Source organism: Spirillospora sp. CA-128828, from assembly GCF_050945415.1.
GTDB lineage: Bacteria > Actinomycetota > Actinomycetes > Streptosporangiales > Streptosporangiaceae > Spirillospora.
This window is the reverse complement of sequence record NZ_CP191986.1, coordinates 7,066,629-7,178,795: the sequence shown is the minus strand read 5'-3', so window position 1 is coordinate 7,178,795 and position 112,167 is coordinate 7,066,629. Positions and strand designations below refer to the sequence as shown.

The window sequence follows — 112,167 nt, the reverse complement described above, 5'->3', positions numbered from 1 at the left end:
CGGGAAGTCGCGGGTGAGGTCGGCGAGCTCGGCGCGGGCAGCGGGGTTGAGGCCGTCCGGGCGCGGGCTGGAGACCGGCTCGGCGTTGTTCCCGGCGATCAGCGCGCGTAGTCCCTCGCGGATCCGTTCGCCATGGTCGCGCTGCTCGGCGTTGACCACCGTGTCGGCCGGTATGAGGCCGCGGGTGTGCAACCACGTCGCCAGCTGTTGCGGAGTTGCGATCTCGTCGCTGTCCCGGCGGCGGGTGTTGATGAACTCCTCGATCACGCGCAGCGGCATCGGCGCCGTTCCGGTTGCGAGGTTGTCCGGCACGGGCTCGGCAGCGCGCTCATCCATCACCTCTCGTAGCCTACCCGGCTATCGGCGATGGTAGGTTATCTAACTGGCGTAACCGATACGTCAGTTAGATCAGAAGGGGTCGCTGGTGAGCATCAGCATCGGCAACATCTGCATCGACACCAACGACCTGGCAGGCAGCACCGCCTTCTGGCGGGCGGTCACCGGGTACCAGGTCACGTCCTCGGATGAGGGCACCGCCTACCTGGAAGACGCGGACAAGAGCGGCGCCGGCCTGTCCCTACAGGCCGTGCCCGAAGGCCGGGAGGGCAAGAACCGTCTGCACCTGGACCTGTTCACCGATGACCTGGCAGGCGAGGTCGACCGGATTCGGACCCTGGGCGCGACCGAAGTGCGGCGCTTTGACGGCTGGGTCGTGCTGGCCGACCCCGAGGGCAACCAGTTCTGCGTCGTCACCGCGTAGACGTACTTCGCCAACGCGCGACGCCGGTACCCCACCACTACAGAAAAGACAGATATGGCCTCCGTGCAAAAAGAGATCATCATCGATGCCGATCCCGCCGCCGTGTGGGCGATCATCAGTGACTTCACCGACGGGCCCGTCCGGATGGCGCCGGGCTTCGTCACCGACAGCCGGCTCGACGAACCGGACGTCAGGGTCGTCACGTTCGCCGACGGAACCGTGGTGCGGGAGCGGCTCATCGCGCTCGACGACGAGCTGCGCCGGCTCGTCTTCTCCGTCGTCGGTGGCACCATGCAGCCGGAACACGACAACGCCTCGATGCAGGTCGTCCCGCACGGAGAAGGCCGCAGCCGGTTCGTCTGGATCCACGACGTGCGACCGGACGACCTCACCATCCCGATGGGCGCCGGAATGGACCACGGCCTGAGCATCTTCAAGCAGACGGTGGAGTCCTCCACCGAGAACCTCGGCTAGGCCAGTCGCGTCATTGCTGGTCGCAGGCCTTTCGTAAGGGCCGTGACCAGCTACGTGGTGGCGGGGTGTTCCGAGTTCTGAGGCCGATCGACGTCCAAAGGAAATTCGTGACTGCAGCTACCGGCTAGTGGTGGACCGGCGCCCGATTCCACCCAGCTCCAGGTCATCACGCCCGGCCCGTCGCCCGGTGAAGGCCCGAGGCGAGCCTTGAGGCGATGGTGCGGCGCTGCTGCGGAGATGGGCCGGTCTTAGGGGCGCGTAGTTGTTCGCGGGCCATCCGTTCGACGAGGGTGGGGACGAAGTCACGGATGGGTTTGCCATCGAAGTGGTGGTGGGGCATCGGTCACTGCCTGGGTGACCTGCTGGTCGGTGCGGGTGGCGGCGAACGACTTGCGGAGGCGGTTGGTCACCTCCCGCAGCGCCTGGTGCTCACGTAGCGCCGAGGCGTTCTTGGTGTCGTGTGCGGGTGGGTGCTGTGTGGTCACCGCTCTCCTCCTTCGCAGCCGGTCGTTGATTGCATGCGTGCGAGTGTCTGGGCGTGCGGGCAGGGCGAGATCCTGCGATACGGCACAGCCGGGGTGTTGGCCTTGATCGCCACACTCACCAGCGAGACCAGCAGAGTGATGTCACCAGGGCTGTCCAGGCGGATCCGCACCCAGGCGGGCGCCTGGCTCGATCGTCACGCCGCCGTTGTCGGTGAGCGCATGGGCCACGCGTTGCACCACTGGCCGGGTGAGGTAGACCTCGGCCTCGTCCAGGGCGTGCAGGTGCAGGATCTGGCGGGTGCCCACCGCAAGGCCCCTGCCCGCGCCGTCAACGAGCCGGCATACCGTCAGCGCAGGCCAGGCACGCAACTGCTGAAACGCCTGGTCACCGAACCCTTGGCGCGGGTGGGAGGCAGCGCTCATTCCGCCATGCTGGAGCAGTCGGCGACCCCAGCGATACCCCCGAGAACTCAAAACGTCATCAAAGGGATTTTCTAGTTCTATTTGGACACCTAAAGACTTGGATCATGAGGAGTCCGTAAGTCCGGCGCCACCAACGCCCGCGTCTTGAGCCGCAAGAGCCCCGGGCGCGAGGCGCGGGGACGTGGCTAATAAAAGGGTGCCGGGCGAGTGCGGGTGGAGTGTTCGTGGGCAGGGAATCTCGTCCAACCGCAGGCCGCGAGCGGTGCAAGCGGTGGCCAGGGTGATGACGCATCCCGCTTTCTCGTCGTGAGTGCTTTGGGCTGTTTCCGTTGGCGTCCATGAGCGCATGGAGTCGCGGGGTGGACGTGCGTCATGGGGCTGACCGAAGGCCGTCGTCACTCCGAAGGCCGTTGAGGGTGTCTGGCGGCCGACCGTCCAGTCCGTTCAACTCCTCTGCGGGCCGACCGGGTGAGTCTCAAGGGCGATCGTGGTGCCGAACCCGCCGACCGGCCCCGGGGACTGTTCGATGGTTGGGTCTGGCCGGATCCCTTGGGGGGCAGGGACAGAACGCAATGCCCGTCGAACTCGTTGCCGCGCCAGGGACGGTGCGAGTGGAGCGGACTCCCGTCACTCTCCCCTCATCTGGTTCGCAAGGCGTTGGCGGGCCGGGTCCGGCCCGCCAACGCGGCCTTGTCATTGGCCCTGTCGTGGGCACCGGCGCCTTGCGAACCAGGTCGCTGGGGACTTCAGCACGCGCCGACAACGACCGGGCCTGACCAGAGCGCCTGCCCATTCGGAGAACGGCCTGCCGCCGAGCTCAGGCAGCGCCAGCGCACCCTGCAGCACGTTACGCCCCGCCCGAGCGGGATCGACGACATCACCCGAGCCGACCTAGTCCTCAACGTGGTCAGCACTGAGAAATCGTCAGTAGGTGTAGCGCAAGATCCGACCGACGTCCCGGAGGACGGGGGTGTGGGCAGTCATCCACATGCCCACCCGGCCAGATGCGGGCATTTGCTCCAGACCCGGCATGTCCACGCTGCGCAGCGAGTCGATGCATTTGAGCCCGTCGTGCCAACCCTCAATTTCGTGGGGGTCGTCGATGCCCCAGTGCAGCGTCGCGTCTGCGTTGCGTACTGCAGGCACGAGCTTCTGCAGTTTGATGCCCACCGTGCCGTAGCAGTCGAACAGCAGTTGTCCGCTGGGGAATCGCGTGGTGATCCGCTGGATGAGCCGTTTGCCGTCCTGCTTTTGCAGGTACATGGTCAAGCCTTCGAAGACGGCCACGGTCGGGCGGTCGTCGGGCACCTGGTCGAGCCAGTCTTCGTCGGTTACCGAGGCGCTGATCATCTGGTAGTCCCCGGCGGGTGGCTGAAGCAGTCGCGTGCGCAACTCGATGACGTCGGGGTAGTCAACGTCGAACCAGCGGACCGATGATGAGGGCGCGAGCCGGTGGATCCGGGTGTCCAGTCCACAGGCGAGGTGCAGCACGGTGGCCTCTTTGTGGGCGGCCAGGAACCCCCCGGTCCAGTCGTCGAGTGTCTTGGCCCGCAGCGCCACCCCGGCCGCGGTCGTGCCTTTGACCCCGGTCTTGCGGAAGTCGTAGTCGATGCGTTCCACGGCCCGCCCGGCCTCGTAGTCATGCAGGATGGAATTCGGCGCGTGACTGTCCAGCGCCCTGCCGTACAGCGTTGCGAGCATGGTTTCTTGAGCCCCGGTGAGTGTGATCTTCTCGCGATTCATTGTTCCCTCAGATTGGTTCTCGTGTTCGCCGGCGGCGGTCGTCGGTCCAGGGCGTGATGCGTCAGGCAGGGGGATCGGAGTGCTGAGCGGCCAGCGCGGCCGTCGCGCCATGGACGAGCGTTTGGAGGCCGTACTCGAAGGCTTGTTCGCCGATTGTGCTGCCACCGTCGCGGATGGCGATGATCAGAATGGCCGAGTCTCCGCCGTCGAGTTGTTGGGCTAATGCCGCGGGCGGTGCGCTGACCTCGTGCCGCTGGGTCTGTTCCTGAAGCACGAACCCGTTGACGTAATGGACGAAGGTCATGGCAGTGCGCAGCGCAAGCACCGGTGTGAATCCGCAGCCGACCATGGCGGTCAGTTCCTGGTCGACGACTCTGGTCGCCGATGGGCTCAGTCTGGCATTGGCGACGATTCGGGCTCCGTCGCGGTAGGCGAGCATGGTTCGGCGGCGTTGGCGGGACCGATGGGTGATCCAGTCCTGCCACGTTTCGTCGTCACGAGGCGAGCCGGTTCCGGCGGCCAGCGTGATGGCCTCGGCCATCCCGTCGAGGAGTTCCTGCTTATTACGAAAGTGCCAATACAACGCTGGGTTCTGCACGCCCAACTTGGAGGCGAGCAGACGTACGGTCAGCCCGTCCAGCCCGACCTCATTGAGCAGCTGTAGTGCCGCATCGATCACTGTGCGCCGTGTGAGGCGAGGCCGCTGTTTCTCGGTCATCGGCCCTTACCTTAGCATTGCTAAGGCAACTCCGGTACTCTACAGCCGTGACCTAGGAGCGCGTCCTACGCGGACGGCTCCGGAAAAGGATCACTACGAACAAGAGAACCGGAGGTTCAGATGTTGGACACCGAGCAGCGTCAGTCCGTCCTCAGCGAGGGGGAGCGCAGGGTCTATGACGACGCGGTGGCATCCGGGATGTCTGCCCAGGAGCTGGACGACTTCCTTGCCAATCGTGTCGAGCCCCTTCTGCTTCACGACTACGTCGTGGCGCGCGAGGACGCAACTCGCCAAGAGGTGCGCGATATCCTCAGGATCGTCGCCGGCTTTCGCCAACGAGATCGCCTCGGCGTGTTGCACCGCTACTGCGGTGTGCGCGGGCTCGACGGCGGGACGCGTCGGGAGGCGATGGAGATCGCCCACCGTAGCGATCTCTACGACTGGGGGTACGTCACCGTACGAGCACACGGCGAGTCCCCCGAGGGCGCGAAGCAGTTGTTCGTGCACTTGTTCGACGCCCGCGAGTACCAGCAGGTCCAGTTCTGGGCGATCGCCTTCACTGGAACCGCTCCCAGCCGTCAGATGATCATCGAGGTTCTGGGAGCCGCAGGCGACTACACCAAGGTCGAGAAGGATTCCTTCGGGACCACGACGCACCACAGCCAGCCCGGCCTGCGCTATGGCTGGCTGCTGGGGACCGGTGCCTCCCATATGCAGGCGCTGGAAGTCCTCGTCGCCGCCCGTTTCGACGGCGTGGAATTCGAGGACTACTACAAGTACCGCGGGTTCTCCGGGAAACCGGTCTCGGGAAGCCCCTGGCGCATGCTGCCTGGGGGCCCTACGAGCGGGCTCCCCTCGGGCACGACGCCGCGCTCCGCAACTGCGGCAAGCGCTGACCCACCGGCCCTCACCCCGACAACCAGGGGTGAGGGCCGGCACCCTCACTACCGTCCTCTCCCGTCCGCGCGAACCGGCGGACAGCCGTTGGCTAGTGACCCGGTGGGAACCGCTTCTGATCGACGCGGGCACTGGAAAGCTCCGGGGCTGAGGACCACTGGGCGCCGTCAGGTACCTACCTCGCTCGCTCATGGCGACCGGGGCTTGGCGATTGTGTCCGCGAAACCAGGAACGTTTGTTCGGTTCGAGCGACGCTGGCGGCCGCGGCGCCGCAAGGTTGTCGATGAGATCCAGAAACGGTACGGGGCGGCGTCCCACCCTCCCGGTTCAGCCCGACCGTGGGGAGTTGAGCGCACGAACGTGCCGGTGCGGGCGAAACGGCCGGCCACTCGGCGCCGCCTCGATGACCGTCCCAAGACACCTCCAGCACGCCGTTCGGTAAGGGGATCCCCCTTACCGAACGCCCCGGACAGAGCTGGGGTGTGCCGGCCCGGCATGCAGGGTCAGGTGATCGCAAAGGGTGGGGGCCGACCTGCGCTCCAGTGCGCGATACTGCGCTGCTGCCGATCATCTGGACGGTCACGGGGAGAAGGGCGCCCGGTCAACCGGGCGTCATCAAACAACAAGGGAGAGTCCTCATGGCTCCGACAGGCAAGGCAGAGATCGAGGCCACCTTCGGCCCCACCAACGCAAGTGAGCAGGAGATCGCGGAGGCCGAGGCCGAGGGGATCAACCTGGGGAGCTACTGGTTCCTGCGTGATATGGACGTCTCGCACGCGGAAGTGCTGGACGCCCACGCCAAGAAGATCCACCTGGTGAGGTACGCCGTCGCGCGTGAGACGCTCTCGCACCAGGAGGCGCTTGACGCCTATGAGCAGGACCCCTCCATGGAGGCTTTCACCCGCTGCCGGCGTTGAGGGGTGCCTTGGAATAGGAGAACGTCGCCCCTTTGGGGGACGGTCTTTCACATCCACAGTGGCCTCCCCCAGCAAGGCGGGGGCCACTGTTCTGATTCTTGCGTCCGAGTTCCGGGGGCCAGAACTGGTGAATCACCTGGTCGGACGGGCGATCCAGGTCGATCCAGGTCGACCCAGGTTAGCCAAGCGGCCACGCAGCAGATCCGCGCGGAAAGCCAGAGATCGGACTTTCACCTGGCGATTCCGGCCACGGAGCAGGTTTCGACAACCAACAGTGATGATGGTCCCGGCGGCAGGGGGTTGTGCGTGGAGCTGCGGCAACTCAGGAACTTCGTCGCCGTGGCGGCGGAGAGCCACTTCACCCGTGCGGCCGAGCGGCTGCACGTGGCACAGTCCGGGCTCTCGTCCGCGATCCGCTCGCTGGAACGTGAATGGGCACCACGCTGTTCCGCCGCAGCACCCGAGCGTGCAGTTGGGGCTCCTGCAGGGCGACCTGGCCATCGGCTCGCTTCAGCGCCTGCACGCTGTGCACCTGCCCACCGTGCTCGCCGGGTTCGCCTGGCGATGGAGGCCGGGCTCCCGCCCGTCCGGCTGCACGATCTGCGGCACGGCGCTGCCACCATCCTGCTGCGCGCCGGACACGACCTGAAGGTCGTGCAGGAGACGCTGGGTTTGTCGTCGATCACCATCGCCTCCGACACCTACACCAGCGTCCTGCCCGAGTTGGCCCGCCAATCCGCCGAAGACGCCGCCGCCGTCATCCTCAACGCCCGCACCGAGCCCGAGCCGGACGAAACGGCAGCACCAGCCCGCGTCGTCCACCTGCCAGAGGCGTCGACCCGATGACCGGCAGAGGCTGACCGTCAGATTCTTCGCACCGGGGTCCGCATCCGAACCAGAGGTTGGGATGCGGACCCCATTCCTACTTTCAAGGCAGCTGGGCGCCCCAAGAGTCCCACAGCCCAAACACAGCCACGGCTTTCGCGGACGCACCTGCGCACTGGCCAGGGGCGCCCGACCCTGGTGATCCAGCGGGTTGGGGGAGGGCTCAGCGACAGGGGCGCGACAGCCGAGCAAACATCGAGCAAACACGGGGGCATATCGGACAGAATTTTGGATCTTGGCAGTGGTAAGACTGCAGGTCAGACGGTGGCGCGCCCGGCAGGATTCGAACCCGCGACCGTCGGATTAGAAGTCCGAAGCTCAACGGCGGCTCCGTGCCCTGGTTCACCTGCGCGTACTCTCCAGCGGCATGACGACGTAGGCAAGATCATTCCGCGCATACTCCGGATCTTGCTCGTGAGGCCACCTTCTGCCCCTGCGGGGAGTCTCCACGTCCAGCTGTGTCCACAGGTAGATTGAGCAGCATGACCGCTCAGCCCGAGGAACCGACCGCGCCGCGCGATCCTGGCGAGGATCCGGCCGCGATCTTCGATGCGCTCCCGCCGGCGCATCGTGACCAGTTCCGGGCCGAGTATGACGAGGCGCTCGACGCCGCTCACGACCTGGCGCGCTTCAAACAGGTCCAAACCCTGCTTCGGCAGTGGCGCCTGCGGGCCATCGCCTATGACCGTCCCGGATACGACGAGGCGGTACAGGACGCCCTACAGGGCAGGGAAGACAGCTTCGTCCGCTACACGCCGCCGGGCTGGGAAGGCCGGGTGTGACGTACCGCTGGGACGGCTTCCACGGACGCGCGCTGTACGAGCTGAACGGACTGCCCAACGAAGTCCGCGACGGCCCACTACTGGAGCGCCTCCTCGATCTCCTGGAAACGCCGTGGGACGCGGTACCGGAACGGCCAGGTCAAACAGCCGTCCGACACGCCTTCTTCGGCGCCAACAGCGAGGGCATGCTCACGCTACTGGTCGACGACAAGGCTGAGACGCTGCGCATCATCGACATCCTGTGGATGGGGTAGCGGCGTAGCCGCTGTTCTTCCCCCACCTTCCTTCCCCCGACCTGCTGAGACCTGCACCTAGCGGTTGACAGGTTCCGGCCGCCGCCATCCTCAAGAAACCGGCAGCCGTTCGATTACTGCCATCACCGCAGGTCAACCTGTGTGCGCCTGGTCGTGAGTGCCAGCAGTCGTAAGCCTCTGTTGCGGAACTTACGTGCTGTACTGCATTGCTCTTGTCACAGCTACCGGCTTGCAAAGCCGATCATGGACCCGCCGCGTGACCTGGCGGACCCGTGACCTGCCAACCTCTGGTCTTCTCTCCGCAAGCGACCGTGAGTCCCCGTTGATCACTCTCCCATCGGGCACGCAACGGGCACGGTACCGATGGCTGGTGCTCGCGGGGCGCAACAGACGAACGAACCTGTCCGGAGGGTGCTCCCGCGCGAACGGCGCGAACCCCGTGACGGACAGATTCGCGTGGGAGTGCCCTCCGGGTCCAGGAGGGGTCTGGGGAACCACGGGGTTCCCCAGTAGCGCACGCTCAACCGATCTTCCGGCAGTCCCCCTGACGGCTCCAACGGCCCTTGACCACCGTCACGCCCTGGTGCTCATCGCCGAACGGGCTTAAGGGGTCGTCCCACGTCGTTCGCTGGGAGTCCGGGAGCCAGGCAAGATAGCAAATCCCCGCAGTTCCGTCCGATGGCGTCGGCTGTGCTGTGATCTTGATCTACATCGGCTCGCTAGGTTGCCATCGACCGACTTCCTCCCACTGTGAAAGTTAGAGGCACGACTAGGACGTGCCCCCGAGTGAAATGGGTGAACAAACCATGACCACTGACGGTCAGCAGGCCAACGCCAAGGCCGACGCGGCCAAGGCGGACCTGGCAGGCGCGGCTCGCGACTTCGCCAGCAACCCGTCGGCCGAGAACGAGCAGCGCCTCGGCGACTCCTACCAGGCGTCCTCCGAGGCGCACAGTGCGGCTCGCCCGGTCAACGGCGGGTCCGGCTCCGGGGCCTGACCGCCCCGGCAGTAACCAGTAACACGGCAACATCCGGTCCTCGCGCTCCTGAGCGCGAGGACCGGCTCTTTATGGCCTCAAAGACACCGGCGTTGGCTCGCCAGGGCGGGGGCGCGCCCCTTCGGTGGGCGGTCGGGGCGGGGCCGGCGGGCATGGCACGATGCGTGGCCCGGCGCGGCCGCCCGGTGACCGGCGCCCACGCCGCACGCTCCGGGCGGCCTGGCGCGGGGCCGCGCAGCGGCCCGAGCGCCGCCGCCCCTTGACCCCACAACCGGCGAGGTACTCCCCACCTGGGATGACGAGCTAGACGCGCTCGGCCTGGACGAGGACGCCGAACCGCTCCACGTGGTCCGCTTCGGGCGCCAGATTGACGCCCAGGGCGTGATGCCCGACTCCCCGAAGTCCCGCAAGCTCATCGGCTACCTCACCAAGTACCTCGTCAAGGGCGTCGCCGAATGCCACACCGCCCAGACTGCCGCCCAGCGTGAACACGCCAACCGGATGGCCGAAACGCTCCGCTACGAGCCGTGCTCACCGACGTGCGCGAACTGGCTGCGCTACGGCGTCCAGCCCAAGAACCCCCGCAAGGGCCTCACCCCCGGCTACTGCAAAGGCAAGGCACACCGCTACGAGCACCTCGGCTATGGCGGTCGCCGCGTCCTGGTCTCGCGTAAGTGGTCCGGCAAGACGCTGGCCGATCACAAGGCCGACCGAAAGGCGTGGGTCCTGGCCCGGCTGGCTGAGGCAGGAATCCCCGTGCTCAACCCGGCTGACCGGAACGCAGCCCATGTCTGGGAACGCGCCGGTCCCGGCGACCCAGACGTCAAGCCGACAGAGCAACGCCTCCTGTTGCTGATCAACGAACGGATCCAACGGCGACGGCAACTCGATGCCGCGACCCTCAACCCCACCCCAGAACTTTCGGCAACTGCGGAGGCAGCGTGAGCGGCAAGCGCGACGAACTACTCACCGTCGACCAGGTGCTCGAAGCACTCGGCGGGATCTCCCGGCGGACCTTCTACCGCTGGCGTGAGATCGGCAAGGCTCCGGCCGGTATCAAGCTCCCGAACGGTGAGATCCGTATCTACCGCAACGATCTCGACGCCTGGCTCTGGTCCTTGCGGGAGGCGGCGTGAACACGTCCTACAAGGTCAAGTTCTGGGAGGTCCGGCCGAACAAGGCGGGGCCGAGGTCGAGCAAGCCTGGCAAGGTCATCTCCTACACCGCGCGTTGGACCGTTGGCGGGCGGGAGAAGTCCCGGACGTTCGAAAAGTCGTCGCAGGCAAGGAACTTCCTGTCTGACCTGCGGCAGGCTTCGAAGGACGGTGAGGCGTTCGACCTGGACTCGGGGCTTCCGGTGTCCATGCTCAAGGTGGCGACGGTGCGCACGTGGCTGGAGTTTGCGCGGGCGTACGTCAAAGCGCGTTGGCCGCACGCGGCGGCCAAGTCCCGTGAGGGCCTCACCGACACCATGGCGGCCGTGACGCTCGTGTTCGTCAAGGACATGCCGGGACGTCCCGATGCTGCCCTTCTCCGTGTCCTGCTTCGGCAACACGTCTTCGTCCCTGACGCTCGTCGTCCGGACATCTCGCCCGACCTCGGCAAGGCGCTCCGCTGGCTGGAGTCGGCGTCCATGCCCATCACTGATCTGGAGGAACCGCGGTTGGCGCGGGCCGCGCTGGAGACGCTCGCGCTCCAACTCGACGGACAGCCGGCGGCCTCCTCGACCTTCCGGCGCAAGCGGGCGGTCTTCAAGCATGCGCTCGGCTACGCGGTCGAACTGGGCGACCTGGTGACGAATCCCCTCGACCGTGTGAAGTGGCGTCCGCCAAAGCAGAACGGGGCCGTTGACCGTCGCGTCGTGGTGAACCCAGAGCAGGCTCGGGAACTGCTGACGGCGGTGTCGTATGTCGGTCGGTCGCGTGGGCCTCGGCTGCGGGCGATGTTTGCGTGCATGTACTTCGCCGGTCTTCGTCCGGCTGAGGCTGCGGGTCTTCGTCGGCAGGACTGCGAACTTCCGGCAACTGGCTGGGGCCTGATCACGCTCAAGAAGACCCGGCCCCAGACCAACAAGCGATACACCGATTCGGGGGAGACCTTCGATGATCGGGGCCTCAAGCATCGGGGGGACGACATCGTTCGGCCGGTCCCGATCCCACCTGAGCTGGTGGTGATCGTCCGCGAACACGTCGGCATCTTCGGGACGGCAGAGGACGGGCGGCTCTTCGTCACAAGCGGCGGCCAATCCTTCTCCGGCTCGGCCTACGCGCAGGTCTGGAAGCGGGCTCGGGCCCTGGCGCTGGCACCTGATCAGGTCGAATCCCCGTTGGCGGCGCGGCCGTATGACCTGCGGCATGCGGCGGTGTCGCTCTGGCTGAACGCGGGCGTCCATGCTCCGGAGGCGGCTGAACGCGCCGGTCACGGCGTCGACGTGATGTTGCGCGTTTACGCCAAGTGCATAGATGGGCAACGGGACGTCGCCAACCAGCGCATAGAGGATGCGTTGGCATGATCGGTAACTACCCTGGAGAGGCTCCGGAACATTCCGGAGCCTCTCTCCGTGTCTGCGCTGACCTGCGGAAACGCGGGCCAAGTCATTCCGCGTATATTCCGGGAACAGTGCCGTGCGGCTGCGTTCGGTGGCATCTGGCTGCATCCGGCCGAACCAGCGCGAAAGATGTTCTCGCAGGTCAGAGGCTAGATGGCCCGGTTGTAGAGGCGCGCCCGGCAGGATTCGAACCCGCGACCGTCGGATTAGAAGTCCGATGCTCTGTCCAGCTGAGCTACGGGCGCCCGGCGCCCGGCGGGACGCCGGGACACAGTGTAAGGCTGCGCGTCGTCTGGCTCCACATCTATAACGCCGTCACCACGTGGGGCGGGGGTTCTATCTTTGGGTGCTGTGGCGGTGGACTTTGAGATGCCGCTCTCCGGCGGGGACGTGTCGGAGGGTGTGGTGCGGGTGGGGGAGACGGTGCGGCGGCCGTTGCGGGCGCACAGTCCGGCGGTTCATGGGCTGTTGCGGCATCTGGAGGCGGTGGGGTTCGACGGGGCGCCGCGGGTGCTGGGCATTGATGAGCGGGGGCGGGAGGTGCTCAGCTGGGTGCCGGGGGAGGTGCCGCATCGGCCGCTGGCGGCGCATGTGGTTTCGGAGGACGCGCTTCGGGGTGTCGGACGGTTGCTGCGGCGGTTTCACGAGGCGGTGGCGTCGTACGAGGCGCCGGTGGGGGCGCCCTGGGACGGCGAGACGTCCAATCTGGACGGGGAGCCGGAGGTCATCGGGCATTGTGATGTGACGCCGGAGAACGTCGTCTTCCGGGGAGGATCACCGGTCGCTTTGATCGATTTCGATCTGGCGCGGCCCACCACGCGGCTGTTCGACGTCGTCACCGCGTTGCGGCATTGGGGGCCGATCGAGGATCCGGCCGATCGGGATGCCGTGTTGTACGGGGCGGACGTGGGGCGGAGGCTGCGGGTTTTCTGTGACGCGTACGGGCTGGACCGGGACCAGCGGAGGGAAGTGCTGCCGGCGGCTCGGGTGAGGTTCGAGCGGTCCTATCGGGCGATGCGTGATCGGGCCGCGGGTGGCGGGGGATGGGCGCGGATCTGGCAGGGCGGTGCCGGGCCTCGGATACGGCGGGCACAGGATTGGTTGGAGCGGCATTGGGATGAGCTTGATGCGCGTCTCTGGTGAAGGACTCCTTCTCGGCGTGGCGTTGGACGCGCTTTTCGGGGATCCGAAGAGGTGGCATCCCGTGGCCGGGTTCGGAAGGGTGGCGTCGGCTGCGGAGCGCCGGCTTTACAAGGATTCTCGGTGGCGTGGGGTTGTTTACGCCGGGGTTCTTGTGGGTGGAGCCGGTACGGTCGGTGTCGTGCTTGAGAGGGTGAGCCGGCGGCCTGCGGTGCATGGTCTTGTTACCGCGGGGGTCACCTGGGCTGTGCTTGGGGGGACTTCTTTGGGGCGTGAGGGGCTCCTTATGGCGCGGGTGCTGGAGCGCGGGGATGTGGAGGCGGCGAGAGGGCGGCTTTCTCATTTGTGCGCTCGGGATCCCAAGGGTTTGGACGCTTCCGCGCTGAGCCGGGCGGTGGTGGAGTCGGTGGCCGAGAACACGTCGGACGCGTCGATCGCTCCGCTGGTCTGGGGGGCCGTGGCGGGAATTCCGGGGCTGCTCATGTACCGGGCCGTGAACACGCTGGATGCGATGGTCGGGTATCGGAATCCGAGGTATGAGCGCTTCGGGTGGGCGAGCGCGAGGCTTGACGATGCCGCCAACTGGGTTCCCGCGAGGGTGACCGGAGGGTTGGTCGCGCTCTGTTCGGGGCCTACCGCCTGGCGGGTGCTGATCAGGGACGGGAAGAATCATCCGAGTCCCAACGCCGGACGGTGCGAGGCCGCGTTCGCCGGGGCGCTCGGGGTGCGGCTCGGCGGGGTCAACGCCTATGGCGGACGGGTCGAGCGGCGGCCCGAGATGGGGGACGGCAGGCCGCCCGAGGTCAGGGACATCAGGCGGGCCGTGAAGCTTTCGGCCGTGGTGACGTTCGCGGCGGCAGCGGTGATCTGGAGTGTCAGGTGAGCGGGCTTCTGGTGGCGGGGACCACCTCTGACGCGGGGAAGAGCGTCGTCACGGCTGGGTTGTGCCGGTGGCTGGCGCGGCAGGGAGTGAAGGTCGCGCCGTTCAAGGCCCAGAACATGTCGCTGAACTCGATGGTGACGAGCGATGGGGCGGAGATCGGACGGGCCCAGTACATGCAGGCGCAGGCCGCGGGCGTCGAGCCGACGGCGCACATGAATCCGGTGCTGCTCAAGCCGGGGAGCGACCGCCGGAGTCAGGTCGTCGTTCTGGGACGGCCCGTGGCGGAGGTCGACGCGCTGCAGTACGGGGACCACAAGGAATGGCTCAAGGGCGTTGTTCTGGACAGCCTCGACGGACTGCGGGGCGAGTACGACGTCGTGGTCTGCGAAGGCGCTGGAAGCCCAACTGAGATCAACCTGCGCGCCGGCGACATCGTGAACATGGGGCTGGCGCGGGCCGCGGATCTACCGGTCGTCGTGGTCGGCGACATCGACCGGGGCGGTGTGTTCGCGTCGCTGTTCGGCACGGTCGCGTTGATGGAGCCGGAAGACCAGGCTCTCGTCGCGGGATTCGTCATCAACAAGTTCCGGGGCGCTCCGGAACTGCTGGCGCCCGGGCTGGAGCAGCTCAAGATGCTCACGGGGCGGCCCACGCTCGGGGTGTTGCCCTGGAAACTCGGGCTGTATCTCGACTCCGAGGACACTCTGGCACTGGACGCGCCGAGGCCCGACGCGAAGGGACCGTTCGGGAAGGAGACGCTGCGGATCGCCGTCGTCAGGTTCCCGCGCATCTCCAATTTCACGGACATGGACGCTTTGGCCTGTGAGCCCGGTGTCGTCGTCCGGTATGCGGCGAGCGCCGGTGATCTGGCAGAGGCCGATCTCGTCGTCCTTCCGGGGACGCGGGCCACGGTCAGTGATCTGGAGTGGCTCCGCGACCGGGGAATGGCCGGGGAGATCCAGAAAAGGGCCAAGGAGGGGCGGCCCGTTCTCGGCATCTGCGGCGGTTACCAGATGCTCGCCGAAGAGATCGTGGACGACGTCGAGTCCAAGAAGGGGCGGACGGAGGGCCTCGCCCTTCTCCCCGCGCACGTCGAATTCGGGAAAGAGAAGACTCTCGGACGGCCTGCGGGGAGCGCGTACGGCGAAGACGTCCACGCGTATGAGATTCATCACGGCATCGCGACCGCGCAGGGCGAGCCTTTCCTCGACGGCTGCCGGAAAGGCGCCGTCTGGGGGACGACCTGGCATGGCGCCATGGAGAACGACGGATTCCGGAGGGCGTTCCTCAGCGACGTCGCCCAGCACGCGGGACGAGACTTCACCCCCGCCCCGGACGTGTCGTTCGCGGCGCTGAGGGAGGCGACCCTGGACGCCCTCGGCGACCTCGTCGAGGAGCACTTGGACACCGCCGCCGTGTGGCGGATCATCGAGCGCGGGGCACCGGGCGGCCTTCCCGTCGTCCCGCCCGGCGGCGCCCCGGAACCGCCCGCCGCGGCGGTAAGGTGATCCACTCGAAGGCACAGGCCGGACCGGGCCCAGCACCGCACCAGGCGAAGCACGGCACCAGGCACTAGGAGGAACGTCCCGTGACCGACCCGCGGTCCAGTCTGATCGTCCCGCTGATGAAGGCGCGGGTGCCGGCCGAGGTCCAGCTGGAGTTCCCGCTGCCCGCGGACGAGGACCCGATCCGCGACCCGTTCGCCGCCGACCTCTACGTCACCTACGCGCTGGAGATCGCCGACGAGGGCGCCCCGTCCGGCCGCCGCTACGAGCACGTGGCCCGGAGGCACTGCGCGGAGTTCGGCGTGGCGCCGGGCGAGCTGCGCCGCCGCGCCGTGATCAACCTGCGCGACCTGCGCCCGGAGCTGAGCCTCAGCTGGTACCCGGACGTGCGCGCCGTGACGGTGACGCTGGGCGGCGCCGCGGGCCGCGGCAGCCTGGAGTCCGGCCTGCTGCTGGACGAGGGGTTCCTGGAGAAGCTGGCCCAGGACGTGGACGGCGACCTCGTCGTGGCGGTGCCCGCGCGGGACGTCTTCGTCGCCTCGGGGACCGGCCACCCGGACGGTGTCGACAAGCTCCGCTGGGCCGTCGCGCAGGTCTGGGCCGAGGACCGCGGGGAGGACGGCGCCGCCGACCCGGCCTGGGACGTCCCCGCAGGCAGCCTCCTCACGCATGACCTGCTGGTGCGCCGCGCCGGCGGCTGGGACGTCCTCCCGGCGTGAAACCCGTTACGAAAGCCGCCTGAACTCGGGCCACAGCTTCGCCCAGGGGCCGCGCTGCCCCCGGCAGACCCAGATGGGCTTGCCCTGTTCCTGGTTGTCGAGCCCGACGCCGTTGTCGATCCGGCCGACCGGACGGACGTCCGTCCAGAACCGCCGCAGTTGCGCGCCCTCGGCGACATCGTCCGGCCCCACCACGATCGTCGGCCCGCCGGTGTCGGCCGGACGCCCGAAGTACCAGTACCCGTTGTGCCCGCTGTACGCGTGCGGCAGCCCGAGCCCGGGGCCGTACTTGTCGAGCGCCCCCGCCTCGCCGTAGTTGGAGACGACGATCGTCGCGGCGGCCCGCTCTTCAGGGGGCAGCGCGGCATGGACGCGCGCGACCTGCGCGGCGAACCGGGGCCAGCCGACGGTCTCGGCCGAGTCCGCGTTGATCGCTGGCTGCGGCGTGTCGGCCAGCCGTTTCACCGGGTAGACGGGCAGTGTCAGCAGGACGGTCGTGATCCCGGTGAGCGCGTACACCGGGACGGACGCCGCCCAGCCCCAGCCCCGCGGCGCGCCGTTCCGCTCGATCTCGACGGCGCCCGCCGCCCAGAGCGCCGCCCACAGCCCGCTCAGGTAGTACGGCTTCCCGGCGGTGATGAGGAACACGACGTTCAGCAGCAGGTACGCATGCCCGAGAAAGCGGAAGGGCCGCAGCTCGTCCGACCGGTACGTCCGCCACAGCCCGTAGATCCACAGCCAGGACATGAGCCCGCCGGTCAGCAGGATCTGGAACGGGACGAACCCGGGCCGCCCGCCGAAGTCGCCCTTGTCTGCGATCGCGCCCGCCATGTCGATCTGCGGCCAGCCGTGGCCGGCCTGCCAGGCCAGCCCCGGGACGACCGCCGCGATCACGATCAGCACCGCGGCGGCGAGCATCGGGCGCCGCAGGAACTCGCGCGGTCCCGACAGCAGCAGTCCCGCGAGCAGTGCCAGCAGCAGGAACGCGGCCAGGTACTTCACGTTCAGCACCAGCGCCGTCACGACGCCGATGGCGAGCAGCAGCCGGGAGTCGCGCGTGCGCACCCACCTGACCACCAGCCACACGATCGTTGTCGACAGGAGCAGGTCGAGCGTCGCGGTGTAGAAGCCGTGGCCGACCGCGACCGCGAACGGGCAGACCGCGTAGGCCCCGGCCGTGAGCAGCTGGGCACGGCGTCCGCCGCCCATGTCGCGCGCCGTGAGGGCGGCGATCACCACGCCGGCGGCGGCGAACAGCGCGGCGGGCACGCGCAGCGCGACGAGCGAGTCGCCGAACACCGCCGTCACCGCCCGGCCCATCAGCGGCATCAGCGGCGGCTGGTCGGGATATCCCCAGGCGGGGTGGCGCCCGGCCACCCGGAAGTACAGCTCGTCACGGTGGTAGCCGTACCGGGCGCTGACCGCCAGCAGCACGACGCCGAGGGCACCGGCCAGCAGCAGCACCGGCCTCCAGGCGGGCGCCGGCGCGTCGCCGGAATCGGTGATCTCAACGGGACCGGACGCCGCGGAGGCAGGTGCCGACATGATCCGAACCTAAGCCGACGATGTGCGGCAAGTCACGATCTCCGGCCCGGCCGACCTCGGACACCTGCCCAGGGCTGCGGACCCGGCGGAAATTCGATGGGCGGACCGGCGCGGCACGCGTACCGTGCGGTCCATGGTGTCGACGCATCAACTCCTGGCCTTCTCCGCGATGGCGCTGGCCATCATCGTGATCCCCGGTCCCACGGTGCTGTTCGTGGTCGGCCGAGCCCTCGCCCACGGCCGCCGGACGGCGCTGACGAGCGTGATCGGCAACGAGATCGGCGCCCTGCTGCTGACCCTGGCCGTCGCGTTCGGCGTCGGGTCGATCGTGGAACGGTCCGTCGTCGTGTTCACGGCGCTGAAGCTGGCGGGCGCGGTCTACCTGCTCTACCTCGGCGTCCAGGCGTTCCGGCACCGGCGTTCGCTGCAGGAGGCGATCGGCGAGACCGGCTCCGAGGCGGGGAGCCGCGGCCGTGATCTCTGGCAGGGCTTCGTGGTGGGCGTCACCAACCCGAAGACGACCGTGTTCTTCGCCGCCGTGCTGCCGCAGTTCGTCGTCCGCGAGAACGGGCACGTCGCCCTGCAGATGATGGTCTTCGGGCTGATCTTCACGTTCATCGCGCTGCTGTGCGACAGCGTGTGGGGCCTCGCCGCCGGGACGGCCCGCGCCTGGTTCGCGCGTTCGCCGCGCCGCCTGGCCGCGATCGGCGGCACCGGCGGCCTGATGATGATCGGCCTCGGCGTCACCGTCGCCGCGACGGGCCGCAAGGACTGAGCCCTCAGATCGAGCAGATCGAGAAGTTGTCGAAGGCCGCCTCCGGCGATCCGGTGGCGTTCCCGGCGCGGACGACGACCAGACCGCTCCAGCTCCGGGCGTCGTCCTGCGCGGCGGCGGCGGAGGACGCGACCGGCTTGCCGTTCACCCACATGGCGAGGTCGATGTTGTCGCCCCCGCGCTCGACGCACGCGGCCTGGAGCCGGTTGTCACCGTCGCGGAGGCCGGGGACGGTGCCGGTCGTCACCGTCTTCGGCGCGTCGGCGCTCAGCTTGGCGATGCGCGCCCGCCCGTCCGGGCCGAGGAGGAAGGCGTAGCCGCCGCGGCCGCGGCAGAAGACCCCTGCTTCGCCGCCGGCGACCGGCGAGACCTTGACCTCGATGAGCTGGGAGCCGGGGATCTCCTCCGCCGGCGCGTCGGCCATCATCTGCGTCGTCGTGGGGAGGACGCGCAGCACGTACTTCTTGTCGCGGTAGGACGCGTCCCCGGCGGGCGTGGTCGTCTTCGTCCAACCGGAGTCCTCGTCGCTGAACTTGTCGTCGAAGACCTCGTCCTTGACGTCGGGCGGCCCGCCACTGAGATCCGCGGCCGCCGTGGTCCCGGGATCGTCGGGGGTGCGGTCGCCGTCCGGCAGGTTGACGGCTCCGATCACGGTGGAGACGCCGACGACCGCACCTACGGCGACGATGAGCAGTCCATGGTTGCGGTACGAGCGCCGCGCCTTCGCCGGAGCCGCCGGAGCCGCCGGAGCCGCCGGGCTCATCATGTCGACCGGACGCGTGGTCTCGCCCGCGGGCCGCGTCGGCGGCACGGAATCAACGCTCGCCGCGGGCGCGGGCGCGGGCGCGGGTTCCGGTTCGGGCGAGGGCGAGGGCGCGGGCGCGGGGAGGACGACCGTGGGCGGTGTCGCGGGCGGCTCGTCCTCGCCGGTCAGCTCCCGGATCAGCTGCTTCACCGCCGGACGCTCCCGCGGGTCCTTCGCCAGCGACCGCGTCACGAGGTCGCGGACGGCGGGGTCGAGGCCGTCCAGGTCGGGCTCGCCGCCCGTGACCCGGTTGATCGTCTCCGGGAGGGTCCCGCCGCCGAACGGGGCGCGTCCCGTGCCCGCGTAGGCGACGACGCAGCCCCACGAGAACACGTCCGCCGCCGGGGTGATCTCCTCGCCGCGCATCAGCTCCGGCGCGATGTAGGCGGGGGTGCCGACGAACTGGCCGCTCTTGGTCGGCCCGTCCGTGGTGTCCAGCGCGCGGGCGATGCCGAAGTCGATCACGCGCGGCCCGGTCGGGGACAGCAGCACGTTGGACGGCTTGAGGTCGCGGTGCACGATCCCGGCGCCGTGGATCGCGCCGAGCGCCGTCGCGATGTTGACCGCGAGGGCCTCCAGGTCGCCGCCGCGCAGCGGCCCGTTCTCCTTGACGGCCTCGTCCAGCGCCGGGCCGGTGACGTACTCGGTGACCACGTACAGCGGGTCGCCGTCCAGCCGGGCGTCGAGTACCGCGGCAGTGCAGAACCGCCGGACCTGCCGCGCGGCCGTCACCTCGCGCCGGAACCGCTCGTGGAACGCCTCGTCGTCGGCGAGTTCCGGATTGATGACCTTGACCGCGACCTGCTTTCCCGCCTCGTCCTCGCCGAGGTAGACGGTGCCCATGCCGCCGCGGCCGAGCCGGGCGGTGAGGCGGTAGGGGCCGAGCAGGCGCGGGTCACGGTCACGAAGGGGCGCCTGCATGACTCGACTCACTTCCGGGGGCGGAGGGCTCTTTTTGTGGTTCAGTCTGTCCTACGGTCAGTCTCTTTGACGTTCGTGCAAAGGGCATCAGTTCACCGCATTGCGGGAGGAAATATGGACGTGACGGCGGACGTGCTCGGCTCCGGATACGAGGCGATCGAGCTGCCGATGGGCCGGGACGCCGAGGGCGAGGTCGTGGCGACGCTCGTGCGGAGGCGCGGCACCGATCCGTCCCGCCGCGCCGTCCTGTACGTCCACGGGTTCGTCGACTACTTCTTCCAGAAGCACCTCGCGGACTTCTACGTGGACCTGGGCTTCGACTTCTACGCCCTGGACCTGCGCAAGTACGGGCGCTCACTGCGTCCGCACCAGACCCCGAACTACGTCGAGAGCCTGTCCGACTACTTCCCCGAGATCGACGAGGCCGTCCGGATCGTCCGGGACGTGGACGGCCACGACACCCTGCTGCTGAACGGCCACTCCACCGGTGGCCTCATCGCCGCGCTGTGGGCCGACAAGGTCAAGGGCCAGGGCCTCGTGGACGGCCTGTTCCTCAACAGCCCGTTCGTGGACCTCGCCGAGCCGCTGGTGCTGCGCAAGGTCGGCGCCGGGCTGGCGCGGGCGCTGCGTCCCCGCTTCCCGAAGGCGAAGCTGCCGGCGGGCGTGTCCGACCGGTATCCGCGCAGCATCCACCGCGACCACGAGGGCGAATGGGACTTCGACCTCGGGTGGAAGCCGATTCTCGGGTTCCCGGTGCGGGCGGCGTGGCTGGCCGCCGTCCGCCGCGGCCAGCTGCGCCTGCAGCGCGGCCTGGACGTCGACGTTCCGGTGCTGGTCATGGCGTCGACCCGCAGCGTGCGCCCGACCCGCAGGGTGCTGGACGTGACCGGCGCCGACGCCGTCCTGGACGTCGAGCACATGGCGCGGTGGGCGCCCCGGATCGGGCGGCACGTCACGCTCGTCCGGATCGACGGCGGCCTGCACGACCTGGTGCTGTCGGCCGAGCCCGTCCGCGCGCAGGTCTTCGCGGAGCTGACCCGCTGGACGAGCGGTTACCTGCCCGCTAGCTGAGGATCTTCGACAGGTCGAAGTCGTCGAAGTCGACGACGGTCTGCTGCGCGGGGTTGCCGCCCCGTTCGACCTCCAGACCGGCCTTGCCGTTGCCGAGCGGCTGGTCGTCGTCGGTGGCGTCGATCACCCGCGAGCCGTTCACCCAGAGCCGGAGCCGGACCTGCTTGCCGTCATCGCCACTCTCACAGGCGATCTGCAGCTTGTTCGGCCCGTCGCCGGAGAATCCGGGGACCGAGTCCGGGCTGCCCAGCTCCTTGGTGCCCCGGTCCTTGGTGATCTTGCGGAGGGTCGCCCCCTTGCCGTCGTGGCGGACCAGGAACATGTACTCGTTGTCGCCGTTCTCGGTCGAGCGGCAGGTGAGACCGTACTTGCCGTCGGCTGGGCTCTGCCCGACGGTGGCCGTGACCGTGGCCAGCATCGGGTCGGGGGCGAACTCGTCCTTCGGCACGTCCCGCCCCACCGAGCCGGTGGAGTCGTCGGTCTGGATCCGGTACTTGCCGTTCTGGTAGTCGTACTGGTTCGGGAACGATCCCCAGCCGGACTCGGTGTTGGAGAAGTCGTCGCTGAACGTCGTCGCCAGCTTGCCGGGCGGGCCGCCGGGACGCAGGATGAGGAACGCGACGACGGCGAGCACGGCCAGCGCCGCGACGGCCGCGCCCGCGATGATCAGCGGGCGGCGCGGGACCCCCGGTCCGGCCGCGGGGCGCGGGTCCTGGCGGGTCGTCTCGCCGGCGAACCGGGCGGTCTGCTGGAACGCGGCCTGACCGGCCCGTGCCTGCGCGGCCGGGTCGTTCGGGGTGCCGTGCCAGCTCGCCTGGACGGTCTGGGCGAGCGTGGCCGGGTCCGTCGTCCCGTTGCCGACGAGCCGCCCGAGCAGGTCCTGGACGGTCGGCCGGTTCCGCGGGTCCTTGTCGAGGGCGGCGGCGACCACGTCCCGCAGGCCGGGGTCGAGCCCGTCCAGCCTCGGCTGGTCGTGCGCGACGCGGTAGAAGATCTCCGGGACGGTGTTGCCCGCGAACGGGGCGCTGCCCGTCCCGGCGTAGGCGACGACGCAGCCCCACGAGAACACGTCGGACGCGGGGGTGACCTGCTCGCCGCGCAGCAGCTCGGGCGGCAGGTAGTTCGGGGTCCCGACGAACTGGCCGGTGCGGGTGGGGCCGTCGGCGGCGTCGAGGGCGCGGGCGATGCCGAAGTCGATGACGCGGGGTCCGGTGGACGACAGCAGGACGTTGGCGGGTTTGAGGTCGCGGTGCACGATCCCGGCGCCGTGGATGGCGGCGAGCGCGGTGGCGACCCCGACCGCGAGCCCCTCCAGGTCGGAGCCGGGCAGCGGGCCGCGCTCGGCGACGGCGCTCTCCAGGCTCGGGCCCTCGATGTACTCGGTGACGACGTACAGCGGGTCCTGGTCGAGCTCGGCGTCCATCACGGGCGCGGTGCAGAAGCGGCGGACCTGCCGCGCGGCCGTCACCTCGCGGCGGAACCGGTCCCGGAACGCGGCCTCCCCGGCCAGCTCCCGGTTGATCACCTTCACGGCGACCCGGCGCCCGGCGGCGTCCTCGCCGAGATAGACCGTCCCCATGCCGCCCCGGCCGAGGCGTCCGGTCAGCCGGTAGGGCCCGAGTTCCACGGGGTCGTCGGGGCGCAGGGCGTCGCCGTTCTCTCCTGCGTGCGTGGTCATCATGATCCTGAAAAGTGGGAATCGGGGAGTCTTCGCGGTAGAACCCTAGCGGGCCTCCCGCCATTGGACGCAGGGAGCGGTCACCGCGTTCGGCGGGCGCGGGGAAGAGTGCGGAACGGCGGGAGTTTCTCGCCGGTGAGCCCGAACGCGTACGCCACGACCCGGCTGGACCATCGCTGGCACCCGACGACCAGCCCGTACAGGGCGCGCGGGTACCGCCCGGTGAACGGGATCACGAGCCAGCTGAGCAGCATCACGATCACCAGCGCCGCGTACATGAGCAGCATGACGGCCAGGTGCGGGATCACCAGTAGGCCCCTGAGCAGGGTGAACCAGCGTCGCGGGCCGTGCCAGGCGTCCGGGAACGGCAGGTCGACCATGACCGTCGGCCCCGCCGGGGCGGGCGGGCCCGGCGCCGGCTCGGGCTCAGCCGCCTCGGGGGCGGGCCGCGGTTCCGGAACCTCGGCATGCGGCGCCCGCCCGGCGGCCGGGGCGGGCCCGGGCGCCGGTTCCGGGGCCGGCCCCTGCCAGGACGCCGAGATCGTCTCCGCGGCGTGTTCCAGGTCGGCCTTCTCCTGCCCGACGAGCCGGGTGAGGAGCTGCCGCGCGGTCGGCCGGTCGCGCGGGTCCTTGCCGAGCGCGGCGGCGACGATGTCGCGCAGCCGCGGGTCGAGGCCGGCGAGGTCGGGCTCCTCGCGCTCGATGCGGCGGAACGTCTCCGCGACCGTCGTGCCGTGGAAGGGGGGACGTCCGGTCCCGGCGTAGGCGACGACGCAGCCCCACGCGAACACGTCCGACGCCTGCTCGACGGGCTCGCCCCGCAGCACCTCGGGCGCGATGTAGGCGGGCGTCCCGACGAACTGGCCGGTGCGGGTGGGGCCGTCGGCGGCGTCGAGGGCGCGGGCGATGCCGAAGTCGATGACGCGGGGTCCGGTGGACGACAGCAGGACGTTGGCGGGTTTGAGGTCGCGGTGCACGATCCCGGCGCCGTGGATGGCGGCGAGCGCGGTGGCGACCCCGACCGCGACGCCCTCCAGGTCGGAGCCGGGCAGCGCCCCCTTGGCGCGGACGGCCTTCTCCAGGCTCGGCCCGTCGATGTACTCGGTGACGATGTACGGCGGGTCCTGGTCGAGCTCGGCGTCGATCACGGGCGCGGTGCAGAACCGGTGGACGCGCCGCGCGGCGGTCACCTCGCGGCGGAACCGGGTGAGGAACGCCGGCTCCCCGGCCAGCTCCCGGTTGACGACCTTCACTGCGACGCGCCGCCCGTCCGGCTCGGCGCCCAGGTAGACGGTGCCCATGCCGCCGCGGCCGAGCCGCCCGAGCAGGCGGTAGGGGCCGAGGACGCGCGGTTCGTCCTGCTCCAGGGGTACGGCGGCGGTCGTCGTCATGGGGGCGGCGCTCCTCGGAAGATCGTCTCTCCGGCCCCAGCCTAGGGGAGCAGGCGGGTCCGCCGCGGGGAGACGATCTCCGCACTCCAACAACGTCTGTGAAGAGGGACCGGCGGGACGGTCAGGGGATCAGCAGGAGCTTGCCGGTGCTCCGGCGCGCCTCCAGATCGGTGTGCGCGGTCCCGGCGCCGGCGAGATCGTAGCGGTGCCCGACATGGACCTTCACGTCTCCCGAATCCACCCAGCCGTAGACGTCGGCGGCGCGCTCCAGCAGCTCCTCGCGCCTCTCGATGAAATGGACGAGGGACGGCCGCGTCAGGTACACCGAGCCGGCCGCGTTGAGGCGCTGCGGGTCGAACGGCGGCACCGCGCCGCCGGCCGCGCCGTACAGGGCCAGGGTGCCGCGCCGGCGGAGGCTCGCCAGGCTCCCGTCGAAGGTGGGCGCTCCGACACCGTCGTAGACGACGGCGACGCCCTCGCCGCCGGTCAGCTCCCGGACCCGGTCGGTGAAGCCCTCGTAGCCCATCGTGACGTCCGCGCCGGCGTCCTTCGCGAGCTTCTCCTTCTCCGGGGTGGACGCCGTCGCGAGGACCCTGCCGCCGAGCGCCTTGACCGCCTGCGTGAGCAGCAGGCCCATCCCGCCCGCCGCGGCGTGCACGAGGACGGTGTCGCCCTCCTGGACCGGGTAGGTCGACCGGGTCAGATAGTGCGCGGTCATGCCCTGCAGCAATGAGGCCGCCGCGTCGTCGAGCCCGACCCCGTCCGGGACCGGGACGACCTTGTCCGCCGGGACGACGGCCTTCTCCGCGTAGCCGCCCTGCACGTTGGCCCAGGCCACGCGGTCGCCCGCGGAGAACTCCCGGACGCCGTCGCCCACCGCCGCGACCGTCCCCGCCGCCTCGACGCCCGGCGTGTACGGAAGCTCCTGCGGATACCGGCCCGTCCGGTAGTACACGTCGATGAAGTTGACCCCGGCCGCCGCGACGTCGATCAGCACCTCGCCCGGCCCCGGCTCCGGTTCCGGACGCTCGGCCGGCTCCAGCACCTCGGGTCCGCCGCTGCGGGTGACGACGATCGCGCGCATGTGAGTTCTCCTGATGGTCGGTTGACGCGGACGATCCGGAAAACCGGGCGTCGCCGCGGGCTATTCCACCGGGGGGCGATCAGACCCAGTCGCGCATCGTCCGGGCGACGAGCGCCACGGCCTCCTCCACCCGGGCGGCGACCGTGCCGGCGTCCCAGATGTCGTGGCGGGCGCAGTCCTCGAACGCGACCTTGACCGCCGCCAGGTAGAAGGAGACGACGATCCGCGGCCGCAGGTCCTGCTCCATGTCGACGCCCTCGCGGCGTGCGATCTCGACGGCGAGCGCCTCCGCCGACGCCGAGTACCGGGCCATCTGCGCCGCCATCAGCGCCGGCGTCGCCTCGATCACCTGCCGGACGCGGCGGAACCGGACGCCGTCGGCCGGACCGCTCTCGGCGATCGTCCGCAGCACCACGCGCAGCGACTCGAACAGCGCGGTGAACGGGCGCTCGTCCGGCGGACGGGCCGTCAGGGCCTCCACCAGCACCTGGTCGTGCTCGGTGAGGAAGTTCGTGACGACGTCCTCCTTGGTGCCGAAGTAGCGGAAGAACGTCCGCTGCGACACCTCCACCGCCGCCACGATCTCGTCGATCGTCGTGGCCTCGTATCCCTTGGCGAGGAACAGGTCGAGGGCCGCGTCGATGAGCGCGAGCCGGGTCCGCTGCTTCTTGCGCTCGCGGAGCCCGGCGAGGGCTGGGCCCTGCTCGTGGGCACGCTCGGGGGCACGGTCGTTCGTGTGGCCTGACGGGTCGCCGGCGGGGACGGCGCTCATCGGCTGGCTCCTTCTGTCTGGCTGACGGGGGCTGTGCCCGTCTCACAGAGGCTTTTATCACGGACGGGGCTCCTACGTGCACGGTACGTTCCGGCGACCGGAAGACCACCGCCGAGATTGGCGCATCCGCGCACGCCGCGCCGCGCCTCCGTCATGGACCATCCCCCGGCGGAGCGTGAAACAGCCGTCCCACTCTCCGGATTCTTCCTGCGCAGCCGCGGGTTTCGGGCCATGCTGAGGAGCGGTCACCAATCGTCGCCGGATACTCGCCCAAGGTCATCGCGGCGGCTCGGACCTGCTGAGGCGGATGATGTGTCTGTAGTGGGTGGGCGGGACATCGCCGAGGTGCGGCGGCGTCACCTCGCGGCGCTCGCGTACGAGGTCGAGTCCCGCGGCCTCGCCTGGAGGTTCGCCGGTCCCGAGGAGTCCCTGCTCGCCGTCTACGGCCCGCGGACCGGCCGCCATGTCATGGTCGTCGCCACCCCGTCCGGCGACGGCTGGTTCTACCTGTGGCCCGGCGGCGGCATGGCCGACGTCACCCGGCTCTCCGAGGTGGCCGACCGGCTCGCGGCGCTCCTCGGCTGACCCCGCCTTGCTCCCCGGCCGGAGGGTTCCCTAGACTCGGACGCGAACGTTTGTTCGAACGTCCGCATGTTCTTCCCCCGTGCGGTGAGCGCGAGGGGGAGGCAGATGACACGCGTGTTCGGCGATCCGGTGGACGTCTGGGTGAGCGATGGGCGTCCGGTCCGGTTCGTCTGGCGTGGCCGGCTCCACACCGTCCGGCGGGTGCTGGAGCACTGGGTCACGACCCGTGACTGGTGGCGGGAGCAGGAGCCCGACGGCGAGGCCACCGGTGAGCGGGAGTTCTGGCGGGTCGAGGCGACCCCGGACCGGGAGATCGGCGTCTACGAGCTGCGTTATGACGTGGCGGCCGACAGCTGGCTGCTTTCCCGGGTATGGGACTGACGTGCATATTCATGTCGCTTCGTCCTATTCGCTCCGGTTCGGCGTCGCGCCGCCCGCGGCGCTGGCGGAGCGCGCGGCGAGCCTCGGCATGGAGACGCTGGCGCTGACCGACCGGGACGGCCTGTACGGCGCCGTCCGTCACGTTCGGTCATGCGCGGACGTGGGCATCGGGGCGGTCGTGGGCGCCGATCTCAAGGTCGCCTCCACCGGCGAGGAGCGCATCGTGGTGCTCGCCGAGGGACGCGCCGGGTGGCGGTCGCTCTGCCGGCTGGTGACGGCCGCGCACGCGGCGGGCCGGCGGGGCGACCCGCTGGTCACGCGGGAGATGGTCGGCGCGCACGCCGAGGGCCTCACCGTCCTGCTCGGCCCGGCCTCGGACGTGGGCCGGGCAGTCACCGGGCGGCGTCCGGACGTGGCGGCGGCGCTGCTGGACGCCTGGCGCCGGACGGCCGAGACCGTGATCGAGATCGTCGACCAGCAGGCCAGGGGCGACGGGCCCCGGGCGGCGCGGATGCTCGCGCTCGCCCGCGGGGCCGGGGTGCCCGCGGTGCTGGGCAACGCCGTCCGCTACCTGGATCCGGCCGACCACCCGGTCGCGCAGGTGCTGGACGTGACGCGCCGCCTCGTCCCGCTGGACCGGCGGCACCTGGAGGACCAGAGCGGGCAGGCGTACCTGAAGCCGATCCCCGAGATGCGCCGGGTCGCGGAGCTGAGCTGCGGCCCGGAGGAGGCCGAGGCGCTGCTGGCGGCCACCCGGCGGCTGTCGGAGCGCTGCGTCCTGGACCCCGGCCGCGACCTCGGGATGGACGACGTCCACCTGCCGGACTTCGACGGTGACCCGCACGCCCGGCTCGTCGCCCGGTGCGCGGACGGGATGGCCCGGCGCGGGCTCGCCGGGTCGCGCGAGGCGGCCGCGCGGCTCGACGGCGAGCTGGCGGTGATCGCGCGCAAGGGGCTGGCGTCGTACTTCCTCACGGTCGCCGACGCCGCGGCGCTGATCCGGGAGCGCGGCATCCGGTGCGCGATCCGCGGCTCGGGGGCGGGCAGCCTGGTCAACCACCTGCTCGGCATCGGCGACCTCGATCCGCTGCGGCACGACCTCGTGATGGAGCGGTTCCTCGCCGACAGCCGCGAGGGGCTGCCCGACATCGACCTCGACGTGGAGTCGGCCCGCCGGCTGGAGGCGTACGAGGCGCTGTTCGACCGGTTCGGCACCGACGGCACGGCGTGCGTGTCGATGATGGAGACCTACCGGGCGCGCAGCGCGCTCCGCGACGTCGGCAACGCCGTCGGGCTCCCGCCCCACGAGATCGACGCCATCGCCAAGGCGTTCCCGCGGATCAGGGCGAACCAGATCAGGGCGGCGCTGGAGGACCTTCCGGAGCTGCGGCAGAGCAACCTGGCGGCGGGACGCCTGGAGGTGCTGTTCCGGATCGCCGAACGCCTGGACGGCCTGCCCCGCCACATCGCCATGCACCCGTGCGGCGTCCTGCTGTCGAACCCGACGCTGCTCGATCGGACGCCGGTCGAGCAGGCCGCCGCCGGGTTCCCGATGAGCCAGTTCGACAAGGAGGACGTCGAGGACATGGGGCTGCTGAAGCTCGACGTCATCGGCGTCCGGATGCAGTCGGCGATGGCGCACGCGGTGGCGGAGGTCGCCCGGGTGACGGGGGAGAAGATCGCGCTGGAGGACGTCCCGCGCGACGATCCCGCCACGTACGCGCTGGTCCGCACGTCCCGGACGCTCGGCTGCTTCCAGATCGAGTCGCCCGGCCAGCGCGAGCTGATCGGCAGGCTCCAGCCGCGCGACCTGGACGACCTCGTCATCGACATCTCGCTGTTCCGCCCCGGCCCGGTCAACTCCGACATGGTGTCGCCGTTCCTGGAGGCGCGCGCCGGGACCCGGGAGCCCGCCTACCCCCATCCCGATCTCGAACCGGTGCTGCGGGAGAGCCTCGGCGTGGTGGTCTTCCACGAGCAGGTGCTCCGCGTCTTCGACGTGATGACGGGCTGCGGCCTGTCCAAGGCGGAGGCGGCGCGGCGGAGCCTGAACCACGAGCGCGGCCAGGCCGTGGTCGGCGCCTGGTTCCGCGAGCGGGCGCTGGCGCGCGGCTACGACGAGGCGTCCGTCGAACGCGTCTGGCGGACGCTGACCGCGTTCGGCGCGTTCGGCTTCTGCAAGGCCCACGCCGCGTCGTTCGCGCTGCCCACCTATCAGTCGGCCTGGCTGAAACGGCACCACACGGCCGCGTTCTACGCCGGGGTCCTCACCCATGATCCCGGCATGTACCCCAAGCGCGTCATCCTCGACGACGCGCGGCATTTCGGCGTCCCGATCCTTCCGCTGGACGTCAACCGGTCGGCGGCGGACTGGCACGCCGAGCCCGTCGCCGCGGGCGGCGCGACCGGGATCCGGGTCGCGTTGAGCGAGGTCAGGGGCATCTCCGCCGCCGAGGTCGAAAGGATCGCCGCGGCTCGCCCGTACGCGTCGCTGACCGACTTCTGGCGCCGCGCCCGGGTGTCCCGCCCGACCGCCGAGCGGCTCGTGCTGGCGGGCGCGTTCGACGCGGTCCACGACGGCGTTCCGCGCCGCGACCTGCTCTGCCGGGTGGGCGCCCTCGACCGCGTCACCGTCCGTCCCGGGCGGGTCGCCGAGGGGCAGCTGCCGCTCGGCCACGAGGACGGCGACGGAGCGCCGCCGGCGCCGTCCGCGGTGGAGGTCGCCCTGGCCGAGGAGATCCCGGCCGGTGGGCTGCCGCCGATGACGCCCGCCGAGGTCGTCGAGGCGGAGCTGGACATCCTCGGCATGGACGTGAGCCGGCACATCATGACCTTCTACGACGGGCTGCTCGCCGGGCTCGGCGTCGTCCGCGCCGCCGACCTGCCGGGACGTCCCGACAAGAGCGACGTCCTGGTCGCCGGCGTCAAGGTCGCGACGCAGACCCCGGCGGTCAGGTCGGGCCAGCGCGTCATCTTCGCCACGCTGGACGACGCGACCGGCCCGGTCGACCTCACGTTCTTCGAGTCGGTGCAGGACAGGTGCGCCGCCACGGTCTTCGGCTCATGGCTGCTCGTCGCCCGCGGCCGGCTCCGCCGCGCCGGGGCCCGCGCCGTGTCGATCACCGCGTACGCCTGCTGGGACCTGAACACCCTGTACGAGGAGTGGCGCCGCGGCGGCCCGGACGCCGTCCGCGCCGCCATGGCGGGGACGCCCGGCCGCGGCCGCCCGGTGGGCCGCCGCATCGTCCAGCCCACCGGCTTCGCGATGTCCCCGTACTCCGACGTCGACCACGCGGGGCCGGCCGTCAAACGCCCTCCGAGAACACCTCTCTGGCACACAAGCCAAGGCAGCTCCGGCCCCGTCCCCTAGCTCAGTCGCGCGCTATCTGGATGCGGGTGATCTGGAAGACGGTGGCCATGCAGAGGGCGGCGGCGAGGGCCTGGAAGGCGGCCGCGGCGACGCCTACGTGGACGTCGAAGCGGGCGTCGGCGAGGGTGTCGACGCTGCCGTGCGCGAACACGCGGCCGAGGACGAGGCCGAGGAGGGCGCACGCCCACCAGCCGGCGACGACGACCCCGGCGGCCTGGCGTTCGGCCGTCCGGTACCGGCCACTGTTGACCCACACCTCGTAGACCATCCGGGGCGGCAGCCACAGGTTGACGACCGGGAGGAACCAGCCGAGCAGCACCCAGGCGCGGTGGTGCCGGTGCGGGCCGGGCGACTGCCGGAACGCGCGCCACAGCCACGTGAGGTACAGCAGGCCGGTGACGGCGGCCATGATCGCGCCGATGGTGAACACGTCCGTGTAGGGGGCGAGGGCCTTGCCGGTCGCGGCGGCGTCATAGCTGTCGTGCGTCGCCTCCCGCAGCGGATGGGCGAGCCTGAGCAGGCTGATCCCCGATCCGAGGGCGACGAACGCGTTGAAGCCGAGCAGCATGAAGACGGCCACGCCGACGGCGCGGAAGTCGCGGCGCCGCGCCCACGCGCCGCAGGCCGGGCACCGGTCGACCTCGGTCGGGATGATGTCGCCGCACAGCGCACACGGCATGATCCACCTCCCTGGGCCTTTACGGTTCGCTGCTTCGGATACTACGTACGTTTGACTTACGCGGCCCAACGCGGGTTCGGGCTCTTACCGGATCGTCACACCTGGAAAACGAACCGTGTGGCGGCGTAGGTCGCGGCCGCGGTGACGGCGGCCCAGGCGGCGAGGCGCCCGAGGCCGCCCGTGGACAGCAGCCGTTCCGGGCGGAGACCGGTGACGGCCAGCAGCGCCCACCACTCGGCGGCCAGCGCGATCGTCGCGTACAGCGACCCGAAGCCGATGAGGGCGAAGAGCAGGATGACGCCCGCCGGGGTCACCGTGTGCGCGAACAGGGCAGGGCCGCGGGACGGCCCGTGCAGGCCGTTGCGCAGGCCCGCGAGGACGACGCCCCAGCCGGCGGCGCACAGCAGCCACGCGACCAGCACGGTCACGGGCAGCCCGTTCAGCGACTCCGGTGCCAGTGCCGTGCCTCCCCGCGTTCCCCCGTCGTCCCGTGCCGTTCCGCGGATCAGGTCATGAGACCCGACTCCCACGCCCACGCGGCCGTCGCGACCCTGTTCCGGGTGTCCAGCTTGCGGGAGACGCTCCCGAGATGCGTCTTCACCGTGGACAGCGACACGAACAGCTCCCCGGCGATCTCCTCGTTCGTCCGGCCGCGTGCGAGGAGCCTGACCACGTCCAACTCCCGGCCGGTGAGCGGCTCGCGCGGCGGGACGGGCCGCGCGGGCGGCCTCGCCAAGTGCTCCAGCAGCCGGACGGTGATGGACGGCGACACCAGCGACCCGCCGTTCGCCGCCGCGCGGACGGCCTCCACCAGCAGCGCGGGACCGCTGTCCTTCAGCAGGAACCCGACCGCGCCGCCGCGCAGCGCCCCGTACACGTACTCGTCCATGTCGAACGTCGTGACGATCACGATGCGGGGCGGGTCCTGCGCGTGCGGGCCGGCCAGCGCGCGGGTCGCCTCCAGGCCGTCCATCCGCGGCATCCGGATGTCGAACAGGCACACGTCGGGCCGCAGCCGGCGGGCCAGCGCGACGGCCTCGGCGCCGTCGGCGGCCTCCCCGACCACGTCCATGTCGGGCTGCGAGTCGACGATCATCCGGAACCCGGTCCGGACCATCTCCTGGTCGTCGGCGATCAGTACGCGGATGGCCACGGAGCCGATTGTGTCAGCAATCCGGATCAGCCGTCCCCGGCCGGCAGCACGGCGACGACCTCCCAGCCGCCCTCCGGCCGCGGGCCGGCGCGCAGCCGCCCGCCGAGCGCGCCGACCCGCTCGGACAGCCCGGTGAGCCCGAACCCGCCGGACGGCAGCCGCCGGCCGCGCCCCCGCCCGTCGTCCCGCACCGCCACCTCGACGTCCCGGCCGACGCGCGCGACTGTGACCCGCACGCTCGCGGCGTCCGCGGCGTGCTTGCGGATGTTGGTCAGCGCCTCCTGGACGACCCGGTGCGCCGACGCCGCCACCTCGGGCGGCAGCGTGCCGAGACCGGGCGCCAGCGCCAGCGCGGCGGGCGGGTGGGTGAACCCCTCGACGAGCTCCGTGAGCTGCGCGAGGTCGCCGACGGGACGGGTGGTGGAGCCGCCGTCGGCGACGGCGTCCCCGTCCGGCGCGTTGACGTTCTGGGCGTCCCGCAGCAGGCCGACCATGCGCCGCATCGAGGTGAGCGCCTCGGTGCCGGCCTTCTCGATCCCGCCGAACATCTGGTCGAGCTGCTCCTGCGTCTGCCCCGCCCCCGACTGCGCCGCGAACCGCGCCGCCTGCGCCTGGACGACGATGCCCGTCACATGGTGGGCGACGAAGTCGTGCAGGTCACGGGCCAGCTCCAGCCGCTCGTCCCGCCGCGCCGCCGCCAGTGACCTGGCGCGCCGCGCGTCCAGCGCCCGCAGGTAGAGGCCGACGCCGAGCGCGATCGCCACCGTGATGCCGAGCGGCGCGGTGAACAGCGCCGCCGCGATCACCGACCAGCGCAGCGGTGTCGCCAGGATCGCCACCCCGAGCAGCACGGCGATCGGGACGAGCTGCTCGCGGCGCGCCTTCCAGACGATCCGGGCGAGGACGATCAGCAGGCCGCCGATCTCCGCGAACAGGCTCGGGGCGCCGAAGTCGGGCCGGACCGCCGTCCCGAGGTAGAGGGTGCTGAACGCCGACAGCGTCCCGGCGCCAGCCGCCCACACGACGAACCGCCGCCCGGAGATCGCCGCGACGTTGGACACGGCCGCGACGACGACCATCCACAGGGCGGCCGCGTCACTGAGCGAGGCGACCACGCAGGCCAGCAGGTACAGGCCCGCGAACCCGGCGTACGCGGCACGCAGCACGCAGCCGCCCACCGAGTGGATGCGGTCCAACCGTGCCCCGACGTCGCTCACGTTCAAGGAGGGTACGACCCGTTGCCGACCAGCGGATCGACCATTCGGCCGATGGCGGGCCGCCGGGGCCCGACCTGTGCCCGATGTGGGCCGGCCGGTGCCGCGCGCACGCTGGGGGCATGCACCTGATCTACATCCCCCTCGCCGCTGCCTTCGCCGTCTTCGTGATCTACGGCGGTCTCGTCATGCCCGCCATGGAGATCGCCGAATCGATCCGGAACCGCGGCCGTACGCGGCCGCCCGACAACATCGTCGAACTCCGCCCCGCAGGACGGCGGGAGGCGGCGTGAACGAGCCCGTCCTGCTCGGCCGTGGGCTGGCGAAGCGCTTCGGGACGGCCGTCGCGCTGGACGGCGTCGACCTGGCCGTGGACCGCGCCGAAGCCGTCGCGATCATGGGCCCGTCCGGCTCGGGCAAGTCGACGCTGCTGCACTGCCTCGCCGGGATCATGACGCCGGACGCGGGGGAGGTGCAGCTGCTCGGCCAGCGGATCGACACGCTCGGCGAGCGCCGTCGCAGCGCGCTCCGCCGGGGCCGGTTCGGCTTCGTGTTCCAGTTCGGGCAGCTTCTCCCCGAACTGCCCGCCGTGGAGAACGTCGCGCTTCCACTGATGCTGAACGGCACGTCCCGGCGGGAGGCGGTGCAGACGGCGCGGTCCTGGTTCCGGCCGCTGGGGCTGGACGGACTGGAGCACCGGCGCCCGGGCGAGCTGTCCGGCGGCCAGGCGCAGCGTGTCGCGATCGCCCGCGCGCTCGTGCCCCGGCCGGCCGTCGTGTTCGCGGACGAGCCGACCGGCGCGCTCGACCAGGCGACCGGCCACGACACGATGCGGCTGCTCGTGGACGCCACCAAGCACAACGGCGCCTCCCTGGTCGTCGTCACGCACGACCCGTCCGTGGCGGCCTGGTGCGACCGGGTCCTGGAGGTTCGTGACGGCCGCATCCAGCCGCCCCTGCAAAGGACGGCCTGATGCGCACCGCGGTCGGGCTCTCCTGGCGCCTGCTGCGCGGCGGCGGCCGGCGCGGCCTGCTGGGCTCGTTCCTCACCCTCGCCGCCGTGGCCGTCTCGACTGGGCTGCTCCTGTTCGCGGTGGGGGCCGACCACGCCTTCCTGCAGCGTGCCCATGCGGACGCCTGGCGGCATCCGGGGAAGCCGGTCGCGAACCCCACTGCGGTCGAGGCGCTGTCGACGGACTACGTCCGGGGCGAGCCGGTCACGGTCGTCGACCTCGCCGCGTTGAAGGGCGACGCCCCGGTGCCGCCCGGCATGCCGCGTTTCCCGAAGCCCGGCGGGACGTGGACGTCGCCCGCCCTCGCGCGCCTGATGAAGGACCTGCCCGCCGACCAACTGGCGAAGAGGTTCCCTTCCCCTGCCGGAACGCTCGGACGGGACGCCCTCGTCCACCCCGATGAACTCGTCGCCGTGGTCGGACGCGCCGCCACTGACCCCGCCATGACCGCCGAACGCGATGCCGTCGAGCACCTGGGGACGACCGGTGGCCCGTCCCGCATCGACCGGTTCGAGACCGACGCCTCGTGGTCGGCGGACGTCTACCTCCTGCTCGCGGGCCTCGCGTCGGTGCTGATGGTCGTCCCGCTGCTGGTGTTCGGCGGCGCGGCGGCCCGCCTCACCGTGGCCCGCCGGGACGCCCGGCTGGCGGCGTTGCGGCTGGTCGGCGCGACGCCCGGGCAGGTCGTCGCGATCACCACCGCCGAGGCGGTGCTGACGGCCGCCGCGGGCGCGGTGACCGGTCTGCTGCTGTACGCGGCGGCGGTCCCGCTGCTCACCCGGATCACGATCGCGGGCGGCGGCTGGTTCGCCGGCGACCTGTGGCCGGGCCCGCTCGTCCTCGCCGGCGTCCTCGCCGCGGTGCCCGTCCTCGTCGGCGTCAGCGCCGTCGCCGGCCTGCGCCGTGTCGTCGTCAGCCCGCTCGGCGTGGCCCGCCGCGAGACGCCGCCCGGCATGCGGGCCGGCCGGATCCTCGCGCTGTTCGCCGTCGTGATCGCGTTCGGCGCGGCCGGCGGCGGGCTGGTCGACATGGGCCGGACGGGAATGATCGTCTTGATGGTCTTCCTGGTCCTAGCGTTCCTGGCGATCAACTTCGCGGGGCCGTGGGTGGTCGCGCTGATCGGCCGTCTGATCGCCCGGACGGCGCGCCGCCCGGCCCGGCTTCTCGCCGGACGCCGCCTCGTGGACGATCCGCGCTCGGCCTGGCGGACGGTCGCCGGCGTCGCGCTGACCGGCTTCGTCGCCGGGTTCCTCGCCCTGTTGAACGCATCGCCGTCCTCGGGCGGGCCGGGGGACGAACTCCGCGTCGCCGTCCCGTACCCGACGTCCGCGGCCGTCGCCGAGCAGGCCGGGCGAAGGCTGGGCGGCATCGACGCCGACGTCACGGTGAAGAAGACCGAGACGTTGGACGACCCTCTGTCCGCGAACAGCCCGAAGACCACGACCGGCGTGGTGACCGTGACCGTCTCCGGCGGAACGGCCGCCCTCGACCGGGCCCGCACGGTACTGACCGGCCTCGTCCCCGGCAAGGTCCTCACCACTCCGGCGGACGACGACGTGACCGGCGACAGGCTCTTCGCCGACCTGCGGACCGGCGCGCTCACCGTCCTCGCCGTCTCGTTCCTCATCGCCGTCACGAGCGCGGGCATCACCGGGGCGTCGGCCGTCCTCGACCGCCGCCAGGCGTACGCGATGCTGCGCCTGGCGGGCACTCCGCTCTCCGTCCTCGACCGGGCGCGCGGGCAGGAGACGCTCATCCCGCTCGCCGTCATGGGCGGCGGCTCGCTCCTCACGGGCCTGTTCTTCGGCCTGCCGTTCGCCCAGGGGTTCGGTCTCTCGGGTCTGGTCGGGCTCGCCGCGTTCGCCGTCCTCGGCTTCGGCGGCGTCCTCGGGGCGAGCGCGCTCAGCCGCCCGCTGCTGCGCTCGGTGACGACGGACCCGGCCCCGCGCCCGGACTAGCCGAATAAACGTTCGAAAATGTCAGAGGTGCTGCATACCGTTGACCTTGTGACTTGGGAGACACCCGGGAACAGGTGTCGAACCAAGTGGCTTGTAACGACGTACCTAGGGGTATGTGACAACCGGTGGCATCCGCAGAGGCGCGGGCCCGCCAGGTTCATGGAAGGGGTGTTGGCATGAAGGCGACCGGCACGTTCCATCTCTCTCACCCGCGGCTGAACGGGCCCGCCGAGCGGACCGTCGTGGAGCCGTGGCTCACCGGGCTATCCCACGCGACGCTGAACGCCTACGCCGAGACCCACGGCCCGCTGGCCGAGATCGAGGCCCTGCCTGTGCGGCCGGTTCCGGCCGTCCGGCCCATGCGCACCCGCCGCGTCGCCGTCGCGGCAGCCTGACGACTCGCTGAGAAGGGGATCGAGGCCGACGCCTCGATCCCTTTTCTCATCCCTGTGCGTCTCATATATTGATACACAGTTCTCAAATTATGAGAAGCCGTCGTACCGTGGGGACACCGGACACAGAAAGGTGACCCGATGAACGCGACCTACACCCATGGCCACCACAAGAGCGTGCTGAGCGCCCACCAGTGGCGCACGGTCGAGAACTCCGCCGCCTACCTGATCGAGCACCTGCGTCCGGGCCTGTCGGTGCTGGACGTCGGCTGCGGCCCCGGCACGATCACCGCCGGGCTGGCCGAACGCGTGGCGCCGGGCAGGGTCGTCGCCGCCGACTCCGCCGCGACCGTCCTGGACGAGGCCCGCAAGAACACGGCCGCCCTGGACAACGTCGAGTTCGCGGTCGCCGACGTCCACGCCTTGGACTACCCCGACGACACCTTCGACGTCGTCCACGCCCACCAGGTCCTGCAACACATCACCGACCCGATCCAGGCCTTGCGCGAGATGCGCCGCGTCACCCGGCCCGGCGGCATCGTCGCCGCGCGCGAGGCCGACTTCGGCACCATGATCTGGTACCCGAACCCGCCGGGCATGGACTCCTGGCTGCCGATCTACTACGAGGTGGCGCGCGGCAACGGCGGCGAGCCCGACGCCGGCCGCCGGCTGGTCTCCTGGGCCCGCGCCGCCGGGTTCACCGACGTCACCGCCTCCGCCGCGGCGTGGTGCTACGCCACCCCCGAGGAACGCGAATGGTGGAGCGAATCCTGGGGCGGCCGCCTGATCAGATCGTCGGTCGCGGACCACGCCGTGGCCGGCGGCCACGCCACCCGGGCCGAACTCCAGCGCGTCTACGAAGGCTGGAAGGCATGGGCCGCCGCCGAGGACGGTTGGTATTCGGTGACCCACGGCGAGATCATCTGCCGCGCCTGACCGGTGCCGGGCCTACGCGCGGGCACGTGTGCGATGGGCGGCGAGCCCTGACAGGACCGCCGCGACCGCGAAGAACGCCACCACGGGCAAGGATCCGCCCACGTCCTGGAACGGCGCCACGTCGCCCGCCGGGTCGTCGGCGGCGTACACGACCTCGACCGTGGCTCCCCGCGCGGCCTTCCGAGGCCAGCCGCGGCGGTTGTCCTCCGCCTTCACCGTGTGACCGTCGCGTGCGGTGAACTCGACCACGAGGTGCCCGGACGAACGGGTGCCGTCGGTTTCCAGTACCCGGGCCGTCGCCCTGGCCTTGCCCTTCTGGCCGGCCCAGGCGGCCACCGCCCCGCCGCCCCAGACGACGGTGAGCAGGCCCATGACACAGGCGACGACGAGGCACGCGATGTGGACGGGGCGACGAAGCCGCGATGTGGCCGACACCCCTCCATGATCGCCCATTGGGCCACCGGCGGCGTCCCGGGTCGTGGTCAGAAGGGGTCGGTCAGGTCGCCCAGCTTGTCGGTCAGCTGGAGGTTGTGGGAGTAGTCGACCGGGACGGTGATGACGGAGACCGTGTCGTCGGCGAGCGCCTTGCGGAGGGTGGGCAGCAGCTCGCCGGCGGACTCGATCCGGTAGCCGCGGGCGCCGAAGCTCTCCGCGTACCGGACGAAGTCGGGGTTGCCGAACCTGATGTTGGAGCTGCGGCCGAGTTCGAGGTCCATCTTCCACTCGATCAGGCCATAGGCCGAGTCGTCCCAGATCAGCACGGTGATCGGGATGTTCTCGCGGACGGCCGTCTCCAGTTCCTGGGAGTTCATCAGGAACGCGCCGTCGCCCGTCGCGGCCAGGACCTTGCGGTCGGGGTGGGCGAGCTTGGCGGCGATCGCGCCCGGGACGGAGAAGCCCATGGACGACAGGCCGTTGGAGACCAGCAGCGTGTTCGGCTCGTAGGTCGGGTACAGGCGCGCCATCCACATCTTCACCGCGCCGGTGTCGGCGAGGACGATGTCGCCGCGGCCCATGGCGGCGCGGACGTCGGCGACGATGCGGCGCGGGGAGAGCGGGTGGCCATCCTCTGTGGCGCCCTCGGCCAGTTCCTCGTGGAGCATCTGCCGGATCCTGCGGGTCCCCCCGCTGACGTCGAAGCGGCGGTGGACGGAGTCGGCGAGGGCGCGGAGCGTCCGGGAGATGTCGCCCTGGATCCCGACCTCGACCGGGTAGTGGTCGTCGACCTCGGCGGGCGACTGGTGAATGTGGATGATCTTCTTGTCCGCGGCCGGGTTGATCTTGACCGGGTCGAACTCCTGCAGCTCGTAGCCGACGGCGATCAGCACGTCCGCCTCGTCGAAGCCGAAGTTGACGAAGTCGTGGCGCATGAAGCCCACGGCGCCGAGGGCGTTGCGGTGGTCGTCGGGGAAGACGCCCTTGCCGTTGAACGTGGTAGCGACCGGCAGGCCGAGGTGCTCGGAGAAGTACACGAGGGCGTCGCCCGCGCGGGCGCGGGTCGCGCCGTGGCCGGCGAGGACGATCGGCCTGCGGGCGAGGGCGATCACGTCGGCGGCGCGGGCGATCTGCGACGGCGACGGCTCCTGCGCCCGGACGACGTTCACCGGCAGCGGGCCGAGGTCGGCGGAGACCTTCGCCGACTCCACGTCCTCCGGGATCGCCAGGTAGACGGCGCCGGGACGTTCGGTCTGCGCGGTCTTGAACGCCTTGCGGACCATCTCCGGCAGCGCCTCGGCGGTGGGCGCCAGCTCCGCCCACTTGGTGATCGGGCGGAAGAGGGAGACCAGGTCGATGATCTGGTGCGACTCCTTGTAGATGCGGTCCAGGCCGACCTGCGCCGAGATGGCGACGACGGGCGTGCTGTTGGTGGTGGCGTCGGCGACGCCGAGCTGCAGGTTGATCGCGCCGGGGCCGAGCGTCGCGGACGCCACGCCCGCCTTGCCGGTCAGCCGGCCGTAGATCTCGGCCATGAACGCCGCGCCCTGCTCGTGCCGGACGAGGATGTAGCGGATCGCCGAGTCGTTCAGCGCGTTGACGAAGTGGATGTTCTCCTCGCCCGGAATGCCGAAGACGTATTCGACGCCCTCCGCCTCAAGGGTCCTGACGAGCAGCCGGGCGGCGTCCTCCTGCGCGGACATCGTGTCCCATCTCCAGTCTGCGTATCTCCTGGGTGTGCCTAGTGCAGCACCCGGGTTCCCGCCTCCATTCCTCGCGCCGATGTGTCGTCGATCTCTCAGGCGTCCGCCATCTCCTTGATGGCGCGCAGGGTGGGCTCGTCCCTCACTCCGGCGATCAGGAGGGTGGTGACGGGACTGTCGCGCCACAACTGGAGCCTCTCCTTGATCCGCCCGAGCGGGCCGAGGAGGGAGATCGCGTCGGCCAGCTCGTCCGGGACGGCCTTGATCGCCTCGTCGCGGCGGCCGTCCAGGAACAGCTCCTGGACGCGCTCGGCCTGCTCCGCGTAGCCGAGCCGGCCGATCAGGTCGAGGTGGAAGTTGCGGTCCTTGGCGCCCATGCCGCCGATGTAGAAGGCGAGCGGGATCTTGGCGAACTCCAGCGCCGAGGCGAGGTCGGCGGTGACGATCGTGGTGACGGTGGCGGCGATCTCGAAGCCGTCCGGGCGGTTCGCCAGCGACGGGCCGAAGACCGGGTCGATCTGGGACGGATCGACGAACAGCGGCAGCCAGCCCTGTGCGACCTCGGTGGAGAGCGCGACGTTCTTCGGGCCCTCCGCGCCCAGGTAGACGGGGATCTCCGGACGGACGGGGTGGGCGATCGACTTCAGCGGCTTGCCGAGGCCCGTCCCGCCGGGGTACGGCAGCGGGTAGTGCGGGCCCTCGCTGGTCACCGGTGCCTCGCGGCGCCACACCTGCCGGACGATGTCGAGGTACTCCCGGGTGCGGGCGAGCGGCTTCGGGAACGGCTGCCCGTACCAGCCCTCCACCACCTGCGGGCCGGACGCGCCGACCCCGAGGATCACCCGGCCGCCCGACAGGGCGTCCAGCGTGAGCGCGTGCATCGCGGTGGCCGCCGGGGTCCGCGCCGACAGCTGGACGACGGCGGTGCCGAGCTTGATCCGGGACGTCCGCGCGCCGTACCAGGCCAGCGTGGTGAACGCGTCCGAGCCGTACGCCTCGGCGGTGAACACCGAGTCGTAACCGCAGCGCTCGGCGGCCAGGACCGTCTCGGTCTGGTCGTCGGGGTCGCGCTGCCAGTAGCCGACGTTGATGCCGAGCTTGAGTTCCGCGGTCACGTTCCACCCTCCGGTTGCCGACGCACCGGCGATACTAGAACACGTTCTAGTTTTCTGGAAGGGGTGCGGCGCGCCCCGGCAGGGGGCTCGCCGGAGTGCCGCGCATGACGAGGGGCCGCGGCGTGGCTCGCCGCGACCCCTCATGCCATCCCTTGCTAACTCTCCTTGATCGCGCCCAGCAGGCCCCGCCAGGCGGACGGTGTCAGCACCAGGGCCGGGCCGGCGGGGTCCTTGGAGTCGCGCACCGCGCGAAGGTCGCGGGACAGTGGCGCCACCTCGACGCACTGGTCGCCGCTTCCGCTGCGGGACGACTTGCGCCAGACGGCACCGGTGAGTTCGCGCTGCAGGTTGGTCACGGGCTACTCCTTGCTGCCTCGGCGATGAGGTGCGCGGAATCCTCGGGGGACAGGGCGGCCGCCTCGATCCGGTCGAAGCGATCCCTATGTTTTGCTATTGCCTCGGCGCTCTCAAGGTAAACGTCGCCCATGGTGCCCTCTACGTAGGCGATATCGGGGTCCGCGGGGTCTGGATACGACAATATGGTGAAACGTCCGTCGAGGCCCGCATGCGCCTCTGCTGTATACGGAAGTACCTGAATCGTCACGGATGGGCGGGTCTCCACGGCGGTGGCTAGGGCGTCCAGCTGGGCCCGCATCACCTTCTCGCCGCCGATCCGGCGGTACAGCACGCCCTCGTCGAAGATGACGTGCAGGCGCGGCGCGTCGGTGCGGTCCAGAAGCGCCTGGCGGATCTTGCGGGCGGCGATGCGGCGCTCGATGTCCTCCGGCCCGGGCAGCAGCCGGCCCGCCGTGATCACCGCCCGGGAGTACGGCTCGGTCTGCAGCAGCCCGTGCACGAGCTGCGGGTCCCAGGTGCGGATGTGGGACGCCTCGTCCTCCAGCGCGACATAGCTGCCGGCGAAGACGTCCTGGTAGGCCGTCCACCAGCCGCGCTGACCGGCCTGCCTGGCCAGGGTGATGAGCGCGTCGCGATCCGGACTCGGGACGCCGTACAGGTCGAGGATGTCGGCGATGTCGCCGGGCTTCGGGCGGGTCTGGCTGGTTTCGAGGCGGGAGACGGTGGCTCGCGACCAGTCGAGCCGATCCGCCACCTCCTGCAGGGTCAGTCCCTGCTCCTCGCGCAGTTTGCGGAGCTCCCGGGCGAGCCGGCGGCCACGGACGGTGGGGCGGTAGGTCATGAGTGTGGAGTCTTACCACTTCGCGGGCTCGTCACAACGCGATTGACGAACACGGCAGGAAGGGCAGAACAATTCCGTGAAGGGTGTTGCGATCGTGAGAATCTCACGACACGCTTGAATTCGTGACCGGCCGGGGACTCATGGTGACGAACGGGCCGGCCGCTCCCCGGGCACGCAGCACGCAGACGCGGGAGGAACCCGTGAAGAGCACCCCAGCCGACCCGACGGCGGAGACCGAGGCCTACGCGATGGCCGGTGGCGACGACGCCCCGGGCGACGGCACGCCCGGCTGGGTGTGGGCCCTGCCGGGCGGGCCGGGATGCGCCGGGCACGCCCGCGGCGTCCTGCGCGACGCGCTCGCCTCGCTCGGCGTGCCGCCGGACGGGATCGCCGACGCCCAGCTCATGGTGAGCGAGCTGGCCACGAACGCGCACCAGCACGCCGGTGAGCACGGCCCGCACGAGCTGTGGCTCTACATGGGCGACGGCACGGCGGGCGAGGTCCGCTGCGCCGTCTTCGACGCGCTCGCCGACGCGGGGCTGCCCGGTTACTCGTGGACGTCCGGAGACTGCGGGCGCGGGCTCAGCATCGTCCGGGAGCTGTCCGCCGGGCGCTGGGGCATGCGGCGCACGCTCTCCCGGCTCGGGCCGCCGGTCCGCGGGAAGGCCGTCTGGTTCGCCGTTCCCGGAACCGGCGTGCCCTCACCCGGCTAGCCCCCAGCTGCGGCTCACCGCGACGGCCTATTCTGTGCGGCGTGACCATCGCGGACAGGACGCTCGTGTTGTACGGCGAGGGCGTGCGGGAGACGGCCCGCCGGATGCTGCCGAAACTGCCGGACGGGTGTTTCGTCCCGATCGATCCGGAGCGGTTGCGCGCGGCGGTCAAGGACGGTCTCGCGCAGGTCGTCCTGGTCGCCGGGATGGAGGAGCAGGCCACGTTCCTCGGCGGTGCGGCGGGCCTCCTGGAATCGATCACGCTGGACATGGACTGCGGGCCCGCCCTGGCAGGGCGGGTGGCGCGGGCGCCCCGGGTCCTGGACGTCTACGAACTCTGGCAGGGCGCAGGCAAGCTCGGACCATGCGGACGCGAACTGTGCCGCCGGACGGCCGGGGAACTGGAGCGCCTCAGTGCGGATGTGGCGGGCATGGCGTCCAGCCCCGTGGCCGCCCAGGTGGTGCTGGTGGACGCGGCAGGGGTACGCATGGTCGGCATGTACGGGCGAATGGCCCGGTAGGCGATGCTGACGGTCGTCGGCCGCGACGGATCGCCGCTCTCCGACACCGCCAGGGCGGCTCTGGAGAGTGCCGCGCTGGTCGTCGGGGAGGCCGGTCTGCTGGAGGGCCTGCCTTTGGCGCCGGATGTCAGCAAGGTGGCCACTAAGGATCCCGTCGGAGCGCTGAAGGGCGTCGACGTCGCCGAACAGGACGTCGTGCTGGTCGTGGACGGCGATCCCGGCTACTTCGGAATCATCAGGGAGCTGCTCGAACAAGGCCACGCCCCAGAAGCCTTCCCTGCGACGCCGCCGGTGGCACGGGCCTTCGCCCAGGCAGGGCTGCCCTGGGAGGACGCACTGATCGTCTCCGCCAAGGACGGACACCTGAGGCAGGCCGTCAACGCGTGCCGCGCCCATCCGAAGGTGGCGGTGCTGACCGGACCGGGTGCGGGGCCCGCCGAGCTGGCGCGCGCGCTGTTCCCCGTCACACCGCGTTCCTTCGTGGTCTGCGAGAACTTAGGCGGCCCTGAGGAACGGGTCGTCTACGTCCGTCCGGCTGAGGCGACCACTCGTCCTTGGAGAGACCCCGAAGTGGTGCTGGTCCTCGACAACCGGCACGCGCTCGGCGAAACGGGCTGGATCTCGGGGGCCGCGCCCGGCCCCGCCGGATGGGCGCTGCCCGCGGACGCCTTCGGCGAAGGACCCGGCCTGCGCCCGGATGTCCGCGCCTTCGTCCTGGCCAAGCTCGGCCCCAGGATCGGCGACATGGTGTGGGACGTGGAGTCCGGCGACGGCTCGGTGGGCATCGAGTGCGCGCGGTTCGGCGCGGCGGTGATCGCCGTCGACCGCGACTACGCCGCGTGCGAGCGGGTCCGGGAGAACGTCCGGCTGCACGGGGTCAAGGTCGCGATGGCGTCCGGGGACGTCCGGTCCACGGCCGGTCATCTTCCGGAGCCCGACGCCGTCTTCCTCGGCCCCGGGTTCGCGGGACGCGGCGGGCCGGACGCCGTCCGGGTCTGCGCGGCGCTCGGCCCGGCCAGGATCGTCGCCGTGGCCGCGGCGGACGATGCCCGCGCCATACTGGACATCCTGGACGAGCAAGGCTTCATCGGCGGTGCCGTCCGGCTCCAGGCCACCCCGCTGACCCCGCCGGGGGAGCCGGGAGAGCCCGTGACCGTCGTCTGGGGCGAACAGGGAGCCCGGACCCCGGAATGGCGGCCGTCCCGGAAGAACCGTTCGATCGAGACCATTCCCGGCCCGCCCGGAGCAGTGGAGGAGCGCAGTTGACCGTCCGCCAGCCCCACCCGATCGAGGTGCGGTCGTATGAGATCCTCCGGTCCCGGGTCGATCTGTCCCCGATGCCGCCGCTGTGGCGGGCCGTGGCCGAGCGGGTGATCCACGCCACCGCCGACCTGGAGTACGCGGTGGACCTCGTGACCACGGAGGACTTCCTCACCCGGGGCTGGGAGGCGCTGCGCGAGGGGGCGCCGATCGTCACCGACGAGGGGATGGTCGCCGCCGGGATCAGCGCCCGGGAGACGATCTGCCACGCCGCCGACCCGGCCGCCGCCCGGATGGCGCGCGCCGCCGGCATCACCCGGCCGGCCGCGGCGGTCCGGCTGGCCTACTCCGAGGTCGGCCCCGGCGCGGTCTGGGTGGTCGGCTCCGCGCCCGAGGCGATCTCCGAGATCATCGCCCGCCGGGTCGCGCCCGCCCTGGTCATCGGCATGCCGGTGGGGTTCGTCGGCGCGTGCGAGGCGAAGGAGGCGCTGCGCGGCAGCGGGCTGCCGCAGCTCAGCAACGTCTCGGAGAAGGGCGGGTCGGCGGTCGCCGCGGCGGCCGTCAACGCGCTGCTCTACCACGAGGCGGGGCTGCCGTGACCGAACCCGACGAGGTGGATCTCCGCCACCACGGGGACTCGGAGGTCGGCGACGGCCTCGCCGACTTCGCCGTCAACGTCCGGGCGGGCACGCCCCCGGAGTGGCTGGCCGAGCGGATCCGCGCCTCCGTCACCGGCCTCGCCGCCTACCCCGACCCGCGCCCGGCACGCAAGGCGGTCGCCAGGCGGCACGGCAGGTCCGCCGAGGAGGTGCTGCTCACCGCCGGCGCCGCGGAGGCGTTCGTCCTGCTCGCGCGCGTCCTCACGCCGCACCGGGCGGTGGTGGTGCACCCGCAGTTCACCGAGCCCGAGGCCGCGCTGCGGGCCGCGGGACACGACGTGGAGCGGGTGATCCTCGGCAAGGACTTCACGCTCGACACCATCCGGCAGGAGGCCCTGGTCCCGGACGACGCCGACCTCGTCGTGATCGGCAACCCCACCAACCCGACCTCGGTGCTGCACCCGGCGGCCACCGTCGCCGCGCTCGCCAGGCCCGGCCGGACGGTCGTGGTGGACGAGGCGTTCATGGACTGCGTCCCCGGGGAGCCGGAAACCCTCGCCACCCGGCTGCCGCCCGGAATCGTGGTCATCCGCTCCCTGACCAAGACGTGGGGGCTCGCCGGGCTGCGCGCAGGGTACGTCTTGGCCGATCCCCATCTGGTCGGACGGCTCGCCGAGGCGCAGCCGCTCTGGGCGGTGTCCACGCCCGCGCTCGCCGCCGTCGAAGCGTGCTCCACGCCGGAGGCCGTCGCCGAAGCCGAGGCATGGGCCGTCGAACTCGCCGCCGAGCGCGACCGGCTGGCCTCCGAGCTGTCGGCAAGGGGCCTGTACGTCGTGCCTGAAGCACGAGCGTCGTTCCTGTGCCTGTGCGTGCCGGACGGCCTGGGCATCAGGGCCTTGCTGAGGCAGCGCGGCTACGCCGTCAGGCGCGGAGACACCTTCCCGGGGCTCGGCACCGACTGGCTGCGCATCGCCGTGCGTGACCGCGCGTCCAACGACCGGCTGCTGGAGGTGCTCGGTGAGCTGGGCATCTGACTCCAGAAAGGACACCATGACCCTGATCGAGGAGACCGTCGCCGCCATCGCCCCGCTGGACGAGGCGGCGATGCGGGACGCCCGCGACCACCAGGTCCGTCTCACCAAGCCGCCCGGGTCCCTCGGCGTCCTGGAGGAGCTGTCGGTCAGGCTCGCCGGGCTCGCCGGGCGGTGCCCGCCGCCGCTGCCGGAGCCCGCCGCCGTCGCCGTGTTCGCCGCCGACCACGGCGTGCACGCCCAGGGCGTCACCCCGTGGCCGCAGGAGGTCACGGCGCAGATGGTGGCCAACTTCCTGGCCGGCGGCGCCGTCGTCAACGCGTTCGCCGCCCAGGCCGGGGCCGTCGTCACGGTGATCGACATCGGCGTCGCCACCGAGCTGGACGCCGCCCCCGGCCTGCTCCGGCGCAAGATCGCGCCCGGCACCGCCGACATGACGGCCGGGCCCGCGATGACCATGGACGAGACCCGCCGCGCCGTGGAGACCGGGATCCAGGTGGCACGCGAACTGGGCACCGGCAACCGGTGCCTGATCACCGGGGACATGGGGATCGCCAACACCACCGCGTCCGCCGCGTTGATCGCCGCGTTCACCGGGCTGCCGCCCGAGCGGGTCACCGGCCGCGGAACCGGCATCGACGACGCCACCCACGCGCACAAGATCGAGGTCGTCCGCACGGCCCTGACACGGCACGGCCTCCTGGAGGAACACGGCAAGGAGCCCCTGGAGGTCCTCGCGGCGGTCGGCGGGCTGGAGCACGCCGCGATCGCGGGGTTCGTCCTCGGCGCCGCCGCCCTGCGCGTTCCCGTCGTCCTGGACGGGGTGATCGCCGGCGCCGCCGCACTGGCGGCCGCCGCGCTGTGCCCGGACGCCCTCGGCGGGTGCGTCGCCGGGCACCGCTCGGCCGAGCCCGGCCACGCCGCCGCGATCGAGGCCCTCGGCCTGCGGCCGCTCGTCGACCTGGAGCTCCGGCTGGGCGAGGGGACCGGCGCCCTGCTGGCGTTGCCGCTGGTCCAGAGCGCGGTGCGGGTGCTGCACGAGGTCGCCACGTTCGACTCCGCCGGGGTCAGCGAGAAGGACGCCGGGCGGCCGTAACGACGTGATCACGGAATGAGTCACGCTCGGCTATCGAACGGGCGGTGCCCCTCTCCATGAACTCCTCAACCCGAGTACCTTTGTTCCACAAAGACACTTGTCAGTCACCCGAGTCCGAGAGATCCACCACGTGCCCCCGTACCTGCTCGGCCTGCGACTCGGCGGGCGACGCGTCCTCGTCGTCGGCGGGGGCCGGGTCGCCCAGCGCCGCGTGCCCGCACTGCTGGACGCGGGCGCCGAGGTCGTCCTCGTCTCGCCGTCCGTCACCGCCACCCTGCAGGGCCTCGCCGAACGCGGCCGGATCACCTGGCACCAGCGGGACTACAGGCGGGGCGATTGCGCGGGCGCCTGGCTGGTGCAGGCCGTCACCGACGACGCCAAGGTCAACGGGGACGTGGTGGCCGAGGCCGACGCCGCCCGGATCTGGTCCGTCCGGGCCGACGACGCCGAGTCGTCCCCGGCCTGGACGCCCGCCAGCGGGCACGTGGGCGACGCGACCGTCGGGGTGCTGCTCGGCGGCGACCCGCGCCGCGCCGCGGGCATCCGCGACGCCGTGGTGGAGGGGCTCCGCGACGGCGCCCTCGAATCCCGGCACTCCCGGCAGAAGCCCAACGGCGTCGCGCTCGTCGGCGGCGGCCCCGGCGATCCCGGCCTGATCACCGTGCGCGGGCGGCAGCTGCTCGCCATGGCCGACGTCGTCGTCACCGACCGGCTCGCCCCCGGCGGCCTGCTGGACGAGCTGGCCGCCGACGTCGAGGTGATCGACGCCGCCAAGATCCCCTACGGGCGGACGGTCACCCAGGACCGCATCAACGAGTACCTGGTCGAGCACGCCCGGCAGGGCCGCTTCGTCGTCCGGCTCAAGGGCGGGGACCCGTTCGTGTTCGGGCGCGGCGGCGAGGAGGCCCTGTACTGCGCCCGTCACGGCGTCCCCGTGACGGTCGTGCCCGGCATCACGAGCGCGGTCGCCGTGCCGTCCGCCGCGGGCATCCCGGTCACCCACCGGGGCGTCGCGCAGGAGTTCCACGTGGTCTCCGCGCACGTCCCGCCCGGGCACCCCGACTCGACCGTCGACTGGGAGTCGCTGGGCCGCGCGAAGGGCACGATCGTCCTGCTCATGGCAGTGGAACGAATGGGGCTCATCGCGGCGGCCCTCATGCGCTATGGTCGGTCGTCCGGCACGCCGGTGGCCGTGATTCAGGACGGCACCCTTCCCGGCCAGCGGGCGCTGACGGCGACGCTGGGCACGGTGGCGGCGGAGATGGCCGCCGGTGAGGTCCGGCCCCCGGCGATCGTGGTCGTGGGCGACGTGGTCAACGTGGCACGAGAGATCGACATGATTCGAGCGGACATGGGACGGGATCCGTGACACCCCCCGCAGAGCAGAGCACGGTCCACGACGAGGAGGCCGGTGCCGGTCCGGGAAGCGGGATCGAGGACCCCGCCCCGGACGCGGAAACCGTCGCCGAAGCCGCGTCCGAAAAGGACGCGCCGGATGAGAAGACCCGAGACGAGAAGACCGGAGACGGGAACACGACGCGAGCGAAGAGGACGTCCAGGAAGGGCACGGCAGGGAAGGACGCCGTGCCTGAAAGCGACGCCCTGCCTGACGGCGGGGCGGAGCAGGACGCCGAGGAGGCCAAAGAGGGCAAAGAAGCCGGCGACGCCAAGGACGCCAAGCCCAAGCGCGGCAGGCGGCGGGCCCCCAGGCCCGGTGGAACGGTTCGCCAGGGCGAGCTGATCCGGGCCCTGACCACCCTGCGCGACCAGCTCGGCGCGTTCGAGTTCCTGCTGGACGTTCCCGGCGTCCAGCAGGCCAGGGAGGCCCGCGACGAACTGCGCGGCCAGCTCGTCGACTACGTCCTCCCGCGCATCCAGGCAGCCGGCGCGCCCATGCTCGTGGTGCTCGGCGGGTCCACGGGCGCGGGCAAGTCCACGCTGGTCAACACGCTCGTCGGCGCCCGCGTGAGCGCGACCGGCGTGCTGCGTCCCACCACCAGCAGCCCGATCCTCGTCTGCCACCCCGACCACGTGCAGTGGTTCATGGAGGGGCCGCTCCTGCCCGGCATGGGGCGGGTCCGCGGCCCGGCACCCGACGCCATCGCGGGCGACCAGCTGGTCATCATCGCCAGCGACGTCCTGCCGCCCGGTCTCGCCCTGCTCGACAGCCCGGACTTCGACTCCGTCTTCGAAGACCACTACGAGTTCGCGACCAAGCTGATGGCCGCCGCCGACCTGTGGCTGTGCGTCACCACCGCCGCCCGGTACGCCGACGCCCAGGTCTGGCAGATGCTCCAGCGCGCCAAGGAGAACGGCGCCACGATCGGCGTCGTCCTGTCCCGGGTGCCCGACGGCGCCGGAGCCGAGGTCGTCGAGCACTTCGGCGAGATGCTGGACGAGCACGAGGTCGGCGACGCGCAGCGCTTCACCATCCCGGAGACCCGGATCGAGGACAGCCGGCTCCCCGAGGAGACCATCGAGGACATCCGCGACTGGCTGCACGGCGTCGCCGAGGACGCCGAGGACCGCGAGATCGTCATCAGCGACACCCTCGCCGCCGTCCTGGACAGCTTCCGCACCCGCGTCCCCGAGGTCGCCCGGCAGGTCGAGGCGCAGGTCGGGCAGCGCACCGAGCTGGCCCGCGAGGTCGAGGCCGGATACGGCACCGCCCTCGCCGAGCTGGACGAGGCCACCCGCAACGGCTCGCTGCTGCGCGGCGAGGTGCTGGCCCGCTGGCAGGACTTCGCCGGCACCGGCGACCTGCTGAAGTCCTTGCACGTCCAGCGGCCCCGGCGCGGCCGCGCCGCGAACCGGCGGCGCCGCAGCCCGGCCCGGGTCCGGGCGCTCAAGGCGGCGCTGCGCAGCGGACTGGAATCGCTGATCATGTCGTCGGCGGAGCACGGCGCCGAGCAGGTCATCGCCCGTTGGCGGGACCATCCGGCCGGCGGCCAGGTCCTCGCACGGACGGACGCGGACCTCGGGCACGTCTCCCCGGAGCTGTCGCGCCGCGTCACCCGCGCCGTCAGCTCCTGGCAGGACCACGTCCAGGAGCTGATCCGCACCGAGGGCGTCACCAAGCGCTCGGTCGCGAAGCTGGTCTCGTTCGACCATGAGGCGGTGTCGCTCGTCCTGATGATCGGCCTGCTCGGGTACGGGACGGCCGACGTGGCCGTGGAGGGCGGCAACAGCGCCGTCCCGCAGCGGCTGCTGAAGGCGCTGTTCGGCGCCGAGTCCCTGCGCGGCATGGGCGCCAAGGCCCGCGCCGACCTGCGCAGCCGCATCGGGATGCTGTTCGACGAGGAATCCATCCGGTTCGCGCAGGTGCTCGACTCCGCCGGCATCCCCGACGAGACCGTCCCCGTCCAGCTGTACCAGGCCACCTACAACCTCGAGGTTGCCCGATGACCACCTCGGCCGTCTCCGCGAACTCACCGGCCGGAACCGGCGGGATCCCGATCCTCGGCGCGTCCGGGCCGGGCGCCGCCGCCGAGCCCGGCGACCCGCCCGGGCTGGTCGACCGGCTCAACGGCCTCGACCGGCTGGTCCAGGCGGGCGTCGGCCGGCTCGACCAGCCCCCCCTTGAGGACGCCGACGCGCTGCTCCGGCGTGCGGGACAGCGGCTGCGGCTGTCCGGCGAGCACACCGTCATCACCCTCGCGGGCGGCACCGGCAGCGGGAAGTCCTCGCTGTTCAACGCCATCTGCGGGCTGGAGCTGTCGCCGACCGGGATGCGCCGGCCGATGACGTCCCAGGCCCACGCGTGCGTCTGGGGCCTGGACGGCGCCGGGCCGCTGCTCGACTGGCTCGACGTGGACAAGCGCCACCGCTACGCCCGCGCCAGCGCCCTCGACCTGGAACGCGCCGACGCCACCCTGCAGGGCCTCGTGCTGATCGACCTGCCCGACCACGACTCCATCCAGGCGGTGCACCGCGCCGAGGTCGACCGGTTCGTCACCATCGCCGACCTGCTGGTCTGGGTCGTCGACCCGCAGAAGTACGCCGACGCCGCCCTGCACCGCAACTACATCGTCCCGTTCGCCCGGCACACGGGCGTCACGCTGATCGTCCTCAACCAGGTCGACCGGCTCGCCCCGCACGAGATCGACGACTGCGTCGCCGACCTGCGCCGCCTCCTGGAGGCCGAGGGGCTCGCCGACCCGCGGATCGTGACCACCTCCGCGGTCGCCGAGGACGGCGTGCACGGCTTCCGCGACGTCCTCGTCGACACCGTCGCCGCCCGCCGCGCCCGCACGGAGCGGCTGTCCGCCGACGTCGACCGGGTCGCCGAGCAGTTCACCGCCTACCGGTTCGACGCCGAACCGCCCGTCACGGTCGACGACGGCCGCCGGTCCGAACTGATCCAGGCGCTCACCGACGCGGCCGGCGCGCCCGCCGTCGCCGAGGCCATGGAGAGCGCCTACGAGCTGCGCGCCTCCGACTTCATCGGCTGGCCCGTCACCGCCATGATCACCCGGCTGCGCTCCGACCCGCTCCGCCGGATGCGCCTCACCGAGCTGCGCGAGGAACTCCGCAACGCCTTCACCGGCCCGATCGGCGCCCAGCAGGGGGATGTGGACAACGCGCTCCAGGGCGTCAGCGAGGGCGTCGCCGCCGAGATGCCGCCGCACTGGGGACGCTCCGTCCGCGCGGCGGCCCGCTCCCACGCCACCGAGATGCCGGAGGCGCTCGGCGAGTCGCTCAAGGAGGCGCTGCCCACGTTCAACGTGGTGCCCCGCTGGTGGTGGCTGGTCAAGACCTGGCAGTACTTCCTGGTCCTGGTCGCCATCCTCAGCGTCGTGTGGATCGGCTTCCTGGTCGCCTACGGCCTGCTCGACGTCGGCGGCGAGGACCCGGGCGGCCTCATCGGGCAGGCGGGCCTCATCCCCTACGTCGCCATCCTGGTCGTGTGCACGCTCGGGATGGGGTGGCTCACCGCCTCCGCCTGCCGCAACATGGTCGCGCTGTCGTCCGCCAAACACGGCGAGAAGATGGAGCACCATATGCGCCAGGGCATCGAGCGGGTCGCGCGCGGGAAAGTGATCGAGCCCATCGAGGCCGATCTGGCGGTCTACGCCCGCTTCCGCCGGGACGTGGACGTCGCCCTCGGCCGCGGCTGAGTTATCCACAGTTCCGCGACGCCCGTCCCCGCCCGTCGCCACCGCGTCACCGTTGTACCCGTACGTCCGTATGGGAGACATGGAGGACGCGATGAACGAGGCGCACGTCACCATCACCGGCTGGGTCGCGGCAGAGCCCCGCTACGCCGTCACGACCAACGGCACCCCGCTGCTCTCGCTCAGGGTCGGGTGCACCCCTCGCCGCTTCGACCGGCAGACCAACCAGTGGCAGGACGACGAGTCGCTGTTCGTGACCGTGAACTGCTGGCGGAATCTCGCCGAGAACGTCAACGCGTCGGACCTGCGGCGCGGGACCCCCGTCCTGGTCACGGGCCGGCTGCGGGTCCGCCAGTACGAGCGGGACGACCAGTGGCGCTTCTCCGCCGAGGTCGAGGCCCTCACTCTCGGTCCCGACCTGAACCGCGGCACCGTCGACTTCCGTCCCGCCCAGCGCAGCGGCCCCCTCACCGACGACGACCGCAGGCTGGCCCGCGACGCCGCCGACGAATGGGCCCTGGGCGCCCCCGCGGACGAGGAGGAGGCCGACGACCCGAAGGCCGCCTGACCCCGGCCGCCCGCCGATCACGGTCCCGAACGTGCGGCCCCACCCCGCTGCGCAGCGTCCGCCGCATATGACGCAGGAAGATCAGCCGCGTGTCGGACACGGTTCGGCGCCCTGGTCGAGGTCGCCGAGGTCGCCGGACTCGTCGCCGTTGAGGCGGCTGAGCCCCGGGGCGGCGGCCCCTGGGCGGAGGCCGGGGTCGGGCGATCCGGGCTTGTTCCGGCAAGCGGGGGCATGGCCGGCAGGAGCGGGCTGCCGGTCTGCGCCCCCGCACCGTCGGGGTTCTGCGGCCTTGCTGGTCAGATCCAGGAAACGCCGCGCATGGTGGTATCCCCCTCAGGATGTGCCGGGCACCGCGATTTCGCGGGCCCTGATGCCCGTGACCGGAGCGGTCACCGGCATGTGCGTTCCCGAACGTACCTGTTTCACGCCCGTTCCGCACACGTTGCAACTATCGTGTTACACAACGTGATGCGTGTAAGGGGGAAGGATGACGGCAGTGCAGTCGTCCGCCGAGGACCGTGGTGGGGAGCTGGCCCGCAGGCCCAGACGCCGGGCGATACCGGGGCGGTCGTCCCTGCTCGTGGTCTACGTGCCGGTGGTCGTCGCCGTCCATCTGGGGCTGATCGTCGCGGGGGTGCTGGAGACCCCGTTCCGGGGCCACGACCTGGCGACGTTCGCGGCCCTGCTGGCGTGCGGGGCGGTGTGCATCGAGGCGACGCGGCGGCTCGGGATTCCGGCCGGGGTCGCGCGCGACCTGCTGTCGGCCTGGTGGCTGCCGGTGGCGCTGCTGCTGCCGCCGGTGTACGCGTTGCTGATCCCGGTACCGCTGCAGGCGCTGCTGCAGTTCCGGGTCCGCCGGACGCTGGTCTACCGGCGGGCGCTGGTCGCCGCGGCGCTCGGGATCGCGGGCGCGTGCGCGTCCATGGTGTTCCACCTCGTGGTCGCCGAACCGCTGGAGGGTGCGCCGGAGTGGGTCGTCGCGGCCTACCCGGGGATCCCGGCGGCCGTCGGGTGCGCGGCCCTGTTCACGGTGGTGAACACGGCGATCGTCGCCGTGGCGGCGCACGCGGCCGATCCCGAGAGCCGCTGGCGGGACGTGCTGTGGACGCGTGAGAGCCTGCTCCTCGACCTGGTCGAGGTCTGCGTCGGCATCCTGGTGGCGATCACCAGCGCACTGTCCCTCGGCCTGCTGCTCCTGGCGCTCCCTCCGGTGATGCTGCTCCAGCGCAGCCTGATGCACCAGCAGCTTCAGGCCGCCGCCCGCACGGACGCCAAGACGGGCCTGCTGAACGCGGCCGCGTGGCAGCGCGAGGCCGACACCGAGCTGTCCCGGGCCCAGCGCACCCACGACGCCGTGGCGCTGCTGCTGATCGACATCGACCACTTCAAACGCGTCAACGACACCCACGGCCATCTGGTCGGCGACCAGGTCCTCGTCGGCGTCGCCAGCACGCTCTGCCACCAGCTGCGCGACTACGACGTGGTGGGCCGGTTCGGCGGCGAGGAGTTCGTGGTCCTCCTGCCGGGCGCCGACACCGTCGAGGCGTGCCGCGTCGCCGAGCGTCTCCGCGGCCGGGTGCGCCGCTTGGCCGTCCCGGCAGAGGAGGGGACGGTCACGGTCACGGTCTCGGTGGGCGTCTCCCTCTTCCGCACCCACGGCCAAGACCTCCTGGAACTGCTGGCGGCGGCCGACCTGGCCCTCTACCGCGCCAAGTCGTCCGGCCGGGACCGAGTCTGCCTGCCCGCCCTGGAAGGCCCCAAGGCGCCGGAGGCCTGAACCGCCGCCGCCGCGGTGAAGGTCGCAATAAACACTAGCCAGGACCCTCTAGGCTTGTGGATATGGCCGAGTACATCTACACGATGCAGCGCGTGCGCAAGGCGCATGGCGACAAGGTCGTCCTGGACGACGTCACCCTGCACTTCCTTCCGGGCGCGAAGATCGGCGTCCTGGGGCCGAACGGCACCGGTAAGTCGACGCTGCTGCGCATGATGGCCGGTCTGGAACAGCCGTCCAACGGCGACGCGCGCCTGATGCCGGGGTTCACCGTCGGCATGCTGCAGCAGGAGCCGCCGCTGAACGAGGAGAAGGACGTCCTCGGGAACGTCCAGGAGGGCGTCGCCGAGACCAAGGCGATGGTCGACCGGTTCAACGAGATCGCCGAGAAGATGGCGACGGACTACTCCGACGAGCTGATGGAGGAGATGGGCAAGCTCCAGGACGAGCTCGACCACCGCAACGCGTGGGATCTCGACAGCCAGCTCGAACAGGCGATGGACGCGCTGCGCTGCCCGCCCGGCGACGCCGACGTGACGAAGCTGTCGGGTGGTGAGCGCCGGCGCGTCGCGCTGTGCAAGCTCCTGCTCGAAGCGCCCGACCTGCTGCTGCTGGACGAGCCCACCAACCACCTCGACGCGGAGAGCGTCCAGTGGCTGGAGCAGTTCCTCGCCAAGTACGAGGGCACCGTCCTGGCCGTCACCCACGACCGGTACTTCCTCGACAACGTGGCCACCTGGATCCTGGAGCTGGACCGGGGCCGCTGCTACCCGTACGAGGGCAACTACTCCCTCTACCTGGAGAAGAAGGCGGAGCGGCTGAAGGTCGAGGGCAACAAGGACGCCAAGCGCAAGAAGCGCCTCCAGGACGAACTGGAGTGGGTCCGGTCCAACCCGAAGGCGCGGCAGACGAAGAGCAAGGCCCGCCTGGAGCGGTACGAGGAGATGGCCGCCGAGGCCGCCCAGACCCGCAAGCTGGACTTCGAGGAGATCCAGATCCCGCCGGGCCCGCGGCTCGGCAACACGGTGATCGTCTCGGACAAGCTGACGAAGGGCTTCGACGACCGGGTCCTGATGGACGACCTGTCGTTCAACCTGCCCCCGAACGGCATCGTCGGCGTCATCGGCCCGAACGGCGTCGGCAAGACGACGCTCTTCCGCATGATCGTCGGCGAGGAGCAGCCGGACGCGGGCGACCTGCGGGTCGGCGAGACCGTCAAGGTCTCCTACGTCGACCAGGGCCGCGGCGGCATCGACCCGAAGAAGACGGTGTGGGAGGTCGTGTCCGACGGCCTGGACCACATCAACGTCGGGCAGGTCGAGATGCCGTCCCGCGCCTACGTGGCGGCGTTCGGGTTCAAGGGCCCCGACCAGCAGAAGCCGTCCGGGGTGCTGTCCGGCGGTGAGCGCAACCGCCTCAACCTGGCGCTGACCCTCAAGCTGGGCGGCAACGTCCTGCTGCTGGACGAGCCGACCAACGACCTCGACACCGAGACGCTGTCCAGCCTGGAGAACGCCCTGCTGGAGTTCCCCGGCTGCGCCGTGATCACCTCGCACGACCGGTGGTTCCTGGACCGCATTGCCACGCACATCCTCGCGTGGGAAGAGGGCTCGAACTGGTTCTGGTACGAGGGGAACTTCGCCGACTACGAGAAGAACAAGATCGAGCGGCTGGGCGCCGACGCCGCCCGCCCGCACCGGGTGACGCACCGCAAGCTCAAGCGGGACTGATCTCCGGGCCTGACCGGCCGCGCGACGCGCGCGCCGCCGGTCAGGCCGACGCGGGGGTCGCCTGGGTCCTCGCTGTGTGAGCCGTGCCCGATCTGGGCGAGCTCGGGTCCCCGCCTGGCATGGCTGAGACGCGGTGATACAAACCGGGCATCGGTCGATGCGTTTTTCGTGTTGGACAGGTATCGTTCGCGTCTCCTATCGTCCGGTTCAGGCACCCTGCCAGACGGAGGAGGACGGGACATTGGCGCAGCTCACCGGGCAGATGGTGATCGGCTTCGAGCGCGTCGCCGGGACGGGGGAGGCGATCGCCGCCGTCGATCCCCGCACCGGTGAACGCCTCGATCCGGAGTATCGCTACGGCGGCGACGCCGAGGTGGCCCGGGCCTGTGCCCTGGCGGAGGAGGCGTTCGACGCCTACCGCGCGACGAGCGCCGAGCGGCGCGCCGCGTTCCTGGAGGCGATCGCCGGGAAGCTCGACGGGCTGACGGACGTCCTCGTCCAGCGCGCCATGTCGGAGACCGGCCTTCCGGAGGCCAGGCTGACCGGGGAGGTCGCCCGGACCACCGGGCAGCTTCGCCTCTTCGCCTCCGACCTCCGGGCGGCGGGCGACGGATCCGCGCGGTACGGCTCGTCCGCACCGGACGGCCTCGCCGGAGGCGGCGCGGGTGGTCCGGCGGTGAGCGTCGACGCGGCGGGTGAGGGAGTGCCCGAGGTCCGGCAGGGGCGGGTGCCGCTCGGGCCGGTCGCGGTGTTCGGAGCCAGCAACTTCCCGTTCGCGTTCTCGGTGGCCGGCGGTGACACCGCCTCCGCGCTCGCGGCGGGGTGCCCGGTCGTCGTGAAGGCGCATGACGCCCATCCCGGGACCTGTGAGCTGGTCGGACGGGCCGTGTCGGAGGCCGTCCGGGAGGCGGGGCTGCCCGAGGGGGTGTTCTCGATGCTCTACGGGGACGGTCCCACGCTCGGCATCCGGCTCGTCAGCGACCCGCGTGTGCAGGCGGTCGGGTTCACCGGGTCGCGGACGGCGGGCCTGGCGATCGCGAAGGCGGCGGCGGACCGTCCGCGGCCGATCCCGGTCTACGCGGAGATGAGCAGCGTCAACCCGGTCTTCCTGCTACCGGACGCCCTGGCGGAGCACGCGGCCGAGCTCGCGGAGGCGTACGTCGGCTCGGTGACGCTCGGGGCCGGGCAGTTCTGCACCAATCCGGGACTCGTCTTCGCGGAGAAGGGCGAGGCGCTCGACGCCTTCCTCGACGCGGCGGCGAAGGCGGTGGAGGCCGATCCGGGCGCGCCCATGCTCACGCCCGGCATCGCCCGCGCCTACGCCGAGGGCGTCGGACGGCTCGAACGCCATCCGGACGTGAGGATCCTCGCGCGCGGACGAGAACCCGACGCGGTGGCGGGATGCCGGGCCGCCCTCGCGGTGGTGGACGCCGAGAACTTCGGGCCCGAGCTCCAGCAGGAGATCTTCGGCGCCTGCTCGCTGGTCGTCCGCTGTGACGACCTCGACCAGGCCATCGGCCTGGCGCGCGGGCTGGAAGGGCAGCTGACCGCGACGGTCCACGGCGGTGGTGCTGCTGCGGCGCGGCTGCTGCCCGTCCTGGAACGGCTGGCCGGGCGGATCCTCTGGGGCGGATGGCCCACCGGGGTGCGGGTCGGTCACGCGATGGTGCACGGCGGCCCGTACCCGGCGACGTCCGACGCGCGGACGACGTCGGTCGGGAGCCTCGCCATCGAGCGGTTCCAGCGGCCGGTCGCCTACCAGGGGGTGCCGCGATGAGCACGCCGGTCGTCACCGACATGCGGGCCGTGCCCGTCGCCGGCCGGGACAGCATGCTGCTCAACCTGGGCGGCGCGCACGGCCCGTTCTTCACGCGGAACCTGGTGCTGCTCACCGACTCGTCCGGCAACACGGGGGTCGGGGAGGTGCCGGGCGGCGAGGGCATCCGCCGGACGCTGGAGGACGCCCGTGAGCTGGTCGTCGGCAGGCCCATCGGACGCTCGGACGAGATCCTCAACACCGTCCGGGCCGCGTTCGGCCACCTGGACGCCGGCGGGCGCGGCCCGCTGACCCACGACACCCGGATCACCGTCCACGCGCTGACCGCGATCGAGGCGGCGCTGCTCGACCTCATGGGCCGGTTCCTCGATGTGCCGGTGGCCGCGCTGCTCGGCGACGGCGTCCAGCGCCGGACGATCCCGATGCTCGGCTACCTCTTCTACGTCGGCGACCGGAACAAGACGGACCTTCCGTACGAGGAGCCGCCGACGGACGCGGACGGCTGGCTGAAGGTGAGGCGCGAGGAGGCCCTCACGCCCGACGCCATCGTCCGGCAGGCGGAGGCCGCGCAGGAGCGGTACGGGTTCGCCGACTTCAAGCTCAAGGGCGGTGTCCTGCGGGGCGACGAGGAGGCCGAGGCCGTTCGGGCGCTCGCCGAGCGGTTCCCCGGCGCCCGGATCAACCTGGACCCGAACGGCGCCTGGTCGCTGGACGAGGCGATCCGCCTCGGCACCGGGCTCAAGGACGTCCTCGCCTACGCCGAGGACCCGTGCGGCGCCGAGCTGGGCTATTCGGGACGCGAGACGATGGCGGAGTTCCGCCGCGCCACCGGCCTGCGCACCGCCACCAACATGATCGCGATCGACTGGCGGCAGCTGGGCCACGCGATCCGGCTGGACGCCGTGGACATCCCGCTCGCCGACCCGCACTTCTGGACGATGCGCGGCTCGGTGCGGGTGGCGCAGCTCTGCGAGGCGTGGGGCCTGACCTGGGGTTCGCACTCCAACAACCACTTCGACGTGTCGCTGGCGATGTTCACCCACGTCGCCGCCGCGGCGCCCGGGGAGATCACCGCGATCGACACGCACTGGATCTGGCAGGACGGCCAGCGGCTCACCGAGGACCCGCTCCAGATCGTGGACGGCGGGATCGACCTGCCCGACAGGCCGGGTCTCGGCGTCGACGTCGACGAGGAGCGGATCGAGGAGGCACATCGCCTGTACCTCCGGCACGGGTTGGGCGACCGGGACGACGAGGCCGCGATGAAGTACCTGGTCCCGGACTGGACGTTCGACCCGAAGCGACCCTGCCTCGTCAGGGGCTGAACCGGCTCCGGGTAGCATCGGGCCGACCCCGGTTCCCCCGTACCCCCAGGCGAGGACATGCAGCAGATGCCCGAGGCCGAGTACCGGCACGTCTACGAGTTCAACATCCGGTTCGGCGACATCGACTCCCAGGGCCACGTGAACAACGTGAAGTTCCTCGGCTACCTGGAGGACGCCCGGCTGGAGATGTTCCACGGCGACCCGGTGCGCAAGGGGGAGGAGCCCGTCCGCGGCATGGTCATCTCGCGGCACGAGATCGACTACCGGCTGCCGCTGCTGCCGACCGTCTACCCGATCCGGGTGGAGACGTGGGTGACCGAGGCCCGCGCCGCGTCCTTCAAGCTGGCCTACGAGGTGCGGGACGACGAGAACGTGTACGCCGAGGCGACCTCCACGCTCGTCGCGTTCGACGTGGAGGCGAACCGGCTGCGGCGGTTCACCCCGCAGGAACGGGAGTTCATCGGGCGCTACGTGGCGCCGGGGGCATGACGACGCTCGCCGGCCCGCCGCCCCGGCTGGACACGCGCCTGCCCGGCGTGCGGCTGCGCGTCGTCCAGATGGCGGACGCCGAGGCGCTCGCGGCCCTGTACCGGGAGAACCGGGACTACCTGCGTCCCTGGGAACCGGAACGGGACGACGCGTACTTCACCGTCGAGGGCCAGCGCGACAACCTGCACGATCTGGTCGGGGCGTACGCGACCGGGGAGATGTGGCCGGGCGTCGTCCTGGTCGACGGTGAGATGGCCGGACGGATCACGCTCAACAACATCCTGCGCGGCCCCCTCCAAAGCTGCTTCGCCGGCTACTGGGTGGCGCGTGCGCACGCCGGCAACGGCGTCGCCACCGAGGCACTCAGGCAGGCACTGGACGTGGCCTTCGGCACGCTGCGCCTGCACCGTGTCGAAGCCTTCACGAGAGTCGACAACCACGCGTCCCAGCGCGTCCTTGAGCGCAACGGCTTCACGGTCGTCGGGACGGCCCGCCGCCACATTCACCTGGACGGGCGCTGGCACGACGAGCGGCTCTTCGAGTGCTTGGCCCCCTGGGATGACGGAATCGCCCTCGTTCCGCCGACCTGAGGGCGAAATGGCCGCGCTGAGCAGGTGACAACCGCGCCGTCACGGATATGTAACAAGGGCAACAGCAATCCGTTTTCGGCCCACTTCTCCCTCTAGTGTCGCGACGCGAATGTGGAGAACCCACGTGGAAGGGGCAAAATGCGGCGCGTCTCACGAGGAGCGATGGCACTTCTGCTCGCCGCCGGCATGACCGGGGCGGGCACCACCGCGGCGCAGGCGGCGGTCACCGCGCAGGCGGGCACCCCGAAGGCCGGCACCGCTCAGGCGGGCGACATCCTCGCCCAGCTGAAGGCGATCCCCGGAATGCAGGTCACGGAGAAACCGTCCACGCTGCCCGGCTACCGCTGGTTCTGGCTGGAGTACAGGCAGCCGGTCGACCACCGCAACCCGCGGGGGCAGTGGTTCGAGCAGCGCATCATGCTGCAGCACAAGGCGTCCGACCGGCCCATGGTGCTCTACACCAGCGGGTACGACACGCCGGAGGTGATGTTCACCTCCGAGCCGACGGCGCTGGTCGACGGCAACCAGATCTCGGTCGAGTACCGCTACTTCACCCCGTCCCGGCCCGAGCCGACGGACTGGACGAAGGACACGATCTGGCAGGCCGCCACGGACGAGCACCGCCTCATCGGCGCTCTCAAGACGATTTACAAGGGCAAGTGGATCTCGACCGGCGCCAGCAAGGGCGGCATGACGGCCGTTTACCACAAGCGTTTCTACCCGCGCGATGTCGACGGCAGCGTCGTGTACGTGGCACCGAACGACGTCAACAACAACGACGACCGCGCTTACGACAAGTTCTTCAAGACTGTCGGCACCGACCCCGAATGCCGCGCCCACGTCAAGGCGCTCGCGCGTGAGTTCCTCAAGCGCCGCCCCGCGATGCTCAAGCGCTTCAAGGCGGCCGCCGACGAGAACGGCTGGACGTTCAACATCCTCCGGACGCAGGACCGTGCGTTCGAGAACTCGGTGATGGACTACGAGTGGGCGTTCTGGCAGTACAGCCTGCAGTCCGACTGCCCGTCGCTGCCCGCGGTGACCGCCTCGGACGACGAGATCTACAAGACGCTCGACACCATCTCCGGGCTCTCGTTCTACAGCGACCAGGGTCTCTCCCCGTACATCCCGTACTACTACCAGGCGGGCACGCAGCTCGGCTGGCCCACGCCGAAGTTCAAGCACCTGCGTCCGCTGCTGCGGTACGAGAGCAGCTACCAGCCGCGCACCTACGTCCCGCGTGACATCCCGATGCGGTTCGACAACGGACGCGCCATGCACGACATCGACGGCTGGGTGCGCGGGAACGCCAACCACATGTTGTTCCTGTACGGCTCGAACGACCCGTGGGGCGCCGAGCCGTTCCGCCTCGGCCACGGCAGCCGCGACTCGGCCGTCTACGTCGCCCCGGGCATGAACCACAGTGCCCGCCTCATCGCCAAGCTGCCCGCCGACGAGCAGTCCAGGTCGATCGCGAACCTCAAGCGCTGGGCCGGCGTCGAGGAGGGCATGCAGACGCTCAAGACCGGGCCGTCCGCCGACGATCCGCTGGAGCTCCAGCGCCCGCCGCTGTAGCCGCACATCCGCAGCGAAGGCCCGCGGTGTGCGGGCCCGTGCCTCGACCCCTGGCACGGGCCCGCACACCGCGTCCTCGTTCAGGGGCCGGTGAGCCAGGCGGCGGCGTTGCCGGGGAGCAGGTCGCCGTAGAGCGGGGCGCTGGTCAGGAGCGGGGTGCCGGCCGGGAGGCGTACCGGGTTCTCGCCGCAGTTGAGGGCGCATGTCAGCGGGCCGCGGCTGAAGAAGAGGGTCGTGTCGGGGGAGTCCGGCCACTCCAGGTCGTCCGGCAGGTCGTCCCGCAGGCGGCGGCGCAGGGCGAGCGCGTCGCGGTACCAGGTGAGCATGGAGGACGGATCGGCCGCCTGAGCCTCGGCGGTCAGGGGCGCCCACCGTTCCGGCATCGGCAGCCACGGGCGGACGCCATCGGGGGAGAAGCCGAACGGCTCGGCGGAGCCCGACCAGGGGAGAGGCACGCGGCAGCCGTCGCGCCCGGCGAGTTCACCGTTCGTGCGTTTCCAGATCGGATCCTGCCGGGCCTCGCCGGGCAGGTCGGTGACCTCTGGCAGCCCCAATTCCTCGCCCTGGTAGAGGTAGGCGGACCCTGGAAGGGCCAGAAGCATCAGCAGTGCCGCCCTCGCCCTGGCAAGCCCGATGCCAGGGACGCCCACCGGCTGCTCGTACCGGGTGACGTGCCGGACGGAGTCGTGACTGGACAGCACCCACGTGGGCGCGGCCCCGGTGGGGGCGACGGCCTTCAGAGCGGCGACGATGACGTCACGGAAAGCCGTGGCCGACCACGGGGCCAGCTGCAGGTCGAACTGGAAAACCTGGTGTAGTTCGTCTGGCCGCAGGTAGAGCGCGAGGTCTTCCGGCCCGTCCGTCCACACCTCGCCTATGGCCATGCGCTCACCGTCGTATTCGTCCAGGATCTGCCGCCACCTGCGGTACACCTCATGGACTTCCGGACGGCTGTACCTAGGGCCGTTCAATACGCGGCGGTTCTGACCGCCGAGGTCGCGGAACGCCTCGTCCTTGAAGAGGCCTGCGGCGACGTCGATGCGGAAGCCGTCCACGCCGCGGTCGAGCCAGAACCGCAGGACGTCCTCGAACTCATGCCGTACCTCCGGATCGCGCCAGTTGAAGTCCGGCTGCTCGGGCGCGTAGAGGTGCAGGAACCACTCGCCGTCGGCCAGCCGCGTCCAGGCGGGGCCGCCGAACGCGGACGGCCAGTCGTTCGGCGGCTCCTCCTCGCCGGAACGCTCGCCCGGCCTCCCCGGACGGAAGATGTAGCGGGACCGCGCCGGGGCTCCGGGCGGCGCGGCCAGCGCCTCCCGGAACCAGCGATGCCGGTCGGACGAGTGGTTCGGGACGATGTCGACGATCAGCCGGATCCCGTGGTCGTGCGCGTCCGACACGAGGGCGTCGAAGTCGTGCAGCGTGCCGAACCGCGGGTCGACGCCGCGGTAGTCGGCCACGTCGTAGCCGCCGTCCGCCAGCGGGGACGGGTAGAACGGGGTGAGCCACAGCGCGTCCACGCCGAGGTCGCGCAGATGGCCGAGCCGGGACCGGATCCCCTGGAGGTCGCCCTCACCGTTCCCGTCGGAGTCGGCGAAGCTGCGGACGTAGACCTCGTACACGACGGCGTCGCGCCACCAGGGGATTCGCCTCATACACGGTGATCTACCCGCTCATGTCGGAGCGTTCACCATGCTCTGCGCCGCCATCGTGAAGTAGTCCCAGAGCTGTTTCTCCAGCGGCTCGGGGAGTTCGAGCTCGTCGACGGCGTCGCGCATGTGCCGCAGCCACGCGTCCCGTTCGGCCGATCCGATGACGAACGGAACGTGCCTCATCCGCAGCCTCGGGTGGCCGCGCCGCTGACTGTAGGTGGTCGGGCCACCCCAGTACTGGATCAGGAACAGCCGAAGTCGCTCCTCGGCCGGGCCGAGGTCCTGCTCGGGGTAGAGGGCGCGAAGGTCGGGGTCGTCCGCGACGCCCTGGTAGAAGCGGTGCACCAGCCGGTGGAATGTCTCCTCGCCGCCGACCGCTTCGTAGAAGGTCACCTTTTCAGCCATAGCGCCCCCCACCCTATGTGAGACGCGTCCCTGTCCTCACCTTGATCCACTAGGGCGCCGGGGTGGCGACCGTGACGCCCGCCTCGTCGAACGCCCGCTTGACCCGTTCGCGGAGCTCGCGGGCGATGTCGCCCTGCCTGCCCGGTGCCGTCTTCAGCACGACGCGGATCACGATGGCGTCGCCGGCGAGGGCCTGCACGCCCCACACCGACGGCTCCTCCAGGATGAGGTCGTTCCACGGCGCGTCCGAGGCCATCTCGTCCGCGGTGGTCTGCAGGATCTCCTTGACCTTCTCGGTGTCCTCGTGGATGTCGACCGGGATGTCCAGGACGGCGCGGCCCCAGTTCTGCGACTCGTTGCCGACCTTCTTGATCTCGCCGTTCGGCACGTACCAGACGATGCCGTTCATGTCCCGCATCCGGGTGACCCGCAGCGTGACCGCCTCGACCGTCCCCTTCGCGCTGCCCACGTCGATGATGTCGCCGACGCCGTACTGGTCCTCCAGCAGCATGAACAGCCCTGCGAGGAGGTCCTTGACGATGTTCTGCGCGCCGAACCCGACCGCGACGCCGATGACGCTCGCGCTGGCCAGGATGGGGGCGAGGTTCAGGCCGAGGGAGCCGAGAATGCTGAACGCGGCCGTCCCCATGATCAGCACGGACGCGATGGAGCGCAGCACCGAGCCGAGCGTCTGGGCGCGCTGGGCCCGCCGCTTGTTGAGCAGGGCGGGGCTGCCCTCGAAGACCGTCCGGGACCGCTCCCGGACCTTGTCCGTCATCGTGCCCTCGGCCATCCGCAGCGTGACCTTGGTGATCATCCGGTGCGCGATGTTCTTCACGATCATCGCGACCACGAAGGTGATGATGATCCAGAACAGGGTGCTGAGCGGGGTGTCGAGCCAGGTGGCGTAGAACCGGGTGAAGTCGGTGTTCTTGGAGATGTTCCAGACGAGCCGGCACGCCATGGTGGGGTCCTGGCTCTTGCAGGCCGATTCGGGGGTTCCCTGCTCGACCCAGGGCAGGAACGGCTTGGCGGCCGTTGACACGGCGAGCGGCGCGGCGAGCGGTGCGCTGATCGACGCGACGATTGACATGTGTGCAGACCCTCCCCGGCCATTGTGGTGCCTCGACACCTCGCCGTGGACCTGCGGCGGGCACGAGCCCGATCGTAGGGGACGGTCACGACCGGTTCGTACGCGCCGGGCGAGGTGTCGCGAACCGGCCGGGGAGGGGCCGGGCGAACGTGTCCCGCGGGGTCCGCGGGCTGCCGCGCCGTTCCTGCCGCGGCCTCGCGGGACACGCCCGGTCTTGCGGGGCGCCCGTTCGGCGGGGGCGCCCGGGTCCGAGCGGAGGCTCGGGTTCGGATGAGGTCTGGGAGTCCCGGGTGGGAGTTCAGGGCGGAGGGGGACCCGGGGCTCTAGGAGCGTCCGCTCACCTCGCGGCGGAGCGGCTGAAGCACGTGCGCCAGTTTCAGGGCGGCACCGCCCACGTCGTCGACGCGGTGCATGCGCTCCCCCCACGACCACCAGAAGTAGTGGTCCTTGGTCTCGGGAGCCGGTGCGCAGGTCACGTCCTCCGCGAGGCTGGCGGCCTCCGGGTTCACGACCCGGAGGAACGCCGGCCCCGAGCGGGTCCTGACGACGCGGGCGACGAGGCCCCGGGTGTCGAGTTCCTGCTCCAGCTCTTCGAGGTAGCCGACGCGTCTGTCGCTGACCACCTTCGCACCCCCTCCATAAGGCGAGCACACCGTCGGCGAGCACCGCGGTTGATCGGCCCGGCCGGACCGGCTCCGTTGATCGACTCTGTGGATTCGTTCGGTCACTCGCCGCGAGAATTGCAACTCTCACACTGACGGGTCAAGTGACGGGCCGCCCCTCGAAGTACCGGATTACCCCACCTCAGGGGAAGCCTTCCTTCCCCCGGAGGAAGAATCTCTACCCGCGGGGGGCGGGACGCGTCCCAACCCCCGCCTCTTCTCCGGAATCGCTTGGCCGGGCATGTGACCAGGGTTACGCTGCGTGCGCGAGAGATTATCTGTCGTGGCCATCTAGTAACCGGTCGCCGTGGCGGGGACGATCGCCCACCCCCGAGGGGACGGCGTCCCGGCACGACGGTGAGGAGGCCGGAATCGATGTCGGATCCCCCTCGGAAAGAAACGGACGTGGCTCGCCGGATCCGTGCGCACGCTCTGGCCCGAGGGCGCACCCCGGTCGAGATCGCGCAGGAGATCCACGAGCAGTGCGGGCCGTTGTTCGGCACCAGCAGGGTCAAGGCGCACCGCCTGGCCCACGGCGTCGCGCTGTCCGACATCGTGGCGCAGGTCAAGGCGCTCTACGAGGTCGACGGCAAGCCGCTGCCCCGGCTCGGGGAGACGCTGCTGTCCGCCTACGAGAGCGGGTACAAGCGACCCGGTCCCGAGTACCTGCACTACCTCTGTGCCGTCTACCGGGTGGAACCCGACGCGCTCGACTACCAGAGTCCCTGCATCTGCGGCCGCGGCCACGCCACTCGCACGGGCGTCCCGAACGTCCCCCGTCCGCGCGCGCCCGAACGGCGCCCGGCACCAGCCCCCGACGCGCTCGTCGGGGCGATCGTCCCCAGAGGCGAAGAGCGCCCCTGGGTAACCGTCACCGAATTACGGGGCCCCGACCGCGCCGACGGCCCCCTGACCATTGATGTGGGAGAGGAGGACATCGTGCTTCGTAGGACCCTTCTGCAACTTCTGGCCGGAGCGGGCGTGGCGCTCGACGGTCAATTCCTTGGTGCCGTCGACAACCTGCGCCGCAAGATGGACGACACCCTCGTCGGCGCGACCGTCTCGCCGACCATGCTCGACCAGTGGGAGGAGACGACCTACGGCTACGGCCGGCAGTACCAGGCGACCCCTTCCCTCCGGATGCTCTGCGACGTGCTGCTCGACTTCAGCGAGGTGCGGCGCATGTGCGACAAGCGCCAGCCGGTCGAGCTGCAGGAACGGCTGTGCCGGATCGCGGCGCAGCTGTCCGGGCTGTCCGGGCTGATCATGATCAACCTGGGCGACCACCGGCTGGCCCGCTCGTTCTTCCGGACGGCGCGCACCGCCGCCGACGAGACCGGAGACCGGCAGCTGCGCGCCTGGGTGACCGTCCGCGAGTCCCTGGTGCCGATGTACTACGGCGACCCTCGCGAGGCGCTGCACCTCGCCCGCAAGGCACAGGACCTCGCGGGCCGCACCCCCGGCGTCGCCGCCGCCATGGCGCCCGCCGTCGAGGCGCGCGCACTCGGCATGCTCGCGATGCGCGGACGCGGCGACGCCGCGCCGAGCGCCCGCCGCGCCCTCGTGCGCGGCCGGTCGGTGTTCGACCAGCTGTCCAAGACCGACACCGGTGACCTCGTCTTCGGCTTCACCGACCGGCAGATGGCCTTCTACGAGGGCGACACCTTCACCAACCTCGGCGACCACAAGCACGGCGACGAGGTGCTCAGCCACGCGCTCACCCTCTACTCGGCCACCGACCGCGTCGACCTGACCCTCGTGCGCCTCGACCGGGCGATGTGCAAGCTGCACGCCGGCCACCCCGAGGCCGCGCTGACGGCCGGGCGGGAGGCCATCCTCGACCTGCCGTCCGACCACCGGTCCGACATCCTCGTGCACCGCGCCCGGCAGATCGGCGCGGCCGTCAACGCCAAGTGCGGCGAGATCCCGGAACTGAAGGACTTCTACGAGGCGCTGGCCGGTCCCTGGGTGCAGAGTCCCACCCAGGACCAGCCGTCCGTCCGCCCGGGCGAGCAGGTCTGACCGGGCATGGGCACGCCTGACAGCGCCTCCTCGCAGGGCCACCACACCCTCGTCCGCGTCGAGGACGAGCCCCCCGTCTGGCGTTTCGGGGCCCTGCGCCTCCGCCGCTACCACGCCGCCGACCACGGCACCGTCCTCGCCCTCCACCGCCAGGGCCTGGCCCAGGTCGGCCTGCGACCGGGCGACGGCGTCTACTACGACCACGACTTCTTCCGGATGGAGGACATCTATCTCCGCAACGACGGCGAGTTCCTCGTCGGCGAACTCGACGGCGGGATCGTCGCGATGGGCGGCCTGCGCCGCGCCGACCTCATCCCCGGCGGCCACGCCCGCGCGTTCGGCGGCTACGCCCCCGGAGCCCCCACCCTGGACGCCGCCGAGATGGTCCGCCTGCGCGTCCTGCCCGCGGTCCAGCGGCGCGGGTACGGTGCCGCCGTGGTCCAGGCGCTGGAAGAACGCGCCGTCGAGTACGGCTACCGCATCCTGCGCGCGGACACCACCGAGCTCCAAGGCCCGGCACTGGCCCTCTACCGCAGGTTCGGCTGGACGGAGACCCGCCGCGAAACCATAGGCGGCATAGTGAACATCTACATCGAGCGACGACTCCGCTAGCGCCACCGCCACTCACTACCGGGGCGACCGGCTTCCTCCCACGACCTGCATCAGGGGGTAGCGGCGTTGCCGGATGGCGGTGAAGCCGCGGTCGGTGAGGGCTTCGGTGACCTCGCGGTCACCGAAGACGGTGAATCCGGTGGCGCGGCGGAGGAGTTCGCCGCCGAGCCGGGCGGAGGGGAGCGGGGCCGGGCGGCGCGAGGTGAGGATGACGAGGCGGCCGCCGGGCTTGAGGACGCGGGTCATGCCGTCCACGGCCGTCCACGGGTCGTCGAACAGGTACAGCGCTCCGAAGCAGCAGACGGCGTCGAACGCGCCGTCGCGGAACGGCAGGTCGACGGCGTCGCCGCGGACGTAGCGGACGTCCGCGGCGGGGTCGGTGTCGGCGACGGCGCGGGCCAGCATGGTCTCGGACGCGTCGAGGCCGACGACCAGCCCCTCCGGGCCGATGCCGGCGGCGAGGGCGCGGGTGACGTTGCCGGGCCCGCACGCCACGTCGAGGACGGTCGCGGGCGGGCGGGCCGCGTAGCCGGGGTGCGACAGCCCGAGCCAGTCCCGGGCCATCGCGTGCTCCTCGGCGGTGTCCGGGCCGAGCGGCCAGCCCTTCGCCAGGTTGAACCCGACCGGCCGCCACACCTTCTCGTAGATCCGCGGCAGGAACGTCGACTCCATCACCGACTGGGCGAGGGACGGCGGCGCCTTCGCGGACGGCCCGAGCAGATCGAGGTAGCCGGCGGACACGTCCGGCGTCCCTGGCGGCTCACGGAGCAGATCGAGCACGCGATCTACCGTTGGCGGGGCCATCGACTGGCTCATCCAGCTATTAGACCATGCGTCAATTCATCCTCGCCGCGCGGCCTCCCCGGCAGGACGAGACCGGTCTGCGCGGCCATGAACGAGAGGGTGTCGGTCATCAGGTCGGCCGAGCGGCTCACCGAGCGGGCGGCGTGCCCGACCTCCGCCTCGTCGCGCAGCAGGACCGGGGAGTCCGACGCGGTCGCGTGCTGCAGCGCGGCGCACAGCTTGCGGGCGTGCAGCGGGTCCACGCGGGTGTCGCTGCCGAACGTCGTGAACAGGACGGCCGGGTAGGCGGTCCCGGCGTGGACGTGATGGTACGGCGAGTAGCCGATGAGCCAGCCGAACTCCTCGGGGTCGTCGGCCGTCCCGTACTCGTCGTTCCATGTCTGGCCCAGGCCGAACCTCTCGTACCGGACCATGTCCAGCAGCGGCGCCGAGCACACGACGGCGCGGTACAGGTCGGGACGCTGGGTGAGCGCGGCGCCCACGAGGAGGCCGCCGTTGGAGCCGCCGGAGATCGCGAGCCGGGACGGCGTGGTGAGGCCGTCCGCGACCAGCTTCTCGGCGGCGGCGTGGAAGTCGTCGAACACGTTCTGCTTGCGTTCCCGCATGCCGGCGCGGTGCCACTCCTCGCCCTCCTCGGACCCGCCGCGCAGGTTCGCGACCGCGTAGACGCCGCCCGCCTCGACCCACGCGAGGATGCTCGCCGAGTAGGACGGCGTGAGCGAGATGTTGAAACCACCGTATCCGTAGAGGATCGCGGGGCGCGGCCCGGACATGCCGGGGCGGGCCGCCACCAGCATCCGCACCTCGGTTCCGTCCCGCGACGTGAAGACGACCTGGCGCGTCTCGATCTCCGGAACCTCGACCGTGCCCGGGGCGGACGCCCAGAGCGTCGTCTCCCCGGTACGCGCGTCGTACCGCAGGACCGACGACGGGGTGACGTTGTCGGTGTAGCCGAACCACGCCTCGTGCCCGCCCTCGGGCCGCTCGATGATCCCGCCGATCGACCCCAGCCCGGGCGTCGGGACGGTGCCGAGCCGCTCTCCGGACTCCAGGTCGTGGACGGTGATCTCGCTGATCGCGTGGCGCATCCACCCGGCGAGCAGAACCGGGCGTTCCAGCGCGTCGAGGATCGCGTAGTCGGTCAGGACGGCCTCGGGATCCTGCGGGATCAGGTCCCGCCACGTCCCGTAGGAGAGGTCGGACGGGTCGGCGACGCACAGCCGGGACCGGGGCGCGTCGCGGTCGGTGAAGACGTAGGCGCGGCCGTCCCGTCCGACGTGGACGCCGGTCTCGGCGTCCACGCCCTCCTGCACGGCCCGCAGCTCGGGCGCCTCGGTGGAGGACGCGGACAGGTCGGCGATCCACAGGTCGTTGCGCGGCGCCGTGCCCTGCGACGACGACACCGTCAGCCAGCGTCCGTCCCGGCTGACCCCGACCCCGTAGTAGTTGGTCTTGTCCATCCCCGCGCCGAAGATCAGCATGTCGTCGCTGTCGGGTTCGGTGCCGACCCGGTGCAGGTAGACGCGCCGGTGGTACTGCTCCTCGCCCGCCGGGACGTCCCGCGCGGGCAGCCGGCGCACGTAGTAGTACGCCTCGCCCCCAGGCAGCCACGCCACCGACGAGTACCGGGCCCGGTCGATCGGACCCTCCACCCGCTCGCCCGTCGCGATGTCCATGACGTACAGCAGCGACTCCTCGTCACCGCCGGTCGACACCTTGTACGCCAGGAGGCGGCCCTCCTTGTCGGGCTGCCAGCCGTCCAGCGTCGTCGTCCCGTCCGGGTCGAGGGCCATCGGGTCGACCAGGACGCGCTCGGACCCGTCCGGGTCCACGGTGTAGAGCACCGGATGCTCCTGGTCGGCGGCGCGGCGCGTGAAGAAGCGCCGCTCGCCCCGCCACACCGGGGATCCGACGCTCCCCGCGCCGAGCAGCTCCCCGAGGCGGGCGCGCAGACCCTCACGTCCCGGCAGCGCGTCCACGACCTTGTGGAACAGCCGGTCCTGGGCGGCGAGCCACTCCCTGGTCTCGTCGCTGTCGGCGTCCTCCAGCCAGCGGTACGGGTCGGAGACCCGGTGACCGTGGACGTCCTCGACGATTTCCTGGCGCTGTGCGGGCGGATACGGCGTCATGGATGCACTGTATTGGCCGATCTGGGCTGCCCGCCCCAGGCACTCCCGGCGGGTTTCGCGTTCGAGCGGGCCCCGGGCGGGGGAATATTGGGGTAGCGGACGGGCTCCCTCAGACGCCACACTGATGTGGTCGGTTCGCCCCTGGGGAGGTCCTCATGGCGAGTGCGCAGGTACCGGAGACGATAATCGGGCCTCGGCAGGAGGCGCGCTCAGCCGCGTCCGCCGAGGCGAAAGACCAGCACAGCCCGGTGGAGGGCGTCTGATGCGACAGGTCCTCCTCCTGAACGCGACGTACGAACCACTCACCACGCTCCCGCTCCGGCGGGCGGTCTGCCTCGTGCTTCGCGAGAAGGCGGAGATCGTCCACCACGACACGACGGGCGCCGTCCTTCATTCGGCCACGATGACGGTCGAGGTTCCGTCCGTCATCCGGCTCCGGCGCTACGTCCGCATCCCCTTCCGCACCCGCGTCCCCCTCACCCGCGCCGCGCTGATGCGCCGCGACAACTTCCGCTGCGTCTACTGCGGCCGCCGCGCCGAGACGATCGACCACGTCCATCCGCGGAGCCGCGGCGGCAAGCACGCCTGGGAGAACTGCGTCGCGTCCTGCATGACCTGTAACCATCGCAAGGCCGACCGGCTGCTGTCCGAACTCGGCTGGACGATGAGCGTCACGCCCGCCGTTCCCCGGGGCGCGCACTGGCGTCTCATCGGCCTCGTCCACGACGGTGACCCCCAGTGGGCCGCCTACGTCTCCGAACCCGCCGCCTGACGCGGACGCCCGCCGCCCGTATGCTGGAGGCGTGCCTCGCTATGACTACCGCTGCCGGGCGTGCGGTTCGACCTTCGAGGTCTCCCGCCCGATGATCAACGCGTCCGACCCGGCGACCTGCCCGGACGGCCACGACGACACCGTGAAGCTGCTGTCCACGGTCGCCGTCACCGGCACCTCCCGGGCCGGCGCCCCGCAACCCCCGCCGAGCGCGGGCGGTGGCTGCTGCGGCGGTGGCTGCTGCTCCTAGCCCCACCGCTCCTAGCCCTGCTGGGCGGCGCGCATGGCCCTGGCCGTGGCGGCGGCGTCGTAGGGGTCGGGGAGGCCCTGGAGCAGCACGGTGGTGGCCGGGATGTGGTCGGTGCGCATCGGCAGGATCGCCTTGTAGGCGTCCGACGCGTACCAGCCGCGGGCCTTGTCCATGTCGGGGAACTCGATCAGGACGTACAGGCCCTCCAGCGGGCCCTCGACCACCTCGGGCAGCGTGTTGTGGACGAGGAAGCGCCCGCCGAACGGGTCCATGGTGGCCTGGATGCGCTCCATGTAGGTGAACACGTCGTCGTGCAGGGGCGGCTGCGGCCACATGTGGGCGAGGGCGTAGGCGGTCATCGCGGTCTCCTTGGGTGGTGGGCCGGGGCCGTATCGCCCCGGCACGCACCACTCTGTGCCCACGAGGGAACGGATGCGATTACCCGCCAGGTAACCGCGCCGCTCAGGTGTTGAGGCGGTCGAGCTGCGACACGTCGCGGGCCGCGCCGGTGGAGGCGGACGTGGCCATCGCGGCGTACGCGCGCAGCGCGGCGCTGACCGGGCGGTGCCGGTCGCGAGGACGGTAGCCGCCGAGGTCGGCGAGCAGCTTCTCGCGGCGGATCTCCAGCTCGTCGGCCGGGACGTCCAGCTCGAGCACCCGGTTCGGGATGTCGATCACGACGCGGTCGCCGTCCTCGACGAGAGCGATGATCCCGCCGCCGGCGGCCTCCGGGGAGGCGTGCCCGATGGACAGCCCGGACGTGCCGCCGGAGAACCGGCCGTCGGTGACCAGCGCGCACGCCTTGCCGAGCCCGCGGCCCTTGAGGAAGCTCGTCGGGTACAGCATCTCCTGCATGCCGGGGCCGCCCTTCGGGCCCTCGTAGCGGATCACGACCACGTCGCCCGCCTTGACCTTGCCGCCGAGGATGCCCTCGACGGCCTGGTCCTGCGACTCGAAGACGACGGCGGGACCGGTGAACGTCCACAGTTCCTCGTCCACGCCGGCGGTCTTGACGATCGCGCCGTCGGGGGCGATGTTGCCGCGCAGCACGGCGAGGCCGCCGTCGGCGGTGTAGGCGTGCTCGGCGGAGCGGATGCAGCCGTTCTCGCGGTCGAGGTCGAGCGACTCCCAGCGGGCGCTCTGCGAGAAGGCGGAGGTGCTGCGGACGCCGCCGGGCGCCGCGTGGAACAGTTCCACGGCCTCCGGCAGGACGTCGGGGGAGCGGACGTCCCACTTGGCGACGAACTCGTCCACGGACGCCGAGTGGATCGAGTGCGCGGAGCGGTTCAGCAGCCCGGCGCGGTTCAGTTCGCCGAGGAGGGCGGGGATGCCGCCGGCGCGGTGGCAGTCCTCGACGTGGTACTTGCCGGTGGCCGGGGCCAGCTTGCAGACGCAGGGGACGCGGCGCGAGACCGCGTCGATGTCGGAGAGCCCGAAGTCGACGCCGGCCTCGGTGGCGGCGGCGAGCAGGTGCAGGATCGTGTTGGTGGAGCCGCCCATCGCCACGTCCAGGACCATGGCGTTCTCGAACGCCTCGCCGGTCGCGATGCTCAGCGGCAGGACGGACTCGTCGTCGCCGTCGTAGTAGCGGCGGGCGACGTCCACGACGGTGCGGCCGGCGTCCTCGTAGAGGCGGCGGCGGGCGGTGTGGGTGGCGAGGACGGTGCCGTTGCCGGGCAGCGCCAGGCCGATCGCCTCGGTGAGGCAGTTCATCGAGTTGGCGGTGAACATGCCGGAGCAGGACCCGCAGGTGGGGCAGGCGCTCTCCTCCATCTCCAGCAGCTTCTCCTCGGAGAGCGAGGAGTCGGCGGAGGCGATGATCGGGTCTATCAGGTCGAGCTTGTTGCCGCCGAGGACGCCCTCGACGGGCTTGCCGGCCTCCATCGGCCCGCCGGAGACGAACACCGTCGGGATGTTGAGCCGCAGCGCGGCCAGCAGCATCCCCGGGGTGATCTTGTCGCAGTTGGAGACGCAGACCAGGGCGTCGGCGCAGTGCGCGTTGACCATGTACTCGATCGCGTCGGCGATCACTTCGCGGGACGGCAGCGAGTACAGCATGCCGTCGTGGCCCATCGCGATGCCGTCGTCCACGGCGATCGTGTTGAACTCGCGGGGCACGCCGCCGGCCTCGCGGACGGCGCCGGCCACGACCTTGCCGACCTCGTCCAGGTGGACGTGGCCGGGCACGAACTGGGTGAAGCTGTTGGCCACCGCGACGATCGGCTTGCCGAAGTCCTCGCGTTCTACGCCGCTGGCCCGCATGAGCGCGCGTGCGCCCGCCATGTTCCTGCCATGGGTGACCGTGCGTGACCTGAGCGGTGGCATTGTGGACCTCTCCAAGCTGTGACGTGCCGGTACGCGCGCGCGGGGCGGCCGACCCTCGATGCTATCAACCGGCGGAGGGCAGGAAAAAAAGCCGGGACCACGCCGTCCCGGCTTTGCGGACGGGCGGCCCGGGGAAGAAGGGCCGCCCTCGGGCCCTCAGTCGGGGTACTTCGGCGGCAGGGCCTGCTCGGCCGCCTGGAAGATGCGCTGGACGTCGCCGTCGGTGAGGATCTTCGGACGGCGGCGCAGGTACGAGCGCGCCCTGTTGCCCGCGTAGACGTCCACGTCCCGGACCCGCATGACCTTCCACGGGATGGACGGGCCGTAGATCGCCACGGAGGGCTGCACGGGGACGTCGAAGCCGACCTGCTCGCCGAGGATGCTGCTCGCCTGCTGGGCCTCCCAGCGCGCCTCGTCCAGCCGGTCCTTCTTGTTGAAGGGGCCGTGGAAGAGCTTGAGATGGGACATGGTGCGCACGGGGAGGCGCTTGTCCCACTTCTCCGAGTCGATGGCGTAGACGCCGCTCGGCCCGATCACCAGGTGGTCGATCCGCCCGTCGCTGACGCCCTCGTCGTCGCGGGGCACGGCCCGCGCGTGCAGCACGAGGTACCCGTTGCGCTGCAGGGACTTCAGCTGCTTCTCGGTGCGCCGTTCGGCCGCCGAGGACTTCTGCCACGCGGTGACGGTGGAGCTCTTGCGGGACTGCCGGACGACGTCGCCGACGATCACGAGGACCGCGACGGTGAGGCCGAGCCGCCAGCCGGCCAGGACTAGGACGGCGACGCCGGCGACGACGGCCGCGCCCGCCCGCCACATCCAGCGGCGGGTCCGGGGGTCGTCGAGCATCGCCGCGGCGGTGCTCTCCTCCGGCCGCTCCTTCACCGGTACCGGGTGGTGGTGCTCACGCGTCTCCTCGGATTCGCCCCGGGGCCGTGCCCTGGCTCCCTGCGTGTTGCCCCGCTCCATGATCGCCATGAGTGACGCTCCGTATTCCTTTCCCATCGGGGGCATGATCCTCCGTGCGCAGAGTAATCATCGCCCTGGTCGCCGACTAGTCATGTCGGGTTAATAGTTTTGTCGCCCCAGGACGGTGATTCACTTACGGCACGGTCGGGTAGGCCGGTATTCCTCTCCTTCCACCGCTGTTGTCCTGTCTGCCCTCTTTGATGCCCGCGCACACGGCGTCTAGCGTTCCGGTTTGTGACACAAACCCATGACCTCAGCGCCACCCGGATGGCCGCGGCCGTCCGCACCAGGGAAGTATCCCCGGTCGAGCTCGCCGACCATTACCTGGCCCGCATCGAACGGCTGAACGAGCAGGTCGGCGCCTACGTGACGGTCACCTCCGAGCGCGCCCGCGAGGAGGCGCGCCGCGCCGAGAAGGCGGTGACGGACGCGGCCGACCCGGCGGAGCTGCCCCCGCTGCACGGCGTCCCGGTCCCGATCAAGGACCTGAACATGGTGAACGGCGTCCGGATGACCTTCGGCTCGGCCGTCTTCTCCGGGCTGACCGGGTTCGCGGACGACCACGTGGTGTCCAAGCTGGCGCAGGCCGGGTCGGTGCTCCTCGGCAAGACGACGACGCCGGAGTTCGGGCTGCCCTGCTACACCGAGGGCGCCGTGTCGCCTCCCGCCCGGACGCCCTGGGACCCGTCCCGCTCGGCGGGCGGCTCCAGCGGCGGCGCCGCGGCGGCGGTCGCGTCCGGGCTGGCGCCGGTGGCGCAGGGCAGCGACGGCGGAGGTTCGATCCGTATCCCGAGCAGCGTCTGCGGGCTCTTCGGGATCAAGCCGACCCGGGGCCGGATCTCGCAGGGGCCGATCATCCCCGACCTGTTCGGGCTCTCCACGAACGGGCCGATCGCGCGTACCGTCCGCGACGCCGCCCTCCTCCTGGACGTCATGTCGGGCCCCATGCCGGGCGACCTGTACAGGGCGCCGCAGGCCGACGAGCCTTTCCTCGCCCACGCCGGCCGCTCGCCCGGCAGGCTGCGGATCGCGCGGAGCCTTCAGCCACCCGTGCCGGACGCCGAAGTCCACCCCGACTGTGTCGCCGCCTACGAGGACGCTTCGGCGCTCCTTGAGGAACTGGGCCACGAGATAGTGGAGCTTCCGCAGGTGCTCGGCTCGGATCTCCTCCCGCACTTCGCGACGCTCTGGGGCGTGATGGCGACGATGACGCCCGTCCCGGAGGAGAGCGAGCACCTCCTTCAGCCATTGACCCGGCACCTGCGGGAGTACGGCGACCGGACAACGGCGCCGGAGCTGTTCCAGGCGCACGCCGCGCTGCAGGGGGCGCTGCGCGCGGCGTTCCCCGTGATGGACGAGTTCGACGCGATCCTGACCCCGACGCTGGCCATGCCGCCCGTCCCGGTCGGGTACTTCCACGACCAGGAGCCCGCGGAGAACTTCCGGCGCCAGGCGCAGTTCACCCCGTTCTGCGCGATGTACAACATCACCGGGCAGCCGGCCGTGAACGTCCCGCTGCACTGGAACGACGAGGGGCTGCCCATCGGGGTCATGCTCGCCGGACGTCTCGGCGGCGAGGGCACCCTGATCTCGCTGTCCGCACAGCTCGAAGAGGCCCGCCCCTGGATCGGCCGCAAGCCCGCGATCTGGACGGCGTGAGCACCGCCGCACCGGGCATGGTGCAGGCGTGGGTGACGACGAACTGATCAGGCTGGCCGGGCAGCACGGGGTCGCGACGCGGTACGTGGACTGGCGCGGACAGGAGACCGCGGTCTCGCCCGGCACGCTCGTCGCCGTCCTGGCCGCGCTCGGGGTGGACGCCTCGACCCCGGCCGCCGTCCGGGCGGAGCTGGACCGCCGGCGTGAACGGGCGCGCGGGCTTCCGCCGAACATCGTGGTCCGCCGGGCGCACGGCGGGACGGCCGGCCGGATCGTCGCGGCGCTCCGGCGGCATCTGGAGCCGGACGAGGCCGGCGAGGTGGAGATCAAGCTCGGCGTGGACGAGGTCCTCGCCCCTCCGCAGGCTCACGACGCCCCGTCCGAGCGGCCGTTCGAGCCGCTGGCGGACGACCCGGACGTGCCGCCGGGCTGGCATCACCTCCGCGTGCGGAGCGAGGCCCGGTGGCAGTACACGATGCTGCTGGTCGCGCCGTCTTCGTTGCGGCCGCCACCCGGCACATGGGGGTTCACGGCGCAGCTGTACTCGGTCCGGTCCGGCGCGTCCTGGGGACTCGGCGACCTGCGCGACCTCGCGGACCTCGCGAGCTGGAGCGGCCGGGAGCTCGGCGCCGGCTTCGTCCTGGTCAACCCGCTGCACGCGACGGAGCCCGTCCCGCCGATCGGGCCGTCCCCGTACTCGCCGATGAGCCGCCGCTTCCCCTCACCGATCCATCTGCGGATCGAGGACGTGCCGGAGTACGCGGACCTCCCCGCCGGGGACAGGGCGCGGTTCGCGTCCCTGGCGGCCGAGCTGCGCGCCCGGGAAGGGCTGCTGGACAGGGACGCGGTGTGGGCCGCCAAGCTGGAGGCCCTGGAGACCATGTACCGCCTCCGGCGGGAGCGCGACCCGGAGTTCGAGGCGTTCCGCCGGCGCGAACAGCCGGCGCTCGGAAGCTTCGCCACGTGGTGCGCCATCAGCGAGGAGCAGGGCACCGCGGACTGGCGGCGCTGGCCGTCCCGCCTGCGGAACGCCCGCGACCGCGGTGTGGTGGAGGCCCGCGAGTACGACCGCCGGGCGGACTTTCACGCGTGGCTCCAGTGGCGCCTGGACGGCCAGCTCGCGGCGGCGCAGCGGGCGGCCCGGGACGCCGGGATGCCGGTCGGGATCGTCCACGACCTGGCGGTCGGGGTGCCGCACGGCAGCGCCGACGCCTGGATGTACCGCGATCTCTACGCGCCCGGGATGAGCGTCGGGGCGCCCCCGGACGAGTTCAACCAGCGCGGCCAGGACTGGGGCCAGCAGCCGTGGCGGCCGGACGCGCTCGCCCTCGCCGGCTACCGGCCGTTCCGCGAGATGGCGGCCGCCGCGCTGCGGCACGCCGGCGGGATCCGCCTGGACCACGCCATGCAGGTGTCGCGCCTCTGGTGGGTGCCCGAGGGCGCGTCCCCCGCCGACGGCACCTACGTCCGCTATGACCGGGACGCCCTGCTCGGCTGCCTGACCTGGGAGGCCGAGCGCTTCGGCGCCGCGGTCGTGGGCGAGGACCTCGGCACCGTCGAGCCGGAGGTGCGGGAGGCGCTGGCCGACCGCGGCGTCCTCGGTACGTCCCTCCTCTGGTTCGAGCGCGGCGACCAGGGTCGTCCGAAGCCTCCGGGGCGATGGCGGGAGCTCTCCCTGGCGACGGTCGGCACCCACGACATGCCGCCGATCACCGGGTTCGTGCACGGCGACCACATCGACCTCCGCGACCGGCTCGGCCTGCTGACCCGTTCCCGGGCCGAGGAGGAGGACGATCACCGCCGCCAGCTGAACGACTGGCTGACCGTCCTGCACAGCGAGAACCTGCTCTCCGCCCCGCCCGCCGAGATCATGCAGGCCCTGGCGGACGGCTCCACCGCCTACGACGAGCGGATCGTGACCGCACTGCAGGACTTCCTGACCCGCACCCCGGCCCGCCTGATCGGCATCTCGCTGGCCGACGCCGTGGGCGAACGGCGCACCCAGAACCAGCCGGGCACCACCGACGAGTACCCGAACTGGCGCGTCCCGCTGGCGGACGCGGAGGGCCGGCCCGTCCTCCTGGACGACCTCAAGACGCGGGACGCGCTCACCCTCTTCACGCGAGAGTCGACATGATGCGCTTCGTGACGTCGTGGAGGAGCGTGTCGGGGTGCAGATCGGCGGTGGCGATCGCGGAGAAGAGGGCGGGAAGGCCCGGGAGCGGATAGGAGTCGTCCGCGTCCGCCAGCGCCGCCTTGCCCAGCGGGTGGTGGGAGAGCGACCTGCGGGAGCGCGCCCACGCCGTCTGCACCTCCTCCGGGGACGGGACGCCGAACCCGTGGCCGACCGGGGCGGCGTGCCGGAGCTTCACGAGGGCGCCGTCGGTGAAGTCGGAGGCGAGCCTGCAGCGTTCGGCGAGGCCGGCGCGGACGAGGTCGTCCAGGCGGGTCACCACCGTGCACGGGGTGCGGCAGCGGGCGGCGCAGACGCCGAGGGCGGACGCGACCTGGCTGTGCTGGCGGTCGAGGTAGGCCCGCCAGCCGGGCGGCGGCTCCTTGGCGACGCGCAGGGTCCGCTCGCATGCGGACCGTTCCGGCCGGGTGTGGTCGCACATGCGGGGTGAGCCGGGCTCCACGGGGACGCCGAAGCGGCTGCCCTCGCCGTCCACGGCCGCGCCGATCAGCGCCGGGTCGCCCGCGTGGCCGAGGACCGGTTCCCAGGCCAGCATCGGCAGGTACTCGCCGGCGATGTGGACGGCGGCGACGAGCGCGGCCATGTCGCGGCGGTGCCAGCGGATCGCGATGACCTCCAGCAGCAGGGCGTAGGCGGGCCGCAGGCTGGCGAGCGCTCCGCGGGGACGCTCCCGCGGAGCCTGCGGCATCCGGCTGGCGCGGGCCCGGTCGAGGAGGTCCTGCGGGACCTCGCCGACGTCCTCGGGCATGCCGAAGTCCTCGGCGTCCAGGTCGAGGACGCGCTGCCCGAACGCGCAGAGCGCCGCGACGGCGCTGGAACTTCCGTCCGCGGCCAGGGTGCCCTCCGTGATCAGGGCCTCCAGGTCGCCGAACGCGTAGCGCCGCGCCAGTGCCGTCAGAACGTCCCGAGCCGTCTCCACGTCGCCGTCCTCTCCCCGTGACCATGCAACGATCGCACGGTCACGGGGGTCAAGGACAGCTGGTCAGGACGAGGCGGCGTCCTTCGCGCGGGCGCGCAGGGCCCGGGCGACGCCGTCGCGTCCCTCCGACAGCAGGCGGGTGAGCGCCGCGGGCGGCTTCTCGTCGGCGATGTAGGCCTCGGTGCGGTCGATCGTGGACTGCTCGATCACCAGGAAGGGGTAGGCGACCTCGGCGAACGTCTGGGACATGTCGCTGCTCCACTCCTTCCAGACGCGCCCGACCTCGGCGAAGTACCGGTCCACGTAGGGGACGAGGAGGTCGGCCTGGTCGGGCTCCACGAAGCCGCTGAACGTCGCCCGGTAGACGGCGTTCGGCAGATCGCCCGCCACGATCCGCTCCCACGCGCCCGCCTTCGCCTCGGCGGTCGGGATCGCCGCCTTGCAGGCCGCGGCGTGCCGCTCGCCGGCCGCGGTCTTGTCCCGCTCGTGCTCGGCGTCGATCTCGGCCTCGCCCGCCTTGCCGGTGATGACGAGGCGGCGCAGCAGCGACCAGCGCAGGTCGGTGTCGACCGTGAGGCCGTCGAGGACCTGGGAGCCGTCCAGCAGGCCCTGGACGAACGCCAGGTGCGCGTCGCTGACGGCCGACGCGGTGAACGCCTGCGTGTAGGCGAGCTGGAGGTCGGAGCCGGGCTCGGCCTCGCGGGCCAGGTCGGACAGGGTGTCCGCCAGCAGCGCCAGGCCCTCCTTGCGCCAGGCCGGGTCCGCGTACTGCTGGACGGCCGTCCGCGCCTGCCGCAGCAGCGTCTGCGTGACCGAGATGTCGGTGACGCCGCGGATGCCCTTCGCCACGAGCCGGACGTAGTCGCGCGTCGCCATCTCCGCGTCGCGCGTCATGTCCCAGGCCGCCGACCAGCACAGGGCTCGCGACAGGCTCTCCTTGACGTCGCCGATGTGCTCGATGAGCGTCTTCAGCGAGTGCTCGTCCAGCCGGATCTTGGCGTACGTGAGGTCGTCGTCGTTGATCAGCACCAGGTCGGGGCGCTTCTTGCCGACGAGCTGCGGGACCTCGGTGCGGGCGCCGACCACGTCCAGTTCGACCCGATCACGCCGGACGAGCCCATCCGCCGTCCGGTCGTACAGGCCGATGGCGAGACGGTGCGAACGCAGCGTCGGGTAGTCGGCCTTGGCCTCCTGCAAGACGGCGAACGACGAGAAGGCGCCGTCGGCGTCCACCTCGTACTCCGGCCGCATCGTGTTGACGCCCGCGGTCTCCAGCCACTCCTTCGACCATGACGCCAGATCCCGTCCGGACGTCTCCTCCAGCGCTCCCAGCAGGTCGGTGAGGACGGTGTTGCCCCACGCGTGCCGGTCGAAGTAGCGCCGGACCCCTTCCAGGAAGTTGTCGAGGCCGACATAGGCCACGAGCTGCTTCAGGACGGACGCGCCCTTGGCGTAGGTGATCCCGTCGAAGTTCACCTCGACCGCGCGGATGTCGGGGATGTCGGCGGAGATCGGGTGCGTGGACGGCAGCTGGTCCTGCCGGTACGCCCACGCCTTCTCCAGGTTCGCGAACGTCGTCCACGAGCCCTTCCACTTGGTGGCCTCCGCCTGGCACAGCACGCTCATGTACGTGGCGAACGACTCGTTCAGCCAGAGGTCGTCCCACCAGCGCATGGTGACGAGGTCGCCGAACCACATGTGCGCCATCTCGTGCAGGATCGTCTCGGCGCGCCGCTCGTAGGCCGCGTCGGTGACCCGGGACCGGAAGACGTAGTCCTCCAGGAACGTCACGCAGCCCGCGTTCTCCATCGCGCCCGCGTTGAACTCGGGGACGAACAGCTGGTCGTACTTGGAGAACGGGTACGGGCGGCCGAAGACCTTCTCGAAGTAGGCGAAGCCCTGGCCGGTCACGTCCACGATCGCGGGGGCGTCGAGGTGCTCGGCCAGCGACGCCCGGCAGTAGACGCCGAGCGGGATGACGGTGCCGTCGTCGCGGCGGTGCTCGTCCCGGACGACGTGGTACGGCCCGGCGACGAGCGCGGTGATGTACGTGGAGATCTCCGGTGTCGGCAGGAAGTGCCAGGTGCCGCCCTCCGCGGTCTCGGGGAGCTCGTTGGTGACGACCTCCCAGTTCTCCGGCGCCTCGACCGTCAGCTCGAAGGTGGCCTTCAGGTCGGGCTGGTCGAAGCAGGTGTACATCCGGTGGGCGTCGGCCGTCTCGAACTGCGAGTACAGGTACACGCTCTCGTCGACCGGGTCCACGAACCGGTGCAGGCCCTCACCCGACCGGGAGTACTCGCAGTCGGCCACGACCCGGAGCTCGTTGTCGGCGGCCAGCTCGGGCAGCGGGATCCGGCCCTTCTCGGCGTCGTACGACGACGGATCCAGGGCCTTACCGTTCAGCGTCACCTCCCGCACGACGGCGCCGTGCAGGTCGATGAAGGTGGACGCGCCGGTCTCGGCGCTACCGAACCTGACCACGGTGGTGGAGCCGAACCGCTCCGCACCGGTCGTGAGGTCCAGGTCGACCGCGTACGACTCGACGGTGAGCAGCCGGGCCCGTTCCCGCGCCTCGTCGCGCGTGAGGTTGCCTGCCACATGAACTCCTTGGTCGGGTTAATCGCTTGGTGCCCTCATGTCTACCAACCGGAGGCCGATCCGGCCCGTCCCGGCACGGCCTTGGGATACCTCGCGCCGCCGGGAATCGGGACGGTCATGCTCCGGTTGTCGATTCAAGGACCCCGTTTTCCCCGCTCTAGGAGGCGACGTTGGCTAAGGACGCTTCAACCTCCGTGGACTTCTGGTTCGATCCGCTGTGCCCCTGGGCGTGGATCACCTCGCGCTGGATCCTGGAAGTCGAGAAGCTCCGCCCGATCGACGTGCGCTGGCATGTCATGAGCCTGGCCGTGCTCAACGAGGACAAGGACATCCCGGAGGGTTACCGGCGAATGCTCGCCGACGCCTGGGGCCCCGTCCGCGTGTGCATCGCCGCCGAGCAGAAGTACGGGCCCGAGGTGCTCGGACGCCTCTACACCGAACTGGGCACGCGCCGCCACCACGACAAGCAGAAGTTCGACCGGGAGCTCCTTGAGGCGTCGCTGACCGCCGCGGGCCTCGACCCCGCGCTCGCGAGCGCCGCCGAGTCGGCCGAGTACGACGATGCCCTGCGCGCCTCCCACAAGGACGGCATCGACCGCGTCGGCCAGGAGGTCGGCACCCCGGTCATCGAGGTCGAGGGCCACGCCTTCTTCGGCCCCGTCGTCACCCCGATCCCGCGCGGCGAAGCCGCCGTCAAGCTCTTCGACGGCGTCCTCGCCGTCGCCGGCACGGACGGATTCTTCGAGCTCAAGCGCACCCGGACGAGGGACCCCATCTTCGACTAGACCCAGCACCGCGTGCTTGCTCGCGAGCCACATATGGATTGCTATTGCGAGCACGTTGCAACAACCAGGTGTGTGCCGACAAACTAGTCCTGCCAGCTGCAAACAGGTAGGGGTGGTTCAGTCGTGCACGTACCGGACGGATTCATCGATGCGCCGGTGTCGGTCGCGGCCGGCGCGGTCGCGGTGGCCGGCGTCGGGCTCGCGCTGCGGGGCGCCCGGCGGGAGCTGGACGACCGCACCGCGCCGCTGGCCGGGCTGACCGCGGCGTTCGTGTTCGCCGCGCAGATGCTCAACTTCCCGGTCGCGTCCGGGACGAGCGGGCACCTGCTCGGCGGGACGCTCGCCGCGATCCTCGTCGGCCCGTACACGGGCGTGCTGTGCGTATCGGTCGTCCTGCTCATGCAGGCCCTCCTGTTCGCGGACGGCGGGCTGACCGCGCTCGGCGTCAACATCACGAACATGGCGCTGGTCACGGTCGTCGTCGGGTACGGGCTGTTCCGCCTGCTGCTGCGGGTGCTGCCCAAGACGCGCGCGTCCGTGTCCGCGGCGTCGTTCGTGGCGGCCGTCGTCTCGGTGCCCGCCGCCGCCGTCATGTTCACGCTGATCTACGCGATCGGCGGGACGACGGACGTCTCGATCGGCAAGGTCGCCACCGCGATGATCGGCGTGCACGTGCTGATCGGGATCGGCGAGGCGCTGATCACCGCCGTGACCGTGTCCAGCGTGCTCGCCGTCCGCCCCGACCTCGTGTACGGGGCGCGCGGGCTGCTGAAGCCGCTGGAACTGCGTACCGCCGAGCAGAAGGCGGACGGCCCGGCCGCACCGTCCCGGGCCTGAGGAGGCACCCATGACCACCAAGCGGTTCTTCGTCGGATTCCTGCTCGTCTCGCTCGTCCTCGCCGGGATCGTCAGCTACTACGCCAGCAGTGACCCGGACGGCCTGGAGAAGGTCGCCGCGGACAAGGGCATCAGCGCCAAGGAGAAGGATCACTCGTTCAAGGACTCCCCGCTCGGCGACTACGGCGTCAAGGGCGTCGGCGACGCGCGGCTGTCCGGCGGGCTGTCCGGCGTGATCGGCGTCGGCGTCGTCCTGCTCGTGGGCGGGGGACTGTTCTGGGGTGTCCGGCGGCGCGGCTCCGCCGGCGCGGACACGGCCACGGAGCAGGACGAGAAGGTGCCGTCCGAGACGTCCCGGAAGGGCTGATGGGCGCGGGCCACGCGCACCGGCTCTACGTGCCGGGCGCCTCGCGGGTGCACCGGCTGCCGCCGCAGTGCAAGCTCGTCGCCGTCCTCGCGTTCGTGCTGCTGGTGGTGGCCACTCCGCGCGAGCGGATCTGGGCCTTCGGCGCGTACGCGCTGCTGCTCGCGGCCGTCACGGCGGTCTCCCGGGTCCCGTTCGGGACGGTCGCGCGGCGGATCGTCATCGAGGTGCCCTTCGTCGCGTTCGCGTTCCTCATGCCGTTCGTCGCGAACGGGGAGCGGATCACGGTGCTCGGGCTGCGGCTGAGCGAGAGCGGGCTGTGGGGCGCCTGGAACGTCCTCGCCAAGGGCACTCTCGGCGTGGTCGCGTCGATCCTGCTGGCCGCGACCACCGAGCCGCGGCTGCTGCTGCTCGGCATCGAGCGGCTGCGGATGCCGCAGCTCATCACGCAGATCGCCACGTTCATGCTGCGGTACGGCGACGTCGTCACGGCCGAACTCGGGCGGATGAAGGTGGCGCGGGCGTCCCGCGGTTTCGAGGCGCGCGACATTCGCGCGACCGGGGTGCTCGCCAAGTCCGTCGGTGCGCTGTTCCTCCGCTCCTACGAGCGGGGGGAGCGCGTTCACCTGGCCATGGTGAGCCGTGGCTATGACGGCCGCATGCCCGTCATTCACGATGTGGGCGCGACGGCCGTGCAGTGGACGGCAGCGGCCACGCTCCCCTTGGCCGCCGCCCTTGTCACGCTTGCTGCTTGGATGGCGCCATGACCCCGTCCTTGGAAGTGCAGGGCCTCGCCTACGCCTACCCTGACGGCACACAGGCGCTCTTTGGCGTCGACCTGACGATCGGACGCGGCGAGCGTGTCGCGCTGCTCGGGCCGAACGGCGCCGGGAAGACCACGCTCGTCCTGCATCTGAACGGCATCCTGCACGGCGGGCTTGGCGAGGTCCGCGTCGGCGGCCTCGCGGTCGACCCGAAGGACAAGAAGGCGCTGCGGGAGATCCGCCGGCGCGTCGGCATCGTCTTCCAGGACCCCGACGACCAGCTGTTCATGCCGACCGTCCGCGAGGACGTGGCCTTCGGTCCCGCCAACCTCGGGATGCGCGGCGCCGAGCTGGACCGCCGGGTCCGGGACGCGCTGACCCGCGTCGGCATGCTGGACGTCGCCGACCGGCCGCCGCAGCACCTCAGCTTCGGTCAGCGGCGCCGCGTCGCCGTCGCGACCGTCCTGGCGATGGAGCCGGAGATCCTCGTGCTGGACGAGCCGTCCTCCAACCTGGACCCGGCGAGCCGGCGGGAACTGGCCGAGATCCTGCTGAGCCTGGACGTGACGGTCCTGATGGTCACCCACGACCTCCCGTACGCGGCCGAGCTGTGCCCGCGGTCGGTGATCCTCTCCGGGGGCGTGATCACCGCCGACCGGCCCACCCGGGACCTGCTCACCGACGCCGATCTGCTCGCCGCGCACCGGCTGGAGCTCCCGTTCGGCTTCGACCCGGCCGGCGCGTCCCTGCGCGGCTGAATCACCGGCTCTTCGGCCGTTCCGCTTGCCTCGCCGTTCGTCCTTCGCAAGACTTCGATGTCTCGACACTGGTAACGGTTTTCATATCCGAAATGAGGCATTCGTGAAGGTTGCGTTCGTCGGCAAGGGCGGCAGCGGCAAGACCACCCTGTCGTCAATGTTCGTCCGGCATCTGGCCGGGCGAGGGCTGCCGGTGGTGGCCATCGACGCCGACATCAACCAGCACCTCGGCGTGGCGCTCGGGCTGGACGAGGCCCGCGCCGCCAAGATCCCCGCGCTCGGCGACCGGCTCACCGAGCTCAAGGAGCACCTGCGCGGCGACAACCCCCGGATCTCCTCGGCGTCCGCGATGGCCAAGACCACCCCGCCCGGCGCAGGGTCGCGGCTGCTGCGGTTCCGCGGCGACGACCCCTTCCACGAGGCGGGCCAAGAGGTGGACGGTGTCACGCTGCTCGCCACCGGTCCGTTCAACGACGACGATCTCGGCGTCGCCTGCTACCACTCCAAGACCGGCGCGGTCGAGCTCTACCTCAACCACCTCGTGGACCGGCCCGGCGAGTACGTCGTGGTCGACATGACCGCCGGCGCCGACACGTTCGCGTCCGGGCTGTTCACCCGGTTCGACCTGATGTTCCTGGTCGCCGAGCCCACCCGCAAGGGCGTCGGCGTCTACCGGCAGTACACCGACTACGCCCGCGACTACGACGTCGCCATCCGCGTCGTCGGCAACAAGGTTCAGTCCGAGGAGGACGTCGCCTACCTGCGCGAGCACGTCGGCGCCGACCTGCTGACATGGCTCGGCCAGTCCGCCGCCGTGCGGGCGCTGGAGCAGGGCCGGCACGGTGTCGTGCTGGAGGACGGGAACGTCGCCGCCCTCGACCGCATGCGCGCCGAGGTGGACGGGTGCGTCAAGGACTGGGACAGGTTCCAGCGGCAGGCCGTCGAGTTCCATGTGAAGAACGCGCGGAGCTGGGCGAGCCGAGCGGCGGGGGAGGACCTCGAAGCGCAGGTCGACCCCGGCTTCCGCTTCCCCGTGTCCGCACCGTGACGTCCGCGCGACGCTACGCCGGGTAGTCCGGGGCCTACCGGCGGAGACGAATCGGCACTACCCTGCCCGCCATGACGATGCGGCGGATGCTCGCGATGACGGGCGGCGCGTTGGCTCCCCTGGCACTCCTCTCCCTGGTCTTCGGCAACCAATGGGTCGTCGACGCGATCACCCGGAGCGACTTCGAGTTCGACGAGGGCATCGGCCCGCTGGTGTCCTGGATGCTCCTGCTCGGCTGGCGGTTCACGCCGGGCGACGGGCTGGACTGGCGCCAGGTGGTGACGGCCGACTTCAGCCTGCTGATCTTCTTCGGCATGCTGATCCTGCTCGTGCTTGCCGGGGCTCGGCTGGCCGACCCGGGCCGCTCCCCGTTCGGCGCGGTGATCATCGGCTGGTGGGCCACGGTCGTGGCGGGCGGCGCGTCCGGGCTCGTGGCCGGCCCGATGGCGAACTGGGCGTACGAGCTGCACAACGAATTCGGCCGGATGATCTTCTCCACGATCGGCCAGGGGGCGTCCTTCGGCCTGGCGTTCGGCTGGCTCGCCGGGCTCGGCGCCCTGGCCGGGTTCTTCCTCACCCGTCCCCGCGAGGGCGGCCAGCGGCCCCTGCAGCCCTACGGTCCGCCGCAGCCCTACGCGCCGCAGCCGGGCATGCCGATGCAGCAGCAGCCCTACCCGCAGCCCATGCAGCCGCCGCACCCGTCGGCGGTCCCGTACGTCCCGCCGCAGGGGCAGCCGCAGCAGCCCGGCTGGGGCGCCGCGCCCGTCCCGCAGCAACCGGGGCAGCCGGGGCAGTTCGGCGCCCCGCCCGTCCCGCAGCAGCCGTCCGCGCCGCCGCTGGAGCAGCCCGCCCCGGCCCCGCGCGAGGACGAGCCTCCACAGGACGCGCCGGACGACGCCTCCGGCGGAGCCCCGGAGAACCGGCCCGAGAACCGGCCCGAGAACCGGCCCGAGAACCGGCCCGAGAACCGGCCCGAGAACCGGCCCGAGAGCCCGCCGGATGACGACGACCTCGACCTCGCAGACCGGACGATCATCGACCGCAAGCGGGACGACGACGACGGCTGACCCCGGCGCGCGGGCACTCCCCGGGCCTGCGAGAATCGGGCGCATGCGCGTGTTTCTTGGATCCGACCATGCCGGCTTCGAGCTGAAGGAGCACCTGGTCTCCTGGCTGAAGGAGAACGGGCATGAGGCCGTCGACTGCGGCGCGTTCGAGTACGACGCCGTCGACGACTACCCGCCGTTCGTGCTGCGGGCCGCCCGGCGGACGGCGGCGGAGCCGGGGACCCTCGGCATCGTGATCGGCGGGTCCGGCAACGGCGAGGCGATCGCGGCCAACAAGGTCAAGGGCGTCCGGGCCGCCCTGGTCTGGAACGAGGGCACCGCCACGCTCGCCCGCGAGCACAACGACGCGAACGTCATCGCGATCGGCGCGCGGCAGCACGACCTCGGCACCGCGACCCGGTTCGTGGAGCTGTTCATCGAGACGTCCTACTCCAAGGAACCGCGCCACACCCGCCGGATCAGGATGCTCGCCGACTACGAGAGCACCGGCGAACTGCCCCCGCTGCCGCGCGAGGGCTGACCGCGAGGGCTGACCGCGAGGGCTAGAGCCCGTTCTCCGGCGGCTTGCGGGCGCCGCCGCGCTTGCCGAGCCGGCGCCGCTCGTTCTTGGCGGCCTTGGTCCGCTTCGCGGACTCGCCGTTCCCGGCCGGACCGGTTCCGGATCCCCGGGCGGGGTGCGGCTCCTCGCCCTCGGGCCGCAGGCGTGACACGTCCCGGGCCCGCATCGCCGCGTCCACCGTGATCCGCATGCCCGGCTGGACCATGTGCCGCTCCTCTCCCGGAGAGATCATCCCTCCCTTGAAGCCTCACATACCCGGAGATTGCGTAATCGGACCGTCGCGATAAGTCACCGGTACCCCCAGACACTGACCGGCCGGGCGCAATGGTCGGTACAGTGCCGGAGTCATGCTTCAACGACTGGTGCAGCTTCTTCCGCCGAGAGTGCGTGACGTGCTGCGCAGGATTCCGCTTCTGGTGCTGCTCTACCGGTGGCTGAGGCGTGGCAAGCTGACCAGGGAGCGGTACGTCTTCGGGGCACTGGCGCTCCTCGCGATCGCGATCGGGCTGGCCACGTCCAGCGAATCGCGCGGCCTGGCCCCGTCCGGCGCCCTGGTGCTGATCGTGCTGGGCGGCGGGCTGCTGCTGAAGGTGCGGAGCCTGGTCGCGCTGCTCGGCGTGGTGGTCGCGATCGCGGCCTACAACGCCTGGAGGGACTTCGCCACGATCGGTCCCGGCATGATCGCCACGCTGACGATCACCGCGGTGCTCGCGCTCACCCTCGCCCGGACCCGCCAGCAGCTCGGCGTGCAGGGCCTGCGCGGCGACTCGATGCTGCTGGAGCTGCGCGACCGGCTGCGGCGGCAGGGCGAGATGCCCGAGCTGCCGGACGGCTGGCACACGCAGGTCGTCATGCTGCAGGCCGGCGGGTCGTCGTTCGGCGGCGACTTCGTGGTGTCGGCGTCCGACGGCGACTCGCTGGAGGTCGCGCTGGTCGACGTGTCCGGGAAGGGCACCGACGCCGGAACGCGGGCACTGATGCTGTCGGGTGCCTTCGGTGGGCTTCTTGGATCGGTCCAGCCGGGCCATTTCCTGCCCGCGTGCAACACCTACCTGCAGCGTCAGCGATGGGACGAGGGTTTCGTCACGGCCGTGCACGTCGAGGTCGACCTGAAGTCGGGGGAGTACACGGTCGAGTCGGCGGGGCATCCGCCCGCCGTCCAGTTCGACGCGGGCAGCGGCGCCTGGCGGGTCAGCTCCGCCAAGGGCGTCGTGCTCGGCGTGGTCCCCGACCTGAACTGCGTCCCCGAGCGGGGGCAGTTGCGGCCGGGCGACGCGCTGCTCCTCTACACCGACGGGCTGGTGGAGTCCCCTGGGAGCGATCTCGACGCGGGGATCGACCGGCTGCTCGGCGAGGCTGAGCGGCTCGTCCCGCAGGGCTTCGGCACCGGCGCGCGCGAACTCGTGGAGACGATGTCCGCGACCCGCGACGACGACTGCGCCCTCGTCCTGATCTGGCGCACCTGACGCCGGCCGGGGTCCGCTGAGCGCGCTCAGCCGCGCTTGTGCTTCCCCTTCTGCTTGCCGTGCTTCGCCTTGTACTTCGGTTTGTGCGTCTTCGGCGGCGGCCGCTTGGACGCCCCTGGCTTGACGGCGCCCGCCCCCTTCGTCGGTGTGGCGGAGACCGCCGGCGTGGGCGGAACCGGCGTGCCGGGGGAGGGCGGGTGGTGGCTCCTGCCCTGCGCGAGCCCGATGAGGACGGCCCCGATCAGGACGGTGCCCGCCGCGGCGCCGGCGCCCGCGAGCAGCCGGGTGCGCGTGGACGACCTGGCGCCCGCCACGCCGAGCGGCGTGAACGCCTTGGTGTCGGTCTCCTCGCGATCGTCCGGCTTCGGCGCGTACGGCGCCGACGGGCGCGGCACCAGGGGCTGAGGCGTCGCTGGGGCCGCGGCGGCCTCGGCCGGCCGGGGCTGCTGCTCGACGAGGGCGAGCAGCAGGTCGGACGCCGTCGGGCGCTCCGCCGGGTTCTTCGCCAGCGCCCACCGGACGGCCGGGACCAGCGACTCCGGCAGCCCGGAGAGGTCCGGGTCCCCGGCGGCGGTGCGGAGCGTCGCGGGGTCGCCGCCGATCGGCATCCGTCCTGTCCCCGCGTGCGCGATCAGGCATCCCCAGGCGAAGATGTCGGCGGCCGGGGTCGCGGGCCCGCCGACGAGCACTTCCGGCGCCATCCAGCCGGGGGTGCCGAGGAGCTTGCCGGTCGCGGCGGTCATGCTCGGCGAGTCCTGGCTGCGCGCGATGCCGAAGTCGATGACGCGGCAGCCGGACAGGGTGAGCATCACGTTGGCGGGCTTGAGGTCGCGGTGCACGAGCCCGGCGGCGTGGATCGCGGCGAGCGCCGACGCCACGCCGACGGCGACGCCGTGCAGGTCGGCGGGCGGCAGCGGCCCGTCGTCGGCGAGCCGGTCGTGCAGCGAGATGCCGCCGACGTAGTCGGTGACGAGGTAGGGGCGGCCGTCCTCCTCGCCGTGCGCGAGGACCCGCGCCGTGCAGAACGACGCGACGCGGCTCGCGAGGTACGCCTCGTCCTTGAACCGCCGCCGGTAGGAGGGGTCGCCGGCCAGGTGCGGATGGATCGTCTTCACCGCGACACGGCCGCCGGACACCGGGTCGGCGCCGAGGTAGACCGTCCCCATGCCGCCCGACCCGAGCCGGCCGAGCAGTCTGTGGCCGCCGACCTCACGCGGGTCGGCGGGTTCGAGCGGCCGGATGTCTGCCTCCATGCGCTGTTCCTGGTCCCCCTTCTTTCTCTCCTGCCCGTCCATCCCCGTTCGACGGCAAATTATGGCGGGTTCGTGGAGGAAGTGCGGAAACGCGATCGTCACGTCGATGTAGCACCCCGTGCACCGGCGGCGTGCAGAGTGGGAGCAGTTCGGCAGCACAGCCCGGCCCGCCCGGTCCTCCTCGGCGTGCGGGTGGCGGGCGGCTGGCGGCACCGAAGGCGGTGTCCGCGTGCACGGCTCCCCAGGGGTGGGAGGCGCCGTCCACGCGGGCACCGGCCCCTTCCGAGGCGCCCTTCCACAGGATCCAGGTCCGGTATGTGGTGATGTTTCGCAGGGCAATGGGCAGGTAACAACCAGTTCTGCGCTCACCCCCCGGCGCTGGGACGCGGCGGACCCGGCCGCCGCGTGCGAGCCGGAAGGGGGAGAAGCGCCGGGTGCCGAGACTCGGGGACCTGCTGTCGCCGTCCTGCTGGTCGGTGCGGATCCGCGTGACCCTCGCAGCGACCCTGATCGTCGCCGTCATGCTCATCACCGGCGTCGTGCTCTTCTACGAGGCCCTCCGGAGCACCGTCTACCAGGGACTGCACGACCGCGGCACCTTCGCCGCGGCGGACCTGGCCACGCTCGTCCGCGAGACCGACCCGCGCGGCACGCTGCTCGTCCAGGATCCCGACTTCACGATGCTCCAGGTGCTGGACGCCGACGGCGACGTTCTGGCGGCCAGCGAGTCCCTGCACGGGCGTGGCCCGCTGCGTGTGCCGGTCTCGCGGGTGCCAGGCCGCCCCGGGTACCACACCGTGGAATTGCGGGGGGATACCGAGGTCTATTTCGTCACCGAGCGGGTGCGGACGCCCAGCGGCGACCGGAAGGTCTTCGTGGGGGCGCCCATCACCACGTTCACCCGTTACAAGGGGCTGCTCATCGGCCTGCTCGTCGGGTCGGCCGTCGTCGCCACCGCTGTGGTCGGCTGGATCGTGTCGCTGTCGGTGCGGCGGGCGCTGCGGCCGGTGCGGGTGATGAGCGCCGAGCTGGCGGAGATCACCGGTGGTGGGGCGGACCGCGTGGTGACCGTCCCGGGCCCGGGCGACGAGGTGTCCGAACTCGCCGAGTCGGTGAACGTGACGCTGAACCGGCTGGAGGACGTCCTCTCCCGGCAGCGCGCGTTCGTCGCGGACGTCTCGCACGAGCTGCGCAGCCCGCTGACCGGGCTGCGCGCCCAGCTGGAGGTGGCGCTGGAGCATCCGGAGGACGAGGATTGGCCGGCGGTCGCGCGGGCGGCTCTCGCGGACGCCGACCGGTTGCAGGGCATCGTCGGCGACCTGCTCATCCTGGCCAAGCTGGGCGCGGGCGTGCACGTGCCGCGGGAGCGGGTCGATCTCGGCGAGCTGGTCCGGGTGGAGGCCGGCAGGCGGCCCCGCAGGGTCCCGGTCGAGATCGCGGCGGGCGAGGGCGTCGTGGCCCGGGTCACCCCGCGCCACATTGTCCGGCTGCTGACGAACCTGCTCGACAACGCCGAGCGGCACGCGAAGTCGCGGGTCTGGGTGAGCGTGGCCGTGGACGGGCCGGACGCCGTGATCGAGGTCCGCGACGACGGCGCCGGGATCGCGCCCGAGGATCGTGAGCGGATCTTCTGGCGGTTCCAGCGGCTCCCCGAGAGCCGCGAGCGGGACCGCGGCGGCACCGGGCTCGGGCTGACGATCTCCCGCGACATCGCCCGCGCGCACGGCGGCACCCTCGTCGCGGCGGACAGCGACCAGGGCGCCCGGTTCGTGCTGCGCATTCCCCGCGACGAGCTCTAGCCCTGGGCGAGCTCCGGGCGCCGCGTCGCGTGCCGGGTCGCCTGCTCGAACGCGTGCCCGATTTGCAGGACGGCAAGGTCGGCGTGGTGCGGCCCGACTATCTGCAGCCCGACCGGGAGCCCGTCCGAGGTGAACCCGGCGGGTACCGACAGCGCGGGGCATCCGGTCGCCGAGATGAGGAGGCACGACCGCATCCATTCGAGGTAGTCGTGCATCGGCTGCCCGGCGACCTCGTCCGGGTACTCGGTTCCGGCGTCGAACGGCGGCACCTGGCTGACCGGCATGAGCAGCGCGTCGTACCGTCCGAAGAACGCTCGGACGCGGTGGAACAGCGCGGTGTGCAGCGTCTCGGCCCGGCCGAGGTCGGCGCCGGTGAGGGAGCGGCCGGCGTCGATGTTGGCCGCCAGGGACGGTTTGAAGTCGGCGCGGCGCTCCTCCAGGAGCGGGCGCAGGGTGATGTCCCAGTGCCAGGCCCGCAGCGTCCGGAACACCTCGTCCGCGCCGGCGAGGTCGGGCGCCGCCTCCTCGACGGCGCAGCCCAGCTCCTCGAACACCTTGACGGCGGGTTCGAGGACGCCGGTGACGGCCGGGTCGACGGGGACCGTCCCGCCGAGGTCGGGGGACCAGGCGAGGCGGAGCCCGGCGAGGTCCCGGTCGAGCGGCACGGCGAACGCCGAGCCGGGGGTGTCCAGCGCGATCGGGCTGCGCGGGTCGGGGCCGGCGAGCACCGAGAGCAGCAGCGCCACGTCGGCGACCTCGCGGGCCATCGGGCCCTGCACGCCCAGCGTCGACCAGCCCGCCGCCACCGGCCAGGACGGCACCCGTCCGGGTGACGGGCGGAACCCGGCGACGTTGCAGAACGAGGCGGGGTTGCGCAGCGAGCCGCCCATGTCGCCGCCGTCCGCGAGCGGATGCATGCCGCACGCCAGCGCGGCGGCCGCGCCGCCGCTGCTTCCGCCGGCCGACCGGGACAGGTCGTAGGGGTTGCGGGTGACGCCGAAGACCGTGTTGAAGGTGTGGGACCCGGCGGCGAACTCCGGCGTGTTCGTCTTGCCGAGCGTGACGGCTCCGGCGGCCCGTATCCGCTCGACGACCAGCTCGTCGGTGTCCGGCACGTGGTCGGCGAAGATCGGCGAGCCGGACGTGGTGCGGATGCCCGCCGTGGCGTGCGTGTCCTTGTGCGCGATGGGCAGGCCGTGCAGCGGGCCCGGCCGCGCCCCGGACGCCAGCCGCTCGTCGGCGTCCCGCGCCTGCTCCGCCGCGCGCTCCGCGACCAGCGTCACGATTGCGTTGACCTGTGGGTTCGTCCGTTCGATCTGGTCGAGATGGGCCTGCACGACCTCGCGTGCCGACAGCTCGCGGGCGCGGACACGGCGCGCCAGCTCACGGGCGGACGCGAAACAGATCTCTTCGGACACGTGCGTTCCCTTCTGCCGGGTTCCTCCCCAGTGTCCACCCCGGATGCCGGAGGGGCCCGCCTTGAGGTCATCATGCAAAGGAGACCGAGGGAAGGGGTCCTGTGACGGAACGTGCCGGAGCGCGGGAGCTGCTGCGCCGCGTGCTGGACGGGGGCGCCTGGACGTCCTGGGACGTCCCGCCGGGCGGCTCGCCGCCCCCCGCCTCGCCGTACGGGAAGGATCTCGCCGCCGCCCGCGAGCGCAGCGGCTGCGACGAGGCCGTCCTGACCGGGGAGGGCCTGCTGCGGGGACGCCGGGTCGCGTTCGTCGTGTCGGAGTTCCGCTTCCTCGCCGGCTCGATCGGCCTCGCCACCGCCGACCGGATCGTCGCGGCGGTCGAGCGCGCGACCGCGGCGGGACTGCCGCTGCTCGCCGCGCCGTCCTCGGGCGGCACCCGCATGCAGGAGGGGACGGCCGCGTTCGTCCAGATGGCCCGGATCACCGCCGCCGTCATGGCGCACCGCGCCGCCGGGCTGCCCTACCTCGCCTATCTGCGGCATCCCACGACCGGCGGGGTGTTCGCCTCGTGGGGGTCGCTCGGCCACGTCACTGCCGCCGAGCCCGGCGCGCTGATCGGGTTCCTCGGCCCGCGCGTCTACGAGGGCCTGAACGGGGAGCCGTTCCCGCCGGGTGTGCAGGTCGCCGAGAACCTCGCCGCCAAGGGGCTGCTGGACGCCGTGGTCGGCATCGACGATCTCGCAGAGGTGGCGTCCTGTGCTCTGAACGTCCTGTGCGAAAGGCCGCCTTCCACCCCCTCGGCCCTGCCCGAGAGCGCCCTGCCGGAGGGGACGGCATGGGACTCGATCGAACGATCGCGCCGGCCCGGCCGCCCGGGCGTCCGGGAACTGCTCCGCCACGGCGCCTCGGACGTCACTCCGCTGTCGGGCACCGGCGAGGGCGAGGCGGACCCGGGCCTCCTGCTCGCCCTCGCACGCTTCGGTGCGGCGCCGTGCGTCCTGGTGGGCCAGGACCGGCACAGCCAGCGCACCGGCCACCCGCTCGGCCCGGCCGGCCTGCGCGTCGCGCGTCGCGGGATGCGGCTGGCCGCCGAGCTGGGCCTGCCGCTGGTCACCGTGGTCGACACGCCCGGCGCCGTCCTGTCGGCGGAGGCGGAGGAGGGCGGGCTGGCCGGCGAGATCGCCCGCTGCCTGGCCGATCTCATCACGCTGCCCGCGCCGACGCTCTGCCTGCTCCTCGGCGAGGGCACCGGCGGCGCGGCGCTGGCGTTGCTGCCCGCCGACCGGGTGCTCGTGGCCCGGCACGCCTGGCTCGCCCCGCTCCCGCCGGAGGGCGCCGCGCTGATCGTCCACCGGACCCCGGACCGGGCGGACGAGATGGCCGAGGAGCAGGGAGTCCGGTCGGCGGACCTGCTGTGCGGCGGCCTCGCGGACGCGCTCGTCGACGAGCGCCCCGACGCGGCGGACGAGCCCGGGCCGTTCTGCCGCCGGGCCGCCGCGGCCGTGGAGGCGGGCCTGTCCGGGCTGGCACCGGCCGGCCCCGCCGCACGGCAGGCCCGCTACCGCTGAGTCCGCGCGCCGGGGCGACCGCCGCTACAGTCGGGCGTCATGACCGAAACCGTCACCCGGGCGGGCTACGACGCTGTCGCCTCCCTCTACGCCGACCTCTTCCGCAACTCCCTCGACGACCTTCCCCTGGACCGCTCGCTGATCATCGCCTTCGCGGAGATGGTTCCGGCGGGCGGACGGGTCGCCGACCTCGGCTGCGGCCCCGGCCACGTGACGGCGCTGCTCGACACCCTCGGGCTCGACGCGTCCGGCATCGACCTGTCGCCCGCGATGATCTCCCAGGCCCGCGCCGACAACCCGCACCTTCGCTTCGAGGAGGGCTCCATGACGGCGCTCGACCTCCCGGACGGCGGTCTCGCGGGTGCCCTCGCCTGGTACTCGCTCATCCATATGGACCCGGCGCAGCTCCCGGCGGTCTTCGCCGAGTTCCACCGGGTGCTGGCCACCGGCGGCCTGCTCCTGCTCGCCTTCCAGTCCACCGACGGGGACGAGCCGGACCCCTTCGACCACAAGGTCGCCCCCGCCTACCGCTGGCCGATCGACCGCATCGCCGACCTGGGCGGCCAGGCCGGTTTCACCGAGGTGGCCCGCCTCCTACGCCGCCCGATGCACGAGCACGAGCACTCCCCGGCAGGGCACATACTGCTCCGCAAGCGCTGACGGCGTCAGGGACGGTACGCGGCGGCCCTGGCCGCCTCGACGTGAACCCGGGCGCGCTGCCAGGGATGCTGACGGGGGAGTCGGCGTCTACCGCGGTGGCCGCGGGGAACGAACGAGGCGAGCACCGCGGCCACCGCGACGATGATGAGCCCGACGAGGGCGCAGCGGGCGAGCTTGGGCAGCCCGCACCCGGCCTCCCCCGTGGCGAGATCCGGGACGTTCCCGGTGGAGCCGGCCAGCGCGGCTTTGTCGGCCATGTCGTTCGCTTTCTCTGGTCCCTTCGCTCATTCGGGCACAGTTTGTCACACCGCTTCCACCTGCCGCATGGTTGTGATCCTTTACCGCGCGCCGGTTTCGGGTCCGGGCGGCGGGTCGAGGAGGCCCGCGCGGTGGGCGAGGACGGCGGCCTGGACGCGGTTCGTGAGCGACAGCTTCGTCAGGATGCGGCTGACGTGGGTCTTCACGGTCGCCTCGCTCATGTGGAGGGCCGCGGCGATGTCGGTGTTCGACAGCCCGCCGCCGACGGCCACGAGGACCTCGCGTTCCTTGGCGGTGAGCGGCCGCAGTCTGGGCGCGGCGTCGGAACGTCCCGCCTCGGCGAAACGGCGGAGCAGGCGGCGGGTCACCTTGGGCGAGAGCATCGCGTCGCCGCGGGCCGCGCTGCGGACGGCGGTCAGCATCTCCTGCGCCGACGCGTCCTTCAGCAGGAAGCCGACCGCGCCGTGGTGCAACGCGGTGTGGACGTACTCGTCCAGATCGAACGTGGTCAGGACGACGACGCGGTGGGATCCGGCCAAGCGTTCGGTGGCGGTCAGGCCGTCCGCGCGGGGCATGCGGATGTCCATCAGGACGACGTCCGGACGATGTGCCGCGGCCTCCCGGACGGCCTCGTTCCCGTCGGACGCCTCGCCGACGACGGCGATGTCCGGCGCCGTCTCCATGATGGTGCGGAGCATCGCGCGCACCATCCACTCGTCGTCGACGATCAGGACGCGGATCACAGCGGGACCTCGGCGGTGACGGAGTAACCGCCGTCCGGGGTAGGGCCGGCGGTCAGCTCCCCGCCGAGCAGCCTGATGCGCTCGGCGATGCCGAGCAGGCCGTGGCCGCCGCTCGGCAGCCCGGGCACGGGGGCCCGGGCGCGGCCGTTGGTCACCGACAGGTGCAGGGCCTCGGGCGTCCGCCGGACGACGACGGCGCTCTCGGCGTCCCCGGCGTGCTTGTGGACGTTCGTCAGCGCCTCCTGCACGACCCGGTACACGGCGTGCTCGACGAGCGCGGGCGGGCGTGAACCCTGCTCGTCCACCAGCCGGAGGGTGACCCGCATGCCGGTCCGGCGGGAGTCCTCCACCAGGCCGGCCAGGTCGGCGAGCCCCGGCTGCGGGACGAGCGGCGGGTCGCCGTCGGTGCGGAGCACCTCCACCAGCGAGCGGAGTTCGGTCAGGGCCTCCCGCCCGATGGTGCCGATCCGCCTGCCGATCGCGACGGCGTCCCGGCCCTCGGACGCCTCCAGCGCCGTCGCGTGCAGCACCATCAGGGACACCCGGTGCGTGACGACGTCGTGCATGTCCTGCGCGATCTGGGCGCGCTCGTCGCTGCGGGCCCGCAGCACGCGTTCGTGCTGCTCCCGCTCGGCGCGTTCGGCCCGCTCCCGCATGCCCGCGATCAGCTCGCGGCGCGTTCCGGCGTAGAGGCCGAGCAGCGCCGGCGCGAGGCAGATCACGGCGGTGAGCGGCACGGCCGCGTCCGGCCCGCCGAGGCGCCAGATCCCGGCGCCGACCACCAGGGAGGCGACCGCCGTGGCGGCGGCCGTCGCGCGTCTCGACCGGGCGTGCTCCGCGAAGCGGTACTGCGCGACGATCACGGCGACGAACGCCCCGAGCGTCACCCACGCGGCCAGCGCCACCGCCACGAGCGTCCGGTGCCGCCGCGACCAGATCGCGGCCCCGGCCGCCAGGCCGAGCGGGATCGAGAACCAGAGCGGTGGATCCCACTGGAAGGAGACGATGCTCTGGTCGCCGATCGACCGCCCCGCCCCGAGATCGCCGGACGCGGTGCTCGCGGCGACGGCGAGCGCCAGGACCGCGTTCACCGCCGTCGCCCGGTTCATGAGCATCACGTTAACCGCGCTCCTTCTGGCGGTCATCCATAGAAAGTTGTACGCGGCATCCGGGACTTCGCCGATCCGAAAAGCGGGCATCGGCCGATGTGCCCGCCCCGTGCCCACGCCCACCGTGGATCGCATGTCCAGAAGTACCGCCCGGCCGGCACCGCCCCGGCCGTCCGAGGCCCTCCACGAAACCGTTCCGCCCGGTGGTGCGGTCAGGCCCGCCGCACAACTCGCCTTCAGCGTCTTCTCAGCCGTCGCGGCCGTGCTGCTGTGGATGCGCGACGAGACGTCCTACCCGGCCATCAAGACGTCCGCCATGTTCGGATACATCCTGGCCGCCGCACTGACAATCGCCGCCGCCCGGCTCGGAGCCCGGCGCACGCTGATCGTGTTCCATCTCCTGTTCGTCCCGGCACAGTTCGTCTTCAGCTTCGGCGGCGGCCCCGAACAACTGGGCGGCATGGTCTTCTGCACGGTGATCGTCGTCCGGATGCGCCCCCGCTTCCCGCGACTGAAGCGCCGCGCCCGCCGCGTCTGGCTGACGCTGCACGTCGGCATCAGCGTCGGCTGGCTCGGCCTCGCCCTGGCGATGACGACCCTCGCCGTCGCGGGCGCCACCGCCGAGGACCGTGCGGTGCGCCACGGCGCCTACGAGCTGATGCACGTCTTCGACCTGGCCATCGTGATCCCGAGCATGGTCATGGCGATCATCACCGGCCTGGTCGTGTCCCTGGGCACGCCCTGGGGAGTGATCAAGCACTGGTGGGTCCTGCTCAAACTCGTCATCGCCCTGGTCATCCCGGTCATGGCGATAGTCCAGAGCACCTGGATCAAGGAACTCCAGACCCGCACCGCCGATCCCGCCGCAGACCCCGGCGGCACCGGCCTCACCCTGATCCTCTGCATCCTCCTCTACACGGCCCTGCTCTGGACGGCCGTCATCCTCTCGGTCTTCAAGCCCGGCAAGAAGACCCGCTGGGCCAGAACCGGCCGGAAGCCCTGAAGAGGGCCTGCCGGACGCGGGATTCCCCCATGCGGGGGAGGAAGTTGGTGCCGGCGGGGGAGCAGACGGGGGGCCGGTGTGCGTGATCTTTGGGTTGCCCGGCCGGACTGCTTGCGGAAGAGACTGCGATGACCCTTGCGACCACACCATCGGCTCCGATCGCGCGACTGCGCGAAGGCTGGATCGCGGCGCACGCCCCGGTCGCCGGCGTGCCGCGCTGGGCGCGGATCGCCGCGCTGGCGATCCCGTTCACCGTGCTGCCCTCCGGGCTGTGGCGGATCGCGGCGTTCGCCCTGCACCTGCCGATCATCGACGACGGCCACTTCGCCGACGGCGGACGCGGCGACCTCCCGGGCTGGATGCCCATGGAGGCTTACGTGCTGCTGCTGTCGATCCTGTCGGAAGCGGTCGCCTTCACCGCCGTCGGCTTGATCGCCGCCTGGGGCGAGGTGTTCCCGCGCTGGATACCGGGGCTACGGGGCCGGCGTGTGCCGGTCAAGGCGGCCGTGATCCCGGCCCTCGCCGGCGCCACGATCCTGACCCTGATGTGGACGGTGTCCATAGTGAACTGCCTGGTCTTCCAGGAGACCATTCAGGGGCGTCCGTTGGCGGACAACTTCCCCATCCATTTCCGTGACTGGCGGGGTGTGCTCGGCGCCGTCGCATACCTGCCGCTGGTGGCATGGGGCCCGCTGCTGGCCGCCGTCACGTTCGCCTACCGCCGCCGCCGCGCCGGCGCGTCCTGACCGTCACCCTCGCCTAGGCGTACGGGTCAGATGAATCCAGGGCCAGTTCGCTCAGTTTTTCGAGGTCGCGGTCGGTGTAGGCGGCCGGGAGTTCGATCCCGAGCATCCGGAAGACGTCGCGGACCTCTTCCGCGGACGGGACGAGGCTCAGCTGCATGCTCTTGACCGACTGCAGCGGCAGCCGCTTGGCCTGCTGGAAGGTGACGTGCAGTTCCGACTCCCAGGACAGGTAGGCCGGCGTGCCACTGTTGATCACCATGGCGGGGAACTCCGGTCCCCGCTGGGTGAAGACGAGGCAGCTCGTCGACAGCTCGTAGCGCAGCAGCGAGTAGGCGGAGGACAGCCGGACGTCGATGTCGAGGAACTCGTAACGCTGCTGGTGCCAGCACGCCGCCAGGATCGTCGCGAACAGTTCGCGGCGGGTCTCGTCGACCGTCCACCCCTGTTCGGGACTGTCCTCGCTGATCGCCAGCCGCTGGTGCAGCCGGACGTACTCGCGGCACAGGTCGGGCTTCATGGGGTCGAGGATCTCCAGGCGGAACTCCAGCCTGCGTCGCCTCGGCCGTGCCGCGGACACGCATTCCGGCAGCGTGACTGCGCGGATGTAGGCGCCCGTCCCGCCCCGGAACATCCAGCGGTCGGTGTCGCGGCGTGCGTCGGTCAGGACTCGGTTGCACTCGGTTCCGCTGATGACGCGGACGTCCATCTGCTTCTGGAGTGCGTCCACCGACTTGAGGATCTCGATGCCGCGGGTGTCGCCGCGGGCGCGGTCGCGCAGCAGCACGATCGCGACGACGGCCAGGGTCGCCATGGTGGCGCTCTGCACGAGCTTGGTCGACGCGATCCCACCGATGTCCAGCGTCAGGATGACGACCGCGAGGGCGAATGCGACGGCGACGTCGACATAGGCCGTCAGCATCTTCCAGACACGCAGCATCCACCGCTCCTGTCGCCCGCGGCCACCCGGCCGCGACGATCCTAACCACCCCCGTCGGACCATCAGAACCCTTTGCGGTCAAGGGGTCGCGGCCTGCGTCGGCCACCGTCCCCGGCTCTGGGGCACAGGCGATGGGCGGGCGCGGTGCGGGGGGCTACTGGGGAGTACGGTGTGCGGGAGCCGGCGGTTGGAGGGTCCTGTGGCGTCGTTGGTCGAGATCGTGCCGTCCTCGGTGGTGGTACGGGTGTTGCGGGGTGTGTTCGCGTTGCCGGAGCCCGTCAAGCGGCTGATCGCCGGGAAGCCGGTGCGGAGGGACGGGCAGCGGCTGTCGGTGGACGCGCAGCTCCTGCTCACGATGATGCGGCTGGAGGGCGAGCAGCGGCTCGGCGCGGCCACCGTCGAGGAGGCGCGGCAGGGGCTGGCCAGGTCGGCGGTGTATCTGCCGAAGGTCCCGGCACGGCCGGTGGCGACGCGGAAGGTCGACGCGGGCGGGGTACCGGCCCGGCTCTACACGCCCAAGGGCCTCGCGGACGGGTCGCCGCTGCTCGTCTTCTACCACGGCGGCGGATGGGTCGTCGGCGACATCGACACGCATGACACGGTCTGCCGGTATCTGGCGGTGCACGCCGAGGTGCGGGTGCTGACGGTGGAGTACCGGCTCGCCCCGGAGCACCCGTATCCGGCCGCGCCGGACGACGCGCTCAAGGCGTACGAGTACGCCGTCGCGCATGCCGGGGAGCTGGGCGCCGATCCATCGGCCATCGCCGTCGGCGGGGACAGCGCGGGCGGCAATCTCGCGGCGGTCGTCGGGGTGCTGGCCGAGCGCAGGCCCGATTTCGCGCTGCTGTTCTATCCGGCGACCGACATGTCCGTCCGGCGGCGGTCGCGGGAGGTGTTCGGGGACGGGTTCTACCTGACCGATGAGGACATGGTCTGGTGCAGCGACCACTACTGCCCGGTGGAGCGGCGCGCCGAGGTGATGGCGTCGCCGCTGCTGGCGGAGGATCTGAGCGGGTTCCCGGCGACGTATCTCGTCACGGCGGGCTTCGATCCGCTGCGGGACGAGGGGGAGGCGTTCGCCAGGCGCCTGGAGGAGTCCGGGGTGCCGGTCGCGCTGCGGCGGCAGGAGGACCTCATCCACGGCTTCGCGAACACGTGGTCGCTGGGCGGGCGGTTCCGCGAGGCGATGTCGGAGGCGGCCGGGGCCCTGCGCACGGGATTGTACGCAGGGCCCCGCGACCGGTCCTAGAGGCCCGGTTGACCGATCGAATGTCGCCTCGGCCTGTCGATTGCATGTTCGAATTTGGTGACGTATTGTGCTCGTCGTGATGCAGGGGGTGGCCTCGTCGGTGGTGACGCTCTCGCCGGACGAGCGGGCCCGGATCGCCCAACGTGAGCGCAAACGGCGCGGGCGGCAGCGGGCTCTGGAGCGGTCCCGCCGTGCGTCCAACACCGCCCAGTACCGGCTGAGCCGACGCCAGCGCCGACGACAACGGCGCCGCCAGGCCGCCGGATTGGCGGCCAAGCAGGTGCAGGTGCCGGGTGGGCCGCGCATCGCCCGCGCCGACGGCAGACCCGTCCGCTCCCCACGCCGCGACGAGGTATCGACGACGTACCGGCGCCTCCGCGCCCGGCACGCCGCCACGTCCCGGCGGACCGCCCAGTCCCGCGCCGCCAAGGCCCGGCAGACGGCCGGGCAGATCGTCGCCGTTCATGGTGCGGATCTGGTGATCGAGGACTGCCGCATCACCGCCTGGTTCCGGCTGTGGGGGCGGGCCTGCGCCCGCTTCACCCCCGGCACCTTCATCGCCGCACTCGACCACGAATGCCGCGCCGCGGGCGGGCGGCTGCTGCGCGCCGCCACCCGCACCACCGCCCTGTCCCAGCACTGCCCGTGCGGGCGACGCGTCCCCAAAACCCTGGGTGTGCGCACCCACCACTGCCGGACCGAGGACGGCGGATGCGGCCTGACCGGTGACCGTGACCTGGTCGCCGCCGCCCCGGCCGCCTTCATTCGCTTCGACGACTTTGATGATCCGTCCACCGCACGGGTGGACTACCAGACCTCCCGCCGCGTGCTGCGTACCGGCGGGCCGGGGCTGCCTGGAGCCCTGTCCGAGTCAACCGCACCCATCCCCACCCCCGACACCGGCCCTTCTCGAGCCGATGCCGGGACGGGGAGCGCGGCAGCCACCCCCCGCACGCCCCGCCGGAAAGCCCGGCGCCGGGAACGGGGGGCGGCCTCTGCTCGGCGAACCCGGACCAGTACGGCGCCGACCCCGGATGAACCACCCCCACCCACCACGGGCGGGATGATGGTCACGCCGGACAGACACCAACACGAACCCGGCTGTTCAACAAACCCCCACCACAGGACTTGCTGAACAGGCCTTAGAGGGGCAGGCCCGTGAAGATCATGACCTTCTCCTCGGTGTAGTCGGCCATCGCCGACCGCAGTCCCTCCCGGCCCACGCCGGAGTCCTTCACGCCGCCGTACGGCATCTGGTCGGCGCGGTAGGACGGGACGTCGCCGATCACGACGCCGCCGACGTCGAGCTCGCGGTGCGCCCGGAACGCGATGTCGAGGTTCCGCGTGAACACGCCCGCCTGGAGGCCGAACTTGGAGTCGTTGACCAGGGCGAACGCCTCGTCCACACCGTCCACGGGCTGGACGAGCATGACCGGGCCGAAGACCTCCTCGCGGGAGACCTTCGCGGCGGCAGGGACGTCCGCCAGGACGGTCGGGGCGTACGCGGCGCCCTCGCGGGTGCCGCCGGTCAGGATCCGCGCGCCCGCGGCGACGGCCTCGTCCACCCAGGCCTCGACGCGTTCGGCGGCCTCCTGGCTGACGAGCGGGCCGACCTGCGTCTTGTCGTCCCACGGGTCGCCGGTGACGAGGGACGCCACCGTGTCGACGAGCTTCGGCACGAACTCCTCGTACACGGACCGGTCGACGAAGACGCGCTGGACGGCGATGCAGCTCTGCCCGGCCTGGTAGTTGGAGAACAGCCCGATTCGCTTGGCGGCCCAGTCGAGGTCGGCGTCCGGCAGGACGACCGCGGCGCCGTTCCCGCCGAGTTCGAGGGTGACGTGCTTGCGCGGCGCCTGGTCGTTGATCGCCCAGCCGACGGGGACGGACCCGGTGAACGACACGATCGGCAGCCGCGGGTCGTCCACCAGAGCGGGGGCGCGGTCGTTCGGCACCGGCAGGATCGAGAACATCCCGGCGGGCAGGTCAGTCTCGGCCAGCAGTTCGCCGAGCAGCAGCGCCGACAGCGGCGTGGCCGGGGCGGGCTTGAGCACGATCGGGGTGCCCGCCGCGATCGCCGGCGCGATCTTGTGCGCGGCGAGGTTCAGCGGGAAGTTGAACGGCGAGATGCCGAGCACCGGGCCCTTCGGCACGCGGGTGATGTAGGCCATCCGGCCCTCGGCGGCCGGGTCGGTGTCGAGCCGCTGCGTGGTGGCGCTGAAGCGGCGGGCCTCCTCGGCGGCGAACCGGAACGTGGAGATCGCGCGGGTCACTTCGCCGCGCGCCCACAGCAGCGGCTTGCCGTTCTCTCCGGTGATCAGCCGGGCGATCTCCTCGGCGCGTTCGGCGATCCGCGCGGACACGTGCGCGAGCGCCTCCGCCCGCACGTGCAGGGGCAGCGCGGCGGCGTCCCTGCGGAGGGCGTCCGCGGCCGCGATCGCCTCCTCCACCTGCGCGGGCGTCGGCACCGCCGCCGTCCCGACCACGCGGCCGTCGTAGGGATGCGTAACGGTCAGCTCACCGTCACCGGTCTCGGGCCGGCCGGCCAGCCAGAATGGGGTCACGTTCATACCTTCACGCTATCCCCGGCTCGCCCGATTGCGAGTCGCCACGATGTCCAATCCGCTCATCGTGGTTGGACGCGATGGCCAGCGCGATCCACAGTTCGGCGCGCACGGCCGGATCGTCCGGGTCGCGGTCCAGGAGTTCGGCGGCCTTGCGCATCCGTGATCGCAGCGTGTGCCGGTGGACGCCGAGCGCCCGTGCCGCCGCCTCCCCCTGCCCGTTGGCGGCGAGATACGCCCGGACGGTCTCGACCAGGCCCTCCTCACGAAGAGGGGCGAGCAGCGAGCCGGCGAAGGCATGGGCGAGGCCGGGCTCCAGCAGCCCGAGGACGCTCTGCCCCGGCAGGGCGGAGTAGTGCAGGACGTCCCGCCGCGCCCGGACGGCCGCCGCCAGCGCCTCTTCGGCCTGCCGCAGCGCCGTCCCGAGGTCGCCCGAGGCCGGGTCGCTGACACCGACCGTTCCGGTGGTGACCAGCAGCGGCTCGATCGTGCCGAGCGCCTCGTCCGGGACGATCACAGCGCTGTGCTCCTCCAGCGGGAGCGCCATGCAGCGGGCCCCGGCAGGGTCGGACTCCAGTACGTCCAGCACGGCGGCCCCGCCCGCGCAGGCCACCACCCGGACCGGTCCGCCCGGCACCAGCGGCGCATTCGCGGGACGGCCGAGCAGCAGCGCCGCGAGTGATGCGCGCAGCTCACGATCCGTCCGCGGTGTCTCGGACTGCAACGTCAGGAGCGCGACGGCCGACCCCACGATCGTGTGTGCGGCGGGGGGGAGCGGCGCGTCCGTCCCCACGGCGAGGAACCCTCGCGGCCGTCCGCTCAGCCCGATCCGCTGTACCACGATGTGGTCGTCGGGGACCGCCAGCGCCACGCTCGCCGCAGGGCTCCCCCTCGCGGGCCGCCGCCGCAGCCGGGCCAGCTCCGGCTCCAAGGCCGCGGCGCGGCCGCGGGCGCCGGCGGGTTCGGCGTGCTGGACGTCCCCGGAGGCGTCCAGCAGCAGCGCCCATCCGCCGAGCAGCCGGGCGAGCCGGGTCACCAGCGCACCCGGCCCGGTCAGCGCGGCGCGGGTCAGCTCCCGCTGCGCCTGGAACGCCCGCGTCACGTCCTCGTACCACTCGGCGGCGAGCATCCGCGAGACGGCCTTGCCGATGGCGATGAACGGGGTGGGGCGCGGCACCTCCAGCAGCACGAGCCCCTGGTCGCGGGCCGCCGCGAGCAGCTCCGGCGGGACGTCGTCGTGAATGACCCCGACCGCGAACCCGAGCCCGGTGACACCCCGTCCGACCAGCCGGGCCACGTAGCCGGCGGCGCTCGCGGGGGTCAGCCGCATGCCGGTGGTCAGCACCAGTTCGCCGCCCTCCAGGAAGGGCGTCGGGTCCTCCAGTTCGCTGACCGCGACCCACACGACCGGCGTGTCCGGGAGTGGCCCGGTGAGCGATTTCAGGCCGAGCTGGGGGAGGGCGGCCACGGCGGCCAACGTGGGCGGCATCGGCAATCCCTGTGCAAAGTGTCCATCTCGCCGGACGGATTTCGCCGTCCCGTACTGTTCATCGTAGGCGGCGCCCGGCTTATGTTCAGCTCATGACCAGCCAGGACCCTGCCCAGACGGCGAGCGGCGGCCGACTGCCCCAGGAACGCCGTGTCGTGACCGAGATCCCCGGCCCGCGCTCCCGGGACCTGCACAAGCGCCGCGTCGCGGCGGTGCCGCCGGGTGTCGGCAGCGTCCTGCCGGTGTACGTGACGGGCGCCGACGGCGGTGTGGTCGTCGACGCCGACGGCAACTCGCTGATCGACTTCGGCTCCGGCATCGCGGTCACCAACGTCGGCAACGCCAACCCGCGGGTCGCCGCCCGCGTCAAGGCGCAGGCCGACCGGTTCACCCACACCTGCTTCATGGTCGCGCCCTACGAGTCGTACGTCGCGGTGTGCGAGAACCTCAACCGGATCACGCCCGGCGACCACGAGAAGCGGTCGTTCCTGGTCAACAGCGGCGCCGAGGCGGTGGAGAACGCCGTCAAGATCGCCCGGTACGCGACCGGCCGGCAGGCGGTCGTGGTGTTCGACCACGGCTACCACGGCCGGACGCTGCTGACGATGACGCTGACCGCGAAGAACATGCCGTACAAGAACGGGTTCGGCCCGTTCGCGCCAGAGGTGTACCGGATGCCGCTGGCGTACCCGTTCCGCTGGCCGACCGGCCCGGAGAACTGCGGGCCGGAGGCGGCGGCGCAGGCCATCGACCAGATCACCAAGCAGATCGGCGCGACGAACGTGGCGGCGCTGCTGATCGAGCCGATCCAGGGCGAGGGCGGGTTCATCGACCCCGCGCCCGGATTCCTGCCCGCGCTCGCCGAGTTCGCCCGCGCCAACGGCATCCTGTTCATCGCCGACGAGGTGCAGACCGGCTTCGCCCGGACGGGCGACCTGTTCGCCTGCGAGCACGAGGGGATCGTCCCGGACATCGTGGCGACCGCGAAGGGCATCGCCGGCGGGCTGCCGCTGGCCGCCGTCACCGGCCGCGCCGACATCATGGACAAGGTGCACGGCGGCGGGCTCGGCGGCACCTACGGCGGCAACCCGCTCGCCTGCGAGGCGGCGCTCGCCGTGCTGGAGGAGATCGAGGACGGCAAGCTCACCGAGCGCGCCCGCCGCATCGGCGAGATCATGCTGCCCCGGCTGCGGGACCTCGCCGGACGGCACCCCGCGATCGGGGACGTGCGCGGACGCGGCGCGATGATCGCGATCGAGCTGGTGCGGGAGGGAACGAAGGAGCCCGACTCGGAGCTGACCGCGCGGATCGCGCGCCGCTGCCACGAGAACGGCCTGCTCGTCCTGACGACCGGGACGTACGGGAACGTCTTGCGCTTCCTGCCGCCGCTCGTCATCCCGGAGGAACTGCTGACCGAGGGACTGGACGTCCTGGAGGCGGCCTTCGCGGGCTGACCCGCGGACCGCAGGACGTTGGCGCGGCCGCTTCCAGGTCAGGCCGCGCCGAGGTTCTCCTCGTACAGTCCGGCGAGGATGTCGTAGGAGCGGAGCCGGTCGGCGTGGTCGTAGACCTGGGTGGTCACCATGACCTCGTCGACCCCGGTCCGCTCGATCAGCGCGTCCAGTTGCTTGCGCACGCCGTCCGGCCCGCCCACCACCTGGTCGGCCAGCCGGGCGTCGATCATCTGCCTTTCCAGCGGCGTGTACGGGTGGGACGCGGCCTCCTCCGGCGTCGGCAGCAGCCCCGGACGGCCCTGCCGCAGCCTGAGGAACGCCAGCGCCTGCGGGGCCGCCAGCTCGCGCGCCTCTTCGTCGGTGCTGGCGGCCGTCACCGACACTCCGATCATCGAGTACGGCTCGTCCAGCGCGCCCGGACGGAACGACTCCCGGTACAGCGTCAGGGCGGGGACGGTGTTCTCGGCGCTGAAGTGGTGCGCGAACGCGAACGGCAGGCCGAGCAGACCGGCGAGCCGCGCACTGTACCCGCTGGATCCGAGCAGCCAGACCGGCGGCTCGTTCCCGGCCGCAGGCGTCACCTTGCTGTCCGCGCCGAAGTAGCCGCGCAGCTCGATGACCTGCTCGGGGAAGTCGTCCACCGACAGCGCCTCCGGGGAGCGCCGCAGCGCCAGCGCGGTCGCCTGGTCGGTGCCGGGCGCGCGGCCGAGGCCGAGGTCGATGCGTCCGGGATACAGCGCCTCCAGCGTCCCGAACTGCTCGGCGACCACCATCGGCGCGTGGTTGGGCAGCATGACCCCGCCCGACCCGACCCGCATCCGGGACGTCGCCGCCGCGACCTGACCGATCAGCACGGCCGTCGCCGAGCTGGCGATGCCGGGCATCGCGTGGTGCTCGGCGAGCCAGTACCGGTGGTAGCCGAGCCGCTCGGTGTGCCGGGCCAGGTCGAGGGTGTTGCGCAGGGCCTGGCCGGACGTGGAACCGGCGACGACGGGGGCCAGGTCGAGGACGGAGAAGCGCATGCTCATGACGAGGCCAACCCGCCGGGCGTCCGTCCTCTTCCCGCTAGCCCATCTTCCCGCTAGCCCATCGTCGCGCCGAGGACGCCGGCCACGGCGCCCGCGACGATGACGGGGACGGTGATGCTGAGCCACGACCAGATCACCAGTGCGCGGGCCCGCGAGGGGTTCTCCGCGAACACGGTCTCGGCCCTGGTGTACAGGAGCGCGGCGACCACGACGAGCGGCAGGAAGACGAAGGTCGTGATGAGGCCGAGAATGAAGGCGAGGACCTGCCCGAACAGCGTGTACGTGCCGTCCGGGCCGATGCCGAACGCCGGACGGGGGGCCGCGACGGGGGCGGCGACGGCTTCGGTCATGAGAGCGCACCGATCACTAGAAATGTGACCCGGATCATACGCTTCGTGATCGTCTGAAGCGAGGGGCCGGCCGCCCTTTTCTGGACGGCCGGCCCAATAGGGAGCTCAGCGCAGGTTCAGGCCCAGCAGGACCGGGTCGTGGTCGGACGAGCGGAACGCGTCCGGCCGGTAGAACCGCGGCGGGTTGTACTCGGTGTTGTAGTCGAGGAACACGGGCTCGTCGCTGTTGATGTGCCAGATCGTCGCGCCCGTCACGCGCCGCGACAGCCCCTTCCCGGCGAGCGCGTGGTCCAGTTCGCCCGACTGCCCGTCGAACACGTAGCTGTACCGCCGATCCGGGCGGACGAACCGCTGCGTCTGCCCGACGAGGCCGGCGCCGGTGAGCTCCTTCACCGGGTCCTCGGCCGTGTAGGCGTTGAGGTCGCCGACCACGAGCGGGTTCCGCACGCCGGCCGCGATCGCGCCGATCGCCTTGGCCTGGGCGACGCGGCGGGCGTTGTAGCAGCTCTGTCCGTCGCCCTGGTCCTGGTCGGGGCCGGTGGCGCCGCCGCAGCCCTTCGACTTGAAGTGGTTGACGACCATGGTGAACTCCGTTCCGCCCCGCCGCGGCCGGAACGCCTGCACCAGCGGCGGGCGGTCGAAGATCGGGTCCTGCGACGAACGGGCCGCACCCGCCGGCGTGACCTTCGCCGGCTTGTAGATGAGCGCGACGTGGATCTCGTCCGTCCCCGGGTACGGGTGCCTCACCCACGTGTACGTCCCGGCGCCGACGGCCTGGTTCAGCCGGTCGACCAGGGCCTTGACGGCGGTGTCGCCGTTGTTCTCGACCTCCATCAGGCCGACGACGTCGGCGTTGAGGCCCTTGAGCGCGGCGGTCAGCTTGGTGAGCTGCCGCTCCTGCTCCTCGGCCGTGTTCGCGCCGCGCTTGTTCAGCGTCGTGAACCAGTTGAGCGTGTTGAAGCTCGCGACGCGGACGTCGCCGCCGACGTGCTCAGGCCGCTCCGGCGCCGGGTTCTCGTTCGCGAAGTGCGCCGGCTTCGTCGGCTGGAGTGCGTAGCCGCCGAACTGATAGGTGAGCACGCCGGTCAGGCCCGTCGTGCTGTCACCGCTCCGCAGCACACGAGGGTCGGTGTACGGGATCGTCTCCGGGTTCTGGACGTTGGACCCGTCATCGACGAGAAGCTTCCGCGCGTCGTTCCGCGCCTGGGTGGAGCCGTGCCCGTCGGTCGGCTGGAAGAGGCGGCCGCCCGCGGAGACGGTCACCTGTCCGTACCGTCCGAGCTGGTAGGTCTCGGTGGCGGTGAGCCGCTGCCCGAACCGCAGCAGCATGCCCTCGTAGCGCTCCAGGGTCGCGCCGCCCTTGAGCGGCAGG

Annotated in this window: 108 protein-coding genes, 1 tRNA gene and 2 pseudogenes (2 of these 111 running past the window's edge); 65 read left to right on the top strand and 46 right to left on the bottom strand. The window is 71.7% G+C overall.

Features of this window, described 5'->3' with window-relative positions:
- Positions 1-336, bottom strand: partial view of a CGNR zinc finger domain-containing protein gene (locus ACQPXG_RS34560; protein ID WP_433463332.1) — the 5' portion only. It extends 297 nt beyond the left edge of the window; 336 of the gene's 633 nt are visible here — the first part of the coding sequence; its start codon is at positions 334-336; the stop codon falls past the left edge of the window.
- A gap of 88 nt (positions 337-424) precedes the next feature.
- Between ACQPXG_RS34560 and ACQPXG_RS34555 the strand changes: the two genes are divergently transcribed.
- Positions 425-760 carry a VOC family protein gene (locus ACQPXG_RS34555; RefSeq protein WP_433463331.1) on the top strand — a complete coding sequence of 112 codons (336 nt, stop codon included), beginning with the start codon at positions 425-427 and terminating at the stop codon, positions 758-760.
- A 54-nt stretch (positions 761-814) separates the two neighbouring features.
- The gene (locus ACQPXG_RS34550; protein ID WP_433463330.1) at positions 815-1,234 is read left to right on the top strand and encodes an SRPBCC family protein; all 420 of its coding nucleotides are present in this window, start codon (positions 815-817) and stop codon (positions 1,232-1,234) included.
- Positions 1,235-1,400: 166 nt separating this feature from the next.
- On the opposite strand, the gene ACQPXG_RS34545 is transcribed toward ACQPXG_RS34550, so the two are convergent.
- The 6 genes from ACQPXG_RS34545 to ACQPXG_RS34520 all read right to left on the bottom strand — a co-directional run bounded on the left by ACQPXG_RS34545 (position 1,401) and on the right by ACQPXG_RS34520 (position 5,314).
- A complete protein-coding gene (locus ACQPXG_RS34545) occupies positions 1,401-1,574 on the bottom strand; it encodes a three-helix bundle dimerization domain-containing protein (protein WP_433463329.1) in 174 nt (57 codons plus the stop codon).
- A complete protein-coding gene (locus ACQPXG_RS34540) occupies positions 1,537-1,719 on the bottom strand; it encodes a hypothetical protein (protein WP_433463328.1) in 183 nt (60 codons plus the stop codon). The genes ACQPXG_RS34545 and ACQPXG_RS34540 overlap by 38 nt, the downstream gene beginning before the upstream one ends.
- Positions 1,720-1,860: 141 nt before the next feature.
- Positions 1,861-2,142: a luciferase family protein gene (locus tag ACQPXG_RS34535; protein ID WP_433463327.1), complete on the bottom strand. Its 282-nt coding sequence runs from the start codon at positions 2,140-2,142 to the stop codon at positions 1,861-1,863.
- 924 nt (positions 2,143-3,066) lie between these two features.
- On the bottom strand, positions 3,067-3,885 hold the full coding sequence (locus ACQPXG_RS34530) for a class I SAM-dependent methyltransferase (protein WP_433463326.1): 819 nt from the start codon (positions 3,883-3,885) through the stop codon (positions 3,067-3,069).
- 61 nt (positions 3,886-3,946) lie between these two features.
- Positions 3,947-4,603 (bottom strand): TetR/AcrR family transcriptional regulator C-terminal domain-containing protein, encoded by a 657-nt coding sequence (locus ACQPXG_RS34525; RefSeq protein WP_433463325.1) that lies wholly within the window; start codon positions 4,601-4,603, stop codon positions 3,947-3,949.
- Between the two features lie 93 nt (positions 4,604-4,696).
- Positions 4,697-5,314 (bottom strand): hypothetical protein, encoded by a 618-nt coding sequence (locus tag ACQPXG_RS34520; RefSeq protein ID WP_433463324.1) that lies wholly within the window; start codon positions 5,312-5,314, stop codon positions 4,697-4,699.
- A gap of 824 nt (positions 5,315-6,138) precedes the next feature.
- Between ACQPXG_RS34520 and ACQPXG_RS34515 the strand changes: the two genes are divergently transcribed.
- The 9 genes and pseudogenes from ACQPXG_RS34515 (at position 6,139) to ACQPXG_RS34475 (ending at position 11,848) form a co-directional block, all read left to right on the top strand.
- Entirely contained in the window at positions 6,139-6,417 is a 279-nt protein-coding gene (locus tag ACQPXG_RS34515) for a hypothetical protein (protein ID WP_433463323.1), read from the top strand.
- A gap of 3 nt (positions 6,418-6,420) precedes the next feature.
- Positions 6,421-6,792, top strand: a pseudogene (locus tag ACQPXG_RS34510) (hypothetical protein); the annotation flags it as partial.
- Between the two features lie 189 nt (positions 6,793-6,981).
- Positions 6,982-7,263: a tyrosine-type recombinase/integrase gene (locus tag ACQPXG_RS34505; protein ID WP_433470102.1), complete on the top strand. Its 282-nt coding sequence runs from the start codon at positions 6,982-6,984 to the stop codon at positions 7,261-7,263.
- Positions 7,264-7,784: 521 nt separating this feature from the next.
- On the top strand, positions 7,785-8,084 hold the full coding sequence (locus ACQPXG_RS34500; protein WP_433463322.1) for a DUF6247 family protein: 300 nt from the start codon (positions 7,785-7,787) through the stop codon (positions 8,082-8,084).
- Positions 8,081-8,338, top strand: a complete 258-nt coding sequence (locus ACQPXG_RS34495; RefSeq protein WP_433463321.1) for a hypothetical protein — start codon at positions 8,081-8,083, stop codon at positions 8,336-8,338. Before ACQPXG_RS34500 ends, ACQPXG_RS34495 begins: the two co-directional genes overlap by 4 nt.
- An 806-nt stretch (positions 8,339-9,144) precedes the next feature.
- Positions 9,145-9,336, top strand: coding sequence for a hypothetical protein (locus ACQPXG_RS34490; protein WP_433463320.1), 192 nt, complete (start codon positions 9,145-9,147; stop codon positions 9,334-9,336).
- Positions 9,337-9,555: 219 nt separating this feature from the next.
- The gene (locus tag ACQPXG_RS34485; protein ID WP_433470101.1) at positions 9,556-10,281 is read left to right on the top strand and encodes a replication initiator; all 726 of its coding nucleotides are present in this window, start codon (positions 9,556-9,558) and stop codon (positions 10,279-10,281) included.
- Entirely contained in the window at positions 10,278-10,472 is a 195-nt protein-coding gene (locus tag ACQPXG_RS34480; protein ID WP_433463319.1) for a helix-turn-helix transcriptional regulator, read from the top strand. Before ACQPXG_RS34485 ends, ACQPXG_RS34480 begins: the two co-directional genes overlap by 4 nt.
- Positions 10,469-11,848 carry a tyrosine-type recombinase/integrase gene (locus ACQPXG_RS34475; RefSeq protein WP_433463318.1) on the top strand — a complete coding sequence of 460 codons (1,380 nt, stop codon included), beginning with the start codon at positions 10,469-10,471 and terminating at the stop codon, positions 11,846-11,848. Before ACQPXG_RS34480 ends, ACQPXG_RS34475 begins: the two co-directional genes overlap by 4 nt.
- Positions 11,849-12,055: 207 nt before the next feature.
- Here the strand turns inward: ACQPXG_RS34475 and ACQPXG_RS34470 are convergent.
- A tRNA-Arg gene (locus tag ACQPXG_RS34470) sits at positions 12,056-12,129 on the bottom strand.
- A 106-nt stretch (positions 12,130-12,235) separates the two neighbouring features.
- On the opposite strand from ACQPXG_RS34470, the gene ACQPXG_RS34465 reads away from it, so the two are divergent.
- The 4 genes from ACQPXG_RS34465 (at position 12,236) to ACQPXG_RS34450 (ending at position 16,131) form a co-directional block, all read left to right on the top strand.
- Positions 12,236-13,027, top strand: coding sequence for a phosphotransferase enzyme family protein (locus tag ACQPXG_RS34465; RefSeq protein ID WP_433463317.1), 792 nt, complete (start codon positions 12,236-12,238; stop codon positions 13,025-13,027).
- On the top strand, positions 13,002-13,907 hold the full coding sequence (locus tag ACQPXG_RS34460) for a cobalamin biosynthesis protein (RefSeq protein ID WP_433463316.1): 906 nt from the start codon (positions 13,002-13,004) through the stop codon (positions 13,905-13,907). Before ACQPXG_RS34465 ends, ACQPXG_RS34460 begins: the two co-directional genes overlap by 26 nt.
- Positions 13,904-15,415 carry a cobyric acid synthase gene (locus ACQPXG_RS34455; RefSeq protein WP_433463315.1) on the top strand — a complete coding sequence of 504 codons (1,512 nt, stop codon included), beginning with the start codon at positions 13,904-13,906 and terminating at the stop codon, positions 15,413-15,415. The genes ACQPXG_RS34460 and ACQPXG_RS34455 overlap by 4 nt, the downstream gene beginning before the upstream one ends.
- A gap of 80 nt (positions 15,416-15,495) precedes the next feature.
- Complete coding sequence (locus ACQPXG_RS34450) at positions 15,496-16,131, top strand: DUF1444 family protein (protein WP_433463314.1); 636 nt, start codon at positions 15,496-15,498, stop codon at positions 16,129-16,131.
- Positions 16,132-16,137: 6 nt separating this feature from the next.
- Here ACQPXG_RS34450 and ACQPXG_RS34445 read toward each other — a convergent pair whose 3' ends face one another.
- The gene (locus ACQPXG_RS34445; protein ID WP_433463313.1) at positions 16,138-17,676 is read right to left on the bottom strand and encodes an ArnT family glycosyltransferase; all 1,539 of its coding nucleotides are present in this window, start codon (positions 17,674-17,676) and stop codon (positions 16,138-16,140) included.
- A 133-nt stretch (positions 17,677-17,809) separates the two neighbouring features.
- Here ACQPXG_RS34445 and ACQPXG_RS34440 point away from each other — a divergent pair, with 133 nt between their 5' ends.
- The gene (locus ACQPXG_RS34440) at positions 17,810-18,451 is read left to right on the top strand and encodes a LysE family translocator (protein ID WP_433463312.1); all 642 of its coding nucleotides are present in this window, start codon (positions 17,810-17,812) and stop codon (positions 18,449-18,451) included.
- Positions 18,452-18,455: 4 nt separating this feature from the next.
- Here ACQPXG_RS34440 and ACQPXG_RS34435 read toward each other — a convergent pair whose 3' ends face one another.
- Positions 18,456-20,177 carry a serine/threonine-protein kinase gene (locus ACQPXG_RS34435; RefSeq protein WP_433463311.1) on the bottom strand — a complete coding sequence of 574 codons (1,722 nt, stop codon included), beginning with the start codon at positions 20,175-20,177 and terminating at the stop codon, positions 18,456-18,458.
- A 114-nt stretch (positions 20,178-20,291) separates the two neighbouring features.
- Here ACQPXG_RS34435 and ACQPXG_RS34430 point away from each other — a divergent pair, with 114 nt between their 5' ends.
- Positions 20,292-21,248, top strand: coding sequence for an alpha/beta hydrolase (locus tag ACQPXG_RS34430; protein WP_433463310.1), 957 nt, complete (start codon positions 20,292-20,294; stop codon positions 21,246-21,248).
- Here ACQPXG_RS34430 and ACQPXG_RS34425 read toward each other — a convergent pair.
- The 4 genes from ACQPXG_RS34425 to ACQPXG_RS34410 all read right to left on the bottom strand — a co-directional run bounded on the left by ACQPXG_RS34425 (position 21,241) and on the right by ACQPXG_RS34410 (position 26,173).
- On the bottom strand, positions 21,241-22,929 hold the full coding sequence (locus ACQPXG_RS34425; protein WP_433463309.1) for a serine/threonine-protein kinase: 1,689 nt from the start codon (positions 22,927-22,929) through the stop codon (positions 21,241-21,243). The two genes, ACQPXG_RS34430 and ACQPXG_RS34425, sit on opposite strands and share 8 nt — an antisense overlap.
- Positions 22,930-23,006: 77 nt before the next feature.
- Entirely contained in the window at positions 23,007-24,317 is a 1,311-nt protein-coding gene (locus ACQPXG_RS34420) for a DUF4389 domain-containing protein (RefSeq protein ID WP_433463308.1), read from the bottom strand.
- 121 nt (positions 24,318-24,438) lie between these two features.
- Positions 24,439-25,401 (bottom strand): quinone oxidoreductase family protein, encoded by a 963-nt coding sequence (locus ACQPXG_RS34415; RefSeq protein WP_433463307.1) that lies wholly within the window; start codon positions 25,399-25,401, stop codon positions 24,439-24,441.
- Positions 25,402-25,480: 79 nt separating this feature from the next.
- Positions 25,481-26,173 carry a TetR family transcriptional regulator gene (locus ACQPXG_RS34410; protein WP_433463306.1) on the bottom strand — a complete coding sequence of 231 codons (693 nt, stop codon included), beginning with the start codon at positions 26,171-26,173 and terminating at the stop codon, positions 25,481-25,483.
- 312 nt (positions 26,174-26,485) lie between these two features.
- On the opposite strand from ACQPXG_RS34410, the gene ACQPXG_RS34405 reads away from it, so the two are divergent.
- The 3 genes from ACQPXG_RS34405 (at position 26,486) to ACQPXG_RS34395 (ending at position 30,509) form a co-directional block, all read left to right on the top strand.
- Positions 26,486-26,758, top strand: coding sequence for a hypothetical protein (locus ACQPXG_RS34405; protein ID WP_433463305.1), 273 nt, complete (start codon positions 26,486-26,488; stop codon positions 26,756-26,758).
- Between the two features lie 105 nt (positions 26,759-26,863).
- A complete protein-coding gene (locus tag ACQPXG_RS34400) occupies positions 26,864-27,139 on the top strand; it encodes a DUF6504 family protein (RefSeq protein ID WP_433463304.1) in 276 nt (91 codons plus the stop codon).
- Between the two features lies 1 nt (position 27,140).
- A complete protein-coding gene (locus ACQPXG_RS34395) occupies positions 27,141-30,509 on the top strand; it encodes a DNA polymerase III subunit alpha (protein WP_433463303.1) in 3,369 nt (1,122 codons plus the stop codon).
- A gap of 1 nt (position 30,510) precedes the next feature.
- Here the strand turns inward: ACQPXG_RS34395 and ACQPXG_RS34390 are convergent, their stop codons facing one another.
- The 4 genes from ACQPXG_RS34390 to ACQPXG_RS34375 all read right to left on the bottom strand — a co-directional run bounded on the left by ACQPXG_RS34390 (position 30,511) and on the right by ACQPXG_RS34375 (position 33,558).
- Entirely contained in the window at positions 30,511-31,188 is a 678-nt protein-coding gene (locus ACQPXG_RS34390) for a DUF4328 domain-containing protein (protein WP_433463302.1), read from the bottom strand.
- A gap of 95 nt (positions 31,189-31,283) precedes the next feature.
- Positions 31,284-31,616, bottom strand: a complete 333-nt coding sequence (locus ACQPXG_RS34385; RefSeq protein WP_433463301.1) for a hypothetical protein — start codon at positions 31,614-31,616, stop codon at positions 31,284-31,286.
- Positions 31,617-31,693: 77 nt separating this feature from the next.
- Entirely contained in the window at positions 31,694-32,341 is a 648-nt protein-coding gene (locus tag ACQPXG_RS34380; protein ID WP_433463300.1) for a response regulator, read from the bottom strand.
- 26 nt (positions 32,342-32,367) lie between these two features.
- Positions 32,368-33,558, bottom strand: a complete 1,191-nt coding sequence (locus ACQPXG_RS34375; protein ID WP_433463299.1) for a sensor histidine kinase — start codon at positions 33,556-33,558, stop codon at positions 32,368-32,370.
- 119 nt (positions 33,559-33,677) lie between these two features.
- On the opposite strand from ACQPXG_RS34375, the gene ACQPXG_RS34370 reads away from it, so the two are divergent.
- From ACQPXG_RS34370 to ACQPXG_RS34350, 5 genes are all read left to right on the top strand, one after another.
- Entirely contained in the window at positions 33,678-33,848 is a 171-nt protein-coding gene (locus ACQPXG_RS34370) for a hypothetical protein (protein WP_433463298.1), read from the top strand.
- Positions 33,845-34,528 carry an ABC transporter ATP-binding protein gene (locus ACQPXG_RS34365; protein WP_433463297.1) on the top strand — a complete coding sequence of 228 codons (684 nt, stop codon included), beginning with the start codon at positions 33,845-33,847 and terminating at the stop codon, positions 34,526-34,528. Before ACQPXG_RS34370 ends, ACQPXG_RS34365 begins: the two co-directional genes overlap by 4 nt.
- The gene (locus tag ACQPXG_RS34360; RefSeq protein WP_433463296.1) at positions 34,528-36,525 is read left to right on the top strand and encodes an FtsX-like permease family protein; all 1,998 of its coding nucleotides are present in this window, start codon (positions 34,528-34,530) and stop codon (positions 36,523-36,525) included. Before ACQPXG_RS34365 ends, ACQPXG_RS34360 begins: the two co-directional genes overlap by 1 nt.
- A 176-nt stretch (positions 36,526-36,701) precedes the next feature.
- Positions 36,702-36,920: a hypothetical protein gene (locus ACQPXG_RS34355; protein WP_433463295.1), complete on the top strand. Its 219-nt coding sequence runs from the start codon at positions 36,702-36,704 to the stop codon at positions 36,918-36,920.
- A 138-nt stretch (positions 36,921-37,058) separates the two neighbouring features.
- Entirely contained in the window at positions 37,059-37,853 is a 795-nt protein-coding gene (locus ACQPXG_RS34350) for a methyltransferase domain-containing protein (protein ID WP_433463294.1), read from the top strand.
- 12 nt (positions 37,854-37,865) lie between these two features.
- On the opposite strand, the gene ACQPXG_RS34345 is transcribed toward ACQPXG_RS34350, so the two are convergent.
- The 5 genes from ACQPXG_RS34345 to ACQPXG_RS34325 all read right to left on the bottom strand — a co-directional run bounded on the left by ACQPXG_RS34345 (position 37,866) and on the right by ACQPXG_RS34325 (position 42,304).
- Positions 37,866-38,288, bottom strand: a complete 423-nt coding sequence (locus tag ACQPXG_RS34345) for a hypothetical protein (RefSeq protein WP_433463293.1) — start codon at positions 38,286-38,288, stop codon at positions 37,866-37,868.
- A 47-nt stretch (positions 38,289-38,335) separates the two neighbouring features.
- On the bottom strand, positions 38,336-39,991 hold the full coding sequence (locus tag ACQPXG_RS34340) for an acetolactate synthase large subunit (RefSeq protein WP_433463292.1): 1,656 nt from the start codon (positions 39,989-39,991) through the stop codon (positions 38,336-38,338).
- Between the two features lie 95 nt (positions 39,992-40,086).
- The gene (locus ACQPXG_RS34335) at positions 40,087-41,106 is read right to left on the bottom strand and encodes an LLM class F420-dependent oxidoreductase (RefSeq protein ID WP_433463291.1); all 1,020 of its coding nucleotides are present in this window, start codon (positions 41,104-41,106) and stop codon (positions 40,087-40,089) included.
- Between the two features lie 155 nt (positions 41,107-41,261).
- Positions 41,262-41,462, bottom strand: coding sequence for a DUF397 domain-containing protein (locus tag ACQPXG_RS34330; RefSeq protein ID WP_433463290.1), 201 nt, complete (start codon positions 41,460-41,462; stop codon positions 41,262-41,264).
- Positions 41,459-42,304 carry a helix-turn-helix domain-containing protein gene (locus ACQPXG_RS34325; protein ID WP_433463289.1) on the bottom strand — a complete coding sequence of 282 codons (846 nt, stop codon included), beginning with the start codon at positions 42,302-42,304 and terminating at the stop codon, positions 41,459-41,461. Before ACQPXG_RS34325 ends, ACQPXG_RS34330 begins: the two co-directional genes overlap by 4 nt.
- Positions 42,305-42,504: 200 nt before the next feature.
- Here ACQPXG_RS34325 and ACQPXG_RS34320 point away from each other — a divergent pair, with 200 nt between their 5' ends.
- The 17 genes from ACQPXG_RS34320 to ACQPXG_RS34240 all read left to right on the top strand — a co-directional run bounded on the left by ACQPXG_RS34320 (position 42,505) and on the right by ACQPXG_RS34240 (position 62,463).
- Entirely contained in the window at positions 42,505-43,017 is a 513-nt protein-coding gene (locus ACQPXG_RS34320; RefSeq protein ID WP_433463288.1) for an ATP-binding protein, read from the top strand.
- A 41-nt stretch (positions 43,018-43,058) separates the two neighbouring features.
- Complete coding sequence (locus tag ACQPXG_RS34315; RefSeq protein ID WP_433463287.1) at positions 43,059-43,538, top strand: hypothetical protein; 480 nt, start codon at positions 43,059-43,061, stop codon at positions 43,536-43,538.
- Between the two features lie 3 nt (positions 43,539-43,541).
- Entirely contained in the window at positions 43,542-44,804 is a 1,263-nt protein-coding gene (locus ACQPXG_RS34310; protein ID WP_433463286.1) for a bifunctional cobalt-precorrin-7 (C(5))-methyltransferase/cobalt-precorrin-6B (C(15))-methyltransferase, read from the top strand.
- Positions 44,801-45,397 (top strand): precorrin-8X methylmutase, encoded by a 597-nt coding sequence (locus ACQPXG_RS34305; RefSeq protein ID WP_433463285.1) that lies wholly within the window; start codon positions 44,801-44,803, stop codon positions 45,395-45,397. The genes ACQPXG_RS34310 and ACQPXG_RS34305 overlap by 4 nt, the downstream gene beginning before the upstream one ends.
- Entirely contained in the window at positions 45,394-46,431 is a 1,038-nt protein-coding gene (gene cobC / locus ACQPXG_RS34300; protein ID WP_433463284.1) for an Rv2231c family pyridoxal phosphate-dependent protein CobC, read from the top strand. The genes ACQPXG_RS34305 and cobC overlap by 4 nt, the downstream gene beginning before the upstream one ends.
- Before the next feature lie 16 nt (positions 46,432-46,447).
- Positions 46,448-47,524 (top strand): nicotinate-nucleotide--dimethylbenzimidazole phosphoribosyltransferase, encoded by a 1,077-nt coding sequence (gene cobT / locus ACQPXG_RS34295; protein WP_433463283.1) that lies wholly within the window; start codon positions 46,448-46,450, stop codon positions 47,522-47,524.
- 130 nt (positions 47,525-47,654) lie between these two features.
- A complete protein-coding gene (gene cobA / locus ACQPXG_RS34290) occupies positions 47,655-48,893 on the top strand; it encodes a uroporphyrinogen-III C-methyltransferase (RefSeq protein WP_433470100.1) in 1,239 nt (412 codons plus the stop codon).
- Entirely contained in the window at positions 48,890-50,929 is a 2,040-nt protein-coding gene (locus tag ACQPXG_RS34285) for an AAA family ATPase (protein ID WP_433463282.1), read from the top strand. Before cobA ends, ACQPXG_RS34285 begins: the two co-directional genes overlap by 4 nt.
- Positions 50,926-52,641, top strand: a complete 1,716-nt coding sequence (locus tag ACQPXG_RS34280; protein WP_433463281.1) for a GTPase family protein — start codon at positions 50,926-50,928, stop codon at positions 52,639-52,641. Before ACQPXG_RS34285 ends, ACQPXG_RS34280 begins: the two co-directional genes overlap by 4 nt.
- Positions 52,642-52,720: 79 nt before the next feature.
- Positions 52,721-53,206 (top strand): single-stranded DNA-binding protein, encoded by a 486-nt coding sequence (locus ACQPXG_RS34275; RefSeq protein WP_433463280.1) that lies wholly within the window; start codon positions 52,721-52,723, stop codon positions 53,204-53,206.
- A gap of 487 nt (positions 53,207-53,693) precedes the next feature.
- The gene (locus ACQPXG_RS34270) at positions 53,694-54,983 is read left to right on the top strand and encodes a GGDEF domain-containing protein (RefSeq protein WP_433463279.1); all 1,290 of its coding nucleotides are present in this window, start codon (positions 53,694-53,696) and stop codon (positions 54,981-54,983) included.
- Between the two features lie 62 nt (positions 54,984-55,045).
- Positions 55,046-56,710, top strand: coding sequence for an energy-dependent translational throttle protein EttA (gene ettA, locus ACQPXG_RS34265; protein WP_433463278.1), 1,665 nt, complete (start codon positions 55,046-55,048; stop codon positions 56,708-56,710).
- Between the two features lie 241 nt (positions 56,711-56,951).
- Positions 56,952-58,487, top strand: coding sequence for an aldehyde dehydrogenase (NADP(+)) (locus ACQPXG_RS34260; RefSeq protein ID WP_433463277.1), 1,536 nt, complete (start codon positions 56,952-56,954; stop codon positions 58,485-58,487).
- Positions 58,484-59,812, top strand: a complete 1,329-nt coding sequence (locus ACQPXG_RS34255) for an enolase C-terminal domain-like protein (protein WP_433463276.1) — start codon at positions 58,484-58,486, stop codon at positions 59,810-59,812. Before ACQPXG_RS34260 ends, ACQPXG_RS34255 begins: the two co-directional genes overlap by 4 nt.
- Before the next feature lie 57 nt (positions 59,813-59,869).
- On the top strand, positions 59,870-60,301 hold the full coding sequence (locus tag ACQPXG_RS34250; protein ID WP_433463275.1) for an acyl-CoA thioesterase: 432 nt from the start codon (positions 59,870-59,872) through the stop codon (positions 60,299-60,301).
- A complete protein-coding gene (locus ACQPXG_RS34245) occupies positions 60,298-60,891 on the top strand; it encodes a GNAT family N-acetyltransferase (RefSeq protein WP_433463274.1) in 594 nt (197 codons plus the stop codon). The genes ACQPXG_RS34250 and ACQPXG_RS34245 overlap by 4 nt, the downstream gene beginning before the upstream one ends.
- Before the next feature lie 162 nt (positions 60,892-61,053).
- Positions 61,054-62,463: a S28 family serine protease gene (locus ACQPXG_RS34240; RefSeq protein WP_433463273.1), complete on the top strand. Its 1,410-nt coding sequence runs from the start codon at positions 61,054-61,056 to the stop codon at positions 62,461-62,463.
- An 80-nt stretch (positions 62,464-62,543) separates the two neighbouring features.
- Here the strand turns inward: ACQPXG_RS34240 and ACQPXG_RS34235 are convergent, their stop codons facing one another.
- The 4 genes and pseudogenes from ACQPXG_RS34235 to ACQPXG_RS34220 form a co-directional block, all read right to left on the bottom strand.
- On the bottom strand, positions 62,544-64,115 hold the full coding sequence (locus tag ACQPXG_RS34235) for a glycoside hydrolase family 13 protein (protein ID WP_433463272.1): 1,572 nt from the start codon (positions 64,113-64,115) through the stop codon (positions 62,544-62,546).
- Positions 64,116-64,139: 24 nt separating this feature from the next.
- Positions 64,140-64,505 (bottom strand): annotated as a pseudogene (locus ACQPXG_RS34230) (globin); the annotation flags it as partial.
- Between the two features lie 61 nt (positions 64,506-64,566).
- Complete coding sequence (locus ACQPXG_RS34225; protein ID WP_433463271.1) at positions 64,567-65,610, bottom strand: mechanosensitive ion channel family protein; 1,044 nt, start codon at positions 65,608-65,610, stop codon at positions 64,567-64,569.
- Positions 65,611-65,933: 323 nt separating this feature from the next.
- Positions 65,934-66,233, bottom strand: a complete 300-nt coding sequence (locus ACQPXG_RS34220) for a hypothetical protein (RefSeq protein ID WP_433463270.1) — start codon at positions 66,231-66,233, stop codon at positions 65,934-65,936.
- Between the two features lie 444 nt (positions 66,234-66,677).
- Here ACQPXG_RS34220 and ACQPXG_RS34215 point away from each other — a divergent pair, with 444 nt between their 5' ends.
- Both ACQPXG_RS34215 and ACQPXG_RS34210 read left to right on the top strand, forming a co-directional pair.
- Positions 66,678-68,294, top strand: a complete 1,617-nt coding sequence (locus tag ACQPXG_RS34215; RefSeq protein ID WP_433463269.1) for an XRE family transcriptional regulator — start codon at positions 66,678-66,680, stop codon at positions 68,292-68,294.
- Between the two features lie 6 nt (positions 68,295-68,300).
- Complete coding sequence (locus tag ACQPXG_RS34210) at positions 68,301-68,906, top strand: GNAT family N-acetyltransferase (RefSeq protein WP_433463268.1); 606 nt, start codon at positions 68,301-68,303, stop codon at positions 68,904-68,906.
- 15 nt (positions 68,907-68,921) lie between these two features.
- On the opposite strand, the gene ACQPXG_RS34205 is transcribed toward ACQPXG_RS34210, so the two are convergent.
- Positions 68,922-69,686, bottom strand: a complete 765-nt coding sequence (locus tag ACQPXG_RS34205) for a class I SAM-dependent methyltransferase (RefSeq protein WP_433463267.1) — start codon at positions 69,684-69,686, stop codon at positions 68,922-68,924.
- Between the two features lie 32 nt (positions 69,687-69,718).
- Positions 69,719-71,839 (bottom strand): prolyl oligopeptidase family serine peptidase, encoded by a 2,121-nt coding sequence (locus tag ACQPXG_RS34200; protein ID WP_433463266.1) that lies wholly within the window; start codon positions 71,837-71,839, stop codon positions 69,719-69,721.
- Positions 71,840-72,101: 262 nt separating this feature from the next.
- Here ACQPXG_RS34200 and ACQPXG_RS34195 point away from each other — a divergent pair, with 262 nt between their 5' ends.
- Positions 72,102-72,611 carry an HNH endonuclease gene (locus ACQPXG_RS34195; RefSeq protein ID WP_433463265.1) on the top strand — a complete coding sequence of 170 codons (510 nt, stop codon included), beginning with the start codon at positions 72,102-72,104 and terminating at the stop codon, positions 72,609-72,611.
- A gap of 31 nt (positions 72,612-72,642) precedes the next feature.
- Entirely contained in the window at positions 72,643-72,861 is a 219-nt protein-coding gene (locus ACQPXG_RS34190; protein WP_433463264.1) for an FmdB family zinc ribbon protein, read from the top strand.
- 11 nt (positions 72,862-72,872) lie between these two features.
- Here ACQPXG_RS34190 and ACQPXG_RS34185 read toward each other — a convergent pair whose 3' ends face one another.
- From ACQPXG_RS34185 to ACQPXG_RS34175, 3 genes are all read right to left on the bottom strand, one after another.
- Positions 72,873-73,220 carry a DUF1330 domain-containing protein gene (locus ACQPXG_RS34185; protein WP_433463263.1) on the bottom strand — a complete coding sequence of 116 codons (348 nt, stop codon included), beginning with the start codon at positions 73,218-73,220 and terminating at the stop codon, positions 72,873-72,875.
- Positions 73,221-73,323: 103 nt separating this feature from the next.
- The gene (ilvD, locus tag ACQPXG_RS34180) at positions 73,324-75,186 is read right to left on the bottom strand and encodes a dihydroxy-acid dehydratase (RefSeq protein WP_433463262.1); all 1,863 of its coding nucleotides are present in this window, start codon (positions 75,184-75,186) and stop codon (positions 73,324-73,326) included.
- 156 nt (positions 75,187-75,342) lie between these two features.
- Positions 75,343-76,188 carry a nuclease-related domain-containing protein gene (locus ACQPXG_RS34175; RefSeq protein WP_433463261.1) on the bottom strand — a complete coding sequence of 282 codons (846 nt, stop codon included), beginning with the start codon at positions 76,186-76,188 and terminating at the stop codon, positions 75,343-75,345.
- 198 nt (positions 76,189-76,386) lie between these two features.
- On the opposite strand from ACQPXG_RS34175, the gene ACQPXG_RS34170 reads away from it, so the two are divergent.
- Both ACQPXG_RS34170 and malQ read left to right on the top strand, forming a co-directional pair.
- Entirely contained in the window at positions 76,387-77,811 is a 1,425-nt protein-coding gene (locus ACQPXG_RS34170) for an amidase (RefSeq protein ID WP_433463260.1), read from the top strand.
- A 28-nt stretch (positions 77,812-77,839) separates the two neighbouring features.
- Positions 77,840-79,948 carry a 4-alpha-glucanotransferase gene (malQ, locus tag ACQPXG_RS34165; protein WP_433463259.1) on the top strand — a complete coding sequence of 703 codons (2,109 nt, stop codon included), beginning with the start codon at positions 77,840-77,842 and terminating at the stop codon, positions 79,946-79,948.
- On the opposite strand, the gene ACQPXG_RS34160 is transcribed toward malQ, so the two are convergent.
- Together ACQPXG_RS34160 and pepN are read right to left on the bottom strand one after the other, a co-directional pair.
- Positions 79,929-80,924, bottom strand: a complete 996-nt coding sequence (locus ACQPXG_RS34160) for a hypothetical protein (protein ID WP_433463258.1) — start codon at positions 80,922-80,924, stop codon at positions 79,929-79,931. The two genes, malQ and ACQPXG_RS34160, sit on opposite strands and share 20 nt — an antisense overlap.
- 63 nt (positions 80,925-80,987) lie before the next feature.
- Positions 80,988-83,522: an aminopeptidase N gene (pepN, locus tag ACQPXG_RS34155; RefSeq protein ID WP_433463257.1), complete on the bottom strand. Its 2,535-nt coding sequence runs from the start codon at positions 83,520-83,522 to the stop codon at positions 80,988-80,990.
- A gap of 170 nt (positions 83,523-83,692) precedes the next feature.
- On the opposite strand from pepN, the gene ACQPXG_RS34150 reads away from it, so the two are divergent.
- The 8 genes from ACQPXG_RS34150 to ACQPXG_RS34115 all read left to right on the top strand — a co-directional run bounded on the left by ACQPXG_RS34150 (position 83,693) and on the right by ACQPXG_RS34115 (position 89,665).
- A complete protein-coding gene (locus ACQPXG_RS34150) occupies positions 83,693-84,307 on the top strand; it encodes a mycothiol-dependent nitroreductase Rv2466c family protein (protein ID WP_433463256.1) in 615 nt (204 codons plus the stop codon).
- 123 nt (positions 84,308-84,430) lie between these two features.
- Complete coding sequence (locus ACQPXG_RS34145) at positions 84,431-85,144, top strand: energy-coupling factor ABC transporter permease (RefSeq protein WP_433463255.1); 714 nt, start codon at positions 84,431-84,433, stop codon at positions 85,142-85,144.
- Between the two features lie 10 nt (positions 85,145-85,154).
- A complete protein-coding gene (locus ACQPXG_RS34140) occupies positions 85,155-85,511 on the top strand; it encodes a PDGLE domain-containing protein (protein ID WP_433463254.1) in 357 nt (118 codons plus the stop codon).
- Positions 85,511-86,275 carry a cobalt ECF transporter T component CbiQ gene (cbiQ, locus tag ACQPXG_RS34135; RefSeq protein WP_433463253.1) on the top strand — a complete coding sequence of 255 codons (765 nt, stop codon included), beginning with the start codon at positions 85,511-85,513 and terminating at the stop codon, positions 86,273-86,275. The genes ACQPXG_RS34140 and cbiQ overlap by 1 nt, the downstream gene beginning before the upstream one ends.
- Positions 86,272-87,030: an energy-coupling factor ABC transporter ATP-binding protein gene (locus tag ACQPXG_RS34130; protein ID WP_433463252.1), complete on the top strand. Its 759-nt coding sequence runs from the start codon at positions 86,272-86,274 to the stop codon at positions 87,028-87,030. Before cbiQ ends, ACQPXG_RS34130 begins: the two co-directional genes overlap by 4 nt.
- 103 nt (positions 87,031-87,133) lie before the next feature.
- The gene (locus tag ACQPXG_RS34125; RefSeq protein WP_433463251.1) at positions 87,134-88,078 is read left to right on the top strand and encodes an ATP-binding protein; all 945 of its coding nucleotides are present in this window, start codon (positions 87,134-87,136) and stop codon (positions 88,076-88,078) included.
- 71 nt (positions 88,079-88,149) lie between these two features.
- Positions 88,150-89,145 (top strand): hypothetical protein, encoded by a 996-nt coding sequence (locus ACQPXG_RS34120; RefSeq protein WP_433463250.1) that lies wholly within the window; start codon positions 88,150-88,152, stop codon positions 89,143-89,145.
- 43 nt (positions 89,146-89,188) lie between these two features.
- Entirely contained in the window at positions 89,189-89,665 is a 477-nt protein-coding gene (locus ACQPXG_RS34115; protein WP_433463249.1) for a ribose-5-phosphate isomerase, read from the top strand.
- A gap of 22 nt (positions 89,666-89,687) precedes the next feature.
- Here the strand turns inward: ACQPXG_RS34115 and ACQPXG_RS34110 are convergent, their stop codons facing one another.
- Positions 89,688-89,936 (bottom strand): hypothetical protein, encoded by a 249-nt coding sequence (locus ACQPXG_RS34110; protein WP_433463248.1) that lies wholly within the window; start codon positions 89,934-89,936, stop codon positions 89,688-89,690.
- Between the two features lie 115 nt (positions 89,937-90,051).
- Here ACQPXG_RS34110 and ACQPXG_RS34105 point away from each other — a divergent pair, with 115 nt between their 5' ends.
- Positions 90,052-91,170: a PP2C family protein-serine/threonine phosphatase gene (locus tag ACQPXG_RS34105; RefSeq protein ID WP_433463247.1), complete on the top strand. Its 1,119-nt coding sequence runs from the start codon at positions 90,052-90,054 to the stop codon at positions 91,168-91,170.
- A 26-nt stretch (positions 91,171-91,196) separates the two neighbouring features.
- Here ACQPXG_RS34105 and ACQPXG_RS34100 read toward each other — a convergent pair whose 3' ends face one another.
- Positions 91,197-92,423: a serine/threonine-protein kinase gene (locus ACQPXG_RS34100; RefSeq protein ID WP_433463246.1), complete on the bottom strand. Its 1,227-nt coding sequence runs from the start codon at positions 92,421-92,423 to the stop codon at positions 91,197-91,199.
- 434 nt (positions 92,424-92,857) lie between these two features.
- On the opposite strand from ACQPXG_RS34100, the gene ACQPXG_RS34095 reads away from it, so the two are divergent.
- Positions 92,858-94,222 carry a sensor histidine kinase gene (locus ACQPXG_RS34095; RefSeq protein ID WP_433463245.1) on the top strand — a complete coding sequence of 455 codons (1,365 nt, stop codon included), beginning with the start codon at positions 92,858-92,860 and terminating at the stop codon, positions 94,220-94,222.
- On the opposite strand, the gene ACQPXG_RS34090 is transcribed toward ACQPXG_RS34095, so the two are convergent.
- Complete coding sequence (locus ACQPXG_RS34090; protein WP_433463244.1) at positions 94,219-95,640, bottom strand: amidase; 1,422 nt, start codon at positions 95,638-95,640, stop codon at positions 94,219-94,221. The genes ACQPXG_RS34095 and ACQPXG_RS34090 overlap by 4 nt on opposite strands.
- A gap of 101 nt (positions 95,641-95,741) precedes the next feature.
- Here ACQPXG_RS34090 and ACQPXG_RS34085 point away from each other — a divergent pair, with 101 nt between their 5' ends.
- Positions 95,742-97,205 (top strand): carboxyl transferase domain-containing protein, encoded by a 1,464-nt coding sequence (locus ACQPXG_RS34085; protein WP_433463243.1) that lies wholly within the window; start codon positions 95,742-95,744, stop codon positions 97,203-97,205.
- Between the two features lie 39 nt (positions 97,206-97,244).
- Positions 97,245-97,865, top strand: a complete 621-nt coding sequence (locus tag ACQPXG_RS34080; RefSeq protein WP_433463242.1) for a class I SAM-dependent methyltransferase — start codon at positions 97,245-97,247, stop codon at positions 97,863-97,865.
- 5 nt (positions 97,866-97,870) lie between these two features.
- Here the strand turns inward: ACQPXG_RS34080 and ACQPXG_RS34075 are convergent, their stop codons facing one another.
- From ACQPXG_RS34075 to ACQPXG_RS34065, 3 genes are all read right to left on the bottom strand, one after another.
- On the bottom strand, positions 97,871-98,122 hold the full coding sequence (locus tag ACQPXG_RS34075; protein WP_433463241.1) for a hypothetical protein: 252 nt from the start codon (positions 98,120-98,122) through the stop codon (positions 97,871-97,873).
- Positions 98,123-98,203: 81 nt separating this feature from the next.
- Entirely contained in the window at positions 98,204-98,866 is a 663-nt protein-coding gene (locus ACQPXG_RS34070; protein ID WP_433463240.1) for a response regulator, read from the bottom strand.
- Positions 98,863-99,975 carry a sensor histidine kinase gene (locus tag ACQPXG_RS34065; protein ID WP_433463239.1) on the bottom strand — a complete coding sequence of 371 codons (1,113 nt, stop codon included), beginning with the start codon at positions 99,973-99,975 and terminating at the stop codon, positions 98,863-98,865. Before ACQPXG_RS34065 ends, ACQPXG_RS34070 begins: the two co-directional genes overlap by 4 nt.
- Before the next feature lie 133 nt (positions 99,976-100,108).
- Here ACQPXG_RS34065 and ACQPXG_RS34060 point away from each other — a divergent pair, with 133 nt between their 5' ends.
- Positions 100,109-100,978 (top strand): hypothetical protein, encoded by an 870-nt coding sequence (locus ACQPXG_RS34060; RefSeq protein WP_433463238.1) that lies wholly within the window; start codon positions 100,109-100,111, stop codon positions 100,976-100,978.
- Positions 100,979-101,106: 128 nt separating this feature from the next.
- A complete protein-coding gene (locus tag ACQPXG_RS34055; protein ID WP_433463237.1) occupies positions 101,107-101,724 on the top strand; it encodes a hypothetical protein in 618 nt (205 codons plus the stop codon).
- A 13-nt stretch (positions 101,725-101,737) separates the two neighbouring features.
- Here ACQPXG_RS34055 and ACQPXG_RS34050 read toward each other — a convergent pair whose 3' ends face one another.
- Positions 101,738-102,661, bottom strand: coding sequence for a hypothetical protein (locus tag ACQPXG_RS34050; protein ID WP_433463236.1), 924 nt, complete (start codon positions 102,659-102,661; stop codon positions 101,738-101,740).
- Between the two features lie 199 nt (positions 102,662-102,860).
- Between ACQPXG_RS34050 and ACQPXG_RS34045 the strand changes: the two genes are divergently transcribed.
- Positions 102,861-103,910: an alpha/beta hydrolase gene (locus ACQPXG_RS34045; protein WP_433463235.1), complete on the top strand. Its 1,050-nt coding sequence runs from the start codon at positions 102,861-102,863 to the stop codon at positions 103,908-103,910.
- 76 nt (positions 103,911-103,986) lie between these two features.
- Positions 103,987-105,045: a hypothetical protein gene (locus ACQPXG_RS34040; protein ID WP_433463234.1), complete on the top strand. Its 1,059-nt coding sequence runs from the start codon at positions 103,987-103,989 to the stop codon at positions 105,043-105,045.
- A gap of 7 nt (positions 105,046-105,052) precedes the next feature.
- Here ACQPXG_RS34040 and ACQPXG_RS34035 read toward each other — a convergent pair whose 3' ends face one another.
- Both ACQPXG_RS34035 and ACQPXG_RS34030 read right to left on the bottom strand, forming a co-directional pair.
- A complete protein-coding gene (locus ACQPXG_RS34035; protein WP_433463233.1) occupies positions 105,053-106,480 on the bottom strand; it encodes an aldehyde dehydrogenase family protein in 1,428 nt (475 codons plus the stop codon).
- Between the two features lie 4 nt (positions 106,481-106,484).
- On the bottom strand, positions 106,485-107,963 hold the full coding sequence (locus ACQPXG_RS34030) for a PucR family transcriptional regulator (protein WP_433463232.1): 1,479 nt from the start codon (positions 107,961-107,963) through the stop codon (positions 106,485-106,487).
- A gap of 92 nt (positions 107,964-108,055) precedes the next feature.
- Here ACQPXG_RS34030 and gabT point away from each other — a divergent pair, with 92 nt between their 5' ends.
- Positions 108,056-109,417 carry a 4-aminobutyrate--2-oxoglutarate transaminase gene (gene gabT / locus ACQPXG_RS34025; protein ID WP_433463231.1) on the top strand — a complete coding sequence of 454 codons (1,362 nt, stop codon included), beginning with the start codon at positions 108,056-108,058 and terminating at the stop codon, positions 109,415-109,417.
- A gap of 38 nt (positions 109,418-109,455) precedes the next feature.
- Here gabT and ACQPXG_RS34020 read toward each other — a convergent pair whose 3' ends face one another.
- The 3 genes from ACQPXG_RS34020 to ACQPXG_RS34010 all read right to left on the bottom strand — a co-directional run.
- Entirely contained in the window at positions 109,456-110,445 is a 990-nt protein-coding gene (locus ACQPXG_RS34020; RefSeq protein WP_433463230.1) for an LLM class flavin-dependent oxidoreductase, read from the bottom strand.
- 53 nt (positions 110,446-110,498) lie between these two features.
- Positions 110,499-110,795, bottom strand: a complete 297-nt coding sequence (locus ACQPXG_RS34015; RefSeq protein ID WP_433463229.1) for a hypothetical protein — start codon at positions 110,793-110,795, stop codon at positions 110,499-110,501.
- A gap of 105 nt (positions 110,796-110,900) precedes the next feature.
- Positions 110,901-112,167, bottom strand: partial view of an ExeM/NucH family extracellular endonuclease gene (locus tag ACQPXG_RS34010; protein WP_433463228.1) — the 3' portion only. 422 nt of this gene lie beyond the right edge of the window; only the last 1,267 of its 1,689 coding nucleotides appear in the window; its start codon lies beyond the right edge, outside the window; it ends in the stop codon at positions 110,901-110,903.

What these genes read in the sequence shown, in the direction of transcription:
- ACQPXG_RS34550 (WP_433463330.1), top strand. Translation starts at nt 815, where the DNA reads ATGGCCTCCGTGCAAAAAGAGATCATCATCGATGCCGATCCCGCCGCC.
- ACQPXG_RS34545 (WP_433463329.1), bottom strand. Translation starts at nt 1,574, where the DNA reads ATGCCCCACCACCACTTCGATGGCAAACCCATCCGTGACTTCGTCCCC.
- ACQPXG_RS34535 (WP_433463327.1), bottom strand. Translation starts at nt 2,142, where the DNA reads ATGAGCGCTGCCTCCCACCCGCGCCAAGGGTTCGGTGACCAGGCGTTT.
- ACQPXG_RS34530 (WP_433463326.1), bottom strand. Translation starts at nt 3,885, where the DNA reads ATGAATCGCGAGAAGATCACACTCACCGGGGCTCAAGAAACCATGCTC.
- ACQPXG_RS34525 (WP_433463325.1), bottom strand. Translation starts at nt 4,603, where the DNA reads ATGACCGAGAAACAGCGGCCTCGCCTCACACGGCGCACAGTGATCGAT.
- ACQPXG_RS34520 (WP_433463324.1), bottom strand. Translation starts at nt 5,314, where the DNA reads ATGGGAGGCACCGGTCCCCAGCAGCCAGCCATAGCGCAGGCCGGGCTG.
- ACQPXG_RS34515 (WP_433463323.1), top strand. Translation starts at nt 6,139, where the DNA reads ATGGCTCCGACAGGCAAGGCAGAGATCGAGGCCACCTTCGGCCCCACC.
- ACQPXG_RS34505 (WP_433470102.1), top strand. Translation starts at nt 6,982, where the DNA reads ATGGAGGCCGGGCTCCCGCCCGTCCGGCTGCACGATCTGCGGCACGGC.
- ACQPXG_RS34500 (WP_433463322.1), top strand. Translation starts at nt 7,785, where the DNA reads ATGACCGCTCAGCCCGAGGAACCGACCGCGCCGCGCGATCCTGGCGAG.
- ACQPXG_RS34490 (WP_433463320.1), top strand. Translation starts at nt 9,145, where the DNA reads ATGACCACTGACGGTCAGCAGGCCAACGCCAAGGCCGACGCGGCCAAG.
- ACQPXG_RS34460 (WP_433463316.1), top strand. Translation starts at nt 13,002, where the DNA reads ATGAGCTTGATGCGCGTCTCTGGTGAAGGACTCCTTCTCGGCGTGGCG.
- ACQPXG_RS34445 (WP_433463313.1), bottom strand. Translation starts at nt 17,676, where the DNA reads ATGTCGGCACCTGCCTCCGCGGCGTCCGGTCCCGTTGAGATCACCGAT.
- ACQPXG_RS34440 (WP_433463312.1), top strand. Translation starts at nt 17,810, where the DNA reads ATGGTGTCGACGCATCAACTCCTGGCCTTCTCCGCGATGGCGCTGGCC.
- ACQPXG_RS34435 (WP_433463311.1), bottom strand. Translation starts at nt 20,177, where the DNA reads ATGCAGGCGCCCCTTCGTGACCGTGACCCGCGCCTGCTCGGCCCCTAC.
- ACQPXG_RS34430 (WP_433463310.1), top strand. Translation starts at nt 20,292, where the DNA reads ATGGACGTGACGGCGGACGTGCTCGGCTCCGGATACGAGGCGATCGAG.
- ACQPXG_RS34425 (WP_433463309.1), bottom strand. Translation starts at nt 22,929, where the DNA reads ATGATGACCACGCACGCAGGAGAGAACGGCGACGCCCTGCGCCCCGAC.
- ACQPXG_RS34420 (WP_433463308.1), bottom strand. Translation starts at nt 24,317, where the DNA reads ATGACGACGACCGCCGCCGTACCCCTGGAGCAGGACGAACCGCGCGTC.
- ACQPXG_RS34415 (WP_433463307.1), bottom strand. Translation starts at nt 25,401, where the DNA reads ATGCGCGCGATCGTCGTCACCCGCAGCGGCGGACCCGAGGTGCTGGAG.
- ACQPXG_RS34410 (WP_433463306.1), bottom strand. Translation starts at nt 26,173, where the DNA reads ATGAGCGCCGTCCCCGCCGGCGACCCGTCAGGCCACACGAACGACCGT.
- ACQPXG_RS34400 (WP_433463304.1), top strand. Translation starts at nt 26,864, where the DNA reads ATGACACGCGTGTTCGGCGATCCGGTGGACGTCTGGGTGAGCGATGGG.
- ACQPXG_RS34390 (WP_433463302.1), bottom strand. Translation starts at nt 31,188, where the DNA reads ATGCCGTGTGCGCTGTGCGGCGACATCATCCCGACCGAGGTCGACCGG.
- ACQPXG_RS34370 (WP_433463298.1), top strand. Translation starts at nt 33,678, where the DNA reads ATGCACCTGATCTACATCCCCCTCGCCGCTGCCTTCGCCGTCTTCGTG.
- ACQPXG_RS34360 (WP_433463296.1), top strand. Translation starts at nt 34,528, where the DNA reads ATGCGCACCGCGGTCGGGCTCTCCTGGCGCCTGCTGCGCGGCGGCGGC.
- ACQPXG_RS34355 (WP_433463295.1), top strand. Translation starts at nt 36,702, where the DNA reads ATGAAGGCGACCGGCACGTTCCATCTCTCTCACCCGCGGCTGAACGGG.
- ACQPXG_RS34350 (WP_433463294.1), top strand. Translation starts at nt 37,059, where the DNA reads ATGAACGCGACCTACACCCATGGCCACCACAAGAGCGTGCTGAGCGCC.
- ACQPXG_RS34340 (WP_433463292.1), bottom strand. Translation starts at nt 39,991, where the DNA reads ATGTCCGCGCAGGAGGACGCCGCCCGGCTGCTCGTCAGGACCCTTGAG.
- ACQPXG_RS34325 (WP_433463289.1), bottom strand. Translation starts at nt 42,304, where the DNA reads ATGACCTACCGCCCCACCGTCCGTGGCCGCCGGCTCGCCCGGGAGCTC.
- ACQPXG_RS34310 (WP_433463286.1), top strand. Translation starts at nt 43,542, where the DNA reads ATGCTGACGGTCGTCGGCCGCGACGGATCGCCGCTCTCCGACACCGCC.
- cobT (WP_433463283.1), top strand. Translation starts at nt 46,448, where the DNA reads ATGACCCTGATCGAGGAGACCGTCGCCGCCATCGCCCCGCTGGACGAG.
- ACQPXG_RS34280 (WP_433463281.1), top strand. Translation starts at nt 50,926, where the DNA reads ATGACCACCTCGGCCGTCTCCGCGAACTCACCGGCCGGAACCGGCGGG.
- ACQPXG_RS34275 (WP_433463280.1), top strand. Translation starts at nt 52,721, where the DNA reads ATGGAGGACGCGATGAACGAGGCGCACGTCACCATCACCGGCTGGGTC.
- ACQPXG_RS34270 (WP_433463279.1), top strand. Translation starts at nt 53,694, where the DNA reads ATGACGGCAGTGCAGTCGTCCGCCGAGGACCGTGGTGGGGAGCTGGCC.
- ettA (WP_433463278.1), top strand. Translation starts at nt 55,046, where the DNA reads ATGGCCGAGTACATCTACACGATGCAGCGCGTGCGCAAGGCGCATGGC.
- ACQPXG_RS34255 (WP_433463276.1), top strand. Translation starts at nt 58,484, where the DNA reads ATGAGCACGCCGGTCGTCACCGACATGCGGGCCGTGCCCGTCGCCGGC.
- ACQPXG_RS34250 (WP_433463275.1), top strand. Translation starts at nt 59,870, where the DNA reads ATGCAGCAGATGCCCGAGGCCGAGTACCGGCACGTCTACGAGTTCAAC.
- ACQPXG_RS34245 (WP_433463274.1), top strand. Translation starts at nt 60,298, where the DNA reads ATGACGACGCTCGCCGGCCCGCCGCCCCGGCTGGACACGCGCCTGCCC.
- ACQPXG_RS34240 (WP_433463273.1), top strand. Translation starts at nt 61,054, where the DNA reads ATGGCACTTCTGCTCGCCGCCGGCATGACCGGGGCGGGCACCACCGCG.
- ACQPXG_RS34235 (WP_433463272.1), bottom strand. Translation starts at nt 64,115, where the DNA reads ATGAGGCGAATCCCCTGGTGGCGCGACGCCGTCGTGTACGAGGTCTAC.
- ACQPXG_RS34225 (WP_433463271.1), bottom strand. Translation starts at nt 65,610, where the DNA reads ATGTCAATCGTCGCGTCGATCAGCGCACCGCTCGCCGCGCCGCTCGCC.
- ACQPXG_RS34210 (WP_433463268.1), top strand. Translation starts at nt 68,301, where the DNA reads ATGGGCACGCCTGACAGCGCCTCCTCGCAGGGCCACCACACCCTCGTC.
- ACQPXG_RS34200 (WP_433463266.1), bottom strand. Translation starts at nt 71,839, where the DNA reads ATGACGCCGTATCCGCCCGCACAGCGCCAGGAAATCGTCGAGGACGTC.
- ACQPXG_RS34195 (WP_433463265.1), top strand. Translation starts at nt 72,102, where the DNA reads ATGCGACAGGTCCTCCTCCTGAACGCGACGTACGAACCACTCACCACG.
- ACQPXG_RS34185 (WP_433463263.1), bottom strand. Translation starts at nt 73,220, where the DNA reads ATGACCGCCTACGCCCTCGCCCACATGTGGCCGCAGCCGCCCCTGCAC.
- ilvD (WP_433463262.1), bottom strand. Translation starts at nt 75,186, where the DNA reads ATGCCACCGCTCAGGTCACGCACGGTCACCCATGGCAGGAACATGGCG.
- ACQPXG_RS34175 (WP_433463261.1), bottom strand. Translation starts at nt 76,188, where the DNA reads ATGGGAAAGGAATACGGAGCGTCACTCATGGCGATCATGGAGCGGGGC.
- ACQPXG_RS34140 (WP_433463254.1), top strand. Translation starts at nt 85,155, where the DNA reads ATGACCACCAAGCGGTTCTTCGTCGGATTCCTGCTCGTCTCGCTCGTC.
- cbiQ (WP_433463253.1), top strand. Translation starts at nt 85,511, where the DNA reads ATGGGCGCGGGCCACGCGCACCGGCTCTACGTGCCGGGCGCCTCGCGG.
- ACQPXG_RS34130 (WP_433463252.1), top strand. Translation starts at nt 86,272, where the DNA reads ATGACCCCGTCCTTGGAAGTGCAGGGCCTCGCCTACGCCTACCCTGAC.
- ACQPXG_RS34120 (WP_433463250.1), top strand. Translation starts at nt 88,150, where the DNA reads ATGACGATGCGGCGGATGCTCGCGATGACGGGCGGCGCGTTGGCTCCC.
- ACQPXG_RS34115 (WP_433463249.1), top strand. Translation starts at nt 89,189, where the DNA reads ATGCGCGTGTTTCTTGGATCCGACCATGCCGGCTTCGAGCTGAAGGAG.
- ACQPXG_RS34110 (WP_433463248.1), bottom strand. Translation starts at nt 89,936, where the DNA reads ATGATCTCTCCGGGAGAGGAGCGGCACATGGTCCAGCCGGGCATGCGG.
- ACQPXG_RS34105 (WP_433463247.1), top strand. Translation starts at nt 90,052, where the DNA reads ATGCTTCAACGACTGGTGCAGCTTCTTCCGCCGAGAGTGCGTGACGTG.
- ACQPXG_RS34100 (WP_433463246.1), bottom strand. Translation starts at nt 92,423, where the DNA reads ATGGAGGCAGACATCCGGCCGCTCGAACCCGCCGACCCGCGTGAGGTC.
- ACQPXG_RS34080 (WP_433463242.1), top strand. Translation starts at nt 97,245, where the DNA reads ATGACCGAAACCGTCACCCGGGCGGGCTACGACGCTGTCGCCTCCCTC.
- ACQPXG_RS34075 (WP_433463241.1), bottom strand. Translation starts at nt 98,122, where the DNA reads ATGGCCGACAAAGCCGCGCTGGCCGGCTCCACCGGGAACGTCCCGGAT.
- ACQPXG_RS34065 (WP_433463239.1), bottom strand. Translation starts at nt 99,975, where the DNA reads ATGAACCGGGCGACGGCGGTGAACGCGGTCCTGGCGCTCGCCGTCGCC.
- ACQPXG_RS34060 (WP_433463238.1), top strand. Translation starts at nt 100,109, where the DNA reads ATGTCCAGAAGTACCGCCCGGCCGGCACCGCCCCGGCCGTCCGAGGCC.
- ACQPXG_RS34055 (WP_433463237.1), top strand. Translation starts at nt 101,107, where the DNA reads ATGACCCTTGCGACCACACCATCGGCTCCGATCGCGCGACTGCGCGAA.
- ACQPXG_RS34050 (WP_433463236.1), bottom strand. Translation starts at nt 102,661, where the DNA reads ATGCTGCGTGTCTGGAAGATGCTGACGGCCTATGTCGACGTCGCCGTC.
- ACQPXG_RS34035 (WP_433463233.1), bottom strand. Translation starts at nt 106,480, where the DNA reads ATGAACGTGACCCCATTCTGGCTGGCCGGCCGGCCCGAGACCGGTGAC.
- ACQPXG_RS34030 (WP_433463232.1), bottom strand. Translation starts at nt 107,963, where the DNA reads ATGCCGCCCACGTTGGCCGCCGTGGCCGCCCTCCCCCAGCTCGGCCTG.
- gabT (WP_433463231.1), top strand. Translation starts at nt 108,056, where the DNA reads ATGACCAGCCAGGACCCTGCCCAGACGGCGAGCGGCGGCCGACTGCCC.
- ACQPXG_RS34020 (WP_433463230.1), bottom strand. Translation starts at nt 110,445, where the DNA reads ATGAGCATGCGCTTCTCCGTCCTCGACCTGGCCCCCGTCGTCGCCGGT.
- ACQPXG_RS34015 (WP_433463229.1), bottom strand. Translation starts at nt 110,795, where the DNA reads ATGACCGAAGCCGTCGCCGCCCCCGTCGCGGCCCCCCGTCCGGCGTTC.